This is a genomic window from Polaromonas sp. P1_F4, from assembly GCF_056405675.1.
The window spans coordinates 112,509-225,537 of record NZ_JBFUBP010000006.1; the positions used below are offsets into that span (position 1 = coordinate 112,509).

General features: G+C 61.8%; 100 protein-coding genes and 1 tRNA gene (2 of these 101 only partly in view). 59 read left to right on the top strand and 42 right to left on the bottom strand.

Annotated elements, in window-relative coordinates; genetic code table 11:
- The 21 genes from dksA to AC1DYQ_RS13870 all read left to right on the top strand — a co-directional run.
- A protein-coding gene (gene dksA / locus AC1DYQ_RS13770; RefSeq protein WP_477687247.1) for an RNA polymerase-binding protein DksA crosses the window boundary here: on the top strand, nt 1–926 show its 3' portion. Its footprint begins 124 nt before the window's first position; 926 of the gene's 1,050 nt are visible here — the last part of the coding sequence; the start codon falls outside the window, past its left edge; the stop codon is at nt 924–926.
- 39 nt (nt 927–965) lie between these two features.
- Nucleotides 966–2,813, top strand: a complete 1,848-nt coding sequence (locus AC1DYQ_RS13775) for an STAS domain-containing protein (protein ID WP_477687248.1) — start codon at nt 966–968, stop codon at nt 2,811–2,813.
- Between the two features lie 492 nt (nt 2,814–3,305).
- Nucleotides 3,306–3,734 (top strand): division/cell wall cluster transcriptional repressor MraZ, encoded by a 429-nt coding sequence (gene mraZ, locus AC1DYQ_RS13780; RefSeq protein ID WP_457281642.1) that lies wholly within the window; start codon nt 3,306–3,308, stop codon nt 3,732–3,734.
- A gap of 9 nt (nt 3,735–3,743) precedes the next feature.
- Entirely contained in the window at nt 3,744–4,661 is a 918-nt protein-coding gene (gene rsmH / locus AC1DYQ_RS13785; RefSeq protein WP_477687249.1) for a 16S rRNA (cytosine(1402)-N(4))-methyltransferase RsmH, read from the top strand.
- Between the two features lie 160 nt (nt 4,662–4,821).
- The gene (gene ftsL / locus AC1DYQ_RS13790; protein ID WP_457281106.1) at nt 4,822–5,130 is read left to right on the top strand and encodes a cell division protein FtsL; all 309 of its coding nucleotides are present in this window, start codon (nt 4,822–4,824) and stop codon (nt 5,128–5,130) included.
- Nucleotides 5,127–6,860: a peptidoglycan D,D-transpeptidase FtsI family protein gene (locus tag AC1DYQ_RS13795; RefSeq protein ID WP_477687250.1), complete on the top strand. Its 1,734-nt coding sequence runs from the start codon at nt 5,127–5,129 to the stop codon at nt 6,858–6,860. Before ftsL ends, AC1DYQ_RS13795 begins: the two co-directional genes overlap by 4 nt.
- The gene (locus tag AC1DYQ_RS13800; RefSeq protein WP_477687251.1) at nt 6,857–8,350 is read left to right on the top strand and encodes a UDP-N-acetylmuramoyl-L-alanyl-D-glutamate--2,6-diaminopimelate ligase; all 1,494 of its coding nucleotides are present in this window, start codon (nt 6,857–6,859) and stop codon (nt 8,348–8,350) included. The genes AC1DYQ_RS13795 and AC1DYQ_RS13800 overlap by 4 nt, the downstream gene beginning before the upstream one ends.
- The gene (locus tag AC1DYQ_RS13805; protein WP_477687252.1) at nt 8,347–9,756 is read left to right on the top strand and encodes a UDP-N-acetylmuramoyl-tripeptide--D-alanyl-D-alanine ligase; all 1,410 of its coding nucleotides are present in this window, start codon (nt 8,347–8,349) and stop codon (nt 9,754–9,756) included. Before AC1DYQ_RS13800 ends, AC1DYQ_RS13805 begins: the two co-directional genes overlap by 4 nt.
- Nucleotides 9,746–10,924: a phospho-N-acetylmuramoyl-pentapeptide-transferase gene (gene mraY / locus AC1DYQ_RS13810; protein WP_477687253.1), complete on the top strand. Its 1,179-nt coding sequence runs from the start codon at nt 9,746–9,748 to the stop codon at nt 10,922–10,924. Before AC1DYQ_RS13805 ends, mraY begins: the two co-directional genes overlap by 11 nt.
- A 6-nt stretch (nt 10,925–10,930) precedes the next feature.
- A complete protein-coding gene (gene murD, locus AC1DYQ_RS13815; RefSeq protein ID WP_477687254.1) occupies nt 10,931–12,709 on the top strand; it encodes a UDP-N-acetylmuramoyl-L-alanine--D-glutamate ligase in 1,779 nt (592 codons plus the stop codon).
- Entirely contained in the window at nt 12,706–13,962 is a 1,257-nt protein-coding gene (gene ftsW, locus AC1DYQ_RS13820; RefSeq protein WP_477687255.1) for a putative lipid II flippase FtsW, read from the top strand. The genes murD and ftsW overlap by 4 nt, the downstream gene beginning before the upstream one ends.
- On the top strand, nt 13,959–15,041 hold the full coding sequence (murG, locus tag AC1DYQ_RS13825) for an undecaprenyldiphospho-muramoylpentapeptide beta-N-acetylglucosaminyltransferase (RefSeq protein ID WP_477687256.1): 1,083 nt from the start codon (nt 13,959–13,961) through the stop codon (nt 15,039–15,041). Before ftsW ends, murG begins: the two co-directional genes overlap by 4 nt.
- Nucleotides 15,038–16,471 carry a UDP-N-acetylmuramate--L-alanine ligase gene (murC, locus tag AC1DYQ_RS13830; RefSeq protein ID WP_477687257.1) on the top strand — a complete coding sequence of 478 codons (1,434 nt, stop codon included), beginning with the start codon at nt 15,038–15,040 and terminating at the stop codon, nt 16,469–16,471. The genes murG and murC overlap by 4 nt, the downstream gene beginning before the upstream one ends.
- An 8-nt stretch (nt 16,472–16,479) precedes the next feature.
- The gene (locus AC1DYQ_RS13835; protein WP_477687258.1) at nt 16,480–17,445 is read left to right on the top strand and encodes a D-alanine--D-alanine ligase; all 966 of its coding nucleotides are present in this window, start codon (nt 16,480–16,482) and stop codon (nt 17,443–17,445) included.
- Nucleotides 17,442–18,245 (top strand): cell division protein FtsQ/DivIB, encoded by an 804-nt coding sequence (locus tag AC1DYQ_RS13840; protein WP_457281096.1) that lies wholly within the window; start codon nt 17,442–17,444, stop codon nt 18,243–18,245. The genes AC1DYQ_RS13835 and AC1DYQ_RS13840 overlap by 4 nt, the downstream gene beginning before the upstream one ends.
- A 4-nt stretch (nt 18,246–18,249) precedes the next feature.
- Nucleotides 18,250–19,479 carry a cell division protein FtsA gene (gene ftsA, locus AC1DYQ_RS13845; RefSeq protein WP_431098281.1) on the top strand — a complete coding sequence of 410 codons (1,230 nt, stop codon included), beginning with the start codon at nt 18,250–18,252 and terminating at the stop codon, nt 19,477–19,479.
- Nucleotides 19,480–19,625: 146 nt separating this feature from the next.
- Nucleotides 19,626–20,852 carry a cell division protein FtsZ gene (ftsZ, locus tag AC1DYQ_RS13850; RefSeq protein WP_477687259.1) on the top strand — a complete coding sequence of 409 codons (1,227 nt, stop codon included), beginning with the start codon at nt 19,626–19,628 and terminating at the stop codon, nt 20,850–20,852.
- A gap of 192 nt (nt 20,853–21,044) precedes the next feature.
- Nucleotides 21,045–22,025, top strand: a complete 981-nt coding sequence (locus AC1DYQ_RS13855) for a dienelactone hydrolase family protein (RefSeq protein WP_477687260.1) — start codon at nt 21,045–21,047, stop codon at nt 22,023–22,025.
- Nucleotides 22,026–22,111: 86 nt separating this feature from the next.
- Nucleotides 22,112–23,035: a UDP-3-O-acyl-N-acetylglucosamine deacetylase gene (lpxC, locus tag AC1DYQ_RS13860; RefSeq protein ID WP_477687261.1), complete on the top strand. Its 924-nt coding sequence runs from the start codon at nt 22,112–22,114 to the stop codon at nt 23,033–23,035.
- Between the two features lie 17 nt (nt 23,036–23,052).
- A complete protein-coding gene (locus tag AC1DYQ_RS13865; RefSeq protein ID WP_477687262.1) occupies nt 23,053–23,229 on the top strand; it encodes a hypothetical protein in 177 nt (58 codons plus the stop codon).
- A 165-nt stretch (nt 23,230–23,394) separates the two neighbouring features.
- The gene (locus tag AC1DYQ_RS13870; RefSeq protein WP_477687263.1) at nt 23,395–23,823 is read left to right on the top strand and encodes a hypothetical protein; all 429 of its coding nucleotides are present in this window, start codon (nt 23,395–23,397) and stop codon (nt 23,821–23,823) included.
- An 18-nt stretch (nt 23,824–23,841) separates the two neighbouring features.
- Here the strand turns inward: AC1DYQ_RS13870 and ruvC are convergent, their stop codons facing one another.
- The 8 genes from ruvC to AC1DYQ_RS13910 form a co-directional block, all read right to left on the bottom strand.
- Nucleotides 23,842–24,390, bottom strand: a complete 549-nt coding sequence (gene ruvC / locus AC1DYQ_RS13875) for a crossover junction endodeoxyribonuclease RuvC (RefSeq protein ID WP_477687264.1) — start codon at nt 24,388–24,390, stop codon at nt 23,842–23,844.
- A gap of 42 nt (nt 24,391–24,432) precedes the next feature.
- Nucleotides 24,433–25,413 carry a phosphatidate cytidylyltransferase gene (locus AC1DYQ_RS13880; protein WP_477687265.1) on the bottom strand — a complete coding sequence of 327 codons (981 nt, stop codon included), beginning with the start codon at nt 25,411–25,413 and terminating at the stop codon, nt 24,433–24,435.
- Between the two features lie 19 nt (nt 25,414–25,432).
- Nucleotides 25,433–26,065, bottom strand: a complete 633-nt coding sequence (locus AC1DYQ_RS13885) for a lysophospholipid acyltransferase family protein (protein ID WP_477687266.1) — start codon at nt 26,063–26,065, stop codon at nt 25,433–25,435.
- Nucleotides 26,066–26,094: 29 nt separating this feature from the next.
- Complete coding sequence (locus tag AC1DYQ_RS13890) at nt 26,095–26,844, bottom strand: transglycosylase domain-containing protein (RefSeq protein ID WP_477687401.1); 750 nt, start codon at nt 26,842–26,844, stop codon at nt 26,095–26,097.
- A gap of 13 nt (nt 26,845–26,857) precedes the next feature.
- Complete coding sequence (gene aroE, locus AC1DYQ_RS13895) at nt 26,858–27,697, bottom strand: shikimate dehydrogenase (RefSeq protein WP_477687267.1); 840 nt, start codon at nt 27,695–27,697, stop codon at nt 26,858–26,860.
- A gap of 48 nt (nt 27,698–27,745) precedes the next feature.
- Entirely contained in the window at nt 27,746–28,594 is an 849-nt protein-coding gene (locus tag AC1DYQ_RS13900) for an energy transducer TonB (RefSeq protein WP_477687268.1), read from the bottom strand.
- A gap of 38 nt (nt 28,595–28,632) precedes the next feature.
- The gene (locus tag AC1DYQ_RS13905; RefSeq protein ID WP_477687269.1) at nt 28,633–30,693 is read right to left on the bottom strand and encodes a ribonuclease catalytic domain-containing protein; all 2,061 of its coding nucleotides are present in this window, start codon (nt 30,691–30,693) and stop codon (nt 28,633–28,635) included.
- 66 nt (nt 30,694–30,759) lie between these two features.
- Nucleotides 30,760–31,356, bottom strand: coding sequence for a YqiA/YcfP family alpha/beta fold hydrolase (locus AC1DYQ_RS13910; protein ID WP_477687402.1), 597 nt, complete (start codon nt 31,354–31,356; stop codon nt 30,760–30,762).
- A 206-nt stretch (nt 31,357–31,562) separates the two neighbouring features.
- Here AC1DYQ_RS13910 and rodA point away from each other — a divergent pair, with 206 nt between their 5' ends.
- The 6 genes from rodA (at nt 31,563) to AC1DYQ_RS13940 (ending at nt 37,454) form a co-directional block, all read left to right on the top strand.
- Nucleotides 31,563–32,717, top strand: a complete 1,155-nt coding sequence (rodA, locus tag AC1DYQ_RS13915) for a rod shape-determining protein RodA (protein WP_477687270.1) — start codon at nt 31,563–31,565, stop codon at nt 32,715–32,717.
- Between the two features lie 16 nt (nt 32,718–32,733).
- The gene (locus tag AC1DYQ_RS13920) at nt 32,734–33,618 is read left to right on the top strand and encodes an NAD(P)-dependent oxidoreductase (RefSeq protein ID WP_477687271.1); all 885 of its coding nucleotides are present in this window, start codon (nt 32,734–32,736) and stop codon (nt 33,616–33,618) included.
- A gap of 132 nt (nt 33,619–33,750) precedes the next feature.
- Nucleotides 33,751–34,083, top strand: coding sequence for a YegP family protein (locus tag AC1DYQ_RS13925; protein ID WP_477687272.1), 333 nt, complete (start codon nt 33,751–33,753; stop codon nt 34,081–34,083).
- Nucleotides 34,084–34,166: 83 nt separating this feature from the next.
- Nucleotides 34,167–35,690 (top strand): metalloprotease TldD, encoded by a 1,524-nt coding sequence (tldD, locus tag AC1DYQ_RS13930; RefSeq protein WP_477687273.1) that lies wholly within the window; start codon nt 34,167–34,169, stop codon nt 35,688–35,690.
- A 246-nt stretch (nt 35,691–35,936) separates the two neighbouring features.
- On the top strand, nt 35,937–37,061 hold the full coding sequence (locus AC1DYQ_RS13935) for a 3-deoxy-7-phosphoheptulonate synthase (RefSeq protein ID WP_477687274.1): 1,125 nt from the start codon (nt 35,937–35,939) through the stop codon (nt 37,059–37,061).
- An 81-nt stretch (nt 37,062–37,142) separates the two neighbouring features.
- The gene (locus AC1DYQ_RS13940) at nt 37,143–37,454 is read left to right on the top strand and encodes a hypothetical protein (protein ID WP_477687275.1); all 312 of its coding nucleotides are present in this window, start codon (nt 37,143–37,145) and stop codon (nt 37,452–37,454) included.
- Nucleotides 37,455–37,599: 145 nt separating this feature from the next.
- On the opposite strand, the gene mpl is transcribed toward AC1DYQ_RS13940, so the two are convergent.
- On the bottom strand, nt 37,600–39,027 hold the full coding sequence (gene mpl, locus AC1DYQ_RS13945) for a UDP-N-acetylmuramate:L-alanyl-gamma-D-glutamyl-meso-diaminopimelate ligase (RefSeq protein WP_477687276.1): 1,428 nt from the start codon (nt 39,025–39,027) through the stop codon (nt 37,600–37,602).
- A gap of 274 nt (nt 39,028–39,301) precedes the next feature.
- On the opposite strand from mpl, the gene AC1DYQ_RS13950 reads away from it, so the two are divergent.
- The 7 genes from AC1DYQ_RS13950 (at nt 39,302) to AC1DYQ_RS13980 (ending at nt 45,796) form a co-directional block, all read left to right on the top strand.
- Nucleotides 39,302–39,913 carry a hypothetical protein gene (locus AC1DYQ_RS13950; protein WP_457281075.1) on the top strand — a complete coding sequence of 204 codons (612 nt, stop codon included), beginning with the start codon at nt 39,302–39,304 and terminating at the stop codon, nt 39,911–39,913.
- Complete coding sequence (locus AC1DYQ_RS13955) at nt 39,910–40,467, top strand: TlpA disulfide reductase family protein (protein WP_477687277.1); 558 nt, start codon at nt 39,910–39,912, stop codon at nt 40,465–40,467. Before AC1DYQ_RS13950 ends, AC1DYQ_RS13955 begins: the two co-directional genes overlap by 4 nt.
- 347 nt (nt 40,468–40,814) lie before the next feature.
- Complete coding sequence (gene accB / locus AC1DYQ_RS13960; RefSeq protein ID WP_477687278.1) at nt 40,815–41,270, top strand: acetyl-CoA carboxylase biotin carboxyl carrier protein; 456 nt, start codon at nt 40,815–40,817, stop codon at nt 41,268–41,270.
- Nucleotides 41,271–41,311: 41 nt separating this feature from the next.
- Entirely contained in the window at nt 41,312–42,661 is a 1,350-nt protein-coding gene (gene accC, locus AC1DYQ_RS13965) for an acetyl-CoA carboxylase biotin carboxylase subunit (protein ID WP_457281072.1), read from the top strand.
- A 142-nt stretch (nt 42,662–42,803) separates the two neighbouring features.
- Entirely contained in the window at nt 42,804–43,694 is an 891-nt protein-coding gene (gene prmA / locus AC1DYQ_RS13970) for a 50S ribosomal protein L11 methyltransferase (RefSeq protein WP_477687279.1), read from the top strand.
- A 71-nt stretch (nt 43,695–43,765) separates the two neighbouring features.
- Nucleotides 43,766–44,875 (top strand): DUF3426 domain-containing protein, encoded by a 1,110-nt coding sequence (locus tag AC1DYQ_RS13975; protein ID WP_477687280.1) that lies wholly within the window; start codon nt 43,766–43,768, stop codon nt 44,873–44,875.
- Nucleotides 44,876–44,893: 18 nt separating this feature from the next.
- The gene (locus AC1DYQ_RS13980) at nt 44,894–45,796 is read left to right on the top strand and encodes a carbohydrate kinase family protein (RefSeq protein ID WP_477687281.1); all 903 of its coding nucleotides are present in this window, start codon (nt 44,894–44,896) and stop codon (nt 45,794–45,796) included.
- Nucleotides 45,797–45,868: 72 nt separating this feature from the next.
- On the opposite strand, the gene AC1DYQ_RS13985 is transcribed toward AC1DYQ_RS13980, so the two are convergent.
- The 10 genes from AC1DYQ_RS13985 to AC1DYQ_RS14030 form a co-directional block, all read right to left on the bottom strand.
- Nucleotides 45,869–46,222, bottom strand: a complete 354-nt coding sequence (locus AC1DYQ_RS13985) for a DUF167 domain-containing protein (RefSeq protein ID WP_477687282.1) — start codon at nt 46,220–46,222, stop codon at nt 45,869–45,871.
- Between the two features lie 123 nt (nt 46,223–46,345).
- Nucleotides 46,346–46,819 (bottom strand): histone H1-like DNA-binding protein, encoded by a 474-nt coding sequence (locus AC1DYQ_RS13990; protein ID WP_431098248.1) that lies wholly within the window; start codon nt 46,817–46,819, stop codon nt 46,346–46,348.
- Nucleotides 46,820–46,833: 14 nt separating this feature from the next.
- Nucleotides 46,834–46,968: a hypothetical protein gene (locus AC1DYQ_RS13995; protein ID WP_457281068.1), complete on the bottom strand. Its 135-nt coding sequence runs from the start codon at nt 46,966–46,968 to the stop codon at nt 46,834–46,836.
- 50 nt (nt 46,969–47,018) lie between these two features.
- Nucleotides 47,019–48,242, bottom strand: a complete 1,224-nt coding sequence (locus tag AC1DYQ_RS14000) for a ribonucleotide-diphosphate reductase subunit beta (RefSeq protein ID WP_477668370.1) — start codon at nt 48,240–48,242, stop codon at nt 47,019–47,021.
- 131 nt (nt 48,243–48,373) lie between these two features.
- Nucleotides 48,374–51,283, bottom strand: coding sequence for a ribonucleoside-diphosphate reductase subunit alpha (locus AC1DYQ_RS14005; RefSeq protein ID WP_477687283.1), 2,910 nt, complete (start codon nt 51,281–51,283; stop codon nt 48,374–48,376).
- Between the two features lie 443 nt (nt 51,284–51,726).
- Nucleotides 51,727–52,326 (bottom strand): 1,6-anhydro-N-acetylmuramyl-L-alanine amidase AmpD, encoded by a 600-nt coding sequence (gene ampD, locus AC1DYQ_RS14010; RefSeq protein ID WP_477687284.1) that lies wholly within the window; start codon nt 52,324–52,326, stop codon nt 51,727–51,729.
- A complete protein-coding gene (locus tag AC1DYQ_RS14015) occupies nt 52,313–53,761 on the bottom strand; it encodes a sigma-54-dependent transcriptional regulator (RefSeq protein WP_477687285.1) in 1,449 nt (482 codons plus the stop codon). Before AC1DYQ_RS14015 ends, ampD begins: the two co-directional genes overlap by 14 nt.
- A 5-nt stretch (nt 53,762–53,766) precedes the next feature.
- Nucleotides 53,767–55,482 carry a two-component system sensor histidine kinase NtrB gene (locus AC1DYQ_RS14020; protein WP_477687286.1) on the bottom strand — a complete coding sequence of 572 codons (1,716 nt, stop codon included), beginning with the start codon at nt 55,480–55,482 and terminating at the stop codon, nt 53,767–53,769.
- A complete protein-coding gene (locus AC1DYQ_RS14025) occupies nt 55,483–55,725 on the bottom strand; it encodes a PP0621 family protein (RefSeq protein ID WP_477687287.1) in 243 nt (80 codons plus the stop codon).
- Nucleotides 55,722–56,522 carry a cytochrome C assembly family protein gene (locus AC1DYQ_RS14030; protein ID WP_477687288.1) on the bottom strand — a complete coding sequence of 267 codons (801 nt, stop codon included), beginning with the start codon at nt 56,520–56,522 and terminating at the stop codon, nt 55,722–55,724. Before AC1DYQ_RS14030 ends, AC1DYQ_RS14025 begins: the two co-directional genes overlap by 4 nt.
- Before the next feature lie 102 nt (nt 56,523–56,624).
- Between AC1DYQ_RS14030 and ffh the strand changes: the two genes are divergently transcribed.
- Nucleotides 56,625–57,983, top strand: a complete 1,359-nt coding sequence (ffh, locus tag AC1DYQ_RS14035; RefSeq protein WP_457281060.1) for a signal recognition particle protein — start codon at nt 56,625–56,627, stop codon at nt 57,981–57,983.
- A gap of 141 nt (nt 57,984–58,124) precedes the next feature.
- Here the strand turns inward: ffh and mdoH are convergent, their stop codons facing one another.
- From mdoH to AC1DYQ_RS14080, 9 genes are all read right to left on the bottom strand, one after another.
- Nucleotides 58,125–60,125: a glucans biosynthesis glucosyltransferase MdoH gene (mdoH, locus tag AC1DYQ_RS14040; protein ID WP_477687289.1), complete on the bottom strand. Its 2,001-nt coding sequence runs from the start codon at nt 60,123–60,125 to the stop codon at nt 58,125–58,127.
- The gene (locus AC1DYQ_RS14045; protein WP_477687290.1) at nt 60,101–61,711 is read right to left on the bottom strand and encodes a glucan biosynthesis protein G; all 1,611 of its coding nucleotides are present in this window, start codon (nt 61,709–61,711) and stop codon (nt 60,101–60,103) included. Before AC1DYQ_RS14045 ends, mdoH begins: the two co-directional genes overlap by 25 nt.
- Before the next feature lie 240 nt (nt 61,712–61,951).
- Nucleotides 61,952–63,313: a sigma 54-interacting transcriptional regulator gene (locus AC1DYQ_RS14050; RefSeq protein WP_477687291.1), complete on the bottom strand. Its 1,362-nt coding sequence runs from the start codon at nt 63,311–63,313 to the stop codon at nt 61,952–61,954.
- Nucleotides 63,310–63,999, bottom strand: a complete 690-nt coding sequence (locus AC1DYQ_RS14055) for a hypothetical protein (protein ID WP_477687292.1) — start codon at nt 63,997–63,999, stop codon at nt 63,310–63,312. Before AC1DYQ_RS14055 ends, AC1DYQ_RS14050 begins: the two co-directional genes overlap by 4 nt.
- Nucleotides 63,983–65,404, bottom strand: a complete 1,422-nt coding sequence (locus AC1DYQ_RS14060) for a sensor histidine kinase (protein ID WP_477687293.1) — start codon at nt 65,402–65,404, stop codon at nt 63,983–63,985. The genes AC1DYQ_RS14055 and AC1DYQ_RS14060 overlap by 17 nt, the downstream gene beginning before the upstream one ends.
- A 32-nt stretch (nt 65,405–65,436) precedes the next feature.
- Nucleotides 65,437–66,780: a tRNA (N6-isopentenyl adenosine(37)-C2)-methylthiotransferase MiaB gene (gene miaB / locus AC1DYQ_RS14065; RefSeq protein ID WP_477687294.1), complete on the bottom strand. Its 1,344-nt coding sequence runs from the start codon at nt 66,778–66,780 to the stop codon at nt 65,437–65,439.
- 112 nt (nt 66,781–66,892) lie between these two features.
- A complete protein-coding gene (locus tag AC1DYQ_RS14070; protein WP_477687295.1) occupies nt 66,893–67,357 on the bottom strand; it encodes a hypothetical protein in 465 nt (154 codons plus the stop codon).
- Nucleotides 67,358–67,446: 89 nt separating this feature from the next.
- Nucleotides 67,447–67,523, bottom strand: a tRNA-Met gene (locus tag AC1DYQ_RS14075).
- 125 nt (nt 67,524–67,648) lie between these two features.
- Entirely contained in the window at nt 67,649–68,446 is a 798-nt protein-coding gene (locus tag AC1DYQ_RS14080) for an enoyl-CoA hydratase (protein WP_477687296.1), read from the bottom strand.
- Nucleotides 68,447–68,550: 104 nt separating this feature from the next.
- Between AC1DYQ_RS14080 and AC1DYQ_RS14085 the strand changes: the two genes are divergently transcribed.
- Nucleotides 68,551–69,369 carry an enoyl-CoA hydratase-related protein gene (locus AC1DYQ_RS14085; protein WP_477687297.1) on the top strand — a complete coding sequence of 273 codons (819 nt, stop codon included), beginning with the start codon at nt 68,551–68,553 and terminating at the stop codon, nt 69,367–69,369.
- A 32-nt stretch (nt 69,370–69,401) separates the two neighbouring features.
- Here AC1DYQ_RS14085 and AC1DYQ_RS14090 read toward each other — a convergent pair whose 3' ends face one another.
- The 3 genes from AC1DYQ_RS14090 to AC1DYQ_RS14100 all read right to left on the bottom strand — a co-directional run bounded on the left by AC1DYQ_RS14090 (nt 69,402) and on the right by AC1DYQ_RS14100 (nt 73,228).
- Nucleotides 69,402–71,207, bottom strand: a complete 1,806-nt coding sequence (locus AC1DYQ_RS14090) for a M61 family metallopeptidase (protein WP_477687298.1) — start codon at nt 71,205–71,207, stop codon at nt 69,402–69,404.
- 155 nt (nt 71,208–71,362) lie between these two features.
- Nucleotides 71,363–72,079, bottom strand: coding sequence for a DsbC family protein (locus AC1DYQ_RS14095; protein ID WP_477687299.1), 717 nt, complete (start codon nt 72,077–72,079; stop codon nt 71,363–71,365).
- A gap of 27 nt (nt 72,080–72,106) precedes the next feature.
- Nucleotides 72,107–73,228, bottom strand: coding sequence for an FAD-dependent monooxygenase (locus tag AC1DYQ_RS14100; RefSeq protein ID WP_477687300.1), 1,122 nt, complete (start codon nt 73,226–73,228; stop codon nt 72,107–72,109).
- Between the two features lie 105 nt (nt 73,229–73,333).
- On the opposite strand from AC1DYQ_RS14100, the gene AC1DYQ_RS14105 reads away from it, so the two are divergent.
- Entirely contained in the window at nt 73,334–74,233 is a 900-nt protein-coding gene (locus AC1DYQ_RS14105; protein ID WP_477687301.1) for an MOSC domain-containing protein, read from the top strand.
- Here AC1DYQ_RS14105 and AC1DYQ_RS14110 read toward each other — a convergent pair.
- The gene (locus AC1DYQ_RS14110; protein ID WP_477687302.1) at nt 74,218–76,068 is read right to left on the bottom strand and encodes a sensor domain-containing diguanylate cyclase; all 1,851 of its coding nucleotides are present in this window, start codon (nt 76,066–76,068) and stop codon (nt 74,218–74,220) included. The genes AC1DYQ_RS14105 and AC1DYQ_RS14110 overlap by 16 nt on opposite strands.
- A gap of 64 nt (nt 76,069–76,132) precedes the next feature.
- Between AC1DYQ_RS14110 and ychF the strand changes: the two genes are divergently transcribed.
- From ychF to AC1DYQ_RS14125, 3 genes are all read left to right on the top strand, one after another.
- Nucleotides 76,133–77,224, top strand: coding sequence for a redox-regulated ATPase YchF (ychF, locus tag AC1DYQ_RS14115; protein WP_477687303.1), 1,092 nt, complete (start codon nt 76,133–76,135; stop codon nt 77,222–77,224).
- A 192-nt stretch (nt 77,225–77,416) separates the two neighbouring features.
- Nucleotides 77,417–77,773: a RidA family protein gene (locus tag AC1DYQ_RS14120; RefSeq protein WP_477687304.1), complete on the top strand. Its 357-nt coding sequence runs from the start codon at nt 77,417–77,419 to the stop codon at nt 77,771–77,773.
- Between the two features lie 41 nt (nt 77,774–77,814).
- Entirely contained in the window at nt 77,815–78,552 is a 738-nt protein-coding gene (locus AC1DYQ_RS14125) for an rRNA pseudouridine synthase (protein ID WP_477687305.1), read from the top strand.
- Nucleotides 78,553–78,579: 27 nt separating this feature from the next.
- Here the strand turns inward: AC1DYQ_RS14125 and AC1DYQ_RS14130 are convergent, their stop codons facing one another.
- The gene (locus AC1DYQ_RS14130) at nt 78,580–79,062 is read right to left on the bottom strand and encodes a YqaA family protein (protein WP_477649934.1); all 483 of its coding nucleotides are present in this window, start codon (nt 79,060–79,062) and stop codon (nt 78,580–78,582) included.
- A 143-nt stretch (nt 79,063–79,205) separates the two neighbouring features.
- Between AC1DYQ_RS14130 and dusB the strand changes: the two genes are divergently transcribed.
- From dusB to purH, 3 genes are read left to right on the top strand one after another with little or no spacing between them, the layout of a single operon-like run.
- Complete coding sequence (gene dusB, locus AC1DYQ_RS14135; RefSeq protein WP_477687306.1) at nt 79,206–80,294, top strand: tRNA dihydrouridine synthase DusB; 1,089 nt, start codon at nt 79,206–79,208, stop codon at nt 80,292–80,294.
- Complete coding sequence (locus AC1DYQ_RS14140) at nt 80,291–80,527, top strand: Fis family transcriptional regulator (RefSeq protein WP_348047983.1); 237 nt, start codon at nt 80,291–80,293, stop codon at nt 80,525–80,527. Before dusB ends, AC1DYQ_RS14140 begins: the two co-directional genes overlap by 4 nt.
- Nucleotides 80,528–80,585: 58 nt before the next feature.
- A complete protein-coding gene (purH, locus tag AC1DYQ_RS14145) occupies nt 80,586–82,169 on the top strand; it encodes a bifunctional phosphoribosylaminoimidazolecarboxamide formyltransferase/IMP cyclohydrolase (RefSeq protein ID WP_477687307.1) in 1,584 nt (527 codons plus the stop codon).
- A gap of 239 nt (nt 82,170–82,408) precedes the next feature.
- Here the strand turns inward: purH and hemL are convergent, their stop codons facing one another.
- Together hemL and thiD are read right to left on the bottom strand one after the other, a co-directional pair.
- Entirely contained in the window at nt 82,409–83,749 is a 1,341-nt protein-coding gene (hemL, locus tag AC1DYQ_RS14150) for a glutamate-1-semialdehyde 2,1-aminomutase (protein ID WP_477687308.1), read from the bottom strand.
- Complete coding sequence (thiD, locus tag AC1DYQ_RS14155; RefSeq protein WP_477687309.1) at nt 83,730–84,695, bottom strand: bifunctional hydroxymethylpyrimidine kinase/phosphomethylpyrimidine kinase; 966 nt, start codon at nt 84,693–84,695, stop codon at nt 83,730–83,732. The genes hemL and thiD overlap by 20 nt, the downstream gene beginning before the upstream one ends.
- An 82-nt stretch (nt 84,696–84,777) precedes the next feature.
- On the opposite strand from thiD, the gene AC1DYQ_RS14160 reads away from it, so the two are divergent.
- The 6 genes from AC1DYQ_RS14160 (at nt 84,778) to AC1DYQ_RS14185 (ending at nt 94,913) form a co-directional block, all read left to right on the top strand.
- A complete protein-coding gene (locus tag AC1DYQ_RS14160) occupies nt 84,778–84,951 on the top strand; it encodes a rubredoxin (RefSeq protein ID WP_092131853.1) in 174 nt (57 codons plus the stop codon).
- A gap of 72 nt (nt 84,952–85,023) precedes the next feature.
- Nucleotides 85,024–85,422 (top strand): response regulator, encoded by a 399-nt coding sequence (locus AC1DYQ_RS14165; protein ID WP_457281039.1) that lies wholly within the window; start codon nt 85,024–85,026, stop codon nt 85,420–85,422.
- Nucleotides 85,422–85,787 (top strand): response regulator transcription factor, encoded by a 366-nt coding sequence (locus tag AC1DYQ_RS14170; RefSeq protein ID WP_007864987.1) that lies wholly within the window; start codon nt 85,422–85,424, stop codon nt 85,785–85,787. Before AC1DYQ_RS14165 ends, AC1DYQ_RS14170 begins: the two co-directional genes overlap by 1 nt.
- A gap of 21 nt (nt 85,788–85,808) precedes the next feature.
- Nucleotides 85,809–86,339: a chemotaxis protein CheW gene (locus AC1DYQ_RS14175; RefSeq protein WP_092131850.1), complete on the top strand. Its 531-nt coding sequence runs from the start codon at nt 85,809–85,811 to the stop codon at nt 86,337–86,339.
- 31 nt (nt 86,340–86,370) lie between these two features.
- On the top strand, nt 86,371–88,662 hold the full coding sequence (locus AC1DYQ_RS14180) for a methyl-accepting chemotaxis protein (protein WP_477687310.1): 2,292 nt from the start codon (nt 86,371–86,373) through the stop codon (nt 88,660–88,662).
- 68 nt (nt 88,663–88,730) lie between these two features.
- Nucleotides 88,731–94,913, top strand: a complete 6,183-nt coding sequence (locus AC1DYQ_RS14185; RefSeq protein ID WP_477687311.1) for a hybrid sensor histidine kinase/response regulator — start codon at nt 88,731–88,733, stop codon at nt 94,911–94,913.
- 83 nt (nt 94,914–94,996) lie between these two features.
- Here AC1DYQ_RS14185 and AC1DYQ_RS14190 read toward each other — a convergent pair whose 3' ends face one another.
- Nucleotides 94,997–96,469: a cryptochrome/photolyase family protein gene (locus tag AC1DYQ_RS14190; RefSeq protein ID WP_477687312.1), complete on the bottom strand. Its 1,473-nt coding sequence runs from the start codon at nt 96,467–96,469 to the stop codon at nt 94,997–94,999.
- Nucleotides 96,470–96,579: 110 nt separating this feature from the next.
- On the opposite strand from AC1DYQ_RS14190, the gene AC1DYQ_RS14195 reads away from it, so the two are divergent.
- The 6 genes from AC1DYQ_RS14195 (at nt 96,580) to AC1DYQ_RS14220 (ending at nt 101,193) form a co-directional block, all read left to right on the top strand.
- Nucleotides 96,580–97,167 carry a YqgE/AlgH family protein gene (locus AC1DYQ_RS14195; protein WP_457281035.1) on the top strand — a complete coding sequence of 196 codons (588 nt, stop codon included), beginning with the start codon at nt 96,580–96,582 and terminating at the stop codon, nt 97,165–97,167.
- The gene (gene ruvX / locus AC1DYQ_RS14200) at nt 97,164–97,586 is read left to right on the top strand and encodes a Holliday junction resolvase RuvX (RefSeq protein WP_477687313.1); all 423 of its coding nucleotides are present in this window, start codon (nt 97,164–97,166) and stop codon (nt 97,584–97,586) included. The genes AC1DYQ_RS14195 and ruvX overlap by 4 nt, the downstream gene beginning before the upstream one ends.
- On the top strand, nt 97,583–98,086 hold the full coding sequence (gene pyrR, locus AC1DYQ_RS14205; RefSeq protein ID WP_477687314.1) for a bifunctional pyr operon transcriptional regulator/uracil phosphoribosyltransferase PyrR: 504 nt from the start codon (nt 97,583–97,585) through the stop codon (nt 98,084–98,086). The genes ruvX and pyrR overlap by 4 nt, the downstream gene beginning before the upstream one ends.
- Before the next feature lie 66 nt (nt 98,087–98,152).
- Entirely contained in the window at nt 98,153–99,115 is a 963-nt protein-coding gene (locus AC1DYQ_RS14210) for an aspartate carbamoyltransferase catalytic subunit (RefSeq protein ID WP_477668340.1), read from the top strand.
- Nucleotides 99,112–100,419 carry a dihydroorotase gene (locus AC1DYQ_RS14215; RefSeq protein WP_477687315.1) on the top strand — a complete coding sequence of 436 codons (1,308 nt, stop codon included), beginning with the start codon at nt 99,112–99,114 and terminating at the stop codon, nt 100,417–100,419. Before AC1DYQ_RS14210 ends, AC1DYQ_RS14215 begins: the two co-directional genes overlap by 4 nt.
- A 30-nt stretch (nt 100,420–100,449) precedes the next feature.
- Nucleotides 100,450–101,193: a lysophospholipid acyltransferase family protein gene (locus AC1DYQ_RS14220; protein ID WP_477687316.1), complete on the top strand. Its 744-nt coding sequence runs from the start codon at nt 100,450–100,452 to the stop codon at nt 101,191–101,193.
- 10 nt (nt 101,194–101,203) lie between these two features.
- Here the strand turns inward: AC1DYQ_RS14220 and AC1DYQ_RS14225 are convergent, their stop codons facing one another.
- Nucleotides 101,204–102,286, bottom strand: a complete 1,083-nt coding sequence (locus tag AC1DYQ_RS14225) for an ABC transporter ATP-binding protein (protein WP_477687317.1) — start codon at nt 102,284–102,286, stop codon at nt 101,204–101,206.
- Between the two features lie 123 nt (nt 102,287–102,409).
- On the opposite strand from AC1DYQ_RS14225, the gene AC1DYQ_RS14230 reads away from it, so the two are divergent.
- The 4 genes from AC1DYQ_RS14230 (at nt 102,410) to AC1DYQ_RS14245 (ending at nt 107,123) form a co-directional block, all read left to right on the top strand.
- Nucleotides 102,410–104,020: an ABC transporter permease gene (locus AC1DYQ_RS14230; protein WP_477687318.1), complete on the top strand. Its 1,611-nt coding sequence runs from the start codon at nt 102,410–102,412 to the stop codon at nt 104,018–104,020.
- Nucleotides 104,021–104,502: 482 nt separating this feature from the next.
- Nucleotides 104,503–104,724 (top strand): CsbD family protein, encoded by a 222-nt coding sequence (locus AC1DYQ_RS14235; RefSeq protein ID WP_457281027.1) that lies wholly within the window; start codon nt 104,503–104,505, stop codon nt 104,722–104,724.
- A 69-nt stretch (nt 104,725–104,793) separates the two neighbouring features.
- Nucleotides 104,794–105,366, top strand: a complete 573-nt coding sequence (locus AC1DYQ_RS14240) for a hypothetical protein (protein ID WP_477687319.1) — start codon at nt 104,794–104,796, stop codon at nt 105,364–105,366.
- Between the two features lie 341 nt (nt 105,367–105,707).
- Nucleotides 105,708–107,123 (top strand): MFS transporter, encoded by a 1,416-nt coding sequence (locus tag AC1DYQ_RS14245; protein WP_477687320.1) that lies wholly within the window; start codon nt 105,708–105,710, stop codon nt 107,121–107,123.
- Here the strand turns inward: AC1DYQ_RS14245 and AC1DYQ_RS14250 are convergent.
- From AC1DYQ_RS14250 to hutU, 5 genes are all read right to left on the bottom strand, one after another.
- A complete protein-coding gene (locus AC1DYQ_RS14250) occupies nt 107,120–107,932 on the bottom strand; it encodes an ABC transporter ATP-binding protein (protein WP_477687321.1) in 813 nt (270 codons plus the stop codon). The two genes, AC1DYQ_RS14245 and AC1DYQ_RS14250, sit on opposite strands and share 4 nt — an antisense overlap.
- Nucleotides 107,929–108,708 carry an ABC transporter permease gene (locus AC1DYQ_RS14255; RefSeq protein WP_477687322.1) on the bottom strand — a complete coding sequence of 260 codons (780 nt, stop codon included), beginning with the start codon at nt 108,706–108,708 and terminating at the stop codon, nt 107,929–107,931. Before AC1DYQ_RS14255 ends, AC1DYQ_RS14250 begins: the two co-directional genes overlap by 4 nt.
- Before the next feature lie 193 nt (nt 108,709–108,901).
- Nucleotides 108,902–109,858: an ABC transporter substrate-binding protein gene (locus AC1DYQ_RS14260; protein WP_477687323.1), complete on the bottom strand. Its 957-nt coding sequence runs from the start codon at nt 109,856–109,858 to the stop codon at nt 108,902–108,904.
- A 53-nt stretch (nt 109,859–109,911) separates the two neighbouring features.
- Complete coding sequence (hutH, locus tag AC1DYQ_RS14265; RefSeq protein ID WP_477687324.1) at nt 109,912–111,450, bottom strand: histidine ammonia-lyase; 1,539 nt, start codon at nt 111,448–111,450, stop codon at nt 109,912–109,914.
- 83 nt (nt 111,451–111,533) lie between these two features.
- A protein-coding gene (hutU, locus tag AC1DYQ_RS14270) for a urocanate hydratase (RefSeq protein WP_477687325.1) crosses the window boundary here: on the bottom strand, nt 111,534–113,029 show its 3' portion. The gene runs 211 nt beyond the window's last position; only the last 1,496 of its 1,707 coding nucleotides appear in the window; its start codon lies beyond the right edge, outside the window; it ends in the stop codon at nt 111,534–111,536.

A 113,029-nucleotide genomic window follows, 5' to 3' on the forward strand; every position in this document is an offset into this window, starting at 1 on the left:
AAGCCAAGCCGGCACCCAAACCCGTTGCCAAAAAAGCCGCCAAGCCGGCTGTCAAGGCTGCTTCCACGAAAAAGCCTGCTACCGCAGCTGTCAAGAAAACCGCTGCCAAGCCCTTGCCCAAAGCAAAGGCCGTCGCCAAACCCGTCAAGCCCGTGCTCAAATCTCCCCCAAAACCTGCGGCAAAGCCTGTTGCAAAGTCAGCTGCCAAGCCCGTTGCAAAACCGGCCGTAAAACCTGCAAGCAGCGCCAAACCGGCCCCCGCCGCCGTGGTGGTACCCGCCCCGGCACCGGTCAGGGCCGGGCTGATGGCCCCGCCTCCACTGAAACCCGGCAGGCGCAGCTCCGCCCGCGTAGCCACCCAGTCACCCCCTCCCGCACCCATGGTGCCAACCCATGCGCCTGACGCAGCCAAAGCCAGTTACTCCACAATGACCGAACGCGTGATTGCGCCGCCACCCCAGGCGGCGGCCAAAAAAGACCCCAAGCTCGCCAACAACTGGAAGACCAAATCCGCCGAGCAGCTGACCGACGACGAAGTCAAGGCGATGCCGGACTCCGAGTACATGAACGAAAAGCAGCTGGCTTTCTTTCGCCACAAGCTGTCGGTGCTCAAGCAGGACATCCACAACAGCGCCGGTGAAACCACCGAGCATCTGCGGGAAGACACTGTTGTGGTGCCTGACCCGGCGGACCGCGCTACGATTGAGGAAGAACACGCCCTTGAATTGCGCACCCGTGACCGGGAACGCAAGCTGCTCAAGAAGATCGAACAGTCGATTGCCCGCATCGACTCCGGCGACTACGGTTATTGCGATGAAACCGGCGAACCCATCGGCGTAGGCCGGCTGATCGCCCGTCCCACGGCCAATTTGTCCCTGGAAGCGCAGCAACGCCGGGAACTCAAACAGAAGATGTTTGGCGATTGACCCCAGATTACCGGTTGAAGTTTATTTAATCGTCCTGCCATGTCCAAAGAAGATACCGCTTCAGGCTTGCTCTCCAAGATGGTGAAGTTCGTCCGGAATCCGGCCACGAACTGGTCGGATCTGGACGGCGCGCAAACAGACCGCGACGAAGCCATGAGCAAGCAATTGCTCAAGGAAATGATTGAGCGCAAGCGGCAAAACGACTTCGTGCGCAAGCGCGAATTCGACATGCTGCGCAAGATGCGCAAGCGTGAAGCCATGGTAGGTGTGGGCCAGGACCCAGGCGGCCGGCCTTCGTTCTTCCAGAGCAGCATGCCGTCCAAGCCCGACGACAGGGCCACCACGCTCAAGAAGATCGATGAGATCGAAGCGCAGATGTCCATGCAGTGGTGGAAAACCAAGAATGGCGGCATGCCGGACAATTCGGTGCACGCGCCCTTGCATAGCCCATCGACGCAGGCGCCCCCCATGCTGGACAATGCATTGCCCACCGCATACAGGGCCACGGCGCCGGCAGGTTTGCAGCAGCTGAACGCAGCCAGGTTGGCCGCCGAGCAGCAGGCGGCCCGGGAAGCCGCTCACGAGCCCTCCCAGACCCAGCCCGATTCCCTGTCTGTTGCGCTGGCTGCAGCCCGGTCTACGCCGTCTCCCCAACCTCCTGCCAAACCTCCTGCCATTGGTGGCCTGGCGGGTATCGGCGGCAGTTACGACAGCGGCGGCGGTTCATCCGGCTTTTCCCCTTCCAAGCTCACTGCGGTGGACGTGGAGGAAGTGGTTGCCCATGACGCAGAGCTGGAGGAGGCCGCTATCCGGTTTGCCAATGGCGACGATGCGGGTGCCGAAGCCGGCCTGCTGGAGATTCTTGCCCCCGGTGCCGTACGCGCGGGCCACCCGGATACCTGGCTGACCTTGTTTGACCTGTACCGGGCCACGGCCCAGCAGGATAAGTTTGAAACGGCAGCCATCCAGTTTGTCGAGCGGTTTGACCGTTCGGCACCGCAGTGGTTCTCCATGCCTGACATGGTGAAAATGCTCAGTGTTCCGGCGGCGGGCAAGGCTGCCACCAATCCGAATGGTCCCGCTGTTGATTGGGTCTGTCCCTCTGTGCTGGGTATACAGACCGTGGCAGCCCTCAAGGCGGCCACCGCCAAGGCACCCATGCCATGGCGCCTGAACTGGAACAACCTCAAAACTATCGAGCCTGATGCTGTCGAGCCTTTGTACAAGGTCTTCAGCGGGTGGGCGACCCAGCCCGTTCAGCTGCGTTTCATGGGTGATACGCAGTTGCAGAAGGTGCTGCAGAACGCCACCCCTTCAGGCAGCCGCGATACCGCCCAGCAATGGTGGCTTTTGCGCATGGAGGCGCTGCGTGTAACGCATCGCCCCGACGACTTCGAATTGGCCGCACTCGACTTTTGCGTCACCTACGAGGTCTCCCCGCCAGCCTGGGACAGTGCACGTTGCGAATACAAGCCGATCGATGCGCAGGGCGGCGTCACGGATGGGCAGGCCATCATTGGCGACGTGTACCGTGATTCCGTGTCCTCCAGTCTGAGCGCCATTGATGGGGACACCCAAATGGATGCACCGAGTTCACAGATGAGCAATGTGCTGTCGGTCGAACTGTCAGGCCAGATCCAGGGTGATGCGATAGCGGTGCTGGACAAACTGGAAGTCAAGCTGATGGGTGCAGACATGATGCTGATCTCCTGTGCCAAGCTCATTCGCGTGGATTTTTCGGCTGCGGGAACGCTGCTGAACTGGGTGTCAGCCCGCGAAGAAGAAAACCGGTCAGTGCAGTTCACGGAAGTCAACCGCCTCGTTGCAGCGTTCTTCAATGTGATCGGCATCACTGAGCATGCAAGGGTCACAGTCCGCATCGACTAGCCTTTTCGGCCTTTCTACTGGCCGATTTGGGTAGTGTTGTCATGCCATTTGGCGTCTATGCCGGGATTGGCCCGTCAAGCCTTCCGGCGTCCTGTGCTTTCTGCACCGTATCCTTCAAAAAACACGCCATTTCTGCGGTCACGCCCACTCTTGTTATGTGGCGGCCGTTACCTGCTATATTTTTTATAGCTACACCATGCTTGCACTGTGCAACAACAGGTCGCTGAGCGTTCGAATGGATGGAAATAGTCCCTCTTTTTTCCGTTTTGGCTGGCGCCCAGTTGCTGGTGCTTAAAGCAATACTTTCAGTGCGCCGCCTAAGTGCTTAATTTAGAACGATTTTTAATATAGACGCCGGATCCGAAGATACTCCTAAGTCCTTGATTTCATTGAAAAAATTTGTTTCAAATCCCTTGTTTGCAAATGGTTTCCTGCTAAAGTGGGGAAAAGTGCAATTTAGTGGTGAAAAGTGTTTTTCAAGGGTTTGTAGCAGTGTTTCAAGGTGCTTCATCGTTAGTTCTCGATACCAAGGGTAGGCTCTCCGTGCCTACCAGGCATCGTGACGTGCTGAGCGCCACAGCTTCCGGCCAACTCACCATCACCAAGCACCCGCACGGTTGCCTCATGATTTTTCCCCGCAACGAGTGGGAAAAATTCCGCGACCGTATCGCTTCGTTGCCGATGCAGGCGCAGTGGTGGAAGCGCATCTTCCTCGGCAACGCAATGGACGTCGACATGGACGCTACCGGCCGTGTGCTGGTGTCGCCCGAATTGCGCGCGGCTGCCGGCATCAGCAAAGACACGGTGCTACTGGGCATGGGTGGCTATTTTGAGCTTTGGGACGCCGCCACCTACGCAGCTCAGGAGGCCGAGCAAATGAAGGGCGAGATGCCCGATGTCTTCAGAGACTTCTCGTTCTGAAAGAAGACGGTGAACGGCACATGGACACACCGCACCGTCTTGTTGAACGAAGCCATAGCGGCGCTTCTTGTCAACCCGGACGGCCACTACGTCGACGCGACCTTCGGGCGCGGCGGGCATTCGCGGTTGTTGCTGTCGCAGCTCTCACCCCAAGGACGGCTTACTGCCTTCGACAAGGATCTCGACGCCATTGCCGAGGCGCGCACCATCACCGACCCGCGGTTTTCCATCCGTCACGAGGGTTTCATGCATCTGGGTCTGTTGCCCGTCGCCAGTGCGGCCGGCGTACTGATGGATCTGGGTGTGAGCTCACCGCAGATCGACAACCCGGTGCGCGGTTTTTCTTTTCGGCAAGAGGGGCCTTTGGACATGCGCATGGACACCACGCGTGGCCAGAGCGTGGCCGAGTGGCTGGTGGATGCATCCATAGAAACCATGGCGGAGGTGATTCGTGAATATGGCGAAGAACGGTTTGCTCAACAGATTGCAAAGGCGATTGATCGTCGCCGACAGGAACGGGGCCCTCTTCGAACCACCGCTGAGCTGGCCGAAGTCGTGGCTGGCGCGGTCAAAACCCGCGAGCCGGGCAAGGACCCTGCAACGCGCACATTTCAGGCTCTTCGGATTTTCATCAACGCCGAGCTTGAAGAGCTGCAACAGGCGCTAGCTGCGTCGCTGAAAGTTCTCCAACCGGGAGGCCGTCTGGTGGTGATCAGTTTTCATTCGCTCGAAGACCGTATCGTCAAGCAGTTCATCGCCGCACATTCGCGCGAGGTGTTCGACCGTCGCGCGCCTTTCGCCGAACCCAAGGCCATGCAGCTCAAGGCGCTTGGCCGCACCAAGCCCAGCGCGGAAGAGGTCGAAGGCAATCCGCGCTCGCGCAGCGCCGTAATGCGCGTCGCCGAACGCACGGGGGTGGCGGCATGAACCCCGTAGTACGCGAAGCGACAAACGTGGGGGACCTACAAAGGGCGACAGGCATTTCATGCCAGCCGGGGCCGCGGAACCGGCTCTGCCGGGCCGCAGGCGCAGCGGCCCCCTCGGGGGGCAGCGCAGTACGCGAAGCGACAAGCGTGGGGGTCATATCATGGCCAGGCTGAACCTCGTGTTGCTTCTCGCCGTGTTGGCCAGCGCGCTTTACCTCGTGCGCACCCAGTACGAGTCGCGACGCCTCTATGTCGAGCTGGAAAAAGCGACGGCCGAAGCCCGCAAAATCGAAATGGACAACGAGCGTTTGCAGGTGGAAAAGCGCGCCCAGGCTACGCCGCTGAAGGTCGAGAAGCTTGCGAAGGACAAGCTGCAGATGCGCACGGTGACACCTGCCATCACGCAATATGTGAGCTACAAGGACGCTCCGGTAACGGCGGCTTCGGCGCCGGAAGGGCCCAGGCCATGAGCCGCAGCGTGCTTTATTCGTCCAGCCCCCTGCTGGCCAGCAAGACTCCGGTCTGGCGCAGCAAATTCATCGTGGCCGGTATCGCGTTGGCTTTTGCCGGGCTAGCGGGCCGTGCGGCCTATATCCAGATTTTTGGCAATGAATTTTTCCAGCGCCAGGGTGAGGTGCGCTTTGCCCGCACACTGGAGTTGCCCGCCAACCGCGGCCGCATCCTGGACCGCAATGGGTTGATCCTCGCATCCAGCGTACCGGCATCCAGCATCTGGGCCATTCCCGAAGACGTCGAAGCCAGCAAGTCGCAACTGGCCGAGCTGGCCGTGCTGCTGGAAATGCCGCTGGTCGAACTCAACAGGAAACTGGGCGAAGAGGACAAGACCTTTGTCTGGCTCAAGCGTCAGGTCGACGAGCCGGTGGCAAAAAAAATCCACGCCATGGGCATCAAGGGCATCTACCAGCGCAAGGAGTACAAGCGTCAATATCCCGAGGGCGAAACCGTGGCCCACGTGGTGGGCTTCACCAACGTTGAGGATCGCGGCCAGGAGGGCATTGAGCTGGCCTTCAACAAGGACCTGGCCGGCAAGGCCGGTTCACGCCGCGTGATCAAGGACCGCCTGGGTCGTGTCGTCGAGGATGTCGGCGAACAGATGCCGCCCGTCGAAGGCAAGGACATCCAGCTGAGCATAGACAGCAAGGTGCAGTTCTTCGCCTACCAGAAGCTGCGCGACGCGGTCATTGCGCGCAAAGCCCGGGCCGGCAGCGTCGTGGTGCTGGACTCCACCACCGGTGAGGTATTGGCACTGGCGAACTATCCCAGCTACGTGCCCGACAGGCGGAAAAATCTGACCGGCGAGCAGTTGCGTAATCGAGCCCTCACCGATACCTTCGAGCCGGGTTCCACGATGAAGCCGATCACGGTGGCCATGGCGCTGGAGGCCGGTCGCATCAAGCCGCAAACCGTCATCGAAACCGGACCCGGCCGTTACAGCATCGGCGGCTTCACCATCAGTGACACCCACAACTACGGCACGTTGACAGTGGAAGGCGTCATCCAGAAATCCAGTAACGTCGGCGCGCTGAAGATCGCACAAAAGATGAGTCCGCAGGAAATGTGGGAGACCTACATGGCACTGGGTTATGGGCAAAAGCCGCAGATCCAGTTCCCAGGCGCGGTCACCGGACGTGTGCGACCCTGGAAGACATGGCGCCCTGTCGAGCAGGCGACCATGGCTTATGGCTACGGGCTGTCGGCCTCGCTGTTCCAGATGGCGCACTCCTACACTGCGTTCGCGCATGACGGTCAGATCATTCCCGTCACCATGCTCAGGAGCAGTGAGCCCGCGGTAGGCGTACAGGTCTTTTCGGCAGCGAACGCGCACGCCGTCCGCCGGATGCTGCAAATGGCCGCCGCGCCCGGTGGTACTGGCCCGTTGGCGCAAACGGTGGGTTATTCGGTAGGTGGCAAATCGGGAACGGCGCACAAGCAGGTTGGAAAAGGTTACGCCACCAACAAGTACCGAGCCTGGTTCACCGGCATGGCGCCCATTGAAGCACCGCGCATCGTCGTCGGTGTGATGATCGACGAGCCAAGCGATGGCAACTACTTCGGCGGCGTGGCCGCCGCGCCTGTGTTCAGCGAGGTGGTGCAACAGACCCTGCGCATGATGGGCGTGCAGCCCGACATGAGCGTCAAGCCGCAAATCAACACCCAGGCCGTGGAGGAGTCGTTTTGAGCGCGCAGCTTCACTCGCCTGAACAAGCCGCCGGCTGGCTGCGCGAGCGCGTGACCGGCGGCCTGTGCACGGACAGCCGCAGGCTGACCCCGGGCGACGGCTTTATCGCCTGGCCCGGCACCGCGACCGACGGGCGCAAGTTTGTGGGCAGCGCGTTGAATGCGGGCGCCACTGCCTGTCTGGTCGAACAGGAAGGCGCGGCCGCCTTCGGTTTCCAGGACGAAAAGATCGCCGAATACGCCGGTCTCAAGGCTGCGACCGGGCCTATCGCCTCCGTCTACTTCAACCAGCCGAGCCGGCAGCTGCGGATATCCGCCGTCACCGGTACCAACGGCAAAACCTCCACCGCCTGGTGGCTGGCGCAGGCTCTGGGTCGGCTGGGTCGCAAATGCGGCGTCATTGGCACGCTGGGCGTAGGTGAGCCTGGTGCCATGGTTTCCAACGGCCTGACGACGCCCGACCCGGTGCTGCTGCAACAGGAACTTCGGCGCTTCGCCGACCAGGGTTTCGTCGCCTGCGCGCTGGAGGCCTCCTCCATCGGCGTGGTCGAACACCGCCTGGACGCGACCGCCATTGAGGTCGCGATATTTACCAACTTCACGCAGGACCACCTCGACTACCACGCTTCCATGCAAGCCTATTGGGAGGCCAAGGCCGCGCTGTTCGCTTGGCCGGGCCTGAAGGCGGCGGTCATCAATATTGACGATGCCAAGGGTGCAGAACTGAAGGAGTCGCTCGCGGGGAGCGGCCTGGACCTCTGGACGGTATCCTGTGCGGAACCGGCACGCTTGCAGGCGCGCAAGATCGAGCACGGCACCGAAGCATTGAGTTTTGAGGTGACCGAGGGTGCCGAAAGCCACACGCTGGCTGCCCGGCTGGTGGGCCAGTACAACGTGTCCAACCTGCTCGGTGTGCTCGCAGCCCTGCGCGCCATGGGTGTGTCACTGGCCGATGCGGTGAATGCCTGCTCCGGCCTGCTGCCCGTGCCCGGCCGCACCGAGACGCTGGCCGTCCAGGGACGGCCACTGGTGGTGATTGATTACGCTCACACGCCCGACGCTCTTGAAAAGGTGTTGCTCGCGCTGCGGCCGGCAGCGGCACACCGCAATGGCCAGCTCTGGTGCGTGTTCGGCTGTGGTGGTGACCGCGACACCACCAAGCGTCCGCTGATGGCGGCTGTAGCTGAAAAAAATGCCGACCAGGTGGTAGTGACCAGTGACAACCCGCGTAGCGAAAACCCGCTGGCCATCATTTGCCAGGTCTTGCTTGGCCTGAGCCGCCGCGATGCTGTGCACGTTCAGGCCGACCGGTCAGCCGCCATCACGCACGCCTTGAGCCTGGCCCGCCCCGAAGACATTGTGCTGCTGGCAGGCAAGGGCCACGAAAGTTTCCAGGAAGTGGGTGGTGCGAAGCTTCCCTTCTCCGATCGCGAGCATGCGCAGGCCGCGCTCGATGCCCTGGCTTCGCCAATACAGGGAGGCCAGTCATGATGCGCCTGCAGCAAGCCCTGGGCTGGTTGCCCGCCGCTCGTCTTGTGGGCGACGGCAGCGTGCAGGCCTTGCGGGTCAACACCGACACGCGCAGTCTGCAGGCGGGCGACCTCTTTGTGGCGCTCAAGGGCGAGCGCTTCGATGCCCATGATTTCCTCGCACAGGCCAAGGAGCAGGGCGCTGTCGCGGCCATTGCCCACAAAGGCCTGGCGCAAGCCGGCCTGCCGGGGCTGGAAGTGCCCGACACGCGCCTGGCGCTGGGTCAATTGGCCGCCGGTTGGCGCTCGCAGTTCCGTCTGCCGCTGGTGGCGGTGACGGGCAGCAACGGGAAAACCACCGTCACGCAAATGATCGCGGCCATCTTGCGCGCCTGGAAGGCTGACAAGGCCTTCGCCACTGAAGGCAACCTCAACAACGACATCGGTGTGCCGCTCACGCTGCTGCGCCTGTCGGCCGCGCACGAAGTAGGGGTGGTCGAGCTGGGCATGAACCACCCGGGTGAGATCGCTTATCTGGCCGAAATTGCCAGGCCTGCCGTCGCGCTGGTCAACAATGCGCAGCGCGAACATCTGGAATTCATGGCCACGGTGGAAGCGGTGGCGCGCGAAAACGGCTCGGTATTTTTGTCGCTGGATGCGGGCGGCACAGCGGTCTTTCCGGCCGACGACGACTACACCCCGCTGTGGCGTGAACTGGTCGGCACGCGCAAGGTACTGACCTTCGCGCTCTCGGGCGCCGCCGACATCACAGGCACCGCGCAATGGGATGACGGCTGCTGGAAGGTGGTAGCTACGACCCCAGTGGGCAACACTGATTTCTCTCTGCACATCGCGGGCCGGCACAACGTCAAAAACGCCTTGGCCGCCGCGGCCTGCGCGCTGGCGGCGGGCGTTCCCCTGGCATCCATCTCCGCGGGCCTCTCGGCTTTTGTGCCGGTCAAGGGTCGTTCCCGTGCCATCGCCGTGGCACTGCTAGGCCGGGTGTTGACGCTGGTCGACGACAGCTACAACGCCAATCCCGACTCCATGCGCGCCGCGCTGGAGGTCCTCGCCGAACTGCCCGGCCCGCGCCTGATGGTGATGGGCGACATGGGCGAGGTCGGCAACCAGGGGCCGCAGTTCCACGATGAAGCCGGCCGCCATGCGCGCGCGCTGGGTATAGAAAAATTGTTCACATTGGGCGAGCAGTCAAAGCAGGCAGCGGCCGGTTTCGGCGGTGCGCAAATTTTCGGCGGCATGGACGAACTCGCCGCCGCCGTGCTGGCCGAGCTGCCCCACACCGGCAGCATGCTGGTCAAGGGTTCGCGCTTCATGAAGATGGAGCGTGTGGTCCAGGCCATCATGGCCAATGCGCAAGATCAAACACAACATCAACAACATCAGAAGGAAGAGCCCCATGCTGCTTAGTCTGGCCCAGTGGCTCCAGTCAATCTCCCCCGAATTCGGGTCCTTCAGGGTGTTCCAGTACCTGACGTTCCGTGCAGTCATGGCCGCGCTCACAGCACTGCTGATCGGTCTGCTGGCTGGCCCCTTTGTGATCCGGCGGTTGATCTCGCTGAAGATCGGGCAGCCGATTCGGGAATACGCAATGCAGACCCATTTGAGCAAGAGCGGCACGCCCACCATGGGCGGTGTGCTGATTCTGCTGTCCATCGGAATTTCCACATTGCTGTGGTTTGATTTGTCCAACCGTTTCGTCTGGATCGTCCTTATCGTCACGTTGGGCTTTGGCGCCATAGGCTGGGCGGACGACTGGCGCAAGGTCGTACTCAAGGACCCGGAAGGTATGCGTTCACGCGAGAAATATCTGTGGCAGTCCATCATCGGCCTCATCGCGGCGCTGTACCTGGTGTTCAGCATTTCCGAGAGCTCCAACATGCGCGTGCTCGAACTGTTCTTCAGTTGGGTGCAGTCGGGCTTTGACGTGAACCTGCCGCCCAAGGCTGGCCTGCTGGTGCCCTTCGTCAAGGAAATCAGCTACCCGCTGGGCGTGTTCGGCTTCGTGATCCTGACTTACCTAGTGATCGTGGGCTCCAGCAATGCCGTCAACCTGACCGACGGGCTGGACGGCCTGGCCATCATGCCGGTCGTCATGGTGGGCTCGGCGCTCGGTGTGTTTGCCTACGTCACCGGCAGCTCGGTCTACTCCAAATACCTGTTCTTCCCGCACATTCCCGGCTCGGGTGAGCTGCTGATTTTCTGCTCGGCCATGGCAGGCGCTGGCCTGGCCTTTCTGTGGTTCAACACGCACCCGGCCCAGGTCTTCATGGGCGACGTGGGCGCGCTGGCGCTGGGCGCTGCGCTGGGCACCATCGCGGTCATCGTGCGCCAGGAAATCGTGCTGGCCATCATGGGCGGCATCTTTGTCGTCGAGGCGCTCTCCGTCATGATGCAGGTGACCTGGTTCAAGTACACCAAGAAACGCTACGGCGAAGGCCGCCGCATCCTCAAGATGGCGCCGCTGCATCATCACTTCGAGAAAAGCGGCTGGAAAGAAACGCAGGTGGTCGTGCGTTTCTGGATCATCACCATGTTGCTGTGCCTTGTTGGTCTTTCCACCTTGAAGCTCAGGTAAACAGGCATGCGGCATCTGCAAGACCAAACCGTGTTGATCCTGGGCCTGGGCGCGTCCGGCCTGGCCATGGCGCGCTGGTGCGCACGCCACGGGGCGCACGTGACGGTCGCCGACACGCGCGAAGCGCCGCCCTTGCTCGCCACCTTGCGCGAAGAGCTTCCGGGTGTGGAATTTTTAAGTGGCGCCTTCAAGCCCGAACTGGTGCGGGGCGCGTCCGTGCGCGCCGTCTATCGCTCGCCCGGGCTGACGCCCGAGACCATCGCGCCCGTGGCTGATGCCGCACGCGCCATGGGATTGCCTGTGGGTGGGGAGCTGGATTTGTTCGCGCGGGCTTTGGCGGATCTGCGCGAGTCACCGGCCGTTGAGGCAATCGAGCAATCCGACCAAGCTGCCGCATCTCCCGAGCCAGCGGCCGAAGTGGCGTTGCCCGACGCGCCCGAAGCCGCTGTAGCCGATGTCACTGACTCACCCAAAGACGAGACCGCCGTGGCGGCCGACGCTTCAGGCGACCTGCAAGAGACGGTCATTGCCGCACCGGATGCCGCAGACGATGCGCCGGTTCCAGATGAAGCCGGTGAAGATGCCACACTGCCCGCGGCCCTGCTGGCCCTGGTGCAGGCCGAACCCGTGCCGGGCTACCGCCCCGCAGTGCTGGCCATCACTGGCACCAATGGCAAAACCACGGTGACCTCACTGCTGGGCCAACTGGTGCAGCGCGCCGGAAAAACCGTGGCCGTGGCCGGCAACATAGGCCCGACGCTGCTCGACACGCTGTCGGCCCATATGGACGCGCAAACCCTGCCGCAAGTCTGGGTGCTGGAGCTGTCCAGCTTCCAGCTGGCCGACGTGCAGGGCTTTGAACCGACGGCCGCGGTAGTGCTCAACATCACGCAGGATCACCTCGACTGGCACGGCGATATGGACGCCTATGCTGCGGCGAAAGCCAAGGTCTTCGGCGCTGCCACTTTCATGCTGCTCAACCGAGACGATGAGCGGGTGATGGCGATGCTGCCGCCGCCCGTCAAGGTGCGGCTGAAGCCGCCGCAAGTTCGTCCTCATGCCACCTTCGGGGCGGGCGAACCGCAACGCCCCGGTGATTACGGGATCGAAACCGTCAATGGCATGACCTGGCTGGTGCGCGCGGCCGAGGCCGACGAAACCATCAAGCGCCGCAAGGACGAAGAGGTAGAGCTGCACGTGCAGCGCCTGATGCCTATCGAAGCCCTGCGCATACGCGGGCGGCACAACGCCACCAACGCCCTGGCCGCGCTGGGTCTGGCTGTGGCTGCGGGCTGCAACCTCGCCCCCATGCTGCACGGCCTGCGCGAATACCGCGGTGAGCCCCATCGCGTGGAGTCGGTGGCTGTCGTCAATGACGTTGAATACTTCGACGACAGCAAAGGCACCAACGTGGGCGCCACCGTGGCGGCCCTGACAGGGTTGGGCCTGGAGCGCAAGCTGGTGCTCATTCTGGGCGGCGAAGGCAAGGGGCAGGACTTCTCACCGCTGGCCGACCCGGTGCAGCGCCACGTCCGGGCCGTGGTGCTGATAGGGCGCGACGCACCCCTCATCAAGGAGGTCTTGCCCCGCAATATTCCAGTGTTCGACGCCGTATCCATGGAGGAAGCGGTCACCCTGGCCGCGCAGCAGGCACAGACCGGTGACGCCGTCCTGATGTCGCCGGCCTGTGCCAGCTTCGACATGTTCGACAACTACGAGCACCGGGCCAAGGTCTTTTGCGAAGCCGTGCAGGCGCTGGCGCAAGAACAGGGGCATGTGCTGTGACGGCTGTCGTGCGCTTTTTCGGCTGGTTTTCCGGTTTCGGCAAGGCCGCGTCGGAAGTCCTTCCCGTGCGGCTTGGCGGACACAGCCGGCCACAGACGCTGGCCGCACCTCCTGTTCGCATGGCCGGTTTTGACCAGGCGCTGCTGTGGGTCACCGTGGCCTTGTTGATGTGGGGCCTTGTGATGGTGTATTCAGCTTCCGTCGCCATGCCTGACAACCCCAAATTCGCGCGCTATGCGCATACCCATTTCCTGCTGCGCCATGTGTTGTCGCTGGTGGTCGCTCTCATCGTCGCCGTCCTGGCATTCCAGGTGCCGCTGGCCACGTGGGAAAAACTGGCCCCCTGGCTGTTTGTCCTCTCCCTGCTGCTGCTGATATTGGTCCTGGTGCCCTTTATCGGAAAAGGTGTGAATGGCGCCCGCCGCTGGATTTCGCTGGGCATCATGAACTTTCAGCCTTCAGAGCTCGCGAAATTCGCGGTGCTTCTCTATGCGGCCGATTACATGGTCCGCAAGATGGAAGTGAAAGAGCGCTTCTTCCGCGCGGTGATGCCCATGGCTGTGGCCATAGCAATTGTCGGATTGTTATTGCTGGCCGAACCCGACATGGGCGCGTTCATGGTGATCTCGGTCATTGCGATGGGCATTCTCTTCCTGGGCGGTGTCAACGCCCGCATGTTCTTTGTCATCGCGGCTGTGGTGGTGGTTGCCTTCAGCTTGATGGTGATGCTCAGCGAATGGCGGCGTGAGCGCATCTTTGCCTACCTCGACCCGTGGAGCGACAAATACTCCATGGGCAAGGGCTACCAGCTCTCCCACTCCCTGATTGCCTTCGGCCGCGGCGAGATTTTCGGTGTGGGTCTGGGCGGCAGCATTGAGAAGCTGCATTGGCTGCCCGAAGCGCACACCGACTTCCTGATGGCCGTGATCGGTGAAGAGTTTGGCTTGGCTGGCGTGCTGGCGGTGATCGGCATGTTCATGTGGATGACCCGTCGCATCATGCACATCGGTCGCCAGTCGATTGCACTGGACCGTCTGTTTGCCGGCCTGGTGGCGCAAGGCGTGGGCATCTGGATAGGTTTCCAGACCTTCATCAACATTGGCGTGAACCTCGGTGCGCTGCCGACCAAGGGCCTCACGCTGCCGTTGATGAGTTATGGCGGTTCGGCGATTCTGATGAACCTGATTTCTTTGGCCGTGGTGCTGAGGATTGACTATGAGAATCGCCTGCTCATGAGAGGAGGCCGCGCATGAGCAAGCAACACTGTGCTTTGGTGATGGCCGGAGGAACGGGCGGGCACATTTTCCCGGGCCTGGCCGTGGCTGAGGCCCTGCGGGAGCGCGGCTGGCGGGTGCACTGGCTGGGCGGGCGTGGCAGCGCAGTCCGACCCAGCATGGAAAGCCAGCTGGTACCGCCACGCGGCTTTCCTTTCGAATCGATTGATTTTTCCGGTGTGCGGGGCAAAGGGCCGGTCACGCTGGCATTCTTGCCCCTGCGCCTGCTCAAGGCGTTTTGGCAAAGCATCCAGGTGGTACGCCGCGTCAAGCCCGATGTGGTGGTCGGCCTGGGCGGCTACATCAGTTTCCCGGCCGGGATGATGAGCGTGCTGTTGGGTAAGCCCCTGGTTCTGCACGAGCAGAATTCGGTGGCGGGTATGGTCAACAAGGTGCTGGCGAGTGTGGCTGACCGCGTCTTCACCGCATTTCCGGGCGTGTTGCCCAAAGCCGAATGGGTAGGCAATCCCCTGCGGCCAGCATTTACCCGGCAGCCCGGCCCGCAAGAGCGTTTTGCCGGACGCAGCGGTCCCCTGAAGCTGCTGGTGGTCGGTGGAAGCCTGGGCGCCCGGGGGTTGAACGAGCTGGTACCCAAAGCCCTCGCGCTGATCCCTGAGGCAGAACGACCACAGGTTCTCCACCAAAGCGGCGCGCTGCAGATTGAAGAATTGCGCGCCAATTACGCAGCGGCTGGCGTGTCCGCCGAGCTCACGCCATTTATTGAAGACACCGCACAGGCCTTCGCCGATGCCGACCTGGTCATTTGCCGCGCTGGTGCCAGTACGGTCACGGAAATCGCGGCCGTGGGCGCTGCGGCACTGTTCGTGCCTTTTCCCGCTGCGGTCGACGACCACCAGACAGTCAACGCGAAGTTCCTGGTCGACCAGGGAGGCGGATGGTTGGTCCAGCAGCGCGACCTTAGTGTTGGCATGCTGGCAGAGATGCTACAAAAAACAGAGCGGCTTGCGCTCGTCCAGAGAGCCTTACAGGCCAAAACCATGCAAAAAACTGAAGCCACGGCCCGTGTGGTGGCCGCTTGCGAGGAGCTGGCGACATGAAACACGCCATCAAAAACATTCACTTCATCGGTCTGGGCGGCGCCGGCATGTCTGGCATTGCAGAGGTGCTGCACAACCTGGGATACGTCATTTCGGGGTCTGACCTGTCAGACAGCCCAACGCTGCGACGCCTGGGCAAGCTCGGCATCAAGACTTTCGTCGGCCACACCGCCGGCAACCTTGAGATGGTCGACGCCGTGGTGACATCCACCGCCGTACAGGCCGACAACCCCGAGGTGCTGGCGGCGCGTGACAAACGCATTCCCGTGGTGCCGCGCGCGCTGATGCTCGCCGAACTGATGCGCCTGAAGCAGGGCATCGCGATTGCCGGGACGCATGGCAAAACTACCACCACCAGCCTGGTCGCCAGCGTGCTGGCCGAAGGCGGTCTGGACCCGACCTTTGTGATCGGCGGGCGTCTCAACAGCGCCGGCGCCAACGCCAAGCTCGGCTCGGGCGACTACATCGTGGTCGAAGCTGACGAATCGGACGCTTCGTTCCTGAACCTGCTGCCCGTGATGGCGGTCGTCACCAACATCGACGCTGACCACATGGAGACTTACGGCCACGATTTCGGCAACCTCAAGAAAGCTTTTGTCGACTTCCTGCACCGCATGCCTTTTTACGGCACGGCGATCTTGTGCACCGACGACCCGGCTGTGCGCGACATCCTGCCGCAGGTTTCCTGCCCTATTACCAGCTATGGTTTCGGCGAAGATGCGCAGGTGCGCGCCGTCAATGTGCGGCCGGTGGGCGCACAAATGCATTTCACGGCACGGCGCCGCAATGGCGTGACCTTGCCCGACATGGACGTGGTGCTCAACCTGGCCGGCGAGCACAACGTGCTCAATGCCCTGTCGGCCATTGCCATTGCCGTTGAGCTCAACGTGCCCGACGCGGCAGTACAGAAAGCGCTGGCTGAATTCCGGGGCGTCGGACGGCGCTTCCAGAGTTACGGGGACATGCCGGCCAAGGGCGGCGGACATTTCACCGTGATCGAAGACTATGGCCATCACCCGGTGGAAATGGCCGCGACGCTGGCTGCCGCGCGCGGTGCCTTCCCCGGCCGGCGGCTGGTGCTGGCTTTCCAGCCGCACCGCTACACCCGCACGCGTGACTGTTTTGAAGATTTTGTCAAAGTCATCGGCCACGCTGATGCGGTGCTGCTGTCCGAGGTGTATGCCGCCGGTGAAGCGCCCATCGTGGCCGCAGACGGACGCTCGCTGGCGCGGGCTTTACGCGTGGCCGGCAAGGTAGAACCTGTCTTTGTGGATGAGATCGACGCCATGCCGCAGGCCATCCTCGACAACACGCTGGATGGTGACGTCGTGATGTGCATGGGTGCCGGATCCATCGGCATGGTGCCCGCAAGGGTTGCAGAAATGCTGGAGCCGGCAGGGCATGGCGGCACCAGGGAGGCCCGGGCATGAAAGCAGGCATGTTGAATTTTGGAAAAGTCGCCGTCCTGATGGGCGGGCTGTCGGCCGAGCGCGAAGTCTCGCTGATGTCTGGTAACGGGGTACTGAAAGCGCTTCGCTCGCGTGGCGTGGATGCCCACGCCTTCGATCCTGCGGAGCGCGACCTGAGCGAGCTGAAGGAGGACGGGTTCGAGCGTTGCTTCATCGCATTGCATGGACGCTTCGGCGAGGATGGCACGGTGCAAGGCGCGCTCGAATTGCTGGGCATTCCCTACACCGGCTCTGGCGTCATGGCTTCCAGCATGGCCATCGACAAGGTCATGACCAAGCGCGTGATGATCTCCGAAGGATTGCCGACGCCTCAGTACCGTCTGCTGCGCCGTGGCACTTACGGCGCTGCCGACATTGCCGCCCTGCCGGATGCGCTCGGCCTGCCGTTGATCGTCAAGCCGGCACGCGAAGGTTCATCGATCGGGCTGACCAAGGTGACAGAACGCTCCGCCATGGCCGGCGCCGTGGCACAGGCCGAAAAACTCGATGCCGATGTCCTGTGCGAGCAATTCATCAGCGGTGACGAGGTGACCTGCCCGGTGCTGGGTACCGGTGCCGGCGCGCGCGCGCTGCCGGTCATCCGCATAGTAGCGCCCGACGGTAACTACGACTACCAGAACAAATACTTCACCGACAGCACCCAGTACCTGGTTCCCTGCGGGCTGCCCGAGGGCGAAGAAGCTGTCATCCAGCAGCTTGTGCTGGACACCTTTCGCATTCTCAATTGCCGCGGCTGGGCCCGCGCCGACGTGATGATAGACAAGACCACGCGCAAGCCCTACCTGCTGGAGATCAACACGTCGCCGGGAATGACCGGGCATTCGCTGGTGCCCATGTCCGCCCGTGCGGCCGGAATCTCGTATGAAGACCTTTGCATTGAAGTGCTGAAGACTGCTTCGCTCGACCACCAGAAACACGGAGGAGCCGCCACTTGAGCAGAGCCCTGCCACTGCCGCCTTCCTTGCCGCTGGACGTCAAGCTCATGAACACCTTCTCGGTGGTTCTGGGCCTGGCGTTTGCCGCCATGGTTGCGTCACTGGCCGTGGCGTGGCTCATGCGCCAGTCCCTGTTCAGCCTGAGCGCAATCCGTGTGGAGGGCGACCTTGCGCACAACAACGCGGTAACGCTGCGGGCCAATGTGGCGCCCAGGTTGTCCGGCAATTTTTTCACGGTGAACCTGGGCGCCACGCGCGCGGTGTTCGAGTCCGTTCCCTGGGTACGCAGGGCGCTGGTGCAGCGCGAATTTCCCAACCGGCTGAAGGTGGTGCTGCAGGAACACAAGCCGGTGGCATTCTGGGGGGCCGAGGGCGACGCCCGGCTCGTCAACAGTTTCGGTGAAGTGTTTGAGGCCAACCAGGGCGACGTCGAGGCGGAAGACCTGCCGGTGCTCAATGGGCCGCCGGGTCAGGCGGCGCAGGTACTGCAGGCCTACCAGGCGCTGGCGCCGATGTTCGATGAAACAGATGCCACGCTGGAGCAATTGCAGATGACCGGCCAGGGTGGCTGGCGTGCCCAGCTGGACAGCGGCGCCGTGATCGAGCTCGGGCACGGGTCGCTGGACGAAATACAGGCACGCACCCGCCGCTTTATTGCCACGGTGACGCAGGTGTCATCCCGGTACGGGCGGGACCTCGAGTCCGCCGACCTGCGTTACGGCAATGGTTATGCGATCAGGCTCAGGGGTGTCACCACGGGAAGCCCCGCTGACAAAGACGACGGAAAGAAAAAAAGGTAAACATATGGCCAAGGAATACAAAGATCTGGTGGTCGGGCTGGACATCGGAACCAGCAAGGTCATGGCGGTGGTGGCCGAGGTCATGCCTGGCGGGGAGCTCAAGCTTGCCGGCCTGGGCATCGCGGCGAGCAACGGGCTCAAACGCGGGGTGGTCGTCAATATTGACGCCACGGTGCAAAGCATCCAGCAGGCCCTGAAAGAGGCCGAACTGATGGCCGACTGCAAGATCGCCCGCGTCTACACCGGCATTACCGGCAGCCACATCCGCGGCATAAACTCTAGCGGCATGGTGGCGGTCAAGGACAAGGAAGTTACGCAGGCCGACGTGGCGCGCGTGATCGAGACGGCCAAGGCCATCAACATCTCGACCGACCAGCGTCTGCTGCTGGTGGAGCCGCAGGAGTTCGTGATTGACGGCCAGGACGTGCGCGAGCCCATCGGCATGAGCGGCATACGCCTGGAAGCCAAGGTCCACATCGTGACAGGCGCCCAGAGCGCGGCTGAAAACATCATCAAATGCGTGCGGCGCTGCGGGCTTGAAGTCGATCAGCTCATGCTTAATCCGCTGGCTTCGAGCCTGGCGGTATTGACACAGGACGAGCAGGAGCTGGGTGTGGCCATGGTCGATATCGGTGCCGGCACCACCGATGTGGCCATCTTCACCGGTGGCGCCATCCGGCACACCGCGGTGATCCCGATCGCCGGTGACCTGATCACCAGCGACATCGCGATGGCGCTGCGCACGCCCACCAAGGACGCTGAAGATATCAAGGTGGAAAGCGGTTACGCCAAGCAGCTGCTGGCCGACCCCGACACGCAGGTGGAAGTGCCGGGGCTGGGAGACCGGGGACCGCGCATGCTGAGCAAGCAGGCCCTGGCGGGCGTGATCGAGCCGCGCATCGAGGAAATTTTTTCGCTGGTCCAGCAGGTGATCCGCGAATCGGGCTACGAAGAGGTGTTGTCTTCGGGCATCGTCATTACCGGTGGCAGTGCCGTCATGCCCGGCATGGTGGAGCTCGGCGAGGACATCTTCCTCAAGCCCGTGCGACGCGGCATACCGCGCTACAACAGTGCGCTGTCAGACATGGTGGCCCAGGCCCGGGCAGCCACGGTCATGGGCTTGCTCGAAGAAGCCCGGCTTGCGCGCATGCGGGGCTACAAGGTGTCGCAAAAGGCAGGCAGTGTGCACAACGCATTCGGCCGTGTCAAAGACTGGTTTGTGGGGAACTTCTGATGAAAACCTACTTCACTTTTATCGGCAGACCATCCCGTTGTATGCATTCCGGCGGGGCGGATCCCCCTGCATGAAGAAGCCATGTCAACCATAAATACAAATTTCCGATTATTGGCAACTGCAGTTTATTGATTAGGAGGCTCCCAATGAGCATCGAAATGATTGAAATCGAAGAATTTAACCAGGGCACACAGATCAAGGTGATCGGTGTGGGCGGCGGCGGCGGCAATGCCGTTGGGCACATGATCGAATGCGGCGTACAAGGCGTCGAATTCATCTGCGCCAATACCGACGCGCAGGCACTCAGCCGTGGCAGTGCGCACAAGACCATCCAGCTGGGTGCCAGCGGCCTGGGCGCGGGCAGCAAGCCCGACAAAGGGCGCGATGCAGCCGAGCTGGCGGTGGACGATATCCGCAGCGCCATTGCTGGCGCGCACATGTTGTTCATCACCGCGGGCATGGGCGGCGGCACCGGTACCGGTGCGGCCCCCGTGATCGCACGCGTGGCCAAGGAGATGGGCATCCTGACCGTCGGCGTGGTGACCAAGCCGTTTGATTTTGAAGGCGGGCGCCGCATGACCAATGCCGACCTCGGCCTGGCCGAACTCGAAGCCAACGTTGACTCACTGATCGTGGTGCTCAATGAAAAGCTGCTCGAAGTGCTGGGCGACGACGTCACGCAGGATGAGGCTTTTGCCCATGCCAACGACGTGCTGAAAAACGCCGTCGGCGGCATTGCCGAAATCATCAACGTGCCCGGCCACGTCAACGTCGACTTTGAAGACGTGCGCACCGTGATGGGTGAACCCGGCAAGGCCATGATGGGAACGGCCAAGGCCAACGGTCCTGATCGTGCGCGCATCGCCGCCGAACAGGCTGTAGCTTGCCCGCTTCTGGAAGGCATTGACCTGTCGGGCGCCAAAGGCGTTCTGGTGCTGATCACCGCGGCCAAGGGCTCGCTCAAGCTGAGCGAATCCAAGCTGGCGATGAACACCATCCGCGCATACGCTTCCCCCGATGCGCATGTGATCTACGGCACGGCCTACGACGATGAGCTGGGCGACGACATCCGTGTGACTGTGGTCGCAACGGGCTTGTCCCGCCAGGGCGTGCGCCGCCATGCGCCGCCGCTGCAGGTGCTGCGCACGGGTACTGACAACGTGCCGTTCAACGTCCCCACGCTGAACACAACGGCCAATGCCGCCGGCACACCGCAGACGATGGGATCGGCCCAGCCCGACTACGGCAACATGTCGGTGCCCAGCGTGTGGCGCACCAACCGGACCCAGGCGGCCGCAAAAGTCGACGCTCTGGCCTCCGGCGGGATGGACGACTTCGAGATTCCTGCCTTTCTGCGCAAGCAGGCCGATTAATCGATGTAAAGCTACTGCGCGGGCTGATCTTGCACTTGCGGTGCTCGCCGTACCTGAGTACGGCTCCGCTCCTCAGCGCAACCTCAGCCCGCTCGCTACGCTTTCCATTCGATTAATCGCCGTTGGGGCGTGGACTGGTTCGGCCACTTTTTTTCCTTGTCGTTTGACAGAATTTCGTCAAAAAAGGTGGAAATGAAAATCCCGGCATTGTGTATCGCCGCCCTGGCCGCTTTTCTTGCGCCGCTCGCGGTCGCCCAAACCGCCAGGCCCGAGGCGGCCGAAAAAGTGAGTTGGCCCAGCATGGTGTGTGCGGGTACTCCCTTTGTCTGCAACAAGCTCCATGCGCAGGGCTACCTGTTCAGCCAGCCCGGTCAGACGAAGATTGTGCTGATCTCGCACGGATCGCAGGGCATCGACAGCCGCATGTTCGACTATGTGGACAGCCTTCAGAAGGAGGGTTTCGCAGCGTTGGTGATCGATCACTGGAAGCCTCGAGGCATCGACGTAACGCACAACGACTATCCGGCGGCGTCGCGCAAAGGCGGTAACGAATTCAATATGGCCATTGACAGCCTCGCAGCTGCCGGCTGGTTGCGCGGCCGTGGTTTCGAGAAGGTCGGCAGCATCGGTGAGTCGCAGGGTGGCGGTGCCGCAGTCATGATGCAGCAGAAATTCGCCCACGCACTGATTGAGCGCAACATGCGGCGCTTGTACGCCGACGACTTCAACCTCAAACCCGTCGATGCGGTGGTGGGTTTGTATGGCTACTGCGGTTACCGCAATGCCCGGCGTGACGCTTATGTGAATTCCCCATTTCTTTTCATCACGGGTGAAGTGGACGACGAAACCCCGAGCCGGTACTGTGAACGCCACGTGGGCTGGATGAACGGGCGCGGCGGCAACGCGAAGATCGTGGTACTGGAAGGCGAGGGCCACAGTTTCGACGCACCTTACAAACGGCAACGCAATGTCTTCGGGCCGCACTATGCCAAATGCGATGTTTTGGTCGACGAATCGGGTGTGACCGAACTTAACAGCGGCATCACCATGCCCGGCGACGACGTCAACGCCATGATGGCCCGATGTGTCAGCAAGGTTTTCCACACGGGCTACTGGAAGAATCGCTTCGTCGCGGTGCCGCACTGGACGGCATTCTTCAGGCAGCACCTGTAACAAGGCAAAACCTGTAGCACTTTGGCTATGGTGGCCATCAAAGACTCCAACTGCGGCAATCGGCTGCAACACTTAAAATCACCCATATGCTTCAGCAACGTACCCTTAAATCCCTGACCAAAGCCGTGGGCGTGGGCCTGCACAGTGGGCAGCGGGTCGAACTCACCTTGCGGCCGGCGGCACCCGATACCGGTATTGTGTTTCGCCGTGTGGATTTGCCTCAGCCGGTGGATATCGTTATTTCCGCGCAGGCGGTGACGGATACGCGGCTGGCGTCGACGATCGCCAGTGGCAGCGCCAAGGTGCACACCGTTGAGCACCTGATGTCGGCCTGCGCGGGCCTGGGCATTGACAACCTGTATGTCGACATCACGGCCGAAGAAGTGCCGATCCTGGACGGTTCAGCTTCGTCGTTTGTTTTTTTACTGCAATCGGCGGGTATCGCGCTGCAGGCCGCTCCCAAGCGGTTTATCCGCGTGATCAAGCCGGTGGAAGTGCGCGAAGGCGAGGGCGCCAACACCAAGTGGGCGCGCTTGAGCCCCTATGAAGGCTACAAGCTCAGTTTTGAAATTAATTTCGACCACCCTGCGGTGGACTCCACCGGCCAGCGCGTGGAGTTCGACATGGGCTCGGGCGCCTACACACGCGACATCGCGAGGGCCCGCACCTTCGGCTTCACCAAGGATGTGGAAATGATGCGCGCCAATGGCCTGGCGCTGGGCGGCGGGCTGGACAACGCCATCGTCATGGACGACTACAAGGTGCTCAACAGCGATGGGCTGCGTTATAACGACGAATTCGTGAAGCACAAGATTCTCGATGCCATGGGTGACCTCTATGTGTTGGGCAAACCGCTGCTGGCCGCTTACAGCGCATTCCGCTCCGGCCACGCAATGAACAACAAGCTGCTGCGCGAGTTGCTGTCACATAAGGATGCCTTCGAAGTCGTCACCTTCGAGGACGAGAAAAAAGCACCGGCAGGCTTCGCCACGCTGGCGCGTGCCTGGTAGGCCAGGCGGAATACGCCATGCTGCTGTTTCGCTGGCTCATCCTGCTGTTTTTGCTGGCCGCGGTGGTGTCTTTCATGTTTTACGCAGGTACCGGGCAGGCACGGTTCAAGCAATTCGGGCTCACCATTCTCAAGTGGACGCTGATCGCCGCATTTGGCTTTTTCGGCGTATTGGTACTTGAGCGTCTGGCATAGCATCAGCCATCGTGACCGCGACGGCGGCCCTGCCGCTGCCTGTTGGCGATTGTCGGTTGGTCCGTTTTATGATCCTTACCGCTATAGTTCGCTCATAACGATTTGCCCCTGCGCCTGCGGTGTTCGATGACCTGCCCCTCCCGACATAACTCCCGGAGATGATCCATGAGCTTCATCAAAATCCTTATCGTGCTCGGCCTTGCTGGTTTTGGGTATCAATACTGGACCAAACATCGTGAAGGTCAACCGATGCTGGCCTCAACCAGCTCCGCAGGAAGTGCAAGTTCAAATGGATTTGTTTTGCTGCCCGGAACGAGCACTACCGCTTCCAACGCAGTTCAGGTTATTGCCGCCGAGGATTGCCCGGAGGAGGCGGCCCAGCGCGCGAATAGCCTGGCCGAGCAACTTTCGAGCAAGGGGATTCCGGTTACCCGCACCCACAGTATCAGCTTCACCGTGACAAGTGGCGATCCCGCCGACGCCCAGCGCATCTCGTCCATCATGAGCGGCGAACTGCCCATTGTGCTGGTGCGTGGAAAAGCCAGGTCTAACCCCTCATTGGATGAGGTGATCGCTGAATACCGTGGCCGCTAAGGCGCGGATCACCACGATCTAACGGCTTCGTCCGTCCCTGTAGTTTCCTGCGGGTTTTGCGCCGGTTCCCGCTGCCGCAGTCAGCCTCTGCATCGCTGTGCCGACATGGGCGTGGGTAATCGCCAGCCCCAGCGCATCGGCCGCGTCCTTGCCCGGCAGCGAGGGCAGCTTCAGCAAGCGCATCACCATCTCCTGCACCTCGGCCTTGCCCGCCTTGCCATAGCCCGCAACCGCCTTTTTGAGCTGCAACGCCGTGTATTCGGCTACCGTCAGCTGGCGCGAGACCAGGGCCGTGATGCAGGCCCCGCGTGCCTGGCCCAGCAGCAGCGTCGCCTGCGGGTTGACGTTGACAAAGACGATTTCGACAGAGGCCGCATCGGGCTGGTACCGCTCCACCACTTCGCACACACCCTCAAACAGGACTTTCAGCCGGCCCGGCAAATCGCTGCGTTCCATATGCGTGGTCTTGATGGTGCCGCTGGCCACATAACGCAGGTGCTGGCCGTCCATGTCGATCACGCCAAAACCTGCGACCTGCAGACCGGGGTCGATGCCAAGGATTCTCATATGCTATGTATTTGATAGCTGGTCGCGCACGTGTTCATTGGGTTAGAGGCCAAAATACCATCTAACGGAATGAAAAAATACCGGTGCGCCAAAGCACAGCGCGTCTACGCGGTCCAGCAGGCCGCTGGCGCCGGTGACGCCCACGCCGCGGTTGCCCCAGTTGGGAATGCCACGGTCACGCTTGAGCGCTTTCATCACCAGGTGCCCGAGCGAGCCTGATACGCAGGCAATAAAGGCCATGGCGACCGCCTGTGCCGGCTTGAAAGGCGTGAGGCCCGCCAACAGACCGCCCAACAGGCTGGCCCCAACGACGGCGATCAACCAGCTGGTCCAGTTAAAGCTTTTGCTGACATTGGGCGCGCTGCCCGGTCGTTGCAGTTTGCGGCCCACCAGGTGCTGGACGATCATGCAGCTTTGCACCACAAACACCAGGAAGAACACCAGAAAGGCGTTTTTGCCCTGGTAGTTGGGAAACTTCAGCAGCAGCAGGGCGGGCACATGGCTGATGCCATAGACGCAGACCATGATGCCCCATTGCAGCTTGGCGTTGCGTTCAAGGAAACGGTGCGGATCGTCGGCCAGCGCGCTGACCACCGGAATCGCCAGGAACACGTAGACCGGAATGAACACGGTCACCAGGTCAAAGTGTCGCGTGATGACCAGCGCAAACTGCACCGGCAGCACCACAAAAAAGGCCAGCACCAGGCTGCGGTGGTCACCTTGCCGGGTCGGTGAGAGCGTGATGAATTCGCGCAGCGCAAAAAAAGCCACCATGCCGAACAGCACGGTCGCCACGGTTTCTCCCAGCGTCCAGCCGATCCAGAACACCGTGGACATGAACCACGAGGTGCGCAGCAGGCCGTTGAATTCTTTCAATTTCTGGGTGTGCAGGTCGTCTTCATGCGTGTCCTTCAGCGACATCACGAAGGCGGCCACACTGATGAGTGTCAGGATGCCGAACACCAGCACGAACAGCAGGCCGACCTGGTGTGAGGGAGAAAGGTTGCGCAAAAAGGTGTTCATCAGGATTCCGGGCCTTGTATCAGGTTTCCCTGAGATCCATGACGGCCTGGCGCGCGCGCGCCAGGAATTCGCCCCGGTCTTCACCGTCGCCCAATGCAATCGGCGCGCCAAAGGTGACCGAACACAAAATGGGCACCGGCACGACTTCGCCCTTGGGCATGACGCGCTGCACATTGTTGATCCAGGCAGGCACCAGCACCACCTGTGGAAATTTGAGTGCCAGGTTGTACAGGCCAGCCTTGAATTTTTGCGGCTCTTCGTGGTTGCCGCGTGTGCCTTCCGGAAAGAGGATGATCGAGTCACCGCTGGTCAGGGCCTCGATCAGCGGCTCCAGCGGGTCCTGGTCGCCGGTCTTGGCACGGTCCACGTAAATCGCATTGAAGACCGCCGTGGTGATCCATTTCTTGAAAGGCGTTTTGGTCCAGTAGTCTTTCGCGGCGATCGGCCGCGTGATGCTGCGAAGCTCTTCCGGCAGCGCCGCCCACATCAGCACCAGGTCGGCATGGCTCTGGTGGTTGGCAAAATAAATACGCTGTTCCGCCTTGGGCGGGCAGCCTTGCCAGCGGGCCTGTGCACCGGTCAGCGTGCGGATCAGCCCCAGCAGGAAAAGCCCCATCAGCTTGGCCAGGATGGGAGAAAACTTGTCGTTCATGGGGTTCGGCCCTTTTTGCTGTTCAGCATTCAGGGCAGTTCCACACCGCCCATGCGGGCCGTGATGGTGCTGGCGCGCGAAGCCAGGTAGCCCGAGCCGGGCCGCGTTTCAAAGTATTTGGGGCGCGGCAGCATGACGGCCAGCCGCGCGGATTCATAGGCGCTCAGTTTTGACGCAGGCTTGCGGTAGTAATGCTGCGCTGCGGCCTCGGCGCCAAAAATGCCTTCGCCCCACTCCACGCTGTTGAGGTAAATCTCCAGAATGCGCTCCTTGCCGAGCAGGGCTTCGAGCAGCAGCGTCAGCACCAGCTCCTGGCCTTTGCGGAGCAGCGTGCGCTCACCCGACAGGAAAAGATTTTTGGCGAGCTGCTGGGTAATGGTAGAGCCGCCAATGATTTTCACCGGTCTGGCGGGTGTCGCCGTTGCCTTGGCGGGAGCCAGGCGGCTGGCGGACTGTGCGGCGCGCAGCTCGGCCTTGGCGTTTTTGTCCCAGGCTTTCTCAAGTGCCTCCATGTCCACGCCGTCATGCTCGGCGAAGCTGGCGTCTTCCGATGCGATTACTGCGCGCTTGAGGTTGTCGGGCAGGTCGTCGTAAGGCACCCATTGCTGCCGCCATTTGAGGGATCCGGTGTTGCGAACTACCAGGTAGACTTCCGAGCGCTGGAACGCGGTGGATTCCGGGTCCACCACGGCCATCATGGCAATGCGCGCCACAAAAAACAGTTGCAGCGCCAGGCCCGCCAGCAGCCCGAGGCCGATAAGCCTGAAAAGCGCTTTCATGGTGTGCATGCCTTCATGCCAGCTGCGCCCGCATTTCCTGCAATACCTGGGCAGACGGCGGACGAACCCCGCGCCACAGTGCGAAGGCCTCGGCGGCCTGTTCCACCAGCATGCCCAGCCCGTCGCGCGGCGTTGCGCCGTTGTCCCGGGCCCAGGCCATGAAGCCCGCCGCGGCGGGGCCGTACATCATGTCGCAGGCCAGCGAGCCGGGCTTGAGTAGGCTCGCCGGAACCGGCACACCCGCGCCCGCCAGACTGCTTGCACTGGCATTGACAATTACATCGAAATAGCCCCGCAGCCCTTGCAGGTCGTGCGCAAGCAGCTCCGTTTTTTGTAGCAGACCTTGCATGGAGGAGTGTGCCCGGTGCCGTGCCACCAGCGCGTCGGCTTTCGCCCGTGTGCGGTTGACCAGCACCAGACGGCGTGGCCCGGCCCCCAGCAGGGCGGCCAGCGCGCCGGCACCGGCACCGCCTGCGCCGATCAGCAGCACGTCGCGCCCGGCCAGCGAAACACCGGCGTTGTTCTGGATGTCGTTCACCAGGCCCACGCCGTCGGTGTTGTCGGCGTGGATGGCGCCGCCTTGCAGCACCAACGTGTTGGCGGCCTGGGCCAATTGCGCCCTGTCGGTCCGTGTGCTTGCGGCTTCAAAGGCTTGCAGCTTGAAAGGCACGGTGACGTTGCAGCCTTTTACGCCGCCCTGTACCAGTTTAGCCAGTGTTGCGGCGAACGATTCCAGCGGCACCAGCAGGCGTTCGTATTGCAGGGATTGCCCCGTGAGTTCGGCAAAACGTGCGTGAATCAGCGGGGATTTGCTGTGCGCGATCGGGTTGCCCAGGACGTAATATTTATCCATGGCGGGGCCGGGTGTTCATGTGCGTGGGGCTGAAAGCAGCAGTCGGGGCTAGCGGCTGGTGAGTTTGGTTTCAAGCGTGTCATCGCGCGTGAACTTGAAGCGCGACACCACCACGATCTGGTCCGCCTTGCTGCGCATCGCATCGCTGAACTTGCCGAAAGGCCCGGTGCCGCGCACGATGCTTTGCGCACGCCGGTCCAGCGTCAGGTTGCCCGAGGTCTGTACGACTTCCGTGTCGATCACGCTGCCGTCAAAATTCACCGTCACGATCATCGTGAGTTCACCGTACAGTTTTTTGCCGGCCAGCTCGGGGAAGTTCACCGTCCCCTTCTCTTCAATCTTGCGGCGCAGTTCGTCGTAATAAACGGCGTAGACCTCTTCACGTGTGGCCGGGCTGATGTAGCGCTTTTTCGGCCGTGCGTTTTCTTCGTTGATGCGCCGTTCGATTTCCGCCAGGATCTTGACGAGCTGCTTGCGTTTTTCTTCGCGCTCGGCCTGCGCCGGGTTGTTGGCGGGCTGTGTTGGGTCGGGCGGCGGCATGGAGGCCAGCTGCTTTTTGATTTGCGCGAGCAACTGGGTCTGCTGCTCCTGCAGGGAATCGACCTTGCGCTGGGCGTCTTCGGTGGCGTCGCCCAGCTCCATCAGGGCCGAAGGCGGCAAGGGGGAGGTGGCGCGGCCTTTTTCCATCTCGCCACCACCAGCCAGTGAGGCTTGTGCGATGGCTTTGGCAAAGTCAGGCTTTTCGTTGGACTTGGCGTTGACCAGGATCACTTCCAGCGGCGTGTCCTGAAAGACGCGGTTGAAGCGGTCCGGATCAACAAAACGCGCCGTCAGCAACACCGCATGAAAGGCGATGGAGGCGCCCAGGGCTATTTGCAGTGTGCTTGGTGACTTCACAGGAAGAGATTATCGGTGTTTATGAGCGTATTGCGGCGTTAACCGGCGACCGGAGCCGCCACAGCGGCATCGGTTTGTGGCTCATTGACATCGACTGCAATCGAGATCGGGCCGGCGGCCATCTCGGACTCGCCATCCTCCTCGCCCAGCGGATCAGGAGACTCATCCATCTCCACGTCCAGCCGCTCGACCACCGTACCGGAAATATCTAGCGTGATCTCGTCGATCTCGCCCAGCTTTATACGCACTTTCGCGCCACGCGGCAGGCCCTGTGCACCAGCGGCTGGCAGCACCAGCGGCAACTCGTCGGCGCGCACCAGGTTGTCCTTGAAGGCAGTGGCGGTCAGCTCTGTGATGTGGTTCTGCTGCAGGTATTTGAGTGTCCAGTAGCGCTCGATCCCGGCCTGGAAACCGTTGTAGGCGCTGTAGGCGGCGTCAAAGCCCGAGATGATGGAAAACAGCTCGGCGTCCTTGGGCTTGAACGGCGCAGCCAGCGCGGCCGTGCGGCCGTGGCGCGCGCAGGCAATGATCTGCCACTGGTTGACCAGGTCGGTATAGCGGCGCAGTGGTGAGGTGCTCCAGGCATAGCTTTTGACGCCGATGCCCGCGTGCGGCAGGGCCTTGGTGCCCATGCGCACTTTCACGCCGGGCAAGAGGCTGGCCTGGCTGCGGTAAATGCCAGGCACGCCATGCTCGGCCAGCCACTCGCCCCAGGTGCTGTTCGCCAGAATCATGGCCTCGGCCACGATCAAGTCCAGCGGTGCGCCGCGCTGGCGCGTGCTGATGCTGACCGTCTCGTTGCCCTGGGGCTCGCCGCCTGTCGGGTTGTCCAGCCTGAAGTTGTAGTCAGGCCGGTTGAAGTTCTCGGGTTTGCCGCGCACGATTTCGCGCTGGGCCTTCAGGTGTTTGGCCAGCCGGTGCAAAAAGCTCAGTTCCACACCCCATTGAACATCGGTGGGGGGGCTGGTTTGCGCGGCTTCAAAAAAGGCTTCGGTGAACGTGCTGTCCAGCACGTCGTGGCGCAGGTTGCTGACGATGGGCACCTGCTCCAGCCGGGTCACGCTTTCCTTGATCTGCAGCGTGGCCTCATCCAGCGTGAGGTACAGCGACAGAGCCGGGCAGTTGCGGCCCTCCTGCAGCGTGTAGCTTTTGACGATTTCATCCGGCAGCATCGTCAGCTTGTAGCCGGGCATGTACACGGTAGAAAGCCGTGCGCGGCCCACGGTGTCAATCGGGCTGCCGGGCAATACGGCCAGGCCTGGTGCGGCGATGTGGATGCCAAGCGTGACAGTGCCGCTGCCCAGGCCCTGCACGGACAGCGCATCGTCGATCTCGGTAGTGGCTGAGTCGTCGATGGAGAAAGCCTTCACATCGGCCAGCGGCAGCTCGTCCTTGACTTCAGGCGCCTGCAGCGCCGGAAAGCCCGTGCCCTTGGGGAAGTTCTCAAACAAAAAGCGCTTCCAGTGGAACTGGTAGGGCGAGGCGATGGCGCCTGCCTTTTGCAGCAAATCGAGCGGCGCGGTGTGCGTGGCGCGTGAGGCTTCGACGACAGCCTTGTATTCAGCGCTGTTCTTGTCGGGTTTGAAAAGAATTTTGTAGAGCTGCTCGCGCACCGGCGCCGGGCATTCGCCGCGGCCCAGTTCTTCGGCCCATGCGGTTATTTGCGCCGCGACCTGCTTTTTCTTTTCGATGGCGGCCAACGCCTGCTGCAGGATTTCCGCCGGTGCCTTCCTGAAGCGGCCCTTGCCGGCACGGCGAAAGTAGTGCGGCGCGTCATACAGGCGAAAGAGCGCGGCGGCCTGTTGCTCCAGCGAGGCGGCCTTGCCGTCGGCGCTGAAGTAGTCGCGCGCCAGGTCGGCAAAGCCGAATTCTTCTTCGCTGGCGAATTCCCAGGCCAGATCCAGCTCAATATCGTGGCTCAGCTTTTGGCCGGCGGCCACCATCTCGGCAGGGGATGGCTTTTCAAACTTCAGCAGGGCATTAACGCCCTTGACCTTCACACGCTTGCCCGAGTCGAGTTCAACCTGCAGCGACGCATCGCTCTCGGACAAAATGCGGCCGGCCAGGAACTTGCCGGCTTCTTCAAACAATACAAACAAAACGGGATCCCTTTGGTGTCTTTGATGACTTGGGACTAGTGTAATCAGGGCTGCTTCAGAGAGATTTCAGGCCAATGCCAGGAAGTCGAGGATGGTCGGCAGATGCCGGTCAAAGTCGCTCAGTGCATGGTCACCGCCTTCCAGCAGCCGGATGTGAGCGCCCGCATAACGGGCCGTCATTTCACGCCAGTCCAGCACTTCATCCCCCTTGGCAATGATGGCGAGGTAGTTTTGCGGCGCTTTCAGCGGCCCGGCCTGCTGCGCTTTCAGCTCATCCACAAAGCGGGGCTCGAAGAAAAAGTGCTCTTGCGGGTTGTGCCAGGCCGTTTGCTCGCCGATGTAGCGGGCGAGGTCGCGCGCCGGCTCCACGGCCGGGTTGAGCAGCACGGCCTTGCACCCAGCCTGTTCGGCCACCGCAGTGGCGTAAAAGCCGCCCAGCGAAGAGCCGATCACGCCCATGCTTTGGTAGCCCGGCTTGCCGGGCCAACCGGCAATTTCGTCCTTCACCATCTGCAGCGCGGCGTGCGGCGAAGGCGGCAGCTGCGGGCACCACCAGTGAACGGCGGGATGGCGCTGCTGCACGGCAGCGGCCATTTTCCGGGCCTTGGCGGATTGCGGGGACGAGCGAAATCCGTGGAGATAGAGCAGATGGGTGATGCGCATGCCGCATGTTAGACGGGCAGGCCGCACGCACGTCTTGCCGGAGCCGATTTCCCCGGTTTCGCGGTGTTTCATGCTGGTTTTAAGCGAAATAGGGCTTTGAGCCAATCAGGACGAGCGCAAGCAGCTATGTAATTGATAGCGGTGTTCACTTCCGCGGGATGCCCGGCCGCGCGTTTTCGGCTTCAAGGCTGACGGATAATCCGCGCATGGCCGCCGTTTTCGACAAACCCTCCCTTTATCAGCGAACCTTGCCTTTGCTCCAGGGCTTTGACGGCCTGCTGGCGTTTGCGGTGTTTTTGCTGGCCTGCGCGGGCCTCCTGATCATGTATTCGTCGGGCTATGACCACGGCACGCGGTTTATCGACCATGGCCGCAACATGCTGATTGCCGGCGCCATCATGTTTGTGGTGGCCCAGGTTCCACCCCAGCGCCTGATGGCTTTTGCCGTGCCGCTTTACATTGCCGGGGTGGCATTGCTGGTCGCCGTGGCCGTTTTCGGTATCACCAAAAAAGGCGCCCGGCGCTGGCTCAATGTGGGCGTGGTGATCCAGCCCAGTGAAATCCTGAAAATCGCCATGCCGCTGATGCTGGCCTGGTGGTTCCAGAAACGCGAAGGCCAGCTGCGTCCGCTGGACTTCCTGGCCGCAGGGCTGTTGCTGCTCGTTCCGGTCGGGCTGATCATGAAGCAGCCCGACCTGGGAACCTCGCTGCTGGTGCTGGCCGCCGGCCTGGCTGTGATTTTTTTTGCCGGCCTGAGCTGGAAGCTGATTGTTCCGCCCGTGCTGCTCGGCCTGGTGGGTGTGTTCCTCGTGGTATGGTTCGAGCCGCAAATCTGTGCCGACGGCGTGCGCTGGCCCATCCTCCACGACTACCAGCAGCAGCGCATCTGCACGCTGCTCGATCCGTCGCGAGACCCGCTGGGCAAGGGCTTTCACATCATCCAGGGCATGATCGCCATCGGCTCGGGCGGCATCACGGGCAAGGGCTTTATGGCCGGCACCCAGACGCACCTGGAGTTCATTCCCGAGCGCACCACCGACTTCATCTTCGCGGCGTACTCCGAAGAGTTCGGCCTGTTGGGCAATCTGTTGTTGATTGCTGCGTTCATCTTCCTGATTTTGCGCGGACTGGCCATTGCGCTGGAGGCATCGACCCTGTTTTCGCGCCTGCTGGCCGGTGCGCTAACCATGATTTTTTTCACCTATGCTTTCGTCAATATGGGCATGGTCAGCGGCATCCTGCCCGTGGTGGGCGTGCCGCTGCCTTTCATCAGCTATGGCGGCACGGCCATGGTGACGCTGGGACTGGCCATCGGCATGCTGATGTCTATTGCCAAGGCCAAGCGCTTGGTGCAGTCCTGAAGATCCCGGATTGAAAATGCCGCAAACCGTCACCGTGATTGGTGTGGGCAACATGGGTGGCGGCATGGCGGCCAACCTGCTGGACAAGGGCTGGGGCGTGCAGGTGTGCGACATCGATCCGGCCAAAACCGTCGGGATGGTGCGGTTGGGTGCTGCGGTCATAGCTTCTCCCGCGGACGCCCTGGTGAATTCGCAGGCTTTCATCATCTGCGTGGTAGATGCCGCACAAACCGAAGAGGTGCTGTTTGGCGAGCGGGGTCTTGCACGCATGCTGCAACCCGGCCATACCGTGATGTTGTGCCCAACGATTGCGCCGCAGGATGTCGAGTCTTTCGCCAAACGGTTGGCTGAACGCGGTGTGCACACGCTGGATTCGCCCATGTCGGGCGGGCCTGCGCGGGCGCGCGACGGCTCCATGAGCCTGATGCTGGCTTGCGTGGACGAGGTCTACGCACAGCAAGCCGGCTTGCTGCAAGCCGTGTCGGCCAAGGTGTTTCGCATTAGCGAAAACCCCGGCGACGGCGCCCGCACCAAGCTGGTCAACAACCTGCTGGCGGGGATCAACCTGGTGGGCGCCGCCGAAGCGCTGGCACTGGCCGGCCGGCTGGGACTGGACCTCACCACCACGCTGGACGTGATCGAACAATCGAGCGGCCAGAGCTGGATCGGTTCGGACCGCATGCGCCGCGCGGTTGCCGGCGATTACGCCCCGCGCGCGCATGTGACCCTGCTGGAAAAAGACACCCGCCTGGCTGTTGAGGCTGCGCGTGCAGCCGGTTTTGACGGCCCGCTGGGCCTGCGCGCCAGCCAGGTTTTTGCCCAGGCGCACCAGGCCGGTCTGGCCGGCGAGGATGACGCGGCCCTTTTCAAGCATCTCAGGCAGACGGCCGGCAAGCCCTGAATGCTCCGGCGACGCCCCCAGGTGCGGCCGCGATATTTGTTACGGTTTTCCCCCGCACAGCGGCGCCTGGCGGAGTACAACCTTGGCTGTCATTCCCGACAACAACAATGCCCACTTCGAAGGAGTTGCGCCATGGCCGGAAAGTTTGAGCTCAAGAAGTCCAAGAACGACAAGTACTTTTTCTCGCTGCTGGCAGGCAACGGGCAGAAGATCCTGGCCAGCGAGATGTACGAAACCAAGGCCAGTGCGACGGGCGGCATTGAATCCGTCAAGAAAAATGCGCCGGACGACAGCCGTTATGACCGTCTGGTGGGCAAGGACGGTTCCCCCTATTTCAACCTTAAGGCCGGTAACGGGCAGGTGATTGGGGTCAGCGAAATGTACTCCAGCGTATCGGCACGGGATAACGGCATCGAGTCGTGTAAAACCAACGCGCCGGGCGCTACCACTACCGACACGGCCTGAGCCGCACGGCAAAGCCCATGGGCGGTGCCAGGCGGCGCGGCGAGGCCTGCGCGCCTGGAAGGCAGACTGCCTACAATGGCCCAATGACCTCACTTCGCTCCACCCCCGTCTCCGCCTCCAACAAGTCCACGGTCTCATCGACGGCCCGACCGACTGCGGAGTCGACGTCGGGACGGCTGGCGATTGCTGAAAAGTTGTTGCTGGCGCCGTTTGGCCTCACGCAGGCGCACCTGGGTCGGGCGCTGGGCGAGATCACCTCCCATGGAGCGGACGACGCCGACCTCTATTTCCAGTACACCCGCAGCGAAGGCTGGAGCCTGGAAGAGGGCATCGTGAAGACTGGTTCCTTCAGCATCGACCAGGGTGTGGGCGTGCGCGCCGTCAGCGGCGAAAAGACCGCTTTTGCCTACTCCGATGACATTTCCGAGGCGTCGCTGCTGGATGCGGCACGCACGGTGCGCAGCATTTCTGCCGGCGGCAAGGCTGCCCGCGTCAAGACGGCCGTCCGCAAGGTGGCCGGCAGCCGCTCGCTCTACCAGGGCCTGGACCCGATCGCCACGCTGGACAGCACTGCCAAGGTTCAGTTGCTGGAGAAAGTCGAAAAACTCGCCAAAGCCAGGGATCCGCGCATCGTGCAGGTCATGGCGGGTCTGGCCAGCGAATACGACGTGGTGATGGTGGCCCGCGCCGACGGCACGCTGGCCGCCGACGTGCGCCCGCTGGTGCGCCTGAGCGTGACGGTGATTGCCGAGCAGAAGGGCCGGCGCGAAGTCGGTTCGGGCGGCGGCGGCGGGCGTTTTGGCCTGGCCTACTTTGACGACGCCCAGATTACCGAATATGTGAACGACGCTGTGAAAGCGGCACTGACCAACCTGGATGCTCGCCCCGCGCCGGCCGGTGAAATGACTGTGGTGCTGGGTTCGGGCTGGCCCGGCATCCTGTTGCACGAAGCCATCGGTCACGGGCTGGAAGGCGACTTCAACCGCAAAGGCTCCAGCGCGTTTTCCGGCAAGATCGGCCAGCGCGTGGCAGCCAAGGGCGTGACGGTGCTGGATGACGGCACAATTGCGGATCGCCGCGGCTCGCTGAACGTGGACGACGAAGGCAACGCCAGCCAGCGCAACGTGCTGATTGAAGACGGCATCCTGAAGGGCTACATCCAGGATTCGCTGAATGCGCGCCTGATGAAGGTCAAGCCCACGGGCAACGGCCGCCGTGAAAGCTACGCCCATGTGCCCATGCCGCGCATGACCAACACCTACATGCTGGGCGGCGACAAGCAGCCCGAAGAAATCGTGGCCAGCATCAAAAAGGGCCTGTACGCCACCAACTTCGGCGGCGGCCAGGTCGACATCACCTCCGGCAAGTTCGTGTTTTCGGCCAGCGAAGCCTTCTGGGTTGAAAACGGCAAGATTCTGTATCCCGTTAAAGGCGCGACGATTGTCGGCAACGGCCCCGACGCGCTGACCCGTGTCACCATGATGGGCAATGACATGGCGCTTGACAGCGGCGTGGGCACCTGCGGCAAGGAAGGCCAGAGCGTGCCGGTGGGCGTGGGGCAGCCGACCCTGCGCATCGACGGCCTGACAGTGGGCGGGACGGCCTGATCCAGCCCGGATTGCCTCTTTTTTGACCTGTGCTACATTTCAGCTTATGAATTCGGCCAAGTTTTACTTCGGTTACTTTTGGTTCTCAAGCGCTTCCGGCGGTAGAGAGATCAACGCGTGACCCGATAAAACGCACCGATTCTCCAAAAACCGCCGGCCTCCGGCGGTTTTTTTTTGCCCGTTCAATTTTTAAATGCCCTGACTTGTGACGACCTGATTGATATCCCGAAGAAAAGGAAAACAGCGATGAATGCCAAGCCCACCTCCGCCAGCGACAACTGGTATGCGAACGTCGAAAAGACCAGCCAGACCGACGACGAACGCATCAAGGACATCACCGTGTTACCCCCTCCCGAGCACCTCATCCGCTTTTTCCCGATCCGCGGCACCGCCGTCGAGACGCTGATCAGCAAAACCCGCAAAAGCATCCACAACATCATCCAGGGCAAGGATGACCGTCTGCTGGTCGTCGTCGGCCCATGCTCCATCCACGACCCAATGGCCGCGCTGGACTACGCCCGCAAGCTGGTCGAACAACGCAAGAAGTACGAAGGCACGCTGGAAATCGTGATGCGCGTCTACTTCGAAAAACCGCGTACCACCGTAGGCTGGAAGGGGCTGATCAACGACCCCTACCTCGATGAAACCTTCCGCATCGACGAAGGCCTGCGCATCGCGCGCCAGCTGCTGATCGACATCAACCGCTTGGGCCTGCCCGCCGGCAGCGAATTCCTCGACGTGATCTCGCCGCAATACATCGGTGACCTGATTTCCTGGGGCGCCATCGGCGCGCGCACCACCGAAAGCCAGGTGCACCGCGAGCTGGCTTCGGGCCTGTCGGCGCCCATCGGTTTCAAGAACGGCACCGACGGCAACATCCGCATCGCCACCGACGCCATCCAGGCGGCGGCGCGCGGCCACCACTTTTTGTCGGTGCATAAAAACGGCCAGGTCGCCATCGTGCAGACCAACGGCAACAAGGACTGCCACGTGATTTTGCGCGGCGGCAAGGCGCCGAACTACGACGCGGCCAGCGTCGCAGCGGCCTGCAAGGAGCTCGAAGCCTCCAAGCTGCCCGCCACGCTGATGGTCGACTGCAGTCACGCCAACAGCTCCAAGCAGCACGAAAAGCAGGTCGAAGTGGCGCGCGACATCGCCGGCCAGGTGGCGGGTGGTTCGCGCCATGTGTTCGGCCTGATGGTGGAAAGCCACCTCAACCCCGGCGCGCAGAAATTCACGCCCGGCAAGGACGACTCCAAAGCGCTGGAATACGGCAAAAGCATCACCGACGCCTGCCTGGGCTGGAACGACTCGCTGGATGTGCTGGAAATCCTGTCGACCGCCGTGCAGGCGCGCCGGGCCAAGAAGTAAGGTTTGCCGACGCGCGGGTTTGTGCGAATAGCCGCCGGGCCCGCAAGTCGCCGACCATGAACCCCTGATCAGGAGCCCATCATGCGCAGCGAAGTCAGTGTGACCTTCAAGGGCGTCGCGCCCATCCGGCTGGATCTCAACGAAGTGCAGCCCATGCCGCACGATGTGGCGCGCTGGTGGCTGGACGACCAGTTCACGCAAATGGGCTGTGAGCCGCTTCGGCCCACGGGCAAACTGCTGACCGCCGACAAGGTGGTGGTGGTAGCCCAGGCGGCTGGGCCGGTGAAGTTTGCCGAAGCCAAGTGGGCTCAGGAATTTGCCCGGGCGTCGAGCGCGGCGCTGGGCAAGCCGGTTGTGCATGTAGATGTCACAACACTCAGCATCAGTTTTTAAGGCCCCCACGCTTCCCCACTTTGTGTGAGTCGCTGCCCCCCGAGGGGGCCGCCCGCCCTACGGCCCGGCAAAGCCGGTTCCGGGGCTCATGCTGGGTTTAAGAAGTCACCGGCCTGCCTATTAAACCGGGCCAGCGGGGCCGCCGTCAGGCTTTCAGCGCCTGCAGCAGTTTTGCGTGAATCCCGCCAAACCCGCCGTTGCTCATGCACAGCAAGTGGTCGCCCGGCTGCGCTGCGGCCAGCACCTGCTCGATCAGCTGGTCAATGGTGCCGGCCACCTGCGCGCGATTCCCCATGGGCGCGAGCGCGGCGCGCGCATCCCAGTCCAGTCCGCCGGCGTGGCAAAACGCCAGATCGGCCTGCTCCAGGCTCCAGGGCAGCTGGGCCGTCATGGCGCCCAGCTTCATGGTGTTGCTGCGCGGCTCAAAGATGGCAAGAATGCGTTCGCTGCCCCGGCCTGCGCTTTGCAGCTGGCGGCGCAGGCCGTCCACCGTGGTGTGGATGGCGGTGGGGTGGTGGGCGAAGTCGTCATACACCGTGATGTCGCCGTCTTTGCGCGCGATCACGCCGCGCACTTCCATGCGGCGCTTGACGTTCTGGAACTCCGCCAGCGCCCGGGCCGCGGCTTCGGGCGCCACGCCGACGTGCTCAGCCGCCGCGATGGCGGCCAGCGCATTGAGCTGGTTGTGCACGCCGCTGATGCCCCACTGCACGTGGGCCACGGCCTCGCCGGCCTTGAGCACATGAAAGTCGTGGGGCTCGCCGTGGGCCATGAAGCCGCTCTTGTTCAGCAGGCCGTTGCCGAAGAGCAGCTGCTCACTCCAGCAGCCCTGGGCCAGCACGCGCTGCAGGCTGGCCTCGGCGGCATTGACGACCACGCGGCCTTGTGAAGGGATGGTGCGCACCAGATGGTGAAACTGCCGCTCGATGGCGGCCAGATCGTCAAAAATGTCGGCGTGGTCGAACTCGAGGTTGTTCAGGATGGCCGTGCGTGGACGGTAATGCACGAACTTGCTGCGCTTGTCGAAAAAGGCGGTGTCGTATTCGTCGGCCTCGATGACAAAGGTATTGCCTTCGCCCAGCCGGGCGGATACACCGAAGTTCAGCGGCACGCCGCCGACCAGGAAACCCGGTTTCAGCCCGGCAGCTTCGAGAATCCAGGCCAGCATGGCCGTGGTGGTGGTCTTGCCGTGCGTGCCGGCCACCGCCAGCACATGGCGTGGCCCGGTCGGGTGGTGGGTCGGGTGGTGCAGCACGTGGCCCGAGAGCCATTGTGGGCCGCTGGTATAGGGCTTGCCGCTGTTCAGGATGGCTTCCATGAGCGGGTATTTGGCGCTGCCATCGGCAAGCCGGGCACGCGACACCACGTTGCCCACCACGAACACGTCGGGCTCGAAGGCCATCTGGTCGGCGCCGTAGCCCTCGATCAGCTCAATCCCCAAACCGCGCAGCTGGTCGCTCATGGGCGGGTAGACGCCGGTGTCGCAGCCTGTCACTTTGTGCCCTGCTTCCCGCGCCAGTGCGGCCAGGCCTCCCATGAAGGTGCCGCAGATTCCCAGAATATGTATGTGCATGGCCTGTATTCTAGGCAGGGCTTCCCGCGGGCCCCATAGGCCCGGGTCCGATAGTTGAGTGGAAATTCATGGGTAAAGTGCTTTCTGGCCAAGGCGGACGGGCGCAAGCAGCTATTGATTTCATAGCGGTCGGGTGCGCCATGGGTCCGGGTGAACTTTAGCGTCTGGCGGGAACCCAACCCGGGGCACAATCGCTTCGCCCGCACCCGCATCATTTATCCGCATCACCCATTGACCTTCGATTTGGCCTTTTCCGGGTCGAAGCCAGCCGATCTTGACACCTCATACCCTTAAATCCGAAATCGCCGCCACGGCCGCCGCGCTGGTGGTGGAAGAAGGGCTGGAATATGGTCCGGCCAAACGCCGCGCCGTCAAACAGATGGCATTGCCCGCCCGTACCGAACTGCCGGGCAATGACGAGCTGGAAGACGCTGTCCGCGAATACATCGCGCTTTTCTGTGCCGACACCCAGCCTGCCGAGCTGGCGGCCCTGCGTGAACTGGCGCTGGTCTGGATGGAGCGGCTGGTGCAATTTCGGCCCTACCTGGGCGGCGCCGTCTGGCACGGCACGGCCACGCGGCTGTCCGACATTTACATCCAGCTGTTCTGCGATGACCCCAAATCAGCCGAGATTGCCCTGATTGAGCACAATGTGGACTACGAGCCGCGTACCGTGACCGGTTTTACCGGTGACAGCGTGGAAGCGCTCAGCCTGCGAAGTGTGTGCAAACCTTTGAATGAGACGGTGGGCGTGCACCTGATGGTCTATGACCACGACGATCTGCGCGGCGCCCTGCGGCCGGACGCCAAGGGACGAACCCCGCGGGGCGACCTGGCTGCCGTGCAAAAATTGCTCTCCCCCCAACCCGGAACTTCAGACACGTGAACCGCAGAAACATGCTTTATGGCGGCGCCGCCGCCTTGGCCGGCCTGGCGGGTGCAGGCGTCGCCTGGTGGAAATTCCAGCCTCACGCGGTGGATGAAAAAGTGGTGGCGCCCACTCCCGGCAGTACATCTGGCAGCGCGACCGACGCATTTTGGAGCCTGAACTTCGACACGCCCGACGGCAAGAACCTGTCCATGAGCAGCTTTCGCGGCAAGCTGCTGTTGGTAAATTTCTGGGCCACCTGGTGCCCGCCCTGTGTGGAGGAGTTGCCATTATTGGATTACTTCTACCAGGAAAATCGCGATAAAAACCTGCAAGTGCTGGGTTTGGCTGTCGACCAGCCCAGCGCGGTGCGAACCTGGCTGCAAACCAGACCGCTGCATTTTCCGGTCGGCATGGCCGGTCTGGGCGGAACCGAGCTCAGCAAATCGCTGGGAAATCTCGCAGGCAGCCTGCCTTTTACCGCGGTGCTCAGCGCTTCCGGCGAACTGCTTCATCGCAAGATCGGCAAAGTCCTGCCGGAAGACCTGGCGCTCTGGGCCAAGCTCAATTAGCGGCAGAACATTGCTGATGGGCCGTGCTGCATCGAAACCTTCGGTAACAGCCGGGAACAGCTTCTAACGGCATCTTCCATGAGGTTTTTGAGGCGGAGCCGCCAGCCGCCAGACGGTTGGGAATGGCCTCCGGCTTGATGTACACTCTGCGCTTTCCCGGGGTAAGCCGCCTGGCTCGTCCCCCGCAGTAATTAACTGATAAGCGCTTTAAAGCGTAAAAGCAGAAAGTAAGTGAAAAAAGAAGGAAGATCGGTGGCCGCGTCAAGTGCCTCCCGTTTCCAGCCTTTCAGTCAAAAAAAGCTGCGCCGAGATCCCGCGCCAGCATCTACCGCCGTTGGAGAGAACCTATGGATTTAAGAAAACTCAAGACCCTGATCGACCTCGTCTCAGAGTCCAACGTCTCCGAGCTGGAGATCACTGAAGCTGAAGGCAAGGTGCGTATCGTCAAATCCAGCGGCGCCCCCCTGGTGATGCAGCAGCCGGTTGCCATGGTAGCAGCTCCCGCAGCGGCGCCCGCGGCCGGCGCGCCTGCCGCACCGATCGCCGAGGCGGCGCCCGCAGCCCCCGCCGGCCATGCCGTCAAGTCGCCCATGGTGGGCACTTTTTATCGCTCTGCCAGCCCCGGCGCCAAGCCTTTTGTCGAACTCGGCAGCGTCATCAAGGAAGGCGAAACCATCTGCATCATCGAGGCCATGAAGATCCTCAACGAGATCGAAGCCGACAAATCGGGCACCGTCACCAAGATCCTTTCGGAAAACGGCCAGGCTGTCGAATACGGCCAACCCCTCTTCATCATTGAGTAAGCGGGCGCCTTGCCTCCTTTCCAAACCAGGCTGACCGACGCATGTTCAAGAAAATACTGATCGCCAACAGGGGTGAGATTGCCCTGCGCATCCAGCGCGCCTGCCGCGAACTCGGCGTGAAGGCCGTGATGGTCTATTCCGAAGCCGACCGCGAGGCCAAATACATCAAGCTGGCCGACGAGTCGGTCTGCATCGGCCCGGCGCCTTCCAAAGACAGCTACCTCAACATGCCGGCCATCATCTCGGCGGCCGAGGTGACGGATGCTGAAGCCATCCACCCCGGATACGGTTTCCTGAGCGAAAACGCCGACTTCGCCGAGCGCGTGGAAAAAAGCGGCTTCAAGTTCATCGGCCCCACGCCGGAGTCGATCCGCATCATGGGCGACAAGGTCTCGGCCAAGCAGACCATGATCAAGGCCGGTGTGCCCTGTGTGCCTGGCTCTGAAGGCGCCTTGCCCGACGACCCGGTCGTCATCAAGCGCACCGCCAAGCAGGTCGGCTACCCCGTCATCATCAAGGCGGCGGGCGGCGGCGGTGGGCGCGGCATGCGCGTGGTGCACACCGAGGCAGCCCTGCTACACGCGGTGCAGACCACCAAGGCCGAAGCCGGCGCGGCTTTCGGCAACCCCGAGGTCTACATGGAGAAATTTCTCCAGAACCCGCGGCACATCGAAATCCAGATCCTGGCCGACCAGCACAAGAATGCGGTCTGGCTGGGTGAACGCGACTGTTCCATGCAGCGCCGCCACCAGAAAGTCATCGAAGAAGCGCCGGCGCCCGGGATTCCGCGCAAGCTGATCGAGCGCATTGGTGAGCGCTGCGTCGCCGCCGTCAAAAAGATCGGCTACCGTGGCGCGGGCACCTTTGAGTTTCTCTACGAAAACGGCGAGTTCTACTTCATCGAGATGAACACGCGTGTCCAGGTCGAGCATCCGGTCACCGAATGGATCACCGGCGTGGACATCGTGCGCACCCAGATCATGGTGGCGGCCGGTGAAAAGCTGCCTTTTGCCCAGCGCGACATCCAGCTCAAAGGCCATTCGATTGAATGCCGCATCAACGCGGAAGACCCCTACAAGTTCGTGCCTTCGCCGGGCCGTATCACGACCTGGCACACGCCGGGCGGGCCGGGCGTGCGGGTGGACTCGCATATTTATGCCAACTACTTTGTGCCGCCCAACTATGACTCGATGATCGGCAAGATCATTGTTCACGGTGATACGCGTGAGCAGGCGCTGGCCCGCATGAGCACGGCGCTGGCCGAAACCGTGGTGGAAGGCATCAACACCAACATCCCGTTGCACCGCGAACTGATGGTGGACGCCAAGTTCATGGACGGCGGCACCAACATCCACTACCTTGAAGAGTGGCTCTCGAAGCGAGAGAGATAAAGCCCCCACGGTCGCTCACTTCGTGTAGCTTCCTGCCCCCCGAGGGGGCCGCCCGCCTGCGGTCTGGCAAAGCCAGTCCCGCGGCTCATGCTTGAATGGGTTGCCTCGAGTCCTGTTGTATCCAACTTCCTCTGGATAAACCATGTTTGAACTGATCCTGCTGGCCCCCGTCGACGAAGTCGAAACCTTGAGCGAGGCGCTGGATGCGCTGGATGCGCTCAGTGTGTCGGTGGAGGATGCCGATGCGCAGACGCCGGCTGAGCAGGCGCTGTTTGGCGAGCCGGACATGCCGCCGCCCAAGGCGGGCTGGGAGCGGTCGCGCATCGTGTCGCTGTTTGCCACCGAAGCCCTGGCGCGTGACGCGGCCAGCGTGCTGTCTGCGCAAGACTTTTTTGCGGGCTGCCGGGTGGTGGCTGTCCAGCCGGTGCCTGACCAGGACTGGGTGCGGCTGACGCAATCGCAATTCTCGCCGGTCGACATCACCCCCGAGTTCTGGATCGTGCCGACCTGGCACGAGCCGCCCGCGGAGGCCAAACAATTGATCCGGCTGGATCCGGGCCTGGCATTCGGAACGGGCACTCACCCCACCACCCGCATGTGCCTTCGCTGGATTGCCGGCCAGGGTGCTGCCGGCAAAAACTTTGGCCGTGTGCTGGACTACGGTTGCGGCTCGGGCATCCTGGCCATTGGTGCGGCCAAGTTCGGCGCGCGGGACATCGACGCCGTCGACATTGACCCGGCCGCCGTGGAGTCGACGCGCGCCAATGCCGAAGCCAACCATGTGGCGCTCAACGCCGGCTTGCCCGACAAGGCATCCGGCCAGTACCAGACGGTGCTGGCCAACATCCTCGCGACGCCGCTCAAGGTGCTGGCGCCGCTGTTGTGCACGCACGTTGAAAAGGGCGGCCATCTCGTGCTGGCCGGCATTCTGGATCGCCAGGCGGAGGAACTGAAGGAGGCCTACGCGCCCTATTGCCAGCTCACCGTGCACGATGCGCAAGAAGGCTGGATTTTGATGACCGCTGGCTTCTGAGCCGGCTCAATCCCGCGCATGGCGGTTTTCAGGCCGTCAGCGGGGGTGAGCCCCCTACAATACAGCGCTAAATGAGCCTGATTACGCGCTGCCCCGCATGCGGCACGATGTTCAAAGTCGTGACCGACCAACTCAAAGTCTCACAGGGCTGGGTGCGATGCGGGCATTGCGCTGAAGTCTTTGATGCGTCCGCGCATCTGCTGCCGCGTGACATGGCATCGCCCGTGCCCGCCATACCGTTTGCGGTCGCGGACACCGAACCCATGCCGCTGCCGGAATTTGTCCCTTCTGCGCCGGCGCCGCCAGTCGTGGCTGTTGCCGCTGCTGCGGACTCACAGGAATGGGCGCCTGCCAGGTCATTTGCCGACCGGGTGCCGCTAAGGCCTTCCGGCACTGGCCCTGCCGATGCGCAGGACAGCGCGGCTGATTTTGACCCTGTACGCTGGAAGCGGGCCCAACAGGAACGCCAGCAGGATCCGATGGAACTGCCCGATAGCGTGTTGCCGGATGAGCCACCAGCCCGCCGGCCGGTGATGGTGCGTCCGGCGGTCGATGATGATTCCAGTTTTGCCTTTTCGGATGTGGACTCCGGCATGCCGGATTCGCGCGTGGAGCACGATGTGTCTTTTGTGCGGGAGGCCAGGCGCAAGGCGTTCTGGAAACGGCCGCTGACCCGGTGGACCATGGCCTTGCTATCCCTGCTGCTGCTGGCCGTGCTGGTCTTGCAGTGGGCTGTCCAGCAAAGGGACACGCTGGCCGCACTGGAGCCCCGGCTCGTGCCGGCGCTTCAGGGCATTTGCGGCCAGTTGCACTGTGACATTCGTGCGCCGCGGCATATTGAGTCACTGGTCATAGACAGCTCCACCTTCAACCGTATCGGCCCTGATGCCTATCGCCTCAGTTTTACGCTCAAAAACACGGGTGTGACGCTGCTGGAAATGCCTTCCCTGGAAGTGACCCTGACCGATTCGCAGGACCAGGCCGTGGTGCGCCGCATCCTGACGCCGGCACAGTTTGGCGCCAAATCGCCGACCCTGGCCGCCCGCTCCGAAATGCCGGGCCTGGTCATCATGAAAATATCCGGTGATGCGGACGCTGCTGCAGCAGCGTCACCGCCGTCTTCCGTGCCGGCGGCTCCCTTGCGGGTGGCTGGCTACCGTGTCCTGGTTTTTTACCCCTGATTGAAACGAGAGAACTGAATGTCTGCTGTTATTTGTGGCTCCCTGGCGTTTGACACCATCATGACCTTTGAGGGGCGCTTTTCGGAGCAGATACTGCCCGACCAGCTGCATATCCTGAATGTGTCGTTTCTGGTGCCGGCGCTGCGCCGCGAGTTCGGTGGTTGCGCCGGCAATATCGCCTACAGCCTGCAGCAGCTTGGCGGCAAGCCGTTGCCCATGGCCACGGTAGGCAGCGACGGCGCCGAGTACGTGGAGCGCATGAAGACGCTGGGCATCAGCACGGAATTTGTGCGGCAGGTGGGCGACACCTATACGGCCCAGGCGATGATCATGACCGACCGGGACAACAACCAGATCACGGCTTTTCATCCGGGTGCCATGATGCAGGCCCATATCACCCGCATTGACGCACGCGATGACATCAAGCTGGGCATTATCTCGCCTGACGGGCGCGATGCCATGCTGCAGCATGCCGAGCAGTTCAAGCTGGCCGGTATCCCCTTCGTTTTTGATCCAGGCCAGGGCCTTCCCATGTTTGACGGCAAGGAGCTTTCCCACTTTGTGGAGCTTTCCACTTGGGTGACCGTCAACGATTACGAGGCCAAAATGCTGTGCGACCGCACGGGCCTGTCATGCGCCGAATTGTCCCGCCGGGTGCAGGGCCTGGTGGTGACGCTGGGCGCGGAAGGTTGCGAGGTCTGGATTGGCGGCGAGAAAACTCTGGTGCCGCCGGTGAAAGCCGAAGCAGTAGTTGACCCGACGGGATGCGGCGATGCCTTTCGCGGCGCTTTGCTGTTTGGCCTGGAAAAAGGCTGGACGCTGGACCGCTGCGCCGCCTTGGGGAACCGGGTGGGTGCGCTCAAGATCGCCACGCGCGGCGGCCAGAACTACACGCTGAATTCCGAACAAATCAGCGCTTGAGCAAGACAGAATGGGCGCCGCCAGCTATTAAATTAATAGCATTCGACCATTCCCTTGTCGTAGGCGGGGCGGCTATGGCTCGCGGTGGTCCAGTGCTTTCAGCCATTCATTCCACGCAGCCTGGCTTGCCGCTTCAGCACTGACGCGCAACTGCTTGCGCCTTGAAGCCTCTCCGCGGGCCAGCGTGACCGCCTGCTGCGGAACGCCGAGGCAACCGGCCAGCCATTTCACCAGGGCCTGATTGGCTTTGCCCTCCACGGGCGGTGCCTGCAATCGCAGGCGCAGCGCCTGCTGGCCGGTCTCTCCATGCAGGCCCATCATCTCGGTTTTGGCGGCGTTGGGCACCACATGGATGTCGATCAGAACGTCCCCATTCTTTTCCCGTCGCAGAAAAGGAAGTTCGGGCAGCGCGGGGAATGGTTTCATGGCTGGAGTGGTCCGGCGGCGGTAAACAGGGGTGTCAATTGTGAATGGCCTCAGGAACGGTCCAGCCATGAAAAAAGCCCGACATCTTTCGATATCGGGCTCTAAGCAGAATTACCTTACTGCTTACGGCTTGCTGGCTGTCGGAAACGGCCAGGCAGCTTGCGGGTTCAGAGTAGTCTGAGCCGCAGGGGCAGCCGCTGCAGCGGGTGCTTTCGCAGCTTTGGCAGCAGGTTTTTTCGCGGCTTTCTTCGCAGCGGGCTTTTTCGCTGCTTTCTTGGCGGCAGGCTTTTTCGCAGCGGCTTTCTTCGCCGCTGGTTTCTTCGCTACCTTTTTTGCGGCCTTCTTGGCTGCTGGCTTTTTCGCTGCAGCTTTCTTCGCTGCTGGCTTCTTGGCCGCTACCTTCTTGGCTGCTGGCTTTTTCGCTGGCGATTTTTTCGCAGCTGGCTTTTTGGCCGCTACTTTTTTCGCTGGAGCTTTTTTAGCCGGAGCTTTTTTCGCTGCTGCTTTTTTCGCAGGAGCCTTCTTAGCCGCTACTTTTTTCGCAGGGGCTTTCTTTGGAGCAGCTTTTTTAGCCGCAGTTTTTTTCGCAGTTGCCATAGTTTTCTCCTTGATCACGTTGCAAAGAGCACTTCACGGTTGGAGTACGTAAAGCGATTCACGGCGTTGGGCCCCGGATAAACCGGTCCCAGCGCCGCGAACACAGGAGCAAAGCCCAACGCGCACTCTTCGGTGCTGTCACTGGTCATTGCAATTCTTGAAATCATTGTTCGCTTGTCTCGCGTATTTTTTTGGTCAATCAATCCCAGGAAAGGGCACCACCGGACTGGTACTCGATCACACGGGTTTCAAAGAAGTTACGCTCTTTTTTCAGGTCGATCATTTCGCTCATCCATGGGAACGGATTCTCCTCGTTGGGGAAGAGAGTTTCAAGTCCGATCTGTGTGGCACGGCGATTGGCAATGTAGCGGAGGTAGCCTTTGAACATGGACGCATTGAGGCCGAGCACGCCGCGCGGCATGGTGTCTTCGGCGTAGCGGTACTCCAGTTCGACGGCTTTCATGAACAATGCCTTGATCTCGGCCTTGAACTCCGCCGTCCAGAGATGGGGGTTTTCCAGCTTGAGCTGGTTGATCAGGTCGATGCCGAAGTTGCAGTGCATGGACTCGTCGCGCAGGATGTACTGGTACTGCTCTGCGGCGCCGGTCATCTTGTTCTGGCGACCCAGGGCAAGAATCTGCGTGAAGCCCACATAGAAGAACAGGCCTTCCATCAGGCAGGCAAACACAATCAGCGACTTGAGCAGGGTCTGGTCAGCTTCGGTGGTACCGGTCTTGAAGTGGGGGTCGGAGATCACTTCAATGAAAGGAATCAGGAACTGGTCCTTGTCCTTGATCGATTGCACTTCGTTATAGGCGTTGAAGATTTCGGCTTCGTCCAGGCCCAGCGATTCAGTGATGTACTGGTAGGCATGGGTGTGGATGGCCTCTTCAAAAGCCTGGCGCAGCAGGAACTGGCGGCATTCGGGCGCCGTGATATGGCGGTAGGTGCCCAGCACGATGTTGTTGGCGGCCAGCGAGTCGGCGGTCACGAAGAAACCCAGATTACGCTTGACCAGACGGCGTTCGTCTTCGGTCAGGCCATTCGGGTCTTTCCAGAGCGCGATGTCGCGCGTCATGTTCACTTCCTGCGGCATCCAGTGGTTGGCGCAGGTGGCGAGGTATTTTTCCCAGGCCCACTTGTATTTGAACGGCACCAGCTGGTTGACGTCGGTCTGGCCATTGATGATGCGTTTGTCGGAGGCCTTGACGCGTTGTGCCTTGGCGGGTGCGGCGGCAGACGTAGAAGGTGCCGCAGCCTGCACAGGTGCGAACGCGCCGTCGTTGAGCATGCGCACTTGCGCCTGGGGCTGCTCGGCAGTATTCAAAGAAAGAGGCGGAAGTTCCATCGAGCGGCCTTCAGGCAAGCCGCTGTTGTGAGATGTTTGCAAAGATGGTTTGACTTCTTCGTCCCAGGTCAACATAGAGGTTTCCAATACTTTGGGATTATGAAAGCAGCGATACAAAATGAAAAGTGTTCATTCACATCGCTACAAAATTGTGTTGCTCAATTACATCGAATCGTGCGATGAAGCTCAGCACACGATTCGTTTTTTTATTGGCAGGCCTCGCAACCGGGGTCATCGATTGCGCAGAACTTGATGTCGGTCGCGGGCGATGCACTCATCTGTGCCTGAGCTGCAGCGGCTGCTGCTTCAAGCGCGCTCATGCCGCCGCCCGAGGTGGCCGTGCCGGAAGAAACCGAGTTCATTTTTCCGGCCGTCACAGTCGACTTCTCGGCATGCGTAGCGCTTTGCGTGCGCAGGTAGTAAGTCGTCTTGAGGCCGCGCAACCAAGCCAGTTTGTAGGTGTCGTCGAGCTTTTTGCCCGACGCGCCCGCCATATAGATATTGAGCGACTGTGCCTGGTCAATCCACTTCTGGCGGCGCGCTGCCGCTTCGACAATCCAGGAAGTTTCAATCTCAAACGCCGTGGCGTAGAGCGCCTTGACGTCCTGCGGCACGCGATCGATCGGACGCAGGGAGCCGTCAAAGTGCTTCAGATCCACCACCATCACGTCATCCCACAGGCCCAAGCGCTTCAGGTCTCGGACCAGGTAATGGTTGATGACGGTGAATTCACCCGACAGGTTGGACTTGACCGACAGGTTGCCAAAGCAGGGTTCGATACAGGCATCCACCCCAATGATGTTGGAGATGGTGGCTGTGGGCGCAATGGCCACGCAGTTGGAATTGCGCATGCCGTCTTTGGCAATCTTCTTGCGCAAAGCGTCCCAGTCAAGGCTGGCGGAGCGGTCGACTTCCACATAGCCGCCGCGCTGCTCGGCCAGCATGTCCAGCGTATCCAGCGGCAGGATGCCCTTGTCCCAGAGCGAACCTTTGTACGTGGCATATTTACCGCGCTCTTTGGCCAGTTCGGTTGACGCCCAGTAAGCGTGGTAGCAGACGGCTTCCATGGACTTGTCGGCGAACTCGACGGCTTCCTGGGAAGCATAGGGAACACGCAGTTCATACAGGCAGTCCTGGAAACCCATGATGCCCAGGCCCACGGGGCGATGGCGCATGTTGGAATCACGGGCCTTTTTGACGGCGTAGTAGTTGATGTCGATCACGTTGTCCAGCATGCGCATGGCCGTGGTGATGGTCTTTTTGAGTTTTTCGTGGTCGACCGCGCCGTCCTTCAGGTGCTGGACGAGGTTGACTGAGCCGAGGTTGCAGACGGCGGTTTCGGTGTCGCTGGTGTTGAGCGTGATCTCGGTGCACAGGTTGGACGAGTGCACGACGCCGGTGTGCTGCTGCGGCGAGCGCACGTTGCAGGCATCCTTGAACGTGATCCAGGGGTGGCCGGTTTCAAACAGCATCGACAGCATCTTGCGCCACATGTCGGTGGCCTGCAGCTTGCGGGATGGCTTGATTTCGCCGCGCTCGGCCTTGGCTTCGTAGGCGGTGTAGATTTTTTCGAAATCCTTGCCGAACTTGTCGTGCAGGTCGGGCGTGTCGGACGGTGAGAACAGCGTCCAGCTGCCCTTTTCCATCACGCGACGCATGAAGAGATCGGGAATCCAGTTGGCGGTGTTCATGTCGTGCGTACGGCGGCGGTCGTCGCCGGTGTTCTTGCGCAGTTCCAGGAACTCTTCAATATCCAGGTGCCATGTTTCCAGGTAGGCGCAGACGGCGCCCTTGCGCTTGCCGCCCTGGTTGACCGCCACGGCGGTGTCGTTGACGACTTTGAGGAAAGGCACGACGCCTTGCGATTCGCCGTTGGTGCCCTTGATATGGGCGCCCAGGGCGCGCACAGGCGTCCAGTCATTGCCCAGGCCGCCGGCAAATTTGGACAGCAGCGCGTTTTCCTTGATGGCGTCGTAAATGCCGCCCAGGTCGTCGGCGACGGTCGTCAGGTAGCACGACGACAGCTGCGAGCGCAGCGTGCCGGCATTGAACAGGGTGGGCGTGCTCGACATGAAGTCGAAGGACGAGAGGATTTCATAGAACTCGATCGCGCGTTCTTCGCGGTTGATCTCGTTGAGCGACAGGCCCATGGCCACCCGCATGAAGAAAGCCTGTGGTAGCTCGATGCGCTGTTTGCGCACGTGCAGGAAGTAGCGGTCAAACAGGGTTTGCAGGCCGAGGTAGTCGAATTTCAGGTCGCGTTCGGGCTTGAGCGCGGCGCCCAGGCGGGCCAGGTCGAACTGCTGGAGCTTTTCGTCGAGCAGCTCGTTTTGTACGCCCTTGGCGATGAACTGCGGGAAATACTCGGCGTAGCGAATCGCCATGTCTTCCTGACTGACTTCTTCACCCAGCACTTCGCGGCGGATGGTGTGCATCAGCAGGCGTGCGGTGGCGTAGGTGTAGTCAGGGTCTTTCTCGATCAGGGTGCGCGCTGCCAGGATGGACGCCTTGTAGACTTCATCAATGGGCACACCGTCATAGAGGTTGCGCATGGTCTCGGCAACGATGGGGTCGGGCTTGATATCTGCGCCCAGGTTGGCGCAAGACGCTTCAATCAGAGCCTGCAGGTTGCGGATGTCCAGCGCGACGCGGTTGCCGCGGTCGGTCACATGGATCAGGGGCGCCGCAGGTGCCTGGGTTTGCGGCTGGCGTGCGCGCTCTTGCGTGCGCTTCTCGCGGTACAGCACGTAAGCGCGGGCGATTTCATGGTGGCCGCCGCGCATCAGGCCCAGCTCGACCTGATCCTGAACGTCTTCTATATGAAAGGTTCCGCCGCCTGGGCGCGAACGCATCAGGGCGCGGATGACCGCCTGGGTCAGGCCGTCAACGGTTTCGCGGACGCTGGCCGAAGCCGCACCCTGCGTGCCATGCACGGCCAGGAAAGCCTTCATCATGGCCACGGCGATCTTGTTGGGTTCGAACGGCACCACGCCGCCATTGCGGCGGATGATCTGGTAATGGGCGAGCGGGTTGCTTTGCGCGTTGGTATCGCCGGTTGCCGGGTTGCTTGCCAGAACGCTCGACGTGACGGGCACCGCGTGTTGTGCAGTTTGCATGACTTCCTCTTTGCTTTGTTTTATGGGTGGTTTGATGTGCTGTTCGGGGTCTCTGGATATATTGAGGTATTGCACAGGCCTATCAACCTGCTCCTTCATTTCCTGACCCGAATTACATCAAACTGAATTAGGGCTTAGACACTATACCTAGGGTATGGAGGGAATACAAGCCACTACAGGTAGTGTATCGCTGACTGAATGCACCGTTACGTTTTGTGGCTTTTTAGGCCCCATTCCAGACGCCTCGATCAGTGCTTGATGGCGGCCCGCTCAACCTCGCGGAAAGCCTGATGCCATCAGGCTTGCGAAGCTGATGCAACGTTGTGGCACGGTCATTCGCGGGCTTTGGGTTGGGAGCGCCGGTCACTGCGGGCGCGGTAAAAATAACCAGAAATTTCAACCGCAAGGCGCACCGCAATGGTGAGTGCGTGCAGGTGCACCAGTCACATGATTTCGGGAAAACACCTAGCCGGTGACGACAGCGAGTTTTGCAGCAGAGGCCAGTTGAAGCCAGTGCCTGGGTCCTGCTTGCGGCCGGGTGCAATGTGCTCGTGCCCGGCGATGTGCTCAATGGGATAGTGCTGCAGAAGCGAGGCGCACAGCCCGGTCAGGGTTTCATACTGGGATGCTTCAAAGGTATCTCCCTCAAGGCCTTCCAGCTCGATGCCGATGGAATCGTCGTTGCAGTTGGTGCGCCCGCGGTAGCTGGATTCCCCGGCATGCCAGGCGCGGTCGTCACAGCTCACAAACTGCCACAATGCGCCGGTTCGGGCGATAAAAAAATGCGATGAAACCTGCAGGCCGCGAATGCCCTGAAAGTAAGCGTGTGCCTCCCAGTCGAGCTGGTTGGTGAAAAGGCGCTGCACGTTGTCATTGCCGAACTCACCTGGCGGCAGGCTGATGGAGTGGATGACGATCAGGTCAATCTGCGCATCGGGGGGGCGTGGACCAAAGTTGGGCGAAGCCAGTGGGCGTGCATAGCGGTACCAGCCGTTTTGCCACAAAGGCCGGGGAAGGGCATTGGGGCTTTCAGGCGGGGTCATCGGCAGGGTCAAGTCCGTCGGCCAGGTCGTCATTGCCCGGCGTGGTGATATTCAGGCGTGCAATGCGGTAGCGGATCTGCCGCAGGCTCAAACCCAGCCTCGCGGCGGCAGCGGTACGATTGAAGCCGGTCTCCAGCAAAACCTTGGTCAGGATGTTTCGCTCCTGCCCGTCCAGATAATCCTGCAGGTTTTCCGGGACGGTGACATGTTCTTCGGCCGGCGCATCAAAATGCAGCGCGCTTCCTTCGCCGAGCGCCACGGCCCGGTGCAGGATGTTTTCCAGCTCCCTGACATTGCCGTTAAATGGCCTGGACTGCAACTGCTCCATCACGGCGTCGGTCAACTCGGGCATCTTGAACCCGGACTCCTGGCAGATTCTTGACAGCAGGGCAGTGCAGAGTGCTGGCAAATCTTCCCTGCGTTCGCGCAGGGCCGGCACGGCAATTTCAATCACGTTGAGCCGGTAATAAAGATCCTGGCGGAATGTCCCTTCCTGGGCTTCCGCTGCCAGGTTTTTGTGCGTTGCGCTGACGATGCGCACGTCAACGGTGTCCTCCTGCGGCGAACCCAGCGGCCTGACGGTGCGTTCCTGGATGGCGCGCAGAAGTTTGGATTGCATGGCCAGCGGCAGGTCGCCGATTTCATCGAGAAACAGGGTTCCGCCCTTGGCCGCCTGGAAGTAGCCTTGCCGGTCCTGCGCCGATCCGGTATAGGCGCCCTTGCGTGCGCCGAAAAACTCCGCTTCGAGGAGATTCTCGGGTATGGCGCTGCAATTGACGGCGACAAAAGGCCCTGCCGCGCGGTGGCTGCAACCGTGTACGGCTCGTGCCACCAGTTCCTTGCCGGTGCCCGACTCTCCCTGGATGAGGACGGGCGCCATGCTCCCCGCCACCTTGACGATGCGCGACTTGACGGCGCGCATGACGGCAGACTCACCCACCAGCTTTTGCAGAATCTGGGTGCCGTCCCCATTTTTTTTCTGGGCGGAGGGGGTGGTGCCGTGTTCCGGTGCGCTTCGATCGCTTTTGACCTGTTGCGCCGGCTGTTTGGCACCCTGCACAGCCGATGCCACGACACTGCGGAATTGCTTGAGGTCGACCGGTTTCGTGAGGTAGTCAAACGCGCCGGCCTTGAGTGCTTCCACCGCATTTTCGGCCGAGCCGTGGGCCGTAATCACCACGCATCGTTCGGGCCGTTGCTGGTCGATCATGTCTCGCAGTAATTCGAGGCCAAGGCCATCTGGCAGGCGCATATCGGTGATCACAGCATCGAAGTGATGCGCCTTGAGCTGCTCCCGGGCCTGCAGCAGGTCACCGGCTGCCTCCACCCGATACCCTTCCCTGAGCAGCGTCAGTTCATACAGGGTGCGCAAATCCGGTTCATCGTCAATGACGAGGATACGTGCCTGCTGGGGAACGGGAATGGGGGTGCTCATGGTTTTCAGGTTGGCATTGTGGCAAAAGAAGCCGCAGACAAGGTCATAGACGGACTGGAGGGTGCGAATATGACAAAAAATTCGTTTCCCTCAATGCCGCTTCGCTGCACGCGCTGGTAGCCGATCAGGGCGCCATAGCGTTCGCACAATTCACGGCAAATGTACAGGCCCAGCCCGCTGGAGCGGCTTTCAGAGGAGAAAAATGGTTCGAACAAGTGTGTCTGCACGGTTTGCTCCATGGGTTGGCCATCGCTCCATACGGACAAACGGGCCTGCCCGGGCGTAACGAGCTGGGTGGAGACTTCAATGGCCTGCGAAGATGTGCTGGCATAACGCAGGGCGTTGTCCAGCAGATTGACCATGAGGCGGCGCAAATGCTCGGGCTCAAAGCACACAACGGCGTTACCCGAATCTGCCGTGATCTTCATGCGTCGGGACGCTTCAGTCTGCCCTGCCCAGTCCGTGGCAATCTTGTGGGCGGTTTCGTCCAGTGCCAGGGTGGTGGTTTGCGGCGAGGGCAGATGTGCCTGGGCACGTGAGATGTTCAGTACCTCATCGACGATTTTGGCGAGACGTTGTGCATTTTGCCGGATCATGCCGGTGAGCTGGCGGTGCGGCTCGTCCTGCAGGTCTTCTTCCAGCAAGGCATTGGCTTGGGAGATTGCCGCCAGTGGATTTCTGATTTCGTGTGCCACCGCGGCCGACATGCGTCCCATGGCGGCCATCTTCTCGGTCCTCACGCGGGCTTCCATTTCACGCAGGTCTTCCAGGAACATCACACAAAGGCTTTCGTGGGTGCCGTTTTTCGATGCGGCAAGGCGTGTGCGTACATGAAGGCGCCGGGTATTACTGCCTGGGTATCCAAGGCTGATGTCCGCTTCCTGGGGGGTTTGCGTGCTGAACGTGCTATGCATCAATTCGGCCAGGGGCAGCCAGGCCGCTTCCATGACGAGGATGAAAGGCGCGCTGCGAACCGAGCCCCGGGCTCCCAGCAGGCGCCTGGACGCCGGATTGGCCGATCGGACGATGCCGTTGATATCGACCACCAGCACGCCGTCGGCCAATGTTTCAATGACCAGCTCGTTCACCTGCGTCTGCATGCGCGCGGCGGACTGGCTGCGTTTTGCCAATTGTTCTTCACGGGCAAGCCGCAACGCCAGGTGGTTCGCAAGCAGTGCGACCAGGAAAAAACCGGAACCGCTCAAGCCCGACTGAAGGAATCGCGCATTGAAATCGCCCAGCACCTGGAGTGAGCTCCACCACGCGTCGGCAAGTAGCAGCAGCGTCACGGTGGCAGCGGTTCCGAAGGCCAGCAAAATTGGTCCGAGAATGGAGGCGAGGAGCACCGGCAACGCAAACAGGGGCGTGTAATTGATGCCGCTCGATTGCAGGACATTGAGCGTCGAGAACGTGATGACGTCCACACCGATGGTCAATACCCACTGTGCGTCAAAGGTGCTGCCCGGCGGCCGCGGCTTGGCCCAAACCCGCACGGCCAGCGTGGCGCACAGGTAGGCTATGCATACCGCAATGGACCAGTGGTTGGTGATGTTGCCCAATGCGTAGATAACCGCCTGCAGGATGACGAGTACTGCGGCGATGGCAACGCGTGCCGTCATGAAGACGCGCCACAGACGGCCGAAGGAGCCCAGTTCGGGCACGGCCTCCCACACGCCTGATGCCTTGCCTCCCGTTTCAAACCAGTGGGATGGCGTGCTCATCTAGCCTCCTGCCTGGCGGCGATGCGCGTCACTGCAATAAATGCCCTTGTCGCCTATCAGTGCGTCGGATTTCGGCAAGTGCACGCGACAGATATCGCATGCGACCATCTCCGCGACGGTAGTTTCGCGGCCCGGCGCTTGTGGGGGGCGGGTGGCCGCGGCGTCTTTTCTTTCCGCATCACGGTTGTGGCGCCAGAGCCAGAAAACCACCAGTACGAGTGCCATGACCAGAAAGTATTTCATGCCCGCCTCAGAATGACTTCAAGTACAAAGCGCGAACCGGCGTAGCCCAGCAACAGCAGGCCGGAGCCCAGGTACAACACACGGACGGCCTTGCGGCCACGCCATCCGAGGCGCGCCCGGCCGATCAGCAGGCCGGCAAACGTCAGCCAGGCCAGTACTGAAAACACGGTTTTATGGTTCCATTTCCAGGCCAGACCGGGCCCGTAGAGTGTTTCGGCGAACAGCCAGCCTACAAACAGCGTGGCCGACAGCAATACAAAGCCGGCCTCCACGAAGCGGAAGGTGAGCCGCTCCAGCGTCAACAGCGGCACACCCGCATCGGTTTGTGCGGCCAGCCGGATGGAGCGCTCGGAGCGCGTCATCAGCCAGCCGTGCACCACTGCGGCGGCAAACAGCCCATAAGACGCAATGCCCAGGGCCCAGTGCAACGGCAGCCAGGGGGATGCGATGGCGTGGTAGGTGGTACCGGGGAAAATGACCGTCAGGATGACAGCTGCGCTGCCCAGCCCTGCCAACGCCCAGTGGGCCTGGAGTTGTGGAAACAGGCGGCTTTCGATGGCGTAAACGGTCAGCACCAGCCAGACTGTCATGGACAGCGCCGGTGCAAAGCCGAAACGCGGGGGCTCGCCCAGCAGGCCATCGGCCAGCGCCAGCACGTGCAACAGCCAGGCCGCCAGCAGCAGGCCGCGGATGGCGGCGGGGCCGAGGCGCGGGGAGCCTAGTGCCAATGCAGCGTAGGCGACGGCAGCACCGGCTGCCGCTGCAAGACCCCACCAGTCGCTCAAAGCTAAAATCATGGCTAGAGTTTAGCCTTTACTGCCTCTTTTCCCCCTTTCTGGCAGCCTTCCGCTACAGCCTTTCTTTTCCACCTAACTGCGCCGCGTTCGTGGCGCCTTCCCATGGCCTCAGCTCTTACCGACAAGTTATCCCGCCTCGTCAAGGAAATGCGAGGCCAGGCCCGCATCACCGAATCCAATGTGCAGGACATGCTGCGCGAGGTACGCATGGCCTTGCTCGAGGCCGACGTTGCGCTGCCGGTGGTGCGCGACTTCATTGCCCGGGTCAAGGAAAAAGCGCTGGGCCAGGAAGTGATGGGTTCGCTGTCGCCGGGCCAGGCGCTGGTGGGCATTGTCAACAAGGAACTCGCCGCCACCATGGGCGAGGGCGTAAGCGACATCAACCTGGCGGCCCAGCCGCCGGCGGTCATCCTGATGGCCGGCCTGCAGGGCGCGGGTAAAACCACCACCACTGCCAAGCTGGCCAAGCACCTGATTGAAAAGCGCAAGAAAAAGGTGCTGACTGTCTCGGGCGACGTCTACCGCCCTGCTGCCATTGAACAGCTCAAGACGGTTACCAAACAGGCCGGCGCCGAATGGTTCCCCAGCACACCGGACCAGAAACCGGCCGACATCGCGCGAGCCGCCATTGACTACGCCCGCAAGCACTTTTTTGATGTGCTGCTGGTCGACACGGCCGGTCGCCTGGCCATTGACGAGGCCCTGATGGCCGAAATCAAGGAGCTGCATGCGATCCTGAACCCGGTTGAAACGCTGTTCGTGGTCGACGCAATGCAGGGTCAGGATGCGGTCAACACCGCCAAGGCCTTCAAGGAAGCCCTGCCGCTCACCGGCATCATCCTGACCAAGACCGACGGCGATTCACGGGGCGGTGCGGCGCTCAGCGTGCGCCAGATCACCGGCGCCCCCATCAAATTCTCCGGTACCAGCGAGAAAATCGACGGCCTGGAGGTGTTCGACGCCGAGCGCCACGCCGGCCGCATCCTCGGCATGGGCGATATTCTGGCGCTGGTCGAGCAGGTGGCCGCCGGGGTGGACATGGCCTCTGCCCAGAAGCTCGCCGCCAAGATCAAGTCCGGCGACGGCTTTGACCTCAACGACTTCCTGAGCCAGTTGCAGCAAATGAAGAACATGGGCGGGCTCTCCAGCCTTCTGGAAAAGCTGCCCGCGCAAATGGCGGCCAAGGCCGGCCAGGTCGACATGGACAAGGCTGAAAAAGACATCAAGCGCAAGGAAGGCATCATCCAGAGCATGACGCCGCTGGAGCGCCGAAAGCCCGAACTCATCAAGGCGACCCGCAAGCGCCGTATTGCCGCCGGCTCCGGCGTGCATGTTCAGGAAGTCAACCGCCTGCTCAATGAATTCGAGCAGATGCAGGGCATGATGAAGAAGATGAAGGGCAGCGGGATGATGAAAATGATGAAACGCATGGGCGGCATGAAAGGCATGCCCAAGTTTTGATCAATTCGCTGTTTAAGGGAAAATGGCTGCAGCCCAATAAGGACGGGCGCAACCAGCTCCTGAATTAATAGCGTCCACCTGTCATGAAAAAAGCCGCTCCAAGCGGCTTTTTTCATGGGTTGCCCGGAAGTCGGGCCATTTTCAGGCCGCCTTCAGCCGTGGCTTGGCCAGCCGGCTTGCATGCAGCCAGGCGCGTCGCAGCACTGCCGGCGAACGGGTCTCTTCCGGGATCAGCAGGTAGTTCTGCGCACGCAGGGCCGTGCCCACGCCGACCTTGCTGGTGAGCACCGTCATCGGGATCGCCAGCAGCAGCGGCAGGCCGACCGGGATCAGCCAGATCAAAGCCCGTGCATCGATCACGRCAATGCCGACAGCCAGCAGCGCAATCACGCCGGACATGGGCGCCAGCTGCGCCAGCGCATGGCGCCAGGGCACAGCGGCCGCTTCGCGCGGGGGCGATTTCCATTCAAGCTTCAGGCCGGTGAGGGCCACCACCACAAACAGCGAATGCGCGAGCATGCGGATGGGGGCCTGCAGCAGTGCGATCAGGGTTTCCAGCAAAGCACTGCGCAGCAGGGCGACGGTGCCGCCATAGGATTGCTGCTGGCGGTTGACCAGCACGGCCACGATGCCCAGGACGCGCGGCAAAAACAGCATGCACAGCGTCCAGCCCCAAAGCGCCATCAGCTCGCCGGGCAGCAGCATCCAGTCGGCAATCATCGGCGAGCCCGACAGCCAGAGCGCCGTTCCCAGCGTGAGGAAGCACAGCCACAGTGGCGCCGACAGGTACGCCATCGCGCCCGTGCCAAACATCGAGCGGTGCACCGGGTGGATACCCGGCTCGGCGATCAGGCGGGAGTTTTGCAGGTTGCCCTGGCACCAGCGGCGGTCGCGCTGCAGCTCGGCCAGCAAATCCGGCGGCTGCTGCTCGTAGCTGCCCACCAGGTCGCCCACCAGCCACACGTGGTAGCCGGCGCGGCGCATCAGCGCGGCCTCGACAAAATCGTGCGACATGATGCTGCCGGCCATGCCGCCCGTGCCCTTGATATGCGCCAGCGCGCAATGCTTCATGAAGGGCTCAATGCGGATGATGGCGTTGTGGCCCCAGTAGTGGGACTCGCCCATCTGCCAGAACTGCATGCCCAGCGTGAAGAGGCGCCCGGTCACGCGTGAGGCGAACTGCTGTGCCCGCGCGTGCAGCGTGACGTGGCCGATGGCCTGGGTCGCGGTCTGGATGATGCCGGCCTTGGGGTTGGCTTCCATCAGCTTGACCATGGAAACCAGGCAGTCGCCGCTCATCACACTGTCGGCGTCCAGCACCACCATGTAGCGGTAATCCTTGCCCCAGCGGCGGCAGAAGTCGGCCACATTGCCGGCCTTGCGGTCGGTGCGGCGTTTGCGCAGGCGGTAGTAGACCTCGATTTGCGGCTGGTCGGGGTGGCCTGCCAGCTGGGTGCGCAGGTCTTCCCAGGCGGCGCGCTCGGCCTTGATGATGGCCGGGTTGCTGCTGTCCGACAGCACGAAGACGTCAAAGCTCTGCACATGCCCTGTCATCGCGACCGACTCGCAGGTGGCACGCAGGCCGGCGAACACGGTGCGCACATCTTCATTGCAGATCGGCATGATGATCGCGGTGCGTGTGGACGCATCCAGCGGGTAGTGCTGGACTTTTTTCGCCGACAGCGCGTGTTTGTCACCGAAGATCGTGACGTAAAAGCCCATCATCGCCGTCATGAAACCGGTCACTACCCAGGCTGACAGAAGGGCAAACAGGCTGATCTGGCCGTACTGCAACCAGGCGTTGTCATAGTCGGGCTGCATGTCCGCAAAGATGCTGGTTGCCAGCACGGTACTGATGACCGTCAGCAGCAGGAATACTGTGCGCCGGCGCCGGGCTGCGTGCTGCCAGCGTTCAAGCCGGGCGGCAGGCAGGCGATGGGATGGTGCCGGCCCGGCGGCCCGGAATATCGACAGCATCGGCAGCAGCAGCGCGGTGGCCATGCTGTTCCAGAAGCCACGCCAGGGCCGGGGCACCATGGAGCCGCGATTCAGCGGTGGCGCCGTCACCGAATTGGGGTGGCGTTCCTCGCGCAGGGCGCTGCGTGCAGCGGATGGAGTCAGAGTGTGATCAGGTTGGTCCATGTTTCGCTCACAGTGTGGTTGTCATGTTTGAGGAAGGCGCGCAGCTCAACAGGCTGGGCCGGGTTCAGCCGCAGCACGCGCAGCGTCATGCGCCATGCTCCGGTGGCGGGATTCTTGTAGGCCATGCTTTCGAGCACACGGCCATTGGCGTTGGCGCTGGAGATGGCTTCGACCTTGGCGTCCTCGGGCAGCGCGTCCAGCGCCGGGCCGGCAAAGTCGATGACGTACTGGACCTGGCCCGTGAGATCGGTTCCGGCCTTCGAGTACCCGGTGCCGCGGCGTGATTGCGTGACCCAGCTGTTGGGTGGCAGTTGCTGGTTCTTGCCCTGCCAGCTGATTTGCCAGGCGATGTCCAGCGACTGGCCAAGTGCTGGCATTTTTTCGGGTACCCAATAGGCCACCACGTTGTCATGGGTCTCATCCGGCGTGGCAAATTGAAACAGCTCGACCCGGCCGGCGCCCCAGTCGCCCACGGGCGTGACCCAGGCGCTGGGCCGCGTCTCATACCGGGCTTCGGTGTCTTCGTAGTTGGAAAAGGCGCGGTCGCGTTGCATCAGGCCAAAGCCCTTGAGCGACTTCATGGCGAAAGACGTCACCAGCGGGGAGGACGGATTTTGCAGGGGCCGCCAGAGCCATTCACCGTCACCCGTAGCCATCATCAGGCCGTCGGAGTCGTGCACTTCGGGCCGGAAATCGCCGGGGCGGGGCTGGTTTTCGCCAGAGAAAAACATGCTGGTCAGGGGCGCGATGCCCAGCGAGGTCACGGGCGCGCTGTTGCCGGAGGTTGTGGCCGGGCGCATGAAAATGCGCGCCTGGACATTCGTGGTGGTTTGCTCGCCGGCCTGGATGTCAAAACGGTAGGCGCCCGTCATGCGCTGCGAATCCATCACGGCGAACACTGTCAGTTGCTTGCCGTCACCCGTGGGCCTTTGCAGCCAGAAATCCGTGAAACGGGGAAACTCTTCCTTGGCGCCGCCCGCACCACCGGCGGTGTCGACGGCCAGGCCGCGTGCCGAGAGGCCGTAGCGCTGGCCCGAACCCAACGCGCGGAAGTAGGTTGCGCCGGTGAATACGGCCAGCTCGTCCTTGTAGGTGGGCGAGTTGAGGTTGCTGAAAAAGCGCACCCCGCCGTGGCCCAGGTCGCCCCAAGTCTCAGGTGACAACTTGTTTTTTCCGAAATTGAATGTGGCCGGGTCGTAGGACACACGCTTCACGCCGCTTGTCGTGATTTCGTGAATGCGCACCGAGTCACCATGCCGGCCGACGTGGAAAAAATTCGCCTCAAAGGGCAGTTTGTCTGCGCGCCACAGCGTGCTGGCGGCGTTGAAACGGATGTCGCGGTAGTCGTCGTACGCCATCCTGGCGAGCTCGGTGGGCACGGCATGAGACGCCTCGCGCCAGGGCGCTTGTGAGCGCTGGCGGGCGATTGCGGCCACATCGTCCAGGTTGAAGGCGTATGCCTGGCCCGCTGCGAGCGTCAGTACCGCAAGGCTTGCGTAGGCTGCGATACGGGCCCGCAGGAGAAAGCTGCCGCGGCGGTTGCGGCCGCCGGAGGTGTCGAAAAAAGGCAGGAAAAAAGCTGGCATGCCATGACTAGGGCAAACCCTGTGCCAACTTTAAAAAACTGTTTTAAATCAATGACTTAAACGTGATACCTGACATAACCAAATGTAATCAGTCACAGGAGCACCCAAAACCCCCGTTTTTGTCGCCAATCAGCGACAAGTTTCGCGGGTGTTTGGATTAAATTGTTTTAAATCAAAGGCTTAAACCTGTCGCCAGTCAGCGACGGCACGCGGCGGCATGGCGACAAACTCAGGACAAGCCTAGGCCTTGAAGTGGCCCGGCGTTAGCCCGTGCTTTTGCATCAGGCGGTAAAACTCGGTCCGGTTGCGGTCCGCCAGCCGGGCCGCATCGGCCACATTGCCGTCTGTCAATTTGAGCAGCCCGACCAGGTAATCCCGCTCGAAGTGTTGCCTGGCTTCCGCATAGGTGAGCACTTGCACGCTGGGTGAGCGCAAGGCCCGCTGCACCAGCGCCAGCGGCACCAGCGGGGTGGTGGACAGAGCACAAACCTGCTCCACCACGTTATAGAGCTGGCGCACGTTGCCTGGCCAGGCGGCCGTGGTCAGGGCCTTGAGGGCCTCAGGTGCGAAACCGCTCAGGCGCTTGTCGTACTTGGCCGCCAGTTTGAGGAGAAAGTGGTTGGCCAGCAACGGGATATCTTCGCGGCGCTCCGACAGCGGGGGCAAGGTCAGCGTGACAACGTTGAGCCGGTAATAAAGGTCGGCACGGAACTGGCCCTCAGCCATGGCAGCGTCAAGGTCGCGATGCGTGGCCGAGATGATGCGCACATCCACCGGAATCGACTGGCTGGAGCCCAGCGGCCGCACGACGCGTTCCTGCAACACGCGCAGCAGCTTGACCTGGAGCGCGGGCGGCATGTCACCGATTTCATCGAGCAGCAGAGTGCCGCCGTCTGCGGCCTGGAAAAGGCCTTTGTGATTGGCCACCGCGTCGGTGAAGGCGCCCTTGACATGGCCAAACAGCTCGGATTCCAGCAAGGCCTCGGGAATGGCGCCACAGTTCACGGCAATAAAGGGCTTGCTGGCCCGTGCGCCTGCCTGGTGGATGGCTTGTGCGAGCAGCTCCTTGCCGGTGCCGCTTTCACCGCGCAGCAGCACGCTGGCGTCCGACTGCGCCACCATGCGGGCTTCAGCCAGGGCTTCTGCCATGCGGCTGGAGCGGCTGATGATCTGGTTTTGCCAGGCTTCGGGGCTGCCCCGTTTGGCCGGGTTCACGGGGGCGCTCAGCGCCAGCGCCTGGGCAATCTTGTCAAGCAGGCTTTTGCCGTCAAAGGGCTTGGTGAGATAGGTGAACACGCCGCGTTCGGTGGCTTCCACGGCATCAGGAATGGTGCCATGCGCGGTCAGCAAAATCACCGGCAGTGAAGGATGCTGCTGGCGGATGTCGTCGAACAGCGCCAGGCCGTCCCGGCCGGGAAGCCGCACATCGCTGAGTACCAGCTGCGGCCGTTCAATATGAAGCTGCGTCAGCGCCGCTTCGGCCGACGTGACCGCCGTGACGCGATAACCCGCTGCAGTGAGCCGCATGGTGAGCAGGCGCAGCATGTCGGCGTCATCATCAACGACGAGCAGGTGGGGTGCTGTCAGGGCTGAATCGTTCATGGTGCGGCGGGGCGGGCCCGGCTGGCAGGGGGTGTGGGCGCCGAGGCCGTTGCCGCCGGCGGCCGGCTGGTCAGGCTGCGTTCAATCGCCTTCAGCGCCTCCAGCCGCTCGTTGGTCTGGTCCAGCCTGCGCTGTGCATCGCGCAGTTGCTGGCCTTGTTTGTCAAGCTGCTCTTCCAGACGGCGCTGTTCGGCATAACGTGACGCCAGCAGCCTTGCCAGCGGATGCAGCGGCTGGGCATCGGCATTGCCTAATACACGGGCAAGCAGCTCCTGGGCACGTATCAGTTCGGGCAGCTGCCGCAGTTGGGCCAGCACCAGTGAGAGCTGAAGCTGCGCTTCGGGGCTGGCGGCGTCTCCGAGCCGTCCGGTTTCCTGGGTGAGTTCCGGCGGCTGCATGAGGCGTACGCGCTCGGCGTAAGCCAGCATGCGCAAGGTCATACCGCTGGCAAAAACGACCGATTCCGGGAGCGGCGCGGGCTGGCTGGCGCTGGCCCGCGCTGCTTCGGCGGCAGAGGCTGCGGCCCGGGCTGCAAGGACGGCTGCGGTGTCAGGGGCGCGCTCGTTGGCGGGGCCGCCGCTGCTGCACGCGGCCAGCAATGCCGACGTCACCAGGGCCGGCAGCAGGCCGCGCCCGGAGAGGCGGGTCGCAAGCGAAAGGGGGGAGAGGTCAGTACTTGGAAACATGGGGAAGCTCGATTCTGAAGTGTGCACCAGGTTGGTCCGGCATCAAGATAATGCTTCCGCCATGTGCAGCGATGTACTCGTGCACGATGGACAGGCCGATTCCGCTGCCCCGGACCACGTCGACCGGCTGGCGTTCACCGCGGTAAAAGGGCTCGAAAATCCGTTCGCGGTCGGCCTGCGCCACACCGACACCCTGGTCGTGGATGTCGATGCGGACGAAGCCCCGCAGCGGACTCAGTTCCAGCCGGATCTGCCCTTTGGGTGGTGAATAGCGGATGGCGTTGGACAGGAGGTTGGCCAGCGCAGTGCCGATTTTTTCGGAGTCAATTTCCATCACAACGGGCTCGCCGACGACGCTGACTGTCAGGTCCCGTGCGCGCCACTGCAGGCGCTGCGCATACACCTGCTCCTCAAGGAGTTGCAACAGGTCGACATTCTGGCGATTCAACTGGCGCGCCTCAAACGCGGCCGTATTAAAGCGCAGCAGGTCTTCAATCTGGCTTTGCAGTACGCCGGTGTTGTGCCTGAGGATTTGCGCTATTTCGCGCTGGTCATTGCTCAGCGTGCCGGCTACACCGTCTTCCAGCAGCGACACTCCTTCGCGCAGCGATGCCAGCGGTGTTTTGAGTTCGTGCGAAATATGGCGCAGGAAACGCGATTTGTCGGCGTCCAGCTCCACCAGCCGCAGGCGCAGCCAATTCAGCCGCTGTCCCACCAGGGCCAGGTCGGCCGGCCCCTGGATGGTGATGACCTGGTCGAGCCGGTTTTCCCCCAGGCCCACGATGGCGTTCTCCAGGCGCCTGAGCGGCAGTGTGAACCACACGCCGAACGCCAGCGCCATGGCGATAGCCAGCACGATGGCCCAGGTTACCTGCTGGGTCAGCCGCTGGCGGCTTGCCTCAAGCTTGCCCTCCAGCGACTTGTTGCGTTGCTGAATCGCCTGTTGCACCTGCACGGCAATGGCGGCGTTGACACTTTCCAGTTCGCGGAATTCCTGCGCCAGCTGGCGCTCCCGGTCCAGCGCGGTACCCGTCGGGCCGGTCAGCAGATCGCCGATGCTCTGCATGTGCGCGCGCCATTGCCGGGCTTTGGCCACCGGTACGTCTTCTCGCGCCAGACTGGTCAGGATGTTCGCAGCTTCACGGGCCTCGTCACCGAAGCGCTCACGCAATACCCGGTCGTCGAGGACGACCGACTGGCGGGATGTACGCTCCATCGATACGCTACGCTCGGCCAGGGACTGCGCCGCGCTGCTGAGTTCGAGTGCACGTGCGGCATTGCTGCGGCTTTGCAGCGAAAGGTCTTCCAGGGTAAACAGCGCCCGCAGCGAGGCGGCGCCCAGCAGGGCAGCAATCAGCAGGAAGGCGATCACCAGAAGTTGCCGGAACGAAAATCGTTGCAGCATGCGTGTCGAGTGCTTGAGCAACGTGGGCGGTCTCAGGCCGCCACGGCGACGTCCCGCGTCAGGACTTCGCCGCGCAGCGAACGCTGCGTGGCCTGGGTGATGGTGATGTCCAGCATCTGGCCGATCAGCCGCGGCTGGCCCTTGAAATTGACCACGCGGTTGCACTCCGTGCGGCCCATGAGTTCAGTCGGGTCCTTGCGCGAGGCGCCTTCCACCAGAATGCGCTGCACCGTGCCCTGACGGCTGGCGCTGATGGCGCGCACGCTGTCGTCAATCGTGGCCTGCAAATGTTGCAGGCGCTTGAGCTTGACCTCGTGCGGCGTGTCGTCATGCAGCGCTGCGGCGGGGGTGCCGGGGCGCGGGCTGTAAATGAAGCTGAACGAGGTGTCGTAGCCGATCTCGTCGATCAGCTTCATCATCTTGCCAAAGTCGTCTTCGGTCTCGCCGGGGAAACCCACGATGAAATCGCTGCTCATGGCCAGATCCGGGCGGATGGCGCGCAGCTTGCGGATGGTGCTCTTGTATTCCATGGCGGTGTAGCCGCGCTTCATGGCCATCAAAATGCGGTCGGAGCCATGTTGCACCGGCAGGTGCAGGTGGTTGACCAGCTTGGGCAGTTTGGCGTAGGCGTCGATCAGGCGCTGCGTGAACTCATTGGGATGGCTGGTGACATAGCGGATGCGTTCGATGCCGGGGATGTCGGACACATATTCGAGCAGGGTTGCGAAGTCGGCGATTTCGGCCGTGCCACCCATGGGGCCGCGGTAAGCGTTGACGTTTTGCCCGAGCAGGGTGACTTCTTTCACGCCCTGGTCGGCCAGGCCGGCGACTTCGACCAGCACGTCTTCGAAGGGCCGCGAGACCTCTTCGCCGCGGGTGTAGGGCACCACACAGTAGCTGCAATATTTGGAGCAGCCTTCCATGATGCTCACGAAGGCGCTGGCGCCCTCGACGCGCGCCGGCGGCAGGTGGTCGAATTTTTCGATCTCGGGAAAGCTGATGTCGACCTGCGGCTTGCCCAGCCGGGTCCGATTGGCCAGCAGTTGCGGCAGGCGGTGCAGCGTCTGCGGGCCGAAGACCACATCGACATAAGGTGCGCGCTGGATGATGGCCGCGCCTTCCTGGCTGGCTACACAGCCGCCGACGCCGATCAGCACGCCTTTTTCTTTCAGGTGCTTGACGCGGCCCAGGTCGCTGAAGACTTTCTCCTGGGCTTTTTCCCGGACAGAACAGGTATTGAACAGGATCAGGTCGGCCTGTTCCATGTCCTGGGTGGGCTCGTAGCCTTCGGCGGCATGGAGCACGTCGGACATCTTGTCCGAGTCGTACTCGTTCATCTGGCAACCGAAGGTTTTAATGAAGACTTTTTTGCTCATGATGCTGACCGATTGGCGGTTTTCGTGGGCTGCCGCGGCTGCTATTGAATTAATAGCTGCCTGCGCCCATGTTTAAAGGGCGCGGGGCTGATTTTTCTTAAAGCTGCGAGCGTTACTGCTTGTAGGCAGGTAACTGGTCGTACGGCGTCTTGCCGTTGTCCACTGCCTTGGCAGGGGTGCCGCTGCTGAAATTGAAAATCGTGCCGGTGCCGCCCGCCCGCTTTTCCTTGGCCTCTTCCGCGTTGAGGATCCAGACCTCATGCACCTCGCCGGTGTTGCTGCGCACGTAGTTCACCACCAGCTTCTGGTTCAGGAGTGGGCCAGACAACACGAAATTGTTGTTGATGTCGTGAATGCGCGAGCCTACGGAGAGCCGGTCCTGCTTGCCGTCCATGGAGATCACCGGCGGTGCCACCACCACCATTTCGCCGCGGACGGCTTTGGGAGGGAATTTCCGGATGTTGGGCTTGACGGCTTCGGTCGAATCGGTCTGGGCCAGGGCCGGCAGGCTCAGCAGGCCGGCAGAAGCTGCCAGCATCATCAGAAGTGCGGCCAGGCGGGGAGTGCAGCGGTTCATGGTATGTGTCCAGAGGCTGTGAATAATCGGAAGAATAACAAAGAACAAAGCCTCAGGGGGAAAGACCCTCTGAGGCTTTGACGCATTCCTGGTGGTCGTAGGTGGACTTGAACCACCGACATCAGCATTATGAATGCTGCGCTCTAACCAACTGAGCTATACGACCGAACCCAAGATTATAACTATAAAACCACCCCCGTCCAGGCTCACTGCGTGTAGCCTGTTCCCCCCTCGAGGGGGCGGCGCCTGCGGTCTGGCAGAGCCAGTCCCGCGGCCCCTGCTGGTTGGGTTTCAGCGGTGTTTGAAGACGGGTTTGCGTTTGTTGACGAACGCATCCATGCCTTCTTTCTGGTCTTCGGTGGAAAACAGCGAATGAAACAGGCGACGCTCGAACATCACGCCGTCGCTGAGGCCGCTTTCAAATGCCCGGTTGAGGGCTTCCTTGGCGGCCATGACGCTGGTCTGGCCGTAGCTGCAGATCATCAGCGCGGCGCCCAGGGCTTCGTCCATGAGCTTTTCCAGCGGCACCACACGGCTGACCAGGCCTGAACGCTCTGCCTCCTGGGCATCCATCATGCGGCCCGTCAGGGTCATGTCCATGGCTTTGGCCTTGCCCACGGCACGGGGCAGGCGCTGCGTGCCGCCAGCGCCGGGAATGATGCCCAGCTTGATTTCAGGCTGGCCAAACTTTGCGTTGTCGGCAGCGATGATGAAGTCGCACATCATGGCGAGCTCGCAGCCGCCGCCCAGCGCAAAGCCGCTGACGGCAGCAATCACTGGCTTGCGGATGCTGCGGATTTGCTCCCAGTTGCGGGTGATGTAGTCATTGTTGTAAACATCGGCAAAACTGTAGGTGGCCATGGCGCCGATGTCGGCGCCTGCGGCAAAGGCCTTTTCGCTGCCGGTCAGGATGATGCAGCCGACGGTCTCATCGACATCAAACGTCTTGAGGGCCCGGCCCAGCTCATCCATGAGCTGGTCGTTCAATGCATTGAGTTGCTTGGGCCGGTTCAGCGTGACAATGCCCACCTTGCGGGAGTCCGGGCCTTCGGTGCGGGTCTCAATGGTTTCGTAGGTCGTGGAAGACATGAAATAGGTCCTTTGGCTGGAAATGCGTCCGGCAATGATGCCACGGGCTCGTGGCCGCCCATGGTTTGCCGCAATGCTAGATTCGGGAACAGGAGACCGCCGCCATGACTGCTTCCCATTCCGGCCCCGCTGCCGATCCCACCGTGCTGTATGCCATCGATGGTGCCGTGGGCATCCTTACGTTGAACCGCCCTCAGGCCCTGAACAGCTTTACCCGGCAGATGCACCGCGACCTGTGGGCCGCCCTGGACAAGGCGCAGGCTGATCCGCAGATTCGCGCTCTGGTCATCACTGGCGCCGGCCGCGGGTTTTGTGCCGGTGCCGATCTGTCCGAATTCGATTTCGCGCCCGGCCCCAACCTGGTTGAGCGGGCCAACCCAGGCCCCGTCATTGACCAGGCCTTCAACCCCACGGCCCGCAAACTGCTGGGGCTGCGCATGCCGACGGTGGCAGCCGTCAACGGCGTGGCCGCGGGTGCCGGCGCATCGTTGGCCATGACGTGCGACATGGCCGTGGCCGCACCGGGCGCCAGTTTCATCCAGGCATTCAGCAAGATCGGATTGGTGCCCGATGCGGGCAGCAGCTGGCTGCTGGTGCAAAAGCTGGGGATGGCCCGCGCCATGGGGCTGGCGTTGACAGGGGACAAATTGCCGGCGGCGCAGGCGCTGGAATGGGGCTTGATCTGGCAGGTGGCGGATGACCCCGTGACGGCGGCTGTCACCCTGGCGCAGCGGTTGGCCAGCCTGCCGACCCTGGCGCTGGTGGCTACACGCCAGTTGATGCGTGAAGGCGCCACACGCACGCTGCACCAGCAACTCGACGCGGAACGCGACATGCAGGCCGCCTTGGGGCGCAGCCACGATTACATGGAAGGCGTGACGGCCTTTCTTGAAAAGCGTCCTGCCGTATTCAAGGGCGAATAACTTGTAGGGGAGGTGCGCCGCGCCAGGCCGGGTCAGGTTTTCTGGCCGAGCCAGTGGTCCATCAGCGCGGCATCCCGCACCGCAAGGCGCCAGGTGGTCAGCGCGGGCGGCATGGACAGCTCCAGCCGCAGCAGGCGTTTGTCGCGTGAAACCAGGGCAATGACTTTTTTGGCTGTGCCGGCGTAGTGCAGCAGGTCATCGAGCCGGTTCATGCGCCAACCGCCCTGCGGTTGCCGTGTGCCTGCGGCAATGGGTTCCACTCCCAGCCATTCATCTCCCGCCGCAAACCCGGCATGCTCGGCAGCGCCGCCACGCAGCACGGTCTTGACCTGCACCACGCCCTGGTTTTCACTGGCGCGCAAGCCCAGCCGGTGGGCCAGTTGCGCAGGTTCTTCGGCGACCGTCACGCCATGCTGTTCCAGCAAGGCCTTGAGCGGGAGTTCTTCGCGCCCATGCACCCATTGCGCCAGTTCGGTGGCAAATGGGCGGTGTCCTGCGGCTGCAAGCTCCTCTGCAAAATCTGTCTCGTGCAGGGGGCCAGCTTTGCAGCGCAGCCAAAGTGCGCGCATCACGTTGTCCAGTGTCGCGCCCCTGGCTGCCCCGCCTTCTGCCCGAAGCGTGAGGTCAAAGCACAGCGCCACCAGTGCACCCTTGGTGTAGTAGCTCACGGTGGCATTGGGCGTATTTTCATCCTGCCGGTAATACTTCACCCAGGCATCGAAGCTCGCCTGGGCGACGGACTGAACCAGCCGGCCCGGGGTCTGCATGACCTGGTTGATGGTCTTGTTGAGCAGCTTGAGGTAGCCGGCGTTGTCCAGCAGGCCGGCGCGGCGCAGCAGCAGGTCGTCGTAGTAACTGGTGAAGCCCTCAAAAAACCACAGCAGTCCGGTGTAATTCTCGACGCCGTAGTCGTAGCGTTCAAACTCCGCGGGACGCAGCCGCTTGACGTTCCATGTGTGGAAATATTCGTGGCTGATGAGGCCGCGCAGCGTGGTGTAGCCTTCTGCCGTGCGGGATTCACCCAGTCGCGGCAGGTCCTTCCGGTTGCAGATCAGTGCAGTCGAGTTGCGGTGCTCGAGCCCGCCATAGCCGTCGTCCACCGCGTTCAGCATGAAGAGGTAACTCTTGAAGGGTGGCTTTTTCGCGCCATGCCAGAAGCGGATCTCCGTTTCGCAAATCTTCTGGGTGTCCGCCAGCAGCCTGGCGCCGTCGAAGCTCGGGGCCGCTCCCGCTACCACCACGCGGTGCGGCACGCCACGCGCCGTGAAAGTACCGCTCCAGAAAGCGCCCATTTCCACGGGGCAGTCCACCAGCTCGTCGTAGTCGGCCGCCCGGTAGGTACCAAACCCATGCTTGTTGACTGCCTGCGGCGTGAGCCCTGTGGCCAGCGACCAGCCCTTGGCGGCTTTCGGCGCGGGGATCTCCAGCAGGTGCACGGCTTTTTCCTGGCCCTGCACTTTCAGGCACAGGCTGGTGCCGTTGAAAAAGCCGCGATGGGCGTCCACCCAGGCACTGCGCACGGAGTTGTCATAGGCGTACACCTCATAGCGCAGCACCAGCGGTTTGGTGGGCGAGCAATGAATCTGCCAGGTGCATTTGTCGAGCTGTTCGGCGCGAAGCGGCGGTGTGCGGCCCGTCTGGCGGGCCTCCAGGTTCTGCAGGTTTTTGGAGAATTCCCGCACCAGGTAGCTGCCGGGGATCCACACAGGCAGCGAGACCCTTTGTAAGGCGTCAGGCTGTGCGATCGTGAGGGTCACGCGAAAGAGGTGGGCGTGCAGGTCGCCTGTTTCGACGCGGTAGTGAAGGGGAACGGGGGTATTTCGTTGGGTGCCTGGCATGTTGTGCAAAGAATACCCCAGGTCCGTGGTCAGGCGCTTGACGTGCATCCGGGGCGCTGAACCGGGAAAGCGGCTATTGCTATTAAATGTATAGCTGCTTGCGCTCGCCCTGTATGGCTTGGTGGCGTATTTTTTAAATAAATACGCTTGAGCCGTCAGGGGGCTTTTGCGCTTGACAGCATTTTCTCGACTTCCTGCGCACTGACCGCGCCGGGTGCGCGGGATCCGTCGGCAAAAATCAGGGTGGGTGTGCCGGTGATGTTGTACTTCTGGCCAAAGTCCCTGTTTCGCTTGATGGCTGCGATGTCGCATTCGGCCGTTGCAGGCGTGGTATTGCGAAGCATCCAGTCGTTCCAGGATTTTGCTTTGTCCCTGGCGCACCAGATATTGCGCGACTTGAGGATGGAATCCGCCCCAAGCACGGGGTACAGAAAGAGGTAGACCGTGACGTTGTCCACATTGGTCAGGTCGCGTTCAAAATGCTTGCAGTAGCCGCAATTGGGATCTTCGAACACTGCCAGCTTGCGTTTGCCATCGCCGCGGACAATCTTGAAAGCGTCAGCCAAAGGAAGTTTTTCGAAAGCAACCGCGCTGAGCTTGTCGATGCGCTCCTCGGTCAGGTTTTTGCGGGTTTTCACATCCAGCAGGTGGCCTTCCAGCAGGTAGTTGCCCTGCTCGTCGGTGTAGAAAATGTTGAAACCGACGCGTACCTCATAGAGGCCGTTCATCGGTGTCTTGCTGATCTCATCGATTTTTGCAAAAGCCGGAAATTTCTCGGACAGGTTTTTTCGGATGACGGCTTCCTGCGCAAAAACAGGAACCAGGCCCAACGCCGCCAGGCTGAGCACGCCGATCAATTTCGCGATTTTCATTTCAGTACCAGTCTGTTTCTCAGTCATTCATAAACCTGCGGCTTGCCGCGTCAGCCAGGCCTTGAGCAAACCGCTGCGCTCAAACCCCCTCATGCCCCAATTGCGCAGGGCCTGCCAGCGCCCATCGGTTTGCGCAAAAATGCCGTGCAAACCGTCGGTGACCGCGCCCATTGCCGCTACGTCGGCCTTGCGGGCCCTTTCGTAGCGCCGCAACAGTTTTTCATCACCCAATCCGCGCCAATACTCACGTTGTGAAATCACCCCGGCCAGGCAAGCCGCATCGGCCAGACCCAGGTTCAAGCCTTGACCGGCCAGCGGGTGCACCGTATGCGCTGCATCGCCTGCCAAAGCCCAGCCGGGGCCGACCCAGTGCCCGGCGCTGGACAGGGCAAGCTGCCAGCTTGCCCGCTCGCTTGTCAGGCGCAGGTTGCCGGTCTCTTCGCCGCACACGGCCTTGAGGGTGTTACAAAACTCTTCCGCGGGCATTTTTTCGAGCATGGCGGCCCGCTGTACAGGGACAGACCACACCAGCGCCGCCAAGTTCCCGTTGGCACCAGATAAAGGCAAAAGAGCCAGTATGTCGCCGTGGGTAAACCACTGGCGGGCAATGCCGCCATGGGGCTTGTCCAGCTCAAGCCGTGCCGCGACGGCCTTTTGCGGATAGGGCTTGATGGTCCAGTTGACCGGCCGGATCTGGGCGAACTCTTCACGGCTGGCGCTTTTCTGGCCTTCGCAGATTACGTTGAGCGCGGCCTTGGCAGGCGCGTCCATCGTCTCGATTTGCGGCTGGTAGCGAACCGCCTGGCTCAATTGATGCTCCAGCGCCGGGACATCCACAATCCAGGCCAGCGCTTCCTGGCCGACACTGCGCGCCGTGAAATCCAGCTTGCCGCCGTTGTCTCCCCAAACCTGCATTTCGACCACAGGCGTGGCGAAGGCCGCGTCGGGCCAGGCGCGCAGGGTTTCCAGCACGCTGCGAGACGCGCTGTTGAGGGCGTAGGCACGCACGTCGGGCATGGTGTGCATCCCCGGCGGCCTTTCAGGCCTGGTGACCAAAGCCACGCGCAGGCGCTCGCGCGCCAGCAGCAGGGCCAGCGTGCGGCCTACCACGCCATCGCCGCGAATACACACATCAAAGGTCTTGGACATGGCCCATTTTAGGAGGCAGGGCAAAATTGACGTTTTGGGCAAACAATTACTGCGCGGTTTCTGGCCGTGCATCTGAACCTAAAGGCTTGAAAAGTGAGCGATCCATTGAACGAAACATTACCGGCCGATGCACCTTCTGACCTCAGGGCCGTGATTTCACGCCTTTATGTGTATCCGGTGAAATCCTGTGCCGGCGTGCAGGTGCAGGATGCCCTCCTGACTGAAACCGGGCTGGAATTTGACCGTGCCTGGATGGTGGTGGACAGCAAGGGCGAGTTCCTCACCCAACGTGAGTTGCCGCGCATGGCATTGATCAGGCCCCAGCTGAGGTACCACGACATGGTGCTGCGCGCGCCCGGCATGCTGGCCCTTCACATTGCGCTGGACCAGGTGGAAGAACCGGTCCGCGTGCGGGTCTGGAAGGACGAAGTCCAGGCATATGACATGGGCGCCATCGCGGCCCAATGGTTCACCGACTTCCTGGGCCAGACTGCGCGCCTGGTGCGGTTTGACCCCGAACACAAGCGGGTTTGCAGTCCGCAATGGACCGGCGATGTGGAAGCGCTCAACCAGTTCAGCGACGGTTACCCGTTGCTGGTACTCAGCGAAGCCTCATTGGCGCATTTCAACGAAAAGCTGGTGGCTGCCGGCACCCCTGCGGTGGGCATGGAGCGCTTTCGGCCCAACATCGTGCTGGGCGATGCCGCCGGTGCTGACGCCCTGGCGCCGCACGATGAGGACCGCATTGAAGTCCTGCAGGTTGCCACGGCGCAAGGCGTGGTCCAGCTCAAGCCGGTCAAGCCCTGTCCGCGTTGCCCGATTCCGAATGTCGATCCCGCGACGGCTGTCAGCAGCCCGGAAGTGGGCGACATGCTGCAAACCTATCGCCAGGATGCGCGGGTGAACGGCGCGCTGACGTTCGGCATGAATGCCATTGTGCTGGCGGGCATTGACCACCAGCTCAAGGTGGGTCAGCCGGTGGGTGCGAGTTATCTGTTTGAATGACTCTTGACCGCCCGCAGGGGCGGCGGGGCGTGGGTGGCCGTGGACGCAGGGAGCGCCTCTGGCGCCTGCGGACCGCTTGAGAGGCTGTCCAGCGTTGATTCGGCGTCCAGCGGCATGGGGTGTGTCAACTCCGGCTCGAGAAAGCGAATGGGCCGGCGGGTGCGAGCCGCCATGCTGTGCAACAGGTCGGCCAGGGCCGTGGAAATTTCCTCATGGCTGCCAAGGCGCTCGCTCAGCAGCACGCCCGCGACATGAAATTGCAGAACGACCTCCGGTTTCAGGCCCTTGAGCGGCATGAGGCCGGCCGCGATCAAGCGTGCCGCCAGGTCGGTGACCGGTGGGCGCGATGCGACGCCTTCAAGGATGAGGCCGAAGCGCGCCTCGTCGATGCGCCCCACGGTGTTGACATCGCGCAGGATCCGGCGCAACTTGATCACGCTTCGCAGCAGGCTTTGCTCGGCCACCGCGGTGCCCCAGGTTTTCTTGATATACCGGTAGTTGACCAGTTCGATATACACCACGGCCGCCGGCTCCTTGTGGCGCTGTGCCCGGCCCACCACCTGCTTGAAGCGGTCGTGAAAAAGGTGTGCGGCAAGCAGGCCGGTGAGCGCGTCCTGGCTGGACATGGCCTGCTCGCGCGCTTCCACCGCGTGGCGCTCATGTGAACGCGTGTTCAGTGCCACCAGCAGCAGGGGCACTTCAATGGTCAGTGCTGCCATCAGGCCGTAATGAGACAGCCACGACAGGGAAAACAGGCCCAGGATGCTGATGACGGTGAGGAGCGTTACCAGCCCCAGCGGGGAAAAAGCCGCCAGTACCCAGAAACCCACGACATCGTGGCGTCGCCACGTCATGTAGGCCCGGCTTGTTCCCAGTGCGACAACGGCAACCAGGTAAGTCCCGAGGAGGCCTATGCCCAGGCCGCGCTCCAGCACGAGATAGGCCAGCGCCAGCGGCGCTCCGGCCATGCCTGTCCAGTAGGCCAGCCGCTCAAACCACTTGTGGCGTGAACCGGTGCCGCACAGGTGATGCACGACCAGCAGCGCCGAGCCGCCGCCCAGGATGGCGAGGAAGCCCTGCGCCATGTTGTTCCAGGTGCTGAAGTTGCCCCAGAGGAAATGGCCTGCCACTCCCGTCCACGCCGCTACGACGAGGGCCATGATGACGGCGTACACGGAATACCACCCATAGGCCCGGTCGCTGTAAACCCAGCTCTGGACAACGCAGGCAATGATCAACAGCACCAGTGCGCCGAATACCACGCCAATCGCGAGGTATTCCAGCTGAAGCCGCTGCGTCAGGTTGCCTCGCGTGCTGACTCTAACCGGAATGCTGACTTCCGTCTGGTGCTGTATACGCACATACACGTCATGCACGCCGCTGTCCGGCAGGTTCAGGCGGAAATGCCCATAACGGCCAGGTTCTGGCCAGCTGGAGACCGGCACGGTGTCCCCGGCAGTTTCGGCAATCCACCCTCCCGACGGCGCACGCTGGTACACCGTCGCCAGGTCCAGCAGGGGCAGGGGAAACTCAAGCAACCAGTCCTGGCGCGAGCCGGATGACCTGGCAAAACGGTAATGCAGCCAGAGCGCTGCGTGCGGGCCCAGCGAATGCACCGTATCGGCAACCGAGGGGACGAACAAAGCCCCTGGATGGCCGCCGGCCAATTGGTCGATGCCGGCCTGGCCGTCGCTGTCAACCCATGTCAAACTCGCCGCTGCCACGTCCAGGGTCGGCTTGGCGTCGTTTAAAGCCACGATGGGCTGGGCCTGCGCAGGATGCGCCAGAACGCCCAGAAAACCGGCCAGCACAAAGGTGGCGAATGCCTGCCACAAAGCGCTCCAACCCCGGCCGGGCGCGCATCGAATACACTTCTCAGCCTGTTTTTGAAGGTTTCTCATGAGTTTGAAGTGCGGCATTGTAGGCTTGCCTAACGTCGGTAAATCCACCCTTTTCAATGCGTTGACCAAAGCGGGGATCGCGGCTGAAAACTACCCCTTTTGCACCATTGAGCCCAATGTTGGCATCGTGGAAGTGCCCGACCCGAGGTTGGCGCAATTGGCTGAAATCGTCAAGCCTGAACGCATTGTTCCGGCGATCGTCGAGTTTGTGGACATTGCAGGCCTGGTGGCGGGCGCCAGTACGGGCGAGGGACTGGGCAACAAGTTCCTGGCCCATATCCGCGAAACCGACGCCACCGTCAATGTGGTGCGTTGCTTTGAAGATGACAACGTGATCCACGTTGCCGGCAAGGTGGACCCGATTTCCGACATCGAAGTCATCCAGACGGAGCTTTGTCTGGCCGACCTGGCCGCCGTTGAAAAAGCCCTGCATCGCGTAACCAAGACGGCCCGCTCGGGCGACAAGGAGTCTGTCAAGCTGGTTGCCATCCTGGAGAAATGCCAGGCCGCGCTCAATGAAGGCAAACCGGTGCGCACTGTGGACTTCAGCAAGGAAGAACTGCCGATGCTAGGCCAGTTTTTCCTGATCACCGCCAAGCCGGCCATGTTTGTGGCTAACGTGGCCGAGGACGGTTTTGAGAACAACCCCTTCCTGGACCGCCTCAAGGCTTACGCGGCAGAGCAAAAGGCGCCGGTCGTGGCGATCTGCGCCAAGATGGAAGCCGAGATGGCCGACATGGACGAGGAAGACAAAAAGATGTTCCTCGCGGAGATCGGCCAGGATGAGCCGGGGCTCAACCGCCTCATCCTGGCGGCGTACAAGCTGCTGGGCCTGCAGACCTATTTCACCGCGGGCGTGAAAGAAGTGCGCGCCTGGACCATCCACGTGGGTGACACCGGCCCGCAAGCCGCGGGCGTCATTCACACCGACTTTGAAAAGGGCTACATCCGCGCCCAGACGATTGCGTTTGCCGACTTCATTGCCTACAAAGGCGAGCAGGGCGCCAAGGATGCCGGCAAGATGCGCAGCGAAGGCAAGGAATACGTCGTCAAGGATGGCGACGTGATGAATTTCCTGTTCAGCAGCTGAGTTGCAGGGCCCCGGCTCGCCTGAGGGGCCGGATTTGCTGCGCGGCTTGAACATCACGGCGGCGGCATCATGGAAGAAGTCGCGCCACAATACCTCACGACGGCCCGCACCATCGGGTGGCGGCCCCGTTGCCTGCTTGCCAGAGCAGGCCATCCCCCTGAAACCCTCGCTTTGAGAAAGAAAGAGAACACCATGTCCATCCAGCGCATCGAAACCGGCCCACGCATGTCCCAGGCCGTTATCCATAACAAAACCGTTTACCTGGCAGGCCAGGTGGCCGGCAACGACGCCGGCTCCGGTGTGTACGAACAGACCCTCAGCATCCTGGCCAATATCGACCGCCTGTTGGCAGCAGCCGGTAGCGACAAATCGCGCCTGCTGAGCGCCACCATCTGGCTGACCGATATGGACAGCTTCGGTGAAATGAACCGTGCCTGGGAAACCTGGGTGGTGCCCGGCGCCACACCCGCGCGTGCCACGGTCATGAGCCCGCGCCTGGCTGCGCCGCAGTACCACGTGGAAATCGGTGTGGTGGCGGCCCAAGGCTGATCTCTCATCCACGCTTGACCCGCCATGAAGGCCACGCCGCGATGACAGAACCCGTTCGCCTTGCCAAGCGTCTGGCAGAAATGCTGTCCTGTTCACGCCGTGAGGCCGAGCAGTACATCGAAGGCGGCTGGGTCACTGTTGACGGGGTGACTGTCGAGGAGCCCCAGTTCCGGGTGTCGGACCAGGCCATCGTGCTGGACAAGGATGCGAGCCTGCTGGCGATGACGCCGGTGACTTTGCTGCTGCACAAGCCGGCCGGCCAGGACGCGAGTTCCGATGGCGGCGCGGCGCAGGTGGCCCGGTTGCTGTCGGCCGCTACACAATCGCCCGACGACCGCTCCGGCATCCGGCCGCTCAAGAAGCATTTCTCCACGGTGGAACTGGTGACGCCGCTGGCAACACCTGCCAGCGGATTGGTCGTGCTGACGCAGGACTGGCGCGTGGTGCGCAAGCTGCGCGAAGATGCGCGCGTGATGGAGCATGAAGTGATCGTCGATGTCAGCGGTGACATCAAACCCGGCGGGCTGGACCGGCTGAACCGGGTGGACCACGGGTTTACCTTCAGGGGTGTTTTGTTGCCGCCGGCCAAAGTGAGCTGGCAAAGTGAAAAGCGCTTGCGCTTTGCCCTCAAGGGTGAAGTCCCGGGGCAGATTGCCTACATGTGCGAGAGCGTCGGCATTCAGGTGCAAGACATGAAACGGCTGCGTATCGGCCGTGTGGCGATGAGCCAGCTGCAACCCGGTCAGTGGCGCTACCTGCTGCCACACGAACGCTTCTGATCCTTCTTCTGATTCTTCTTCTGATGCCTATCCGGTCACCACGCCCGGAAAGGCCCAGATCAGGCTGCCGGTCATCAAAAAGTAGCGCAAAAATTTGCCGACCGCCATGTAAGCCAGGCAGGGCCAGAACGGAAACTTGAGCCAACCCGCGACCGCGCACAGCGGGTCTCCGACCACCGGCAACCAGGCCAGCAGGCAGGCTTTCGGGCCGAGTGTCTCCAGCCATCGGACCGCACGGCCGTGGTGCGATGAATGCTGGTATTTGTCCACCACCTTGTGGGCGCCGTAACCCATCCACCAGTCGAGCGCGCCGCCCAGCGTATTGCCTGCAGTTGCTACCAGCACTGCGGGCCAGAACATGGCGGGGTTGAGCTTGACAAGGCCGAAGACCACCGGCTCCGAGCCCAGCGGCAACAGCGTGGCCGAGATGAAGGAAACCACAAATACCGTGCTCAAACCGTATTCGGGCAGGGCCAAAAGTTCTATCAGGCGGTGAATCCAGGCTTCCATATATCTATTTGAGTATAGGCAAGGCGGGCCAGCCACCGTGTCAGGAAGACGCTTACAACTCCGTGTGCAAATTTCAATTGCTGAAATTTTGGGCAGGTACAATCGTGCCTCCTTTTTCAGCAACCTCGCAGCGCTCACTTCCCATGAACATCGGCCCCTACGCTTTGGCAAACAACCTGTTTGTCGCGCCCATGGCCGGTGTCACGGACAGGCCGTTCCGCCAGCTCAGCAAGAAGCTCGGCGCCGGGTATGCCGTCAGCGAGATGGTGACGTCTCGCCGCGACCTGTGGAACACACTGAAGACCTCACGTCGCGCCAACCACGAGGGTGAGGCCGCGCCGATCGCTGTGCAGATCGCCGGCACCGACGCGCAGATGATGGCCGAAGCCGCCGCCTACAACATCGACCGCGGCGCGCAGATCATCGACATCAACATGGGCTGCCCGGCCAAGAAGGTCTGCAACAAGTGGGCGGGCTCGGCGCTGATGCAGGACGAACCCCTGGCGCTGCAGATCGTGGATGCCGTGGTGGCCGCCTGCGCACCGCGCAATGTGCCGGTCACGCTCAAGATGCGCACCGGTTGGTGCCAGGCCGAAAAGAACGCCCTGGCGATTGCCTATGCCGCCGAAAGCGCCGGCGTGCAGATGATCACGGTGCACGGCCGCACGCGCGAGCAGGGCTACAAGGGCCATGCCGAGTACGACACGATTGCTGCCGTGAAAGCCGCTCTGCGCATTCCGGTGGTGGCCAACGGCGACATCACCAGCCCTGAAAAGGCCCGCGATGTGCTGGCTTACACCGGCGCTGACGCCGTGATGATCGGCCGTGCAGCGCAGGGGCGTCCGTGGATTTTTCGCGAGATTTCACATTTCCTTTCAAGCGGCACGCATCTTGCGCCGCCGCTGGTGGCGGAAGTCGAACGCCTGTTGCTTGATCATTTGCATGACCATTACGACTTGTACGGTGAATACACCGGTGTGCGCACGGCGCGCAAACATATCGGCTGGTATGTGAAGACCTTGCCCGGTGGTGAGACGTTTCGCGCGCAGATGAACCTCCTGGAAGACTGCGAAGCGCAACTGAAGGCGGTGAGTGTTTTTTTTGAAAGGCTGGGGGCTCAGATGGACCGGATTCCGGCCGCTGCCATTGAGGTTGATGACGAGGGCGTGCCGATGCAGGCACGGGCGAACAAAGATAAAAATCAGGAAAATCAGGAAGAAGCTGCTGCATGAGCAAAAAACATATCGAAGAGTGCGTACGCACCAGCCTGGAAGGCTATTTCAAGGACCTGCGTGGCACCGAGCCCGACGGCATGTACGAGATGATGGTCAAGGTGGTGGAAAAACCGCTGCTGGAAGTTGTCATGCAGCATGCCGAGCAAAACCAGTCGCGCGCCGCCGAATGGCTGGGCCTGAACCGCAACACCCTGCGCAAGAAGCTGGTTGAGCACAAGCTCATCAAATAAAAACACGCTCCCATGGTCCGGCCCTTTCGCCGGCCATCCTCCTTTAGAGAAGACAAAAATGAACGCACTGATATCCGTTTCGGACAAAACCGGCATCCTCGAATTCGCGCAGGCGCTGCATGCCCTGGGCATCAAGCTGCTGTCCACTGGCGGCACGGCCAAGCTGCTGGCTGACGCCGGTCTGCCGGTAACCGAAGTCGCCGACCACACTGGTTTTCCGGAAATGCTCGACGGCCGTGTCAAGACGCTGCACCCGAAGATTCACGGCGGCCTGCTGGCCCGGCGCGATGTGCCGGAGCACATGGCCGCGCTGAAAACCCACGGCATTGACACCATCGACTTGCTGGTGGTCAATCTTTACCCGTTTGAGTCCACCGTCGCCAAGCCCGGCTGCACGCTGGAAGACGCGATTGAAAACATCGACATCGGCGGCCCCGCCATGGTGCGGTCGGCGGCCAAGAACTGGAAAGACGTGGGCGTGCTGACTGATGCCTCGCAGTATGAAGGTGTGCTGGCCGAATTGAAAACCGGCGGCAAACTGACCGACAAGACCAAGTTCGCCTTGTCGATAGCGGCATTCAACCGCATCAGCCAGTACGACGGCGCGATCAGCGACTATCTCTCCGGCATCCAGGCCGACGGCAGCCACGGCATGTTTCCCGGCCAGGCCAACGGGCGTTTCGTGAAAGTGCAGGACCTGCGTTACGGCGAAAACTCGCACCAGCAGGCTGCTCTGTACCGCAACCTGTACCCGGCACCCGGCTCGCTGGTCATGTCCAAACAGCTGCAGGGCAAGGAACTCAGCTACAACAACATCGCCGACGCTGACGCCGCCTGGGAATGCGTCAAGAGTTTCGACCTGATCAAGGACGGCGCTGCCTGCGTGATCGTCAAACACGCCAACCCTTGCGGCGTGGCGGTCGGCAAGGACGCTCTCGAGGCTTACAGCAAGGCATTCAAGACCGATCCGACCTCGGCTTTTGGCGGCATCATCGCGCTGAACTGTCCGCTCGACGAGCGCGCCGCGCGCGAGATCTCCAAACAGTTCGTCGAGGTGCTCATCGCGCCGGCCTTCAGCCCTGAAGCGCTGGAAGTCTTCAAGACCAAAGTCAATGTGCGCATTCTGCAGATCGACCTGCCGCCCGGTGGCGACACCGCGTGGAAGCAGGGCCGCAACCTGGTGGACGTGAAAATTGTCGGCTCGGGTTTGTTGATGCAGACGGCCGACAACCACGAACTCGCCATCGGCGACCTGAAAGTCGTCAGCAAAGCGCAGCCGACGCAGGAGCAACTACACGACCTGCTGTTTGCGTGGAAGGTCGCCAAGTACGTCAAGTCCAACGCGATCGTCTTCTGCAAGGACGGCATGACGATGGGCGTGGGCGCCGGCCAGATGAGCCGCATCGATTCAGCGCGTATCGCGTCGATCAAGGCGGCCAATGCCAACCTCACGCTGCAGGGCTCAGCAGTGGCGAGCGACGCTTTTTTCCCTTTCCGCGACGGTCTCGACGTGGTGGTGGACGCCGGCGCGGCCTGCGTGATCCAGCCCGGTGGCAGCATGCGGGATGACGAGGTCATCGCGGCAGCCGACGAGCGCGAAGTGGTGATGGTGCTGACCGGGGTCCGGCATTTCCGGCATTAAGTCACGTTTTAAGGGTTTTTGATCGATAGCCCAATAGGGACGGGCGCGAGCAGCTATCAAATTGATAGCGTAGTACGTCTCTTTTCCCTCTCGGGGTAATAGGTCAGGGGCGGCGCAAGAACACTTCCGCGCCTTGAACCCCTGCATCAACGTGCGGCCGCTATTGATTTAATAGCTGCTCGCGCACGCCCTGATTGGGCTAAAGCCCGAATACTGCAATGTATGGTCAGGGACGCTGCCTAGCCGGCGGCAAAGAACTTCGCCGCCGCCGCCACCGTCGCTTCGATGTCCGCGTCCGTATGCGCTGAACTCACAAAGCCCGCTTCATACAGCGCCGGCGCGTAATACACCCCACTGTCCAGCATCGCATGAAAGAAGCGATTGAACGCAGGGCTGTCGGTCGTCATGACCGTGGCGTAGTTCTGCGGCAGTTGGCCGAGCAGGAAAAAGCCGAACATGCCGCCTTCGCTGTCACCGCAAAACGGCACACCGGCCTTGCCGGCAGCCTGTGTGAGGCCAGCGACCAGGCTGCGGGTTCGGGCCCCCAGCGCTTCGTAAAAGCCGGGTTTGGCGATCTCGCGCAAGGTTGCCAGGCCGCAGGCGGTGGCCACGGGGTTGCCTGACAACGTGCCTGCCTGGTAGACCGGGCCCAGCGGTGCCAGTTGCTCCATCACGGCGCGCGTGCCGCCAAAGGCGGCCAGCGGCATGCCGCCGCCTATCACCTTGCCCATGACCGTCATGTCGGGCTTGAAGCCGGGAATGCTGCGGGCGTAAACGCTCTGGGCGCCACCCAGCGCCACACGAAAGCCGGTCATGACCTCGTCGAACACGAGCAGGGCACCGTGCTGCGTACACAGTTCGCGGCAGCGTTTCATGAAGGGCACGCTGGCACGCACAAAATTCATGTTGCCGGCGATCGGCTCGATCATCAGGCAGGCAATGTCCTTGCCGTGCAGCGCGAAGGCTTCTTCGAGCTGGGTGAGGTGGTTGTATTCGAGCACCAGGGTGTGCTGCACCACTTCGGGCGGCACGCCGGCGCTGGTCGGGTTGCCGAAAGTGGCCAGGCCCGAACCGGCCTTGACCAGCAACGCATCGGCATGGCCGTGGTAGCAGCCTTCGAACTTGATGATCTTGCTGCGGCCCGTGGCGCCGCGCGCCAGGCGGATCGCGCTCATGGCGGCTTCGGTGCCGGAACTTACCAGTCGTACCATTTCGAGCGAAGGCACAAGGCGCACGATTTCTTCGGCGAGCTCCACTTCACGCTCGGTCGGTGCGCCGTAGGAAAAGCCTTCCAGCACGGCTTTTTGCACGGCTTCTACCACCGCCGGATGGCCGTGGCCCAGGATCATGGGACCCCAGGAACCGATGTAGTCGATATAACGCTGGCCGTCCGCATCCCAGAAGTAGGCGCCCTGTGCGCGCTGGATAAAACGGGGTGTGCCGCCTACCGCCTTGAAGGCCCGAACCGGGGAGTTGACGCCGCCGGGGATCAGTTTTTTGGCACGCTCAAACAGCGCGTTGTTGCGGGAGAGTTCGGCGTCAAAGGGCTTGGCAGGGGGCTTAATGTTTGGTTGTTCCATTGGGGGGCAGGTCAATTTCAGTCTTCAAAACCAGGGCGGCGTCATCGCCAGTCTCGGCATCGGCCGCTTCGTCTTCGGATTCATCGACGTCGGCCTGTGCCCAGAACAGGCGGTCCGGCACGATATTGCCCATGCCGGGATGAAAGCCGGCATCCAGGCTGTGGTCCAGGTAAGTCAGTGCCTCGGAGGTGGCCGCCTGCAGGTCATGGCCGTTGGCCAGCAGTGCGCAAAGGGCCGCAGACAGCGTATCGCCTGCACCGGCAAAGACCGCCTCGAAACGTTCGAATTTCTCGCTGTAAAGCACGGCTTGCGGCGTGGCCAGCACGTTGTCGATGAACTGGTCGGGCATGGGGATTCCGGTGACCAGCGTGTAGGGAACACCCAGATCGGCTGCGGCCTTGGCAATGTCCCGGGCAGAGGGATTGCGCTCCCCGGCCCAGTCCGGCAGCAGCCAGCGCCACAGGCTGCTGTGGTTGCCGACCAACACTGTGGTTTGCGGCAGCATCAGCTCGCGAAAGGCATCCAGATAGCTGTCGATTTCGCTTTCTTCCCACCACGACAGGTTGGGCATATAGGCGATCAGCGGCACATCGGCATAGTCCGAGGCGATCTCGGCAATGGTGCTGATGTTCTCGGGGCTGCCGACAAATCCGACCTTGATGGCGGATACCGCCATGTCCTCCAGCGCTGAACGCGCCTGGTCGGTTACAGCCTCTTCGTCGAATGAAAAATGGTCGAAAATTTCGGCTGTGTCGCGCACATAAGCGCCTGTTACAACTGCCAGCGCGTGGGCTCCGGCAGAGGTGATCGATGCAATATCCGCAGTCAGTCCGCCCGCTCCGCTGGGGTCGTTGGCGTTGAATGTCATGACGCAAGCCGGCGATGCGTCGGTATCCTCGATTTGGAGTTGTCGGCTGTCCAGTTGAGGATTTTTGGGGTTTGCCATAGGCTGCGATTTTGCCTTGTACGCGAATAAGCAACGCCGCCTCGATACAATTGTTGCATTCTATTCGAAGGCAACTTAAGCTGTGACTCAATCAATGACGTGGATGTGTTTAATTTGTGGGTGGATTTACGACGAAGCTGCCGGTGCGCCCGAACATGGGATTGCCGCCGGGACGCCATGGGCGCAAGTGCCCATGAACTGGACCTGTCCCGAATGCGGAGCCCGCAAGGAAGACTTTGAAATGGTTCAGATTTAAGCGCTTAGGCACTTGCCTGGACAATCGCAGGCCGGCATTTGCCGAGGGCCTGCAACATGAGGAGCATAGGCAGTGAGTATTCCCAGTTCCGGACTGAAGGTTTTGGTCATCGATGACAGCAATACCATTCGGCGCAGCGCCGAGATATTCCTGAAGCAGGGGGGGCACGAAGTATTGCTGGCCGAAGACGGGTTTGATGCCCTGTCCAAGGTCAACGACTACGAACCCAACCTGATTTTCTGCGACATTTTGATGCCCCGCCTGGATGGCTATCAAACCTGTGCGATTATCAAGCGCAACGCAAAGTTTGCTGGCGTCCCGATCGTCATGCTGTCCTCAAAAGACGGCGTTTTCGACAAGGCGCGGGGTCGTATGGTGGGTTCGCAAGACTACCTGACCAAGCCTTTTACAAAAGATCAGCTGCTGCAGACCGTACAGGATCTCGGCAGCGCTAAACAAGGAGTAGTGTGATGGCAATCAAGAAAATACTGGTAGTTGACGACTCCAAAACCGAATTGATGTTCTTGACCGATCTGCTGGTCAAAAATGGTTTCACGGTCAAAACTGCTGAAAATGCAGAAGACGCATTTCGCCGCCTGGCGGAAGACAAGCCCGAACTGATCCTGATGGATGTGGTGATGCCGGGGCAAAACGGGTTCCAGCTGACGCGCGCCATCACGCGCGACCCGTTGTACTCGGATATCCCCATCATGATGTGCACCAGCAAGAACCAGGAAACTGACCGTGTCTGGGGTATGCGGCAGGGCGCCCGCGACTACATCACCAAGCCTGTGGATGCTGATGAGCTGATGGCCAAAATCAAGGCCCTTGGCTGATTTACGGCGTAAAACCAAAGCATGGCGAACAGACAAGCACTTAGAGAGCTACAAACCCGGCTGGCCGACAGGTTGCAGATTGCGCGGACGCAAGGCGTTGCCGCGTCCTGGCTGGCCGTGGAGGCCGGCGGGAAGAAATACCTGTTTCCCCTGAGCCAATCCGGTGAAATTTTCCCGTGGGTCAGTACGCAGCCTGTTCCGTATACGCAAGCCTGGTTCGCCGGTGTTGCCAATTTGCGCGGTGGCCTGTTTGGCGTCGTGGATCTGGCGAGTTACGTCAGCGGCAAAGCACCCCCTCCCAAAAACGAACTTGCACGCACGGATTCCAGGCTTGTTGCGCTCAACAGCGCCCTGGAAGTTAACTGCGCATTGCTGATCGACAAGCTGTCCGGGCTGCGCAATCAGGAGGCGTTCAGTGATTTTTCCGAAAAAGCGCCCGACGCGCCCGATTTCTTTGGCAACCAGTACGTTGACCTCAATGGTGCAACCTGGCAGGAAATCAACCTTCAGTTGCTTGCCCAGCAAGCGCATTTTTTGACGATAGGCGCATAGCGCACACTGTTTCTCTCCCGGAAGGCTCACCATGTCTGTTATTGAAAATATCCAGAAGCTATTTAAAACCAAGCCCGATCAGCCCGAGGACAGCATGGACATGGCTTCCGTCGGTACGCCAGATCCTCTTGCGACCGGAGCCATGGATCAGGCTTCGCTTCAGACCGCAGCAATTCGGCAGCCGGGTGGTAATGACGATGCTTTCGCGCCCAGCCGTATGGCGACCGCCGAGGACGGCGCACCTGCGGTAAATCAAGAGCTGCTGCGTCTGCCTTTGTTGGGCCGCAGGACCATCGGTCAGCATCAGCGGGTGCTGGTGTTTTTCCTTGCCGTCGCGGTGGCTGTCCTGGGTACGGTGACTTTCCTGGCGCTGAGCCAGGCGGACAAAGTGGCCCAACAGGTGGCGGCTACCGGACAGTCATTGATGCAGTCGCAGCGTCTGGCGAAATCGGTGTCTCAGGCGCTGGTGGGCAGTGCCCAGGCCTTCCCTGACGTGCGTGAGAGTTCTGACGTACTGGCTAAAACCGTGCGCGGCCTGAAATCTGGTGAAGAAACTCTGCGTCTGGCGCCTGTGAGCGATGACCTGCAATCTGACGTGGAAAAGGTCACGCCTTTCATGGAGCGCGCTGAAAAGAACGCGAAAACCGTGATGGGCCAGCAAAATATTCTGACCCAGGTGGGCAACGCCCTGCGTACCATTAACCGCCAGTCTTCGGATTTGCTGGAAATTGCAGAAACTGTGTCATCACTCAAACTCCAGCAGAATGCGGCGCCGGCTGAAATTTCGGCATCCGGTCAACTGGTGATGTTGACCCAGCGGATTGGTAAGTCTGCCAATGAGTTCCTGACCATGGAGGGCGTGAGCCCTGAAGCCGTGTTCCTGCTGGGCAAGGATTTGAACTCGTTCAAGGAAATTGCGCAGGGTTTGCAAGAAGGCAGCCCCGAGTTGCGCCTGGCCGGCTCCAAAGATCCGCAAACGCGCGAGCGGCTGGAAGCCCTTATGGCGCTCTATGAGCAAACCCGTGTGCAAGCCGGTGCCATTTTGGGTAACTTGCAGGGTCTGGTGTCTGCTCGTGAAGCGCAATCTTCGATTATTGCGGACAGCGAGCCCCTTCGCCGTGGCCTTGAGGATTTGCAGGGCAAGTTGTCGCTGCAGACCGGCCTGAGCGTTTTGTCGCTGGCCATCCTCGCGGGTGCTGCTACCTTTGCGCTATTGTGCGCAGCCGGGCTGGCCAAGCTGCAGGTGGAGGACAGCAAGCAGCGCCAGGCGGTTGCTGAAACCCAGCGACAGGAAGCCAAAGGGCAAGAGCAGGACGCCAAGCGCGTCAACGACGCCAACCAGGCCGCCATTTTGCGATTGATGAATGAGTTGCAGACAGTGGCTGAAGGCGACTTGACGCAGGAAGCGACCGTGACCGAGGACATTACCGGTGCTATCGCTGACTCGGTGAACTACACGGTTGAAGAGTTGCGGCAGCTGGTGGGTAACGTACAAAACACGGCTACCCGCGTTGCGCAAACGACGGCCCAGGTGGAAAGTACCTCGACCGAACTGCTGGCAGCGTCCACCGAGCAGCTGCGCGAGATTCGTGAAACCGGCCAGTCGGTGCTTGATATGGCATCCCGAATTAACGAGGTGTCCACACAGGCGCAGGAATCTTCCCAGGTGGCGCGCCAATCGCTGACAGCCGCCGAATCCGGCCTGCAGGCTGTGCAGAACGCCATCGGCGGTATGAACTCCATCCGCGACCAGATTCAGGAAACCTCCAAGCGGATCAAGCGACTGGGTGAGTCCTCGCAGGAGATTGGTGAAATTACCGAACTGATTTCAGACATTACCGAACAGACCAACGTGCTGGCACTGAACGCCGCCATTCAAGCCGCGTCGGCCGGTGAAGCCGGGCGAGGCTTCTCCGTGGTTGCGGAAGAGGTGCAGCGACTGGCTGAACGTTCAGCAGATGCTACGCGCCAGATTTCGGCCCTGGTGAAAGCCATTCAGACCGACACGCAGGATGCTGTGGCCGCTATGGAGCGCTCCACGCAGGGTGTGGTTGAAGGGGCCAAGCTCTCCGATAACGCGGGTACCGCGCTGACCGAGATTGACCAGGTGTCCCGCCGGCTTGCTGACCTGATTGAGCAGATTTCAAACTCCGCCTCCCGCGAAGCCGCATCGGCGAACGTGGTGGCCGGCAACATTCAGCACATTTTCGCGGTGACGGAGCAAACGGGAGAAGGTACCCGTTCCACGGCACAGCAGGTGCGAGACCTTTCCCGCATGGCTGAAGAGCTGCGCCAGTCGGTGTCCCGATTCAAGATCGCCTGATGCCAGCTTGTCGTGCGCTGAACGCAGCTTTCGCCCCTGACACCGATTCCTGAACCGGCCCGTTATCTATGCAATCCAACGTCCCGAACTCAACAGCTGCCGAGCTCGATCTCGCTGTCAATGACCTGGGCCCCTTGGCCTGGGTACTTGACGAACTTCGCAAATCGCTGGACGGTGCTGCCAAAGCGCTGAAGCGTTTTGTGCGGGACGCGGAAGCTGCGCGTGGGTCCGATCTTGCGGCGCTTGATGCCAGCCAGTTGCGCATCGCACGGCAGCAACTGCACCAGGCCGTGGGCGCGCTCGAAATGGTGGGCCTTGCCGGGCCAGCCTTGGTGTTGCGAGCGATGGAAGCTGCGGTGCAGAAATTTGTGCAGCAACCTGAGCAATGCAGCCAGGACGCCGCCGGCAAAATCGAGCGCGCCAGTTTTGCGCTGACCGAGTATCTGGAGGGTGTGCTGGCCGACAAGCCCGTGTCGCCCGTTTCGCTTTTCCCCCAATACCGTGATGTGCAGGAATTGGTGCGGGCCGACCGCATTCATCCGGCCGACTTGTGGCCGCTTGAGTGGCGCTGGCTGGAGCCGGAACTGGCGACGACAGCGGAGCCCCGCAATTACGATGATGGTGCTCGCGCCGTCATGGATCAATCGGTGCTTCAAATCATGAAGGGTAAGGCGCCGCAGGCGGCCAAAAAACTGAAGGAGCTCAGCCTCGGATTTGCGGCCAGACAGGCGGACCGCCAACCCAGGATATTCTGGAAGATTGCAGCCGCCTATTTCGAAGCGGTCGCGCATGAGTTGCTCGGGTCGGACATCTATGTACGGCGAGCTGCATCACGAATCCTGATGCAGTATGCCTCGCTTGCCAAAGGTGATACGGGGGTATCGGATCGGCTGGCGCAGGATTTGCTCTTCTTCTGTTCGCAGGCTGTTTCTCCCCGTGCCAGCGACACGCCTGCACTTTCTGCAGTCCGGTCAGCCTATGGTCTCAATCGATTCAAACCGGTGGACTATGAGCTCGTTCAGTTCGGGCGTTTTGATCCAGCTCTGCTCGCCCAGGCCCGCAAGCGCATCACGTCTGCGAAAGAAACCTGGTCGTCACTTTCCGCCGGGGACGCCAATAAATTCAAGTCCGTGACGGACCAGTTCAGTCTCGTCACGGATTCTCTGCTCAAGCTTCATCCGCCCAGCGAACCTCTTGCGCAGGCATTGACTCGCGCCGTGGATACGACGGTCCGGTCTGGTCAGGCCCCAGGAATAGAACTGGCCATGGAAGTGGCCACCTCGGTGCTTTACCTTGAAGCTGCTTTTGATGACCTGGATCCGAACGATCCCCAGCTGGCTGTGAGAACCGCCAATCTTGCTGAGCGGCTGGAAGGCGTCCGTGCAGGCGGCGAGCCACAGCCCCTGGAAGGCTGGATGGAAGAGCTGTATCGCCGGGTCAGTGACAAGCAGACCATGGGCAGCGTAGTCGGTGAGTTGCGTGTGTCGCTGGGTGAGCTTGAAAAATCACTTGATGTGTTTTTTCGCAACCCGCAGGACAAAGTCGCGCTTCAATCCGTGCCGGGCCAGCTTTCACAAATGCGTGGCGTGCTGTCGGTACTGGGGCTTGACCAGGCCTCCCACGCCGTGCTGCGCATGCGAGACAGCGTCGAGCAGATGCTGGTCACTGAAATTGATGAACAGCTCGCGCGTGCGGCTGGAACATTCGAGCACCTCGGAAACAACCTTGGCGCCTTGAGTTTCCTCATCGACATGTTGAATTACCAGCCGGCGCTGGCGAAAAAACTGTTTGTTTATGACGCGGAAAAAGGCGAGCTCAAACCTTTGATGGGCCGTACCCAGAACGCCGCCAGTGCGGCGACCTCTGTCACGGTCAACAATGATGTGCTGTCACAGGAAGTGATTTCTGTTGTGCAGGATGCGGGTCTTGGCGAAACTGACCACAACCTCACGCTCAAACTTGACACGCTGGCCACGCATGCGGCGCTGGCCGAACAGCCTGCGCTTGCTCAAAGTGCGCGCGAAGCCGCCGTCGCTGTTTCCGGAAGCAACGCGAGTGTTGCCGCGGAGGCGCTGACGACCTTGGCATTTGCCGTAACGCCGGTGCAGGCGGCGCCTGAGAGCCCGGCCGCGTCGGATGATTTTGAAGAAGACGACCTCCGTGACATCTTTCTTGAAGAGGCACGCGAAGTTGTCGGCAACGGCCAGCAAGCTTTGGCTGCACTGGTCAATGATCCGGCCGATGTATCTCAACTCACGGTTTTGCGGCGTGCTTTTCATACGCTCAAGGGCAGTTCCCGCATGGTGGGGCTCAACGAGTTCGGCGAGGCGGCGTGGTCGCTTGAGCAGATGCTCAATAGCTGGCTGGCCGACCAGAAGGTCGCCACGGATGAATTCCGGGCTTTGTCGCTGGAAGCCATGGGCGGTTTTGCAAAGTGGATTGAAGACATTGCAGGAAATCGCGATGGCTCGTGGTCGGCGTCTACTTTCCGTGCCAGCGCCGATGCAATGCGCACCGAGGGCCGTTACAGCCCCCTGGTGACTGCCGTAGTCGATGCTGCCGAGGTTCCTGTGGTCGCCGTGGCAGCAATGCCAACAGCGTTGGCACCTGAGCTGGAGCTGGATTCAGGTGTTCCCGAGACCGTGGATGCTGAACCTGTTGCCGACCCGGCCGTCGTGACGGATCTGGATTTTGACCTCATGTTTGAGTCGGAAGCTACAGCTGCGATCGCGAGCCCTGTGGAGCCTGCAGGTCCGTCTGTGACAGAAATTGAAGGCATTGATTTCGGCAGTCTGTCCGCGGTTTCTGCGACTGCTGATACAACACCAGCGTCAACGCAGCCCGCTGCGGCGGAGCCGTTCGCATCCCTGGAGATAGATGCAACAGAACCGATCGAACTGTCGGACGCGGATTTCGACAAGCACTTTCAGGCTGAGGCCGTGGCGGCTGAACAGCCGGCGCCTGTGGTCTTTGATTTCACCCCTGAGGGGCACAAACATTTGCCGGCAGCGGCCGAAGGCGCCGATCTCGCCGGGCAACCGCAACACCTGCAGGCTGCCGAAGTTCTGAAGACGGATGATGTGGTCGATGCAACTGACAGTGTGCTGCCATTGGATGGCAATGGTGACGAACAGGTCAAGGTTATAGGTGCCTTGCGCATTGGAATTCCGCTTTACAACGTCTACCTGAATGAGGCTGATGAGTGGTCACGCCGGCTTGTGACTGAGGTGGCCGAATGGGCGCTCGAGCTGAACCAGCCGGTCAGCGACTCTACCGTCGCCCTGGCCCATTCCCTCGCGGGAAGTTCCGCGACTGTCGGGTTCCATGCCCTGTCCGGAATGGCTCGGGCGCTTGAACAGGCTTTGCAGCAATCCAGCGTTCATCACAGCAATGGCGCTGCCAGGTATGGCCAGGTATTTGTTGATGCAGCGGAAGACATCCGTCGGCTTCTGCACCAGTTTGCCGCCGGGTTTCTCAAGGAGGCGGATGCAACCATCCTTGACAGGCTGAAGCAACTCGATTTCTCTGATTCGGTTTTGCCCCCGGGTAACGATTTTTCCGACTTCGACTTCTCCCCCGAATCGGTGGAGGTTGAAACGGTCTCCGTAGAGCCGGTGCGCTCACTGGAGCCAGAACCAGAAGTGACCCTGGCCCAGGTAATTGAAATGCCTGTCCCCGCTCAGGTCACGCCGGTGCCTCCACCTGCTGCTGTCGTCTCTCCGCCTGCCCGGCTGGTAGCGACCGTGGCTGCACCAGTGAACTCGAACTTCGAGGAAGACGAAGACGACGAAATCGATGCGGTCGATGCGATCGACCCCGACTTGTTCCCGATTTTTGAAGAAGAAGCTGCAGAACTCATGCCCCAGCTGGGAGGCGCACTGCGGCAGTGGTCTTCACGTCCTGATAACCAGGGCGCACGCATGGAAGTCCTGCGTGCACTTCACACGCTCAAAGGCAGCGCCCGGCTGGCAGGTGCATTGCGGCTAGGCGAAATGGCTCACCGGATTGAGTCCGAAATCGAACATCTCGGCTCTGATGCGGCTTCAACCCAGGAATTCGAGCCCCTGATGACGCGTTTTGACGCCATGGAAGCGACATTTGAGGCCTTGCGCCGAGCTGATGCGGCTGCTGCGGCTGCCCCCGTCACGCTTGCGCCTATTACGCCTGTTGCACCTATCGCGACGGTTGAGCCCGTACTGAAGTCGACGATGCAGGACAAGCCCGCTCCAATTGTGGATGCACAGGAAACTCCAGCCGAGAGCGCCGCTCCGGTTGCCGTCGGTGCGGGCCGCAAGCTCACGGTGCCTGCGCCGCAGACCATGGCCATGCAGCCGCTGCGACAGGCGGCCAACGCCTCGATCCGCGTGCGCTCCCAGTTGCTTGACCGCATGGTGAATCAGGCTGGTGAGGTCATGATCACGCGCTCCCGGCTGGAAGCCGAACTCAGCCAGCTCCGGGGCTCGCTGAACGACATGAGCGGTAACTTGAACCGCTTGCGCCAGCAGCTGCGGGACATTGAATTGCAGGCTGAAACCCAGATGCAGTCGCGATTGGCTCAGGCCAAGGAAGCCCAGGCAGGGTTCGACCCGCTGGAGTTCGACCGCTTTACCCGCGTACAGGAACTGACGCGAATGATGGCCGAGTCGGTGAATGACGTGGCAACCGTGCAGCGCACCTTGCAGCGCACGGTGGAAGCCACCGAAGACGACTTGATCGCCCAGGCTCGCCAGACCCGAGAGCTGCAGCGCGACTTGCTCCGTACCCGCATGGTGGAGTTCGAAGGCATCTCCGAGCGCCTGTACCGCGTGGTGCGCCAGGCCTCCAAGGAAACCGGCAAGCAGGTCCGCCTGGACTTGCTGGGCGGCACCATGGAAATGGACCGCGGCATGCTGGACCGTATGACGCCTGCCTTTGAGCACTTGCTGCGTAACTGCGTGGCCCACGGTATTGAAAGTACGCAGGTTCGCACCGATGCGGGCAAGGACCCGGTCGGCCTGATCACCGTTCACTTGCGCCAGGAAGGTAACGACGTTTCGGTTGACTTCAGCGATGACGGCGCTGGCCTGAACCTGGCACGTATCCGCGAAAAGGCCATCAGCCTCGGGATGATCACGGCTGATCAACCGCTGGAAGACGGCGACGCCGCGAACCTGATTTTCATGCCCGGCTTCTCTACGGCCGCGCAGGTGACCGAGCTGGCGGGACGCGGCATCGGTATGGATGTGGTCCGCTCCGAAGTCAACGCGCTCGGTGGCCGGATCGAAACCTCCACCGTCGCCGGTCAGGGAACGCACTTCAAGCTGGTACTCCCGCTGACTACTGCTGTGACGCAGGTGGTGATGATCCGCTCGGGCAATCTCTCAATCGGCGTACCTGCCAACGTTGTGGAAACCGTCAGGCGCGCTTCGGCCAAAGAACTGCAGCAAGCCTATAACACCGGCACACTGGAGATTGCCGGTGAGTCGATGCCCTTCTTCTGGTCCGGCGCATTGCTGCAGGCCTCGCACCACAGCGCCGAAGCCCAGGGCAAAACCACACCGGTCGTGATTTTCCGAAGCGCCGCACAGCGCATTGCCCTGCACGTCGATGAAGTGTTGGGCAACCAGGAGGTTGTGGTCAAGAACCTGGGCCCGCAATTGTCCCGACTGCCTGGCCTGGCCGGTATGTCGGTACTGGCTTCCGGTGCGGTCGTGCTGATTTACAACCCGGTTGCGCTGGCTTCCGTGTATGGCCAGCAGGCGCGCGCATGGAGTTCAGACCGGGCCGAGCCGCACATGCTTGAAGGCTCCGGCGCTACCGCGGCAACCACCGACGGCGGCAGCGGCAGCGTCGCGAAAACGACGATGTCGGCACCTGTCGCCCCGCAGATCCCGTTGATTCTTGTGGTCGATGACTCCATTACGGTTCGCCGGGTTACGCAACGCCTGCTTCAGCGTGAAGGCTACCGTGTCTCCATGGCGGCCGACGGTCTGCAAGCGCTTGAACGCCTGCAGGAAGAGCGGCCAGCCGTGGTGCTGTCAGATATCGAAATGCCGCGCATGGATGGTTTTGACCTGGCGCGCAACATCAGGGCTGACGTGCGCCTCAATAACCTGCCCATCATCATGATCACGTCCCGCATCGCCGAGAAGCACCGTGAACATGCCAAGGAGCTGGGCGTCGACCACTATCTGGGCAAACCGTTCTCTGAAGAAGAGTTGATGAGTCTGGTGCGCCACTACTGCGCCGCCGAAACCGCCGCTTCTGCCTGAGAAAAACAGCAAAATCAGGCTGTAATCCAGGCAGAACGTGCGCAAGCAGCTCCTAAAATAATAGCAAGGCCTGAGAGTTCCTCTCAGGCCTTTTTTACGACTGCGTAGCGCTGCAGCGTCAGTGCCCGCGCTTCGTCGTGCTGCACGATGGGCATCGGGTAGTTTTGGCCCAACACCACGCCCGCGGCGGCCAGCTCCAGCGGGTTCGCTAGCCAAGGGCTGTGCAAAGCCTTGTCTGGCAGCTGTGCCAGCATCGGCAGGTATTTGCGGATAAATTTACCTGCGGCGTCGAACTTCTCGCTCTGGCCGACCGGGTTGAAGATGCGGAAATAAGGCTGCGCGTCACAACCCGTGCTTGCCGCCCACTGCCAGCCGCCGTTGTTGGCTGACAGGTCAAAGTCGTTGAGCTTTTCGGCAAAGTAGCGTTCGCCCCAACGCCAGTCGATGCCGAGGTCTTTCACGAGGAAACTGGCAGTCACCATGCGCAGGCGGTTGTGCATATAGCCCGTCTGATTAATCTGGGCCATTGCCGCGTCCACCAGCGGGTAGCCCGTCCGGCCTTCGCACCAAGCCTGGAAAAGCACTTGGGCTTTGTCCCCGCTCTCCCACTGTATCGCGTCATAGTCCGGCTTGAACGCGCTGCCGACGGCGTGCGGAAAATTAGCAAGGATCTGCGCGTAAAAATCACGCCAGATCAATTCGCTGAGCCAGGTGGCGGCACCTTCATTCCCTCGATTTGCAGCGTTCAAAGCCAACGCAGCCATGTGCCGTATCGACACCGTGCCAAACCGAAGGTGCACGCCCAGATAACTCGGGCCCTTGACGGCCGGGAAGTCCCGCACCTCCTTGTACTGCGCCATGCGGCCAACGAAATCCCCCAAAAGCTGGGCCCCCCCTTCACTGCCCGTGGGGATTTTCAGTGCCAACAGGTTGCTGGCTTGAAACCCCAACTCGCCCAGCGATGGGACAGGGCGCCTGCTTGCCGATACCGGTGCCAAGGCCGTACCGTACTTTTCGACGGGATAAGCTTTGAGGTAAAAATCGTCCACCTTCTTCAGCCATGCATTTTTGTAAGGCGTGAACACGGTGTAAGGCTTGCCCGCCAGGGTCAGCACCTCCTGGCGCTCAAAAATGACGTGATCCTTGAAACTGTGAAAGGCCTTGCCCCCGGCCTCCAGCGCCGCCAGCACCGCCGCGTCGCGCGCCAGCGACCGGGGTTCGTCATCGTGGTTGGTAAAAACGGCGTCGACACCCAACTCAGCGGCCAGCCGCACCACCGCGTCCGCGGCATCGTGATAGGCCGTCAACAGTCCGGCGCCGAGGCTGCCAGCCGCTGCGCCCAGCTTCTCCAGCTGGCCATCCAGGCTCAGTACCGATTCCTGTATGAATTCCACGCGGCGGTCAGTTCGGGGCAAAGCCTCCAGAATGGTTTTGTCAAAAACAAATGCGCAATACACCTGCTTACATGCCTTCAGCGCGTGGTACAGAGCAGCGTTGTCCTGAACCCGCAGGTCGCGCCTGAACCACATCAACCCCGTTTCATACTTCTTTTGCATCCGGCCATCGTAGCGAAAAGCGGCTATCCGGCCTTAGATCCCCCCGCGGATTGGCGGGTGGCCGGCAGGTTGGGCTCCCCGCGCCGTCCCGTCCGGCGTAAAATCCCGCCATGGCCACGGATTCTGCATCGATCAACCTCACGCACCACTTCCTCATTGCCATGCCGGGGATGGACGATGAAGCTTTTGCCAAGAGTGTGGTGTACATGTGCGAACACAGCGACCGGGGTGCGCTGGGGCTGGTCATCAACAAGCCCAGCGATATCAATCTCAAGAACCTGTTCGACAAGGTCGAGTTGCCTCTGCGGCGCGACGACCTGACCCAGTCCCCGGTATTCCAGGGCGGCCCGGTCCAGACCGAACGGGGCTTTGTGCTCCACGAATCCATGATGCCGGGCAACGAATCGGTCTATGCCTCGACGATGACGATTCCTGGCGGCCTCGAAATGACCACCTCCAAAGACGTGCTGGAAGCGCTCTCCACGGGCGCTGGCCCGCGCAGGGTGTTTGTCTCCCTCGGATATTCGGCCTGGGGTGAAGGCCAGCTGGAATCAGAAATCTCGGACAACAGCTGGCTTACGGTCGCTGCCGACGTCGGTGTGATTTTCGACACACCGGTAGAGCAACGCTACGACAAGGCGCTCATGCTGCTGGGCCTGCAAAGCTGGATGCTCTCTCCCGAGGCCGGTCACGCATGAGCCTTGCGGCCATGCCTTCCCTTCGGGCCTCTGGCCTCCAAACCTTTCTGGCTTTCGACTTCGGTCTCAAGCGCACCGGCGTTGCCACCGGCAACGTGCTGACCCGTACCGCCACCCCCCAGCCCACCATCAACGCTGAAGGCATCGACGCCCGCCTCAAGGCGGTCGAGGCGCGCATCAAGGAGTGGCAGCCCGACGCCCTCGTCATCGGCGTGCCCTTTCACCCCGACGGCGCAAGCCACGACAATACCGTGCGCGCACAAAAGTTCGCCCGCCAGCTTCGCGGGCGCTTCGGCCTGCAGGTCTTTGAGGTGGATGAACGCTACAGCACCACCGAAGCACTGGCCGGCGGCGCAGCCGATGCCGACGCAGCCTCGGCCTGCATCATCCTCGAGCAGTTTTTAAGGAGTTTTCCATGAGCAGCCTGACCCTGGACGCTGAGGCGCTGTATAGCGACCTGCTGCGCGGCATGCGCCAGCAACTGGCGTCTTATCCCCAACCACCCAAGCTGGTCGGCGTGGCCTCGGGTGGTGCGTGGCTGGCACAGCGCCTGCAAAAAGACCTGGGCCTGGAAGGCGAAGCCGGCGTGCTGTCGTCCTCCATGCACCGCGACGATTTTTCACAGCGCGGCCTGGCTTCCAGCGGTCAAACGCTGCTGCCTTTTGACGTGAACGGCGCCCACCTGGTCGTGGTGGACGATGTGCTCTACACCGGCCGCACCATCCGGGCGGTGCTCAACGAATTGTTTGACTACGGCCGGCCCGCCAGTGTCAAGCTGGTCGTACTGGTAGACCGCGGCGGGCGCGAGCTGCCGGTGCAGCCCGACCTGGCGGTGGCGCGCGTGGCCTTGCCCGCTTCGCAGTCGCTTGAACTCGCCCGCGCAGGGGACGGCAAGTTCAGCTTCCAGGTTCAGGGCTAATCGTCACCATCACTATTACTGCCAGGCCACCCCCAAAAAACCAAGAGACCCCAAGGAGTCCATCACATGCTGTATCGACGAAATCCGCAACTCAACAAAAACGGCGAGCTGATTCACCTGCTGTCGATTGAAGGCCTGCCCAAGGCCACCCTGACGCAGATCCTCGACACCGCCGCCAACTTCGTCAGCGTCAACAACCGCGAAGTCAAAAAAGTCCCGCTGCTGCGCGGCAAGAGTGTCTTCAATCTCTTCTTTGAAAACTCCACCCGCACCCGCACCACCTTCGAAATCGCCGCCACGCGGCTGTCGGCCGATGTCATCAACCTGGACATCGCGCGCTCATCGGCCTCCAAGGGCGAGTCGCTGCTCGACACCATCGCCAACCTGAGTGCCATGGCCGCCGATCTCTTCGTCGTGCGCCACAGCGAATCGGGCGCACCTTATCTGATCGCCCAGCACGTCGCGCCGCATGTGCACGTCATCAACGCCGGCGACGGCCGCCATGCGCACCCCACGCAGGGCCTGCTCGACATGTACACCATCCGGCACTACAAGAAAGATTTCAGCAAGCTCACGGTCGCCATCGTCGGTGACGTGCTGCACTCGCGCGTGGCGCGTTCCGACATCCACGCACTCACCACGCTGGGCTGCCCCGAAGTGCGCGTGGTCGGCCCCAAGACCCTGGTGCCCGCCGACATGGCGCAGATGGGCGTGCGTGTCTGCAACACGCTCGAAGAAGGTATCAAGGACGCCGACGTGATCATCATGCTCAGGCTGCAGAACGAACGCATGTCCGGCGCGCTATTGCCCAGCAGCCAGGAGTTCTTCAAGAGCTTCGGCCTCACCACCGAAAAATTGAAACTGGCCAAGCCAGACGCCATCGTCATGCACCCCGGGCCTATCAACCGCGGCGTTGAAATTGACTCCGCCGTTGTCGACGGCACGCAGAGTGTGATCCTGCCGCAAGTCACATTTGGTATTGCAGTCCGTATGGCCGTCATGAGCATAGTCGCAGGGAACGAAGCATGAAGATACTCATAAAAAACGGCCGCGTCATCGACCCAGCCTCGAAATTCGACGAAGTTTGCGACGTGGCAATTGCCGCGGGCCGCATCGTCTCGCTCAAAGGCCCGCCCGCTGATTTCACGGCCAACAAGACGATTGATGCCACGGGCTGCATCGTCGCCCCCGGCCTGATCGACTTGTCCGCCCGCTTGCGAGAACCTGGGCACGAGCACGAAGGCATGCTCGAAAGCGAACTCGCCGCGGCTGTGGCCGGCGGCGTCACAAGCCTGGTCTGCCCGCCTGATACCGATCCGGTACTCGACGAGCCCGGCCTCGTTGAAATGCTCAAGTTCCGCGCCGAGAAGCTGCACCAGTCGCGCGTGTTCCCGCTAGGTGCGCTCACGCGTGCGCTCAAGGGTGAGACGCTGACCGAGATGGTCGAATTGACGGAATCGGGCTGCGTAGGCTTCAGCCAGGCCGAGGTGCCGCTGGCCAACACGCAAGTCATGATGCGCGCCCTGCAATACGCCTCGACCTTCGGCTACACCGTCTGGCTGCGCCCGCAAGAGATGTACTTGGGAAGCGGCGTCGCTGCCAGCGGCGCTTTGGCCACGCGCCTGGGCCTGAGCGGTGTATCAGTCGCCGCCGAAACCATCGCACTGCACACCATCTTCGAGCTGGTGCGTGCCACCGGCGCGCGCGTGCACCTGTGCCGCATCAGCAGCGCCGCGGGTGTGGCCCTGGTGGCCAAGGCCAAGACAGAAGGCCTGGCCGTGACCTGTGACGTCAGCATCAACAGCCTGCACTTGACCGACGTGGACATCGGCTACTTCGACAGCCGCATGCGGCTGGACCCGCCGCTGCGCCAGCAGCGCGACCGCGACGCCATCCGCCAGGGACTGGCCGACGGCACCATCGACGCGCTGGTGTCAGACCACACGCCTGTCGACGAAGATGCCAAGACACTGCCCTTTGCCGAAGCCGAGCCCGGCGCTACCGGGCTTGAGTTGCTGCTGGGCCTGGCCTGCAAATGGGGCGCTGACAGCGAAGCCGGTTTGCAGCGCGCGCTGGCGGTGCTCACGAGCGAACCGGCACGGGTGCTGGGCAACGCGCTTGGTACGCTGCAGGCCAGCGCGGGGCAACTCGTCAAGGGTGGTGTTGCCGACATCTGCGTGTTCGACCCCGCCGGTGAGTGGACAGTCGAGCCCGCCGCCTTGCGCAGCCAGGGCAAGCACACGCCGTTCTCGGGCCACCAGATGCCTGCGCGAGTGCGCTGGACTATCGTGGGCGGGCAGCTCGCGTATGAAGCCCCTGAAGCCTCGCACTGACGTGCCCGTTTTGCGTATGAGGTGTCGTGCATGAAGTGGCTTCGCTTTGTCTGGACCTTGCTGCGTGCGGTCGTGCACGCGGTGACAGGTTTCTGGACCATCAAGACCGTTTTCCCCAAGCTGCCCCAGGCTGAACAGGAGGCACGCGTACAGGCATGGGCCGGGGCCATGCTGCGCATCGTGGGCATTGAGCTGGTGGTCCAGGGCGCGCCGCCTGCCAGTGGCCCGGTGTTGCTGGTGGCCAACCATATTTCCTGGCTCGATATCCTGGTGATGCATGCCTCGCGGCACTGCCGTTTTGTCTCCAAGGCGGATGTTCGGGACTGGCCTTTTGTGCGCACGCTGTCAGACGGCGCAGGTTCCCTGTACATCGAGCGCACGTCGCGGCGCGACGCCCACCGCGTCGTCACGCAAATGGCCGACAGCCTTCGCGCGGGCGACATCCTGGCGGTGTTTCCCGAGGGCACCACCGGCGACGGCATCACCCTCAAGCACTTTCACGCCAACCTTATCCAGGCGGCCATTGAAGCGTCTGTGCCGGTGCAGCCGGTGGCGCTGAAGTTTATCGATGCCGCCAGCGGCGAAACCAGCTTTGCGCCCAGCTATGTGGACGACGAAACCCTGGTCGGCTCGATCTGGCGCACCCTGACGGCGCCGCCCATCAAGGCGATCGTCACCTTCGGCGAGGCGCAGGCCCCGCAAGGCCAGACACGACGGGTGTGGGCTGAGACGCTGCGAGAGGACGTTGAGCGCCTGAGGCAGACGCAGGGCTAAGGACAGGGCTTCAGGCCTGCACCGCGCCGGTTTCGCGCGGAAAGGTCACCACATGGTCGACCTCGGCGCGAATGCCTATCCACTCGCCCAGCGCGTGGTTGTGGTGCGAAGGCACGTGCGCCATTACCGTTTCGCCCGTCTGCAGTTTGAGCGTGTACAAAAACTCTGACCCGCGAAATGCCTTGCGCACGATCTGCGCTTTCACTGGTGCGTTGTCGTCATGCACGATGTCGTCGGCGCGCAGCAGCACGTCGCACAGGCCGCCGGCATACGCGCCGGGCAAGGGGCATTCGAGCATGTCCGTCAGGTCGCCCAGCGCAGTGTGCACCACCACGTCGTCGCCGCGCTGCTCGATATGCGCTTGCGCAAACACACCATGGCCGATGAAGTCAGCCACAAATCGGGTGGCAGGGCGGTGGTACAGCGCATAAGCCTCATCCCACTGGTGCAGTTTGCCCTGGTGCATTACGCCGATGCGGTCGCCGATGGCAAAAGCCTCCAGCTGGTCATGTGTGACGAACAGCGCTGTGGCGCCAGCCGCCTTCAGGATGCCGCGCACCTCGTGCGCCAGGCGCTCACGCAAGTCCACGTCCAGGTTGGAAAAAGGTTCATCCAGCAGCAGCAGGCGCGGCTGCGGCGCCAGCGCGCGCGCCAGTGCCACGCGTTGCTGCTGGCCGCCTGAAAGCTCATGCGGAAAGCGCTTGTGCACATTGCCCAGGCCGACCAGCTCCAGCACGTCTGCGACGCGCTGCTTGCGCTGAGCGGGTGTTAGATGAGTGAGCCCGAAGGCCACGTTGTGCGCGGCATCCAGATGCGGAAACAGCGCGTAGTCCTGAAACACCATGCCGATGCGGCGGGATTCGGCCGGCACATGCAAGGCGGCGGTGCTCACCACATCCTTTGCCAGCGTAATGCTGCCGGCATTGGCCCGTTCAAGGCCAGCCACTGCGCGCAGCAAGGTGGTTTTGCCGCAACCTGAAGGCCCGATCAGAACGCCGATTTCCCCTGCCTGGAGGCTGAACGACACGCCGTCCACGGCGGGTTTTGAGCGGCCGGCGTAGTGCACGCCCAACTGGGAGATATCCAGAAACATGCGGACAATTGTAGATGCTTACAATTCTCATTTGCAGTGACTGACTGCAAAAGCGTGGCGAACGCAGGCGGGGGCAGGGCTCCTTCCCGCGAGAGGCCTTTTTGCTGAGGCTTCCGGGGCTCCATGTTTCGCCGATATTTCCCTTCTGTTGTGCTGTTTTTGCTGGTTGGGCTGCTGACGCTGCCGGTGCTGGCCGTCGCCTTGTCCTGGCTGCAGTTCAACAGCGATGCGCAATCCATCCTGCTGCAGATGCTGCAGACCGTGTTGCCCGATTACACGCGCACATCACTGCTGCTGTGCCTGTGCGTGGCCTTTGGCGTGGCGGTGGTGGGAATGGCCACCGCCAGCATGGTCACGCTGTTTGATTTCCCCGGGCGCCGGGTGTTTGAGTGGGCCTTGCTGCTGCCGCTGGCCATGCCGGCCTATGTGCTGGCCTATGCGTATACCGACTTTCTCCAATACGCCGGCCCGCTGCAGACCTGGCTGCGTGCCAGCTTCGGCCTGCAGGGCCGGCTGCTGCCCGAGGTGCGCAGCCTGGGGGGTGCCGTACTGGTCTTCACCGTCGCGCTCTACCCCTATGTGTACCTGCTTGCGCGCACGGCCCTGTCTGAGCGCGCCGTGCACCTGATGGAAGCGGCGCGCCTGCTGGGCGCACCGCTGTCGCGCCGCATCCGCGGTGTGGCGCTGCCGCTGGCGCGGCCTGCCGTGGCCGCTGGTGTGGCGCTGGCGCTCATGGAAACGCTGGCCGACTTCGGCGTCTCCAGCTATTTCGGCATCCAGACCTTCACCGCCGGCATCTACAAGGCGTGGCTCTCGATGGACAACCGCATCGCTGCGGCGCAGCTGGCGACCGTGCTGCTTTTCTTTGTCGCGCTGCTGCTGTGGATAGAGCACAGCGCGCAAAAGCGCATGCGCTTTGCCACCGGCCGCGGTGCACGCGCCGGCGCGCAAGACGCGGCCCCCGCGCAGTTGCGCGGCCTGCGCGCCGTTTCGGCCTGGCTCGTGTGCGCCGTGCCCATCGCGCTGGGCTTTGTGCTGCCGGTGCTCTTTATGCTGCGCCCGCTGGCGCTGGGCTGGGACAACCTGCTTTGGGACAAATTCATTGGCTGGACGCTCAGCAGCATTGGCCTCGCAGGCTTGAGCGCGCTGTTGGCCACCGCGCTTGCCTTGGGCCTGGCCTTTGCGGTGCGCCGTCAGCCGGGCCTGCTCACCCGCGCTGCCGTGCACCTGGCGGGCCTGGGTTATGCCGTGCCAGGCGCGGTGATTGTGGTCGGCCTCTTGCTGCCCGTGGGCTGGCTGCAGGCCGCCGCGCCGCAGACGAGCGCGGGCTACTGGGTCACCGCCACCATCCTCGGCGTCGTCTGGGCTTACCTGGTGCGCTTCAGCGCCGTGGCGCTGCAAAGCCTGCAAAGCGGCTACTCGCGCATCCCGGCCAGCTTTGACGACAGCGCGCGCATGCTGGGCACCAGCGGCCTGGGCATCCTCAGCCGCGTTCATTGGCCGCTGCTCAAACGCTCGGTGGCGGCAGCGGGCCTGCTGGTGTTTGTCGATGTGATGAAAGAGCTTCCCGCCACGCTGGTGCTGCGGCCCTTCAACAGCGACACCCTGGCCGTCATCACCTACCAGCTCGCGCGCGACGAGCGGCTCGGTGAGGCCGCCTTGCCCGCGCTGGCGCTGGTGCTGGTGGGTTTGCTGCCCGTCGCACTGCTCAGCCGCACACTGCGGTCAAAGTAAACGCAACCAGCCTGTCCCCGTCACCCGCACTCAGGCCTTGGCCTTGATGTAGCGGTATTCCTGTGTCGGGCCACCAAGCCGCAGGCTTCGGCGCGCACATCGTGCACATTGCCCAGCAGCTTGCAGGAGGAGGAAAAGGCTTCGCGACGTACTGCGCTTTTTCATCTTTGGTGTTGGCACCTCGCACCCCCTTGATGTCGAAAGAAAAACCGTTCTTGCCTTGGCTGGCCAGCGTGCTATGCAACTATGTTCCGGCCAGGAAGTCGTTGCGAATTTTGTTGCTTTCCTTCGCGCAATGGCGCGCTCTCAAAGCGCGGCACACAGCCCTGTAAGCATGAACCTACGCTCATCAAATACGGGGACCTACGGTGGGAGAAAAAGAACGAACTTATGGTGTGAATATGCCGCCCGGGAAGTAGCACGCAGCGAATAGGACATCAGTGCCACGGGCGAATTTATCAATTGACGTTCAGGAGGACACCATGAACAAAGACCGCGTGGAAGGCAACTGGCTTCAATTCAAAGGCAAGGTCAAAGAGCAGTGGGGCAAGCTCACTGACGACGACCTTGATGTGATCGCCGGCAAACGCGACCAGTTGCTGGGCCGCATCCAGGAGCGCCACGGCCTCAGCAAGGATGAGGCTGAGAAGCAGGTCGCCGCCTGGAAGGACCGCAACCCGACCGATTTTTTTGAGCGTTATTGATCCGCCGTTGAGCGCTCCAGGGTCCATCCCCAACCAATCCATAACTCCAACTCATCCAAAGGAAAATCCATGAAAACCAAATTGCTGATGCTGACAGCCATGATGTCCTGTGCTTTTGCCGGCCAGGCCCTGGCTATGACCAAAGAGGAACATAAAGCCCAGAGCGACCGCATCTCGGCCGACTACAAAGCCGGCCGCGACAAGTGCGCCACCTTGAAAGACAATGCCAAAGACATCTGCGCGGCCGAAGCCAAAGGCGCTGAAAAAATCGCCAAGGCCGAACTGGAAGCCCAGTACAAGCCCAGCCCGCGCAACACCGAAAAGGTTGCCTTCGCCAAAGGCGATGCCGCCTACGACGTCGCCAAGGAAAAGTGTGACGACCTGAAAGGCAATGACAAGGACGTCTGCGTGAAAGATGCCAAAGCGGCCCACGTCAAAGCCAAGGAAGACGCCAAGGTCGCCAAGACCTCAGCCGACACCAGCAAGAACAAGACTGAAAAAGTGACCGAAGCCAGGAAGGACGCCAACGCCGAAAAGCGCGAGGCCGATTACAAGGCTGCCAAAGAGCGCTGCGATGCCCTCACCGGAACCGCCAAGGACAGCTGCCAGAACGATGCCAAGGCGAAGTACGGCATGAAGTAAACCGCCCACCGGTTTGCCTCGGCAAGGCACACCGGAATGACAACCCCAATCCCGGCTCTGCATTTGCAGTCCGGGATTTTTATTTTCTGCTATCAAATAGATAGCTGCTTGCGCACGATGTGAATGACCCGGTGGCCATTTGTGTAAAAAATTGGCACGCAGACCGCTGAAAGCAGCCGACCGCAGGCCATGCGCCTGAGCCTGCGCGGGCGCGGCATTTCCCATCAGCGGCCCCCACGCTGCGCATCCCATGCTGCGCCCGTAAAATCGGGGCCTTTGGGATTCAGCTGACTGCCTTCATGGCGACTGACCTGATCCCATCAGTTCCAGCAAAGGTACGCATGATTGTTCAGGATGGTTTGCCCGCTCGCGAACGCTTGCGGGCGTTGCTGGTCATCATTCTCGGGATTGTCATGGCGGTGCTCGACGGGACCATCGTTAACCTGGCGCTGCCGGACATCGCCCGTGAACTGAACGCCGCGCCCGCCCAGTCCATCTGGGTCGTCAACGCCTATCAGGTCGCCACGCTGGCGCTCTTGCTGCCGCTGGCCACACTGGGCGACATCATCGGTTACCGTCGCGTTTACCTGGCAGGCATGGCCGTGTTCACGCTGGCCTCGCTGCTCTGTGCGCTGGCTGATTCATTGACCACACTGGCGCTGGCCCGCGTGCTGCAGGGCTTGGGCGCGGCTGGCCTCATGAGCGTCAACACCGCGCTGGTTCGGCTCATCTACCCCAAACACCTGCTCGGCCGCGGCATCGCCATTAACTCGCTGGTGGTGGCCACCGCCTCGGTGGCCGGCCCGTCGATTGCGGCCGGCATTCTTTCCTTCGGTTCGTGGCCGTGGCTGTTTGCGCTCAATGTGCCATTCGGCCTGATGTCGCTGTGGTGGGGGCGCAAGGCCCTGCCCGAGAACACCGCCAAGGCAGAGAGCCTCAAGCTCTCGCCGGTCGATGTGGTGCTCAACGCCCTGATGTTCGGCCTGGTGTTCCTGGGCGCAGACGGCCTGGGTGTACGTGTGGAAGCTGTGCCGGGTGCTGCATCATCCTTGTGGCTGCCGCTGGCCGAGCTGGCCGCCGGAATCGTCATCGGCGTGATCTACGTGCGCCGCCAGCTGGCCATGCCCGTGCCGTTATTCCCGCTTGATTTGCTGCGCATTCCCGTGTTCGCGCTGTCCATGGGCACGTCGATAGGCGCCTTCTGCGCGCAGACGCTGGCCTATATCTGCCTGCCCTTTTTGCTGCTGGGCAACTACGGCTTCAGCCACCTCGAGGCGGGCTTGCTGCTCACCGCCTGGCCGCTGGCGATTGTGGTGACTTCGCCGCTGGTGGGCCGGCTCATAGGGCGCTATCCAGGCGGCCTGCTGGGCGGCGTTGGCATGGCCATGCTCTGCCTGGGGTTGGTGTTGTTGGCCTTGTTACCCGCGCATCCGGCGCAGGCCGACATCGTCTGGCGCATGGCGCTGTGCGGCATCGGCTACGGCCTCTTTCAGTCTCCCAACAACCACACCATCATCACCTCGGCGCCCGCACACCGCAGCGGCGGCGCCAGCGGCATGCTGGGCACGGCACGTTTGACGGGACAGACATTGGGCGCGGTTTTACTGGCGATGATTTTTGCCGTGTCCAGTCCCGGCGAAGGCGGTCAGGGTCCCCTGATTGCCCTTTGGCTGGCCGCTGCCTTTGCCGCCACGGCCGGTGTTTGCAGCGCCTTGCGCATGACGCAGGCAGCACGAACCAGAACTCAGACGGATTAAACAACGGGCGCCTGCAGGCCCGCCGCCCGGTGTACCTCGACGCGGATTTCTTCGGTAAGTTTTGCCTTGAGATCCGTGAAAACCGGCGTTGTCTTTACCGAGTAATGCCGTGGATGCGCCAGTGGCACCGCAATGTCGCATTTGATGCGGCCCGGTCTTGCACTCATGACGACCACACGGCTGCCCATAAAGATGGCCTCATCGATGTCATGCGTCACGAACAGCACGGTTTTCTGCTCGACCTCCCAGATGCCTTGCAGCAGCTCCTGCATCAGCTCACGCGTCTGATGGTCCAGTGCGCCGAAGGGCTCGTCCATCAGCAGGATGCGCGGGTTGTTGGCAAGGGCACGAGCGAGTGCTGTGCGTTGTTGCATGCCGCCTGAAAGCTGTTTGGGGAAATGATTCTCAAATCCCTGCAGTCCGACCTTCTTGATGAATTGGTGCGCGATATCGTGCTGCTTTTCCAGTGGCATGCCTTTTTCCCGCAGGCCAAAGCAGACGTTTTGCAAAATCGTGAGCCACGGAAAGAGCGTGTAGCTCTGGAACACCATGCCGCGGTCCGCGCCTGGGCCCGCTATGGGTTTGCCGTCCAGCACGATGGTGCCGCTCGTGGGGATGTCCAGCCCGGCGACCATGCGCAGCAGTGTGGACTTGCCGCAGCCTGAAGGGCCGAGGATGGTGATGAAGTCGTTTTCGGCGACGCTCAGGTCGGTGGCCTGCAGTGCGACGGTACCGGGGCCCTTGTTGGCGGCAAAGGTTTTCGACAGCTGGGTGACGGTCAGGATCGGTGTGGAGGAAGAAGAAGTCATCGGCCTAACTGAGCCCACGGGAAAAGTTTTCTATTGAGCGCTTTAAACGCCAGGTCGGTGACCAGGCCGAATACACCAATGACGATGATGCCGAAGATGATCTGGTCGGTTGCCAGCAATGCCTGGCTGTCGGTGATCATGTGGCCGATGCCGCTGGACGCGCCTATCAACTCCGCGACGATCACATAGGTCCAGGCCCAACCCAGCACCATGCGCAAGGTCTCGGCAATCTCGGGCGCTGCGCTGGGCAGTAGCACGCGTACCACGATCCCGCGGTCGGCCGCGCCCAACGTGTAGGCCGCCTCGACCAGGTCGCGCCGGGTGTTGCCGACGCTCACGGTAATCATCAGGACCAGTTGAAAGAAGGAGCCGATAAAAATCACGGCGAGCTTTTGTGCCTCACCAATCCCGGCCCAGAGGATGAGCAGCGGAATAAACGCAGAGGCGGGCAGGTAACGCGCAAAGCTCACAAAAGGTTCAAAGAACGCTTCAACCGGCTTGTAGGCGCCCATCATCACCCCCAGCGGAACGGCCAGCAAGGCGGCAATCACAAAGCCGCCCAGTACCCTCCAGACCGTCATGCCGATGTCCTTGATAAAGCCCTGGTTGGCCAGCAGGTCGTAGCCAGACCTCACCATGGTGATCGGGTCGGCGAGGAATGTCTTGGAGACATAGCCGCCCAGCGTGAAGATGGCCCACACCACGAAGAACAGAACAAAGAAACTCACGCCCAGCGCGATGCGCGCGCCGGGCGACACGGGTTGGAGTGGCTTCATGCTGATGGCTTGATAGGGTGGCGTGCCTTCGCCAGTGCCAACGCGGAACCGGCTTTGCCGGGCCGCAGGTGGCGCCCCCTTGAGGGGCTGAGAGCCGCGGCTCCAAGCCTGCCTGCGCAGGCTTGGACGGCTCGGAAGAGCCGCTGCCTCTGGCGGCGGTGCGGGGCGGGCGGAGGCCGCTTCGGGGGGGAGCTCATTTCAGAAAGCGCGTGTCGGCGAGCTTGCCCATATCGGGCAGCGACTTGATGATGCCCGCTTCCATCAACAGCTCGGCCGCTTCCTTGCTGAAGGCAGCGTGTTCGCCGGCAAAGAATTTCTGGTTGGCTGCACGGTCTTGCCAGCGCAGGTATTTGGACGAGGCCTCAAAGGCTTCGCCGGTCTGCTTCACGTCGGCGCCCATGATCTCGAAACTCTTCTTCGGTTCTTTCTGGATCATCTCGACAGCCTCAAAGTAGCTGTCGGCCAGGGCCTTGGCAGCCTTGGGGTTTTCAGACAGGAACTTGGGCGTGCAGCCGAAGGTGTCCATCACCATGGGGTAGTCCAGCGTGGTGGCGAGGATCTTGCCGGCCTCTGGTTTGGCGCGCACTGCGCCCAGGTAGGGCTCGTAAGTCATGGCGGCGTCGAGACCGTCGGTGCCGGCGATCATGGCATTGGCGGCCGCCTGCGGGCCCATGTTCACTACCTTTACATCCTTGACCGACAAGCCGTTCTTCTTCAGGAACCAGGCCAGCCCGAAGTAGCCCGCCGTGCCCGGAGCGTCAGCGGCAACGGTCTTGCCTTTGAGGTCGCTGATTTTCGAAATATTGGGTTTGACCACCATGCCGTCGGCGCCGTAGCTCTTGTCGAGCTGGAAGATCTGCGTGGTGGCCACACCGTTGGCGTTCCACACCACCCAGGTCTCGACTGTGGTGGCGGCGCACTGCACGTCACCTGAAGCAATCGCCAGGTGGCGGTCTTTTTGTGGAATCTTTTTGATCGACACATCAAGCCCGTTCTTCTTGAAGATGCCGGCTTCTTTGGCCAGGGTCAGCGGGGCAAAACCTGTCCAGCCGGAGATACCGACGGCGACTTTGGTTTCTTGCGCGTGGGCGCTACCCATGGCGAGAGCTGCGACGCCGGCCAGCATCGAAAGGGCGAGTTGTTTCTTCATGAAGTTGCTCCTGTTGGGGGTATCGACTGAGGTATTGCTAATGTATGCAGGCTTCATGCCAGCCGCAAGGCGGTCAACTCGGTGATTTGGGCTTCTCCCGCCAGACCAATGAGTCCGCCCGCCACCAGTTGGTGCACCTTCTCCATGTCGGGCGCGAGGCTACGGTCATGCATCATGGCCGGAGAGACCTGGCGCACCAGTTGCAGCACACCCTCCAGCACGGCGGAGCTCTTGAGTGGGCGCAAGAATTCAATGCCTTGCGCGGCGGCCAACAGTTCGATGGCGACGATGTATTCGGTATTGCGCAACATGGGCTGCAACCGGCGCGCCGCGAAGGTGGCCATGCTCACATGGTCTTCCTGGTTGGCCGAGGTCGGCAGGCTGTCGACGCTGGCGGGGTGGGCCAGTGATTTGTTTTCAGAAGCCAGCGCGGCGGCTGTGACATGCACGATCATGAAGCCGGAGTTGAGGCCCGGCTCGGGCGTGAGAAAAGCCGGCAAGCGCGAGGCCACGGTATCGACCAGCATGGCGATGCGGCGCTCGGTAATCGCGCCGATTTCGGCAATGGCAACGGCCAGTGCGTCGCAGGCCAGCGCAACCGGTTCTGCGTGAAAGTTTCCCCCTGAGAGCAGCGTTGCGTCATCGGCAAACACCAGCGGGTTGTCGGTCACGGCGTTGGCTTCGCGCATCAGCACCTGCGTGGCATAACGCATCTGGTCCAGGCAGGCGCCCATCACCTGCGGCTGGCAGCGCAGGCAGTAAGGGTCTTGCACGCGGTCGTCGCCCTCGATGTGCGAGCGGCGAATCTCGCTGCCCACCATGATGGCGCGGTAGGCGGCGGCGCAGTCGATCTGGCCCGGCTGGCCGCGCACCGCATGGATGCGTGGGTCAAACGGGCCGTCGCTGCCCCGCGCGGCGTCCAGCGTGACGGCGCCCGAGATCACGGCAGCCTCGAACAGGCGGTCAGTGGCAAGCAGCGCATCCAGGGCCAGCGCGGTGGAGACCTGCGTGCCGTTGATCAGCGCCAGGCCTTCTTTGGCCGACAGCTTTACCGGTGTGATGGATGCTTGCTCGAGCGCTTCGACCGCAGCCATGCGCCTGCCTTGGTAGAACACCTCGCCTTCGCCGATGAGTGGCAGGCACAGGTGCGCCAGAGGGGCCAGATCGCCCGAAGCGCCTACTGAGCCCTGGCAGGGGATCACCGGCGTCAGGCCTTTGTTGTAGAGCGCTATCAGTGTATCGATCACGACTTCCCGCACACCGGAATAACCGCGTGCCAGGCTCGCGGCCTTGAGCAGTAGCACCAGTCGTACCACACGCTCGGGCATGGGCTCGCCCACACCTACGGCGTGAGAACGCAGCAGGTTAAGTTGCAAGACTTCGAGGTCGGCCTGCGCAATGCGCTGATTGGCCAGCTTGCCAAAGCCGGTGTTGACGCCGTAGACGGCGGCACCACCCTGTGCCGCATGCTGTACCAGGGCTGCACTGGCGCGAATGCCCGCTACAGCAGATGGGTCAATGGCGAGTGTTTCACGTCTGGTGTGAACTTGCCGAAGCTGGGACAGCGTGAGATAGCCGGGTTGGATGTTCATGAGGGGGATCCCAGGTTCGTCAAAAAGAAGCGGCTATGCGCCATCGGCCATACGGGCGCGTGGTTCGGGCGGAACGCCACGCTTCAGCGTCCCATCATCGGCAGGTTCAGCCCGTTGTCTTTGGCGCTTTGCTTGGCGATGTCATAGCCCGCATCGGCATGGCGCATCACGCCGGTGGCGGGGTCGTTAAAGAGAACGCGGCCCAGTTTTTCTGCCGCGTCGGCGGTGCCGTCACACACGATGACAACGCCCGAATGCTGCGAGTAGCCCATGCCCACGCCGCCGCCATGGTGCAGACTGACCCAGGTTGCGCCGCTGGCGGTATTGAGCAGCGCGTTCAGCAACGGCCAGTCGCTCACGGCATCGCTGCCGTCTTTCATGGCTTCGGTCTCGCGGTTGGGCGAGGCGACGGAGCCGCTGTCCAGGTGATCGCGGCCGATCACGATGGGGCCCTTGAGTTCACCGTTCTTGACCATCTCGTTAAAGGCCAGGCCCGCCAAATGGCGTTCGCCCAAGCCAATCCAGCAGATGCGTGCCGGCAGACCCTGGAAGGCGATGCGCTCTTCGGCCATGTCCAGCCAGCGGTGCAGGTGCTTGTTGTCCGGGAAGAGTTCTTTCATCTTCGCGTCGGTCTTCTTGATGTCTTCCGGGTCGCCCGAGAGGGCCACCCAGCGGAAGGGGCCGACGCCACGGCAAAAAAGCGGACGGATGTACGCCGGGACAAAACCAGGGTAGTCAAAGGCGTTCTCGACGCCGAAATCCTTGGCAACCTGGCGCAGGTTGTTGCCGTAGTCCACCGTGGGAATTCCCATTTCGTGGAAAGCCAGCATGGCCTTGACGTGGGCCACGCAGGATTCGCCTGCGGCTTTTGTCAATGCAGCATGCTGGGTTGGGTCTTTCTGGGCGGCGCGCCACTGCGCGACCGTCCAGCCTGCAGGCAGGTAGCCGTTGATGATGTCGTGGGCCGAGGTCTGGTCAGTGACGATGTCGGGGCGTATGCCGCCGGCTTTGGCGCGCTTAACCAGCTCCGGAACGATCTCGGCCGCATTGCCGCACAGGGCGATGGAGACGGCCTCCTTGCGCGAGGTGTGGTGCTTGATCATCTCCAGCGCATCGTCAAGGTCTTTGGCCTGCTTGTCGACATAGCGCGTGCGCAGCCGGAAGTCGATGCTGGACTGCTGGCACTCGATGTTGAGCGAGCAGGCGCCGGCAAAGGTAGCAGCCAGCGGCTGTGCGCCGCCCATGCCGCCCAAGCCGGCAGTCAGCACCCAACGGCCGGCCAGGTCGCCGTTGAAATGCTGGCGGCCCGCTTCCACAAAGGTTTCATACGTGCCTTGCACGATGCCCTGGGTGCCGATGTAGATCCAGCTGCCGGCCGTCATCTGGCCGTACATCATCAGGCCCGCGCGGTCCAGTTCGTTGAAATGCTCCCAGGTCGCCCACTTGGGCACCAGGTTGGAATTGGCGATCAGCACGCGCGGCGCGCCCGTATGGGTGCGGAACACGCCCACCGGCTTGCCCGACTGCACCAGCAGGGTTTCGTCGGCTTTGAGTTTGCGCAGGGAATCAAGGATGGCGT

What these genes read in the sequence shown, in the direction of transcription:
- accC (WP_457281072.1), top strand. Translation starts at nt 41,312, where the DNA reads ATGTTCAAGAAAATACTGATCGCCAACAGGGGTGAGATTGCCCTGCGC.
- AC1DYQ_RS14055 (WP_477687292.1), bottom strand. Translation starts at nt 63,999, where the DNA reads ATGTTTCCAAGTACTGACCTCTCCCCCCTTTCGCTTGCGACCCGCCTC.
- AC1DYQ_RS14245 (WP_477687320.1), top strand. Translation starts at nt 105,708, where the DNA reads ATGATTGTTCAGGATGGTTTGCCCGCTCGCGAACGCTTGCGGGCGTTG.
- AC1DYQ_RS13865 (WP_477687262.1), top strand. Translation starts at nt 23,053, where the DNA reads ATGCTGCTGTTTCGCTGGCTCATCCTGCTGTTTTTGCTGGCCGCGGTG.
- AC1DYQ_RS14090 (WP_477687298.1), bottom strand. Translation starts at nt 71,207, where the DNA reads ATGCCAGGCACCCAACGAAATACCCCCGTTCCCCTTCACTACCGCGTC.
- AC1DYQ_RS14180 (WP_477687310.1), top strand. Translation starts at nt 86,371, where the DNA reads ATGTCTGTTATTGAAAATATCCAGAAGCTATTTAAAACCAAGCCCGAT.
- AC1DYQ_RS13975 (WP_477687280.1), top strand. Translation starts at nt 43,766, where the DNA reads ATGAGCCTGATTACGCGCTGCCCCGCATGCGGCACGATGTTCAAAGTC.
- AC1DYQ_RS13910 (WP_477687402.1), bottom strand. Translation starts at nt 31,356, where the DNA reads ATGCGCATCACCCATCTGCTCTATCTCCACGGATTTCGCTCGTCCCCG.
- murG (WP_477687256.1), top strand. Translation starts at nt 13,959, where the DNA reads ATGAGCAAGCAACACTGTGCTTTGGTGATGGCCGGAGGAACGGGCGGG.
- thiD (WP_477687309.1), bottom strand. Translation starts at nt 84,695, where the DNA reads ATGGCAAACCCCAAAAATCCTCAACTGGACAGCCGACAACTCCAAATC.
- AC1DYQ_RS14015 (WP_477687285.1), bottom strand. Translation starts at nt 53,761, where the DNA reads ATGAGCACCCCCATTCCCGTTCCCCAGCAGGCACGTATCCTCGTCATT.
- AC1DYQ_RS13870 (WP_477687263.1), top strand. Translation starts at nt 23,395, where the DNA reads ATGAGCTTCATCAAAATCCTTATCGTGCTCGGCCTTGCTGGTTTTGGG.
- murC (WP_477687257.1), top strand. Translation starts at nt 15,038, where the DNA reads ATGAAACACGCCATCAAAAACATTCACTTCATCGGTCTGGGCGGCGCC.
- AC1DYQ_RS14100 (WP_477687300.1), bottom strand. Translation starts at nt 73,228, where the DNA reads ATGTCCAAGACCTTTGATGTGTGTATTCGCGGCGATGGCGTGGTAGGC.
- AC1DYQ_RS14225 (WP_477687317.1), bottom strand. Translation starts at nt 102,286, where the DNA reads ATGTTTCTGGATATCTCCCAGTTGGGCGTGCACTACGCCGGCCGCTCA.
- mpl (WP_477687276.1), bottom strand. Translation starts at nt 39,027, where the DNA reads ATGCACATACATATTCTGGGAATCTGCGGCACCTTCATGGGAGGCCTG.
- AC1DYQ_RS14175 (WP_092131850.1), top strand. Translation starts at nt 85,809, where the DNA reads ATGGCGAACAGACAAGCACTTAGAGAGCTACAAACCCGGCTGGCCGAC.
- AC1DYQ_RS14005 (WP_477687283.1), bottom strand. Translation starts at nt 51,283, where the DNA reads ATGCAAACTGCACAACACGCGGTGCCCGTCACGTCGAGCGTTCTGGCA.
- AC1DYQ_RS13985 (WP_477687282.1), bottom strand. Translation starts at nt 46,222, where the DNA reads ATGAAACCATTCCCCGCGCTGCCCGAACTTCCTTTTCTGCGACGGGAA.
- ruvC (WP_477687264.1), bottom strand. Translation starts at nt 24,390, where the DNA reads ATGAGAATCCTTGGCATCGACCCCGGTCTGCAGGTCGCAGGTTTTGGC.
- AC1DYQ_RS13925 (WP_477687272.1), top strand. Translation starts at nt 33,751, where the DNA reads ATGGCCGGAAAGTTTGAGCTCAAGAAGTCCAAGAACGACAAGTACTTT.
- dusB (WP_477687306.1), top strand. Translation starts at nt 79,206, where the DNA reads ATGAACATCGGCCCCTACGCTTTGGCAAACAACCTGTTTGTCGCGCCC.
- AC1DYQ_RS14060 (WP_477687293.1), bottom strand. Translation starts at nt 65,404, where the DNA reads ATGCTGCAACGATTTTCGTTCCGGCAACTTCTGGTGATCGCCTTCCTG.
- AC1DYQ_RS14000 (WP_477668370.1), bottom strand. Translation starts at nt 48,242, where the DNA reads ATGTTGACCTGGGACGAAGAAGTCAAACCATCTTTGCAAACATCTCAC.
- AC1DYQ_RS13880 (WP_477687265.1), bottom strand. Translation starts at nt 25,413, where the DNA reads ATGAACACCTTTTTGCGCAACCTTTCTCCCTCACACCAGGTCGGCCTG.
- ampD (WP_477687284.1), bottom strand. Translation starts at nt 52,326, where the DNA reads ATGACCCCGCCTGAAAGCCCCAATGCCCTTCCCCGGCCTTTGTGGCAA.
- AC1DYQ_RS14250 (WP_477687321.1), bottom strand. Translation starts at nt 107,932, where the DNA reads ATGACTTCTTCTTCCTCCACACCGATCCTGACCGTCACCCAGCTGTCG.
- hemL (WP_477687308.1), bottom strand. Translation starts at nt 83,749, where the DNA reads ATGGAACAACCAAACATTAAGCCCCCTGCCAAGCCCTTTGACGCCGAA.
- pyrR (WP_477687314.1), top strand. Translation starts at nt 97,583, where the DNA reads ATGAGCAGCCTGACCCTGGACGCTGAGGCGCTGTATAGCGACCTGCTG.
- AC1DYQ_RS14220 (WP_477687316.1), top strand. Translation starts at nt 100,450, where the DNA reads ATGAAGTGGCTTCGCTTTGTCTGGACCTTGCTGCGTGCGGTCGTGCAC.
- AC1DYQ_RS13855 (WP_477687260.1), top strand. Translation starts at nt 21,045, where the DNA reads ATGAAAATCCCGGCATTGTGTATCGCCGCCCTGGCCGCTTTTCTTGCG.
- AC1DYQ_RS13990 (WP_431098248.1), bottom strand. Translation starts at nt 46,819, where the DNA reads ATGGCAACTGCGAAAAAAACTGCGGCTAAAAAAGCTGCTCCAAAGAAA.
- ftsL (WP_457281106.1), top strand. Translation starts at nt 4,822, where the DNA reads ATGGCCAGGCTGAACCTCGTGTTGCTTCTCGCCGTGTTGGCCAGCGCG.
- AC1DYQ_RS14085 (WP_477687297.1), top strand. Translation starts at nt 68,551, where the DNA reads ATGACTGCTTCCCATTCCGGCCCCGCTGCCGATCCCACCGTGCTGTAT.
- AC1DYQ_RS13890 (WP_477687401.1), bottom strand. Translation starts at nt 26,844, where the DNA reads ATGAAAGCGCTTTTCAGGCTTATCGGCCTCGGGCTGCTGGCGGGCCTG.
- AC1DYQ_RS14195 (WP_457281035.1), top strand. Translation starts at nt 96,580, where the DNA reads ATGGCCACGGATTCTGCATCGATCAACCTCACGCACCACTTCCTCATT.
- aroE (WP_477687267.1), bottom strand. Translation starts at nt 27,697, where the DNA reads ATGGATAAATATTACGTCCTGGGCAACCCGATCGCGCACAGCAAATCC.
- AC1DYQ_RS14185 (WP_477687311.1), top strand. Translation starts at nt 88,731, where the DNA reads ATGCAATCCAACGTCCCGAACTCAACAGCTGCCGAGCTCGATCTCGCT.
- AC1DYQ_RS14230 (WP_477687318.1), top strand. Translation starts at nt 102,410, where the DNA reads ATGTTTCGCCGATATTTCCCTTCTGTTGTGCTGTTTTTGCTGGTTGGG.
- AC1DYQ_RS14130 (WP_477649934.1), bottom strand. Translation starts at nt 79,062, where the DNA reads ATGGAAGCCTGGATTCACCGCCTGATAGAACTTTTGGCCCTGCCCGAA.
- AC1DYQ_RS14070 (WP_477687295.1), bottom strand. Translation starts at nt 67,357, where the DNA reads ATGAACCGCTGCACTCCCCGCCTGGCCGCACTTCTGATGATGCTGGCA.
- ffh (WP_457281060.1), top strand. Translation starts at nt 56,625, where the DNA reads ATGGCCTCAGCTCTTACCGACAAGTTATCCCGCCTCGTCAAGGAAATG.
- ftsA (WP_431098281.1), top strand. Translation starts at nt 18,250, where the DNA reads ATGGCCAAGGAATACAAAGATCTGGTGGTCGGGCTGGACATCGGAACC.
- AC1DYQ_RS13940 (WP_477687275.1), top strand. Translation starts at nt 37,143, where the DNA reads ATGCGCAGCGAAGTCAGTGTGACCTTCAAGGGCGTCGCGCCCATCCGG.
- accB (WP_477687278.1), top strand. Translation starts at nt 40,815, where the DNA reads ATGGATTTAAGAAAACTCAAGACCCTGATCGACCTCGTCTCAGAGTCC.
- AC1DYQ_RS14255 (WP_477687322.1), bottom strand. Translation starts at nt 108,708, where the DNA reads ATGAAGCCACTCCAACCCGTGTCGCCCGGCGCGCGCATCGCGCTGGGC.
- hutH (WP_477687324.1), bottom strand. Translation starts at nt 111,450, where the DNA reads ATGAACATCCAACCCGGCTATCTCACGCTGTCCCAGCTTCGGCAAGTT.
- AC1DYQ_RS14235 (WP_457281027.1), top strand. Translation starts at nt 104,503, where the DNA reads ATGAACAAAGACCGCGTGGAAGGCAACTGGCTTCAATTCAAAGGCAAG.
- AC1DYQ_RS14080 (WP_477687296.1), bottom strand. Translation starts at nt 68,446, where the DNA reads ATGTCTTCCACGACCTACGAAACCATTGAGACCCGCACCGAAGGCCCG.
- AC1DYQ_RS13980 (WP_477687281.1), top strand. Translation starts at nt 44,894, where the DNA reads ATGTCTGCTGTTATTTGTGGCTCCCTGGCGTTTGACACCATCATGACC.
- AC1DYQ_RS13805 (WP_477687252.1), top strand. Translation starts at nt 8,347, where the DNA reads ATGATGCGCCTGCAGCAAGCCCTGGGCTGGTTGCCCGCCGCTCGTCTT.
- AC1DYQ_RS13835 (WP_477687258.1), top strand. Translation starts at nt 16,480, where the DNA reads ATGTTGAATTTTGGAAAAGTCGCCGTCCTGATGGGCGGGCTGTCGGCC.
- AC1DYQ_RS14095 (WP_477687299.1), bottom strand. Translation starts at nt 72,079, where the DNA reads ATGAAAATCGCGAAATTGATCGGCGTGCTCAGCCTGGCGGCGTTGGGC.
- AC1DYQ_RS14240 (WP_477687319.1), top strand. Translation starts at nt 104,794, where the DNA reads ATGAAAACCAAATTGCTGATGCTGACAGCCATGATGTCCTGTGCTTTT.
- AC1DYQ_RS14125 (WP_477687305.1), top strand. Translation starts at nt 77,815, where the DNA reads ATGACAGAACCCGTTCGCCTTGCCAAGCGTCTGGCAGAAATGCTGTCC.
- AC1DYQ_RS14030 (WP_477687288.1), bottom strand. Translation starts at nt 56,522, where the DNA reads ATGATTTTAGCTTTGAGCGACTGGTGGGGTCTTGCAGCGGCAGCCGGT.
- AC1DYQ_RS14210 (WP_477668340.1), top strand. Translation starts at nt 98,153, where the DNA reads ATGCTGTATCGACGAAATCCGCAACTCAACAAAAACGGCGAGCTGATT.
- AC1DYQ_RS13795 (WP_477687250.1), top strand. Translation starts at nt 5,127, where the DNA reads ATGAGCCGCAGCGTGCTTTATTCGTCCAGCCCCCTGCTGGCCAGCAAG.
- AC1DYQ_RS14020 (WP_477687286.1), bottom strand. Translation starts at nt 55,482, where the DNA reads ATGAGCACGCCATCCCACTGGTTTGAAACGGGAGGCAAGGCATCAGGC.
- AC1DYQ_RS14045 (WP_477687290.1), bottom strand. Translation starts at nt 61,711, where the DNA reads ATGCCAGCTTTTTTCCTGCCTTTTTTCGACACCTCCGGCGGCCGCAAC.
- lpxC (WP_477687261.1), top strand. Translation starts at nt 22,112, where the DNA reads ATGCTTCAGCAACGTACCCTTAAATCCCTGACCAAAGCCGTGGGCGTG.
- AC1DYQ_RS14190 (WP_477687312.1), bottom strand. Translation starts at nt 96,469, where the DNA reads ATGCAAAAGAAGTATGAAACGGGGTTGATGTGGTTCAGGCGCGACCTG.
- ruvX (WP_477687313.1), top strand. Translation starts at nt 97,164, where the DNA reads ATGAGCCTTGCGGCCATGCCTTCCCTTCGGGCCTCTGGCCTCCAAACC.
- rodA (WP_477687270.1), top strand. Translation starts at nt 31,563, where the DNA reads ATGGCCGCCGTTTTCGACAAACCCTCCCTTTATCAGCGAACCTTGCCT.
- ychF (WP_477687303.1), top strand. Translation starts at nt 76,133, where the DNA reads ATGAGTTTGAAGTGCGGCATTGTAGGCTTGCCTAACGTCGGTAAATCC.
- prmA (WP_477687279.1), top strand. Translation starts at nt 42,804, where the DNA reads ATGTTTGAACTGATCCTGCTGGCCCCCGTCGACGAAGTCGAAACCTTG.
- AC1DYQ_RS13995 (WP_457281068.1), bottom strand. Translation starts at nt 46,968, where the DNA reads ATGACCAGTGACAGCACCGAAGAGTGCGCGTTGGGCTTTGCTCCTGTG.
- mraY (WP_477687253.1), top strand. Translation starts at nt 9,746, where the DNA reads ATGCTGCTTAGTCTGGCCCAGTGGCTCCAGTCAATCTCCCCCGAATTC.
- miaB (WP_477687294.1), bottom strand. Translation starts at nt 66,780, where the DNA reads ATGAGCAAAAAAGTCTTCATTAAAACCTTCGGTTGCCAGATGAACGAG.
- tldD (WP_477687273.1), top strand. Translation starts at nt 34,167, where the DNA reads ATGACCTCACTTCGCTCCACCCCCGTCTCCGCCTCCAACAAGTCCACG.
- AC1DYQ_RS14260 (WP_477687323.1), bottom strand. Translation starts at nt 109,858, where the DNA reads ATGAAGAAACAACTCGCCCTTTCGATGCTGGCCGGCGTCGCAGCTCTC.
- ftsZ (WP_477687259.1), top strand. Translation starts at nt 19,626, where the DNA reads ATGAGCATCGAAATGATTGAAATCGAAGAATTTAACCAGGGCACACAG.
- AC1DYQ_RS13885 (WP_477687266.1), bottom strand. Translation starts at nt 26,065, where the DNA reads ATGAACGACAAGTTTTCTCCCATCCTGGCCAAGCTGATGGGGCTTTTC.
- AC1DYQ_RS13775 (WP_477687248.1), top strand. Translation starts at nt 966, where the DNA reads ATGTCCAAAGAAGATACCGCTTCAGGCTTGCTCTCCAAGATGGTGAAG.
- murD (WP_477687254.1), top strand. Translation starts at nt 10,931, where the DNA reads ATGCGGCATCTGCAAGACCAAACCGTGTTGATCCTGGGCCTGGGCGCG.
- AC1DYQ_RS13935 (WP_477687274.1), top strand. Translation starts at nt 35,937, where the DNA reads ATGAATGCCAAGCCCACCTCCGCCAGCGACAACTGGTATGCGAACGTC.
- AC1DYQ_RS14120 (WP_477687304.1), top strand. Translation starts at nt 77,417, where the DNA reads ATGTCCATCCAGCGCATCGAAACCGGCCCACGCATGTCCCAGGCCGTT.
- AC1DYQ_RS14215 (WP_477687315.1), top strand. Translation starts at nt 99,112, where the DNA reads ATGAAGATACTCATAAAAAACGGCCGCGTCATCGACCCAGCCTCGAAA.
- AC1DYQ_RS14140 (WP_348047983.1), top strand. Translation starts at nt 80,291, where the DNA reads ATGAGCAAAAAACATATCGAAGAGTGCGTACGCACCAGCCTGGAAGGC.
- AC1DYQ_RS14025 (WP_477687287.1), bottom strand. Translation starts at nt 55,725, where the DNA reads ATGAAATACTTTCTGGTCATGGCACTCGTACTGGTGGTTTTCTGGCTC.
- AC1DYQ_RS13920 (WP_477687271.1), top strand. Translation starts at nt 32,734, where the DNA reads ATGCCGCAAACCGTCACCGTGATTGGTGTGGGCAACATGGGTGGCGGC.
- purH (WP_477687307.1), top strand. Translation starts at nt 80,586, where the DNA reads ATGAACGCACTGATATCCGTTTCGGACAAAACCGGCATCCTCGAATTC.
- AC1DYQ_RS14170 (WP_007864987.1), top strand. Translation starts at nt 85,422, where the DNA reads ATGGCAATCAAGAAAATACTGGTAGTTGACGACTCCAAAACCGAATTG.
- AC1DYQ_RS14050 (WP_477687291.1), bottom strand. Translation starts at nt 63,313, where the DNA reads ATGAACGATTCAGCCCTGACAGCACCCCACCTGCTCGTCGTTGATGAT.